The sequence below is a fragment of the Streptomyces sp. NPDC090021 genome, assembly GCF_044748225.1.
Taxonomy (GTDB): domain Bacteria; phylum Actinomycetota; class Actinomycetes; order Streptomycetales; family Streptomycetaceae; genus Streptomyces.
The window spans coordinates 56239-144808 of sequence record NZ_JBIVFO010000011.1; the positions used below are offsets into that span (position 1 = coordinate 56239).

Consider the following 88570-nt stretch of genomic DNA (forward strand, 5'->3'; position numbering starts at 1 on the left):
GCCGGCCACCACCAAGGTGGACGTGAACATCGTCCACACCTACCGCGGTGACCTGGTGGTCGACCTGGTCGCCCCGGACGGCACGGTCTACAACCTGCACAACCGCTCCGGCGGCAGCGCCGACAACATCGTGGGTTCGTACACCGTCAACGCCTCCAGCGAGGTCGCGAACGGGGTCTGGAACCTCCGGGTCAAGGACCTGGCCGCGCAGGACGTCGGCTACATCAACAGCTGGAGGATCACCTTCTAGGCGACGGCGACGGTGGTCCCGCAGTCCTCGCAGGGCCCCGGCACGGTCCCTCCCGGGTCGCGCCGGGGCTCAGCCGTCCTCGGCGCGGGCCTGGGAGGAGGCCTCCAGCGGCTCCCTCATCCGGGCCCGCAGTTCCTCGGCCACGGCCGCGACGTCCGCGAGGCCCAGCTTCGCCGCCTCGACCAGATCGCCGAGCTCCTCCGGCGTGGGCAGTTTCGTGGCCCCGGCCACGCGCAGGTACGAGCGGGTCGCCGCGGCCGCGTAGAACTCGTTCATCGGCGATTCCAGCGCCGGGCAGACCGCGAGGGTGTGCAGAAACGCGGCGGCCCGCCACGCGGTGTCCGGGGCGGGCTGTTCTGGCACCAGGACCAGGTCGTTCTGGTGACGGGCGACGGCGGCGGCCACCCCGGAGGGATCCCACACGGCGGGATCCGACGGGAGATGGTGGGCCAGAGCGGTCCAGGCCCACTCCATGGTGATCTTCAATGGCCGAACCGCTCCTGGAAGTAGCCCCAGTGATCGGCGAACTCCTCGATACCGGAGAGGAAGTTCTTCCGGTCCTCGTCGAGTTCGCGCTCCGTGACCTCTGTGATCAGCGCGGTGACCGTCGTCCCCAGCGCCGCCGCGCGTGCCTTGAGGCGCTCGTGGAACTCTTCGTCCAGGCGGATGGTGACGTGTCTCGACATGCCCAACACCGTACAGCGAACGCGCTGTACAGGCAGCGGAAAAGCCGCAAGGGTGGGCAGGGACACAGTCCGTTGCCGAGACCGTAGTCAGGTCTCAGCATTCCGGGCATTTCGGCCCGGAAGGTCCGTCACATCACCAGAGCGTGAGGGCTTCGGCTTGAGTACGGTCTCTCGTTTCTGTCTGCCGCTGGTGCGGCAGGGTTGCGCCACCTGCCCGCCCCGCCTCCGCCGTGCGGCGGGGGCGGGTGGCGCGGGTCTTACGGTCGGCTCCACGAGGCTTCGACGCCGCCGGGGCGGTGTCCTGGTCTCCGGCCACTCCGGTACCAGTGGTGCAGGCCGCCGCGAGGGCGGCGAGGTTGAGTGCGGCGTTGTCGTCCCGGCCGGTGACCAGGCCGCAGGCATCGCATTCGAAGGTCCGGACGTGCAGCGGCAGCTTGGCTTTCACCGCGCCGCACCCGGAACAGGTCTTGGAGGAGGGGTACCAGCGGTCGGCTGCCACGAGGCGGGTGGCGTGGCGCTGGCCGGTCTTGTACGCGAGCTGGCGGCGGATCTCCCCGAACCCGGCATCGGCGATGCGTCGGGCCAGGGGCCGGTTGCGGAGCATTCCGGCGACGTTGAGGTCCTCGACCACGACGGTGCCGTACTCGGCGGCCACGGCGGTGGTGAGCTTGTGCAGGGCGTCCTCGCGGAGGTTCGCCACCCGGTGGTGCACGCGGTTGCGGGCCGCGTTGGCCTTCTCCCAGCGGCGGGACGGCTTCTGCCCGGTGCGCCGGTCGGGGCCCTGACGCCGGGACACGGTCCGGGAGGCGCGCCGCAGCCGCTTACGGGCGGCGTCGTAGTGGCCCGGGTTCGCGACGGTGCGGATCTCGCCGGTGCTGTCGGCCATCACGGCGAGGGTCTTCACACCGAGGTCGATGCCGACCGCCACATCCGGGCGAGCCACGCGCACGATGTCGCGCTTGACCTCGACCTGGAACGAGGCGAACCAGCGTCCGCGTTCGTGCCGCACGGTCGCGGACAGAATCCGGGCTGTCCCGGCCTGGACGCGGCCGAGGAGCTTCACCGTCGGCTCGTGGGTGCGGATCGTCCCGAGGCGGGGGAGGGTGACGTGCCGGCCGTCGGCGTCCACACGGATGGTGCCCGTGGTGAACCGGCAGGCAAGACGCACCTTCCGCTTCGACTTGAACCGGGGGACGCCCATCCGGGCGCCCTTCCGCTTGCCGTTCTTCGACTTCGCGTAGTTATCGAACGCGGACGACGCGTTCGCGAGGCCGGTGGAGTACGCCTCCTTGGAGTTCTCCTCCCACCAGGCGGAGAACCTCGGATCGGTGTGCTTGGCCTCGTTGAACGCCTTCCGCAGCGACGGAAGCGACCATGGCCGCCACCCGGTCAGCGACTCCTCGGGGATCCCGTAGGTCTCCTCCGCGCGGCGCTGCCACCACGACGCCGTCACCCAGCCCACAGCCCAGTTGTACGCGGCCCGCGCGGCACCGCAGTGCGAACGCAGCGCCGTCTCCTGGGAGGCGCCCGGGTCCAGGGCGAACCGGAACGCCTGCACCACGAACCCGGGCTGCGGGCGGAACTTCTTCACCCGGCGTCCTCGCCGGTCGCCACGGCCACCGCGCGAGCGGCCCGGTTCTTCGCCGCGCGGCGCCCGTACAAGCGGGCGCACATCGACGTGAGGACTTCGGTGATGTCCCGTACGAGGTCGTCGGCGGTCTCGGTGGGGTCGAGGACGACCAGGCGCCGCCCGGACGCCGACAGGACCGCTTCGAGGTGCTCGACACCGAACCGTGCAAGCCGGTCGCGGTGCTCGACCACGATCACCGCGGCCTGCGGGTCGGACAGCACCTGGTGCAGCTTGCGCCGCCGCCCGTTCAGCCCCGAGCCGACCTCGGTCACGACTTCAGCGACCGGCAGGCCAAGCCCGTTCGCCCCGTCCACCACCCGTGATGCCTGCCGGTCCAAGTCGGCTTTCTGCTCGGCTGACGAGACACGGCAGTACGCCACCACCCGCCCCGACACCGCGGAGGCATCCGGAGCGGGCTCGGCGACCAGCCACGTCCCGGACGGCGCCTGGGTGACGGGAACGGGCATCTTGCCGTCCTTCACCCATCGCCAGGCGGTCTGGTAACTCACGCCCTGCTGCCGCGCCCACTCCGAAAGCTTCACAAGATCAAGATATCCGGGATGCACGACTAGAAATGACTACGAATGACTAGAAAATCTGTAGCAGCTTTCACCCCCGTCCACCCGTGCGGCACCCGCCACCGCAGTGGCTGCGCGTCCTACTTGTTGGCGTCGGCCGCCTTCACCAGCGCGTCCTTGGTGACGGCGCCGGCGTAGACCTTGCCGTCATCGGTGACCAGGACGTTGAACAGGCGGGTCGACATGACCCGGCCCTCGCCGAAGCTGCCGCTCACCTTGTCCCCGAGGGAGTCGAGGAACTGCTTGGCCTCCTTCGGCGCGTTCTTGTCGTTCTCCAGCTCCCCCAGGCCCTTGCCCGCACCCGAGTCGATCCGCGCGATCGTCGTCCAGCCCTCGCCGAGGACCTTCACATCGCCCTTGCCGCCCGGACCGCCGGCCAGCCCGTCCAGGCCCGGGAAGGACTCCAGCGCCTTGAACGCACCGTCCTTGTCGCCCTTGCCGTGTCCGTCCGCGCCCTCGGTCACCTTGGCGCCCTTGGGCGGGGTGAAGGCGAAGGTGTCGGCGGACGGCTTGGCGAAGTCCACCTTGGTGAAGCCGGCGTCCACGATCGGCTTGCCGCCCTGGGACGAGAGCAGCTGCACGCGCAGCGGCACGCCGTTCTTGGCGTCCACCGCGATCTGCACCGAACCGACGGTCGAGCCGGCCTGCTTGGGCTTGAGCACCAGCTGGTAGGCGTCGCGCCCGGCCACCTGCGCGGTCTCGCCGACGCTGACGTCCGTCGTGGGGCCGGCGGCCGCGAGGACCTCCTCGGCCAGCTTCTGCGGGGAGGCGTTCAGCCGGTCGCCGGTCTTGTGCTCCTTGCCCGCGCCCTTGCCGGCCGCCACTTCCGACGGGGCGGCCTTCTCGTGGAAGACCTCGTTGGACTTGGAGTCGTAACCCCACACGTCGTCGCCGTTGTGGATGAGGCTGTACTCGTCCTTGCCGTCCAGGAAGGTGACCTTCTGGCGGTCCTCGCCGTCGGCCGCGACCCGCAGGGTGTGCGTGCCGTTCGCGAGCTGCGCGACCTTGTCCTCCGGGTCGGCGGAGCCGCCCGTGACGCCACCGCCGCCGAGCAGCCCGGACGCGATCTTCGGCAGGCCCAGGTCGGTGCTGATCTTCGCCGTGCCCGACAGCTGCTCCACGTCCGAGGCGGCGATCTTCTCGATCAGCTGCTGCGCCGTCACCTTGGGCAGGTCGGGCCCGCCGGCGTTGGCGAAGGCGGGGACCATCGCCACGGTCGCCGCGGCAACACCCGCCACCGCCACCGGTACGGCGTACCGGGCGACCCTGCGAGAAGTCTTCGTGTTCGCTGCCATGTCAGTGCCCTGCCCTCTGTGTCGACTGCGACGATCCGCGTGTCGCCGCGCTCACCCGATCTGGTGGGGTTGATGACTCCATCTGACCAAATCGGCGTCGCCGGGGCGTCAGTCCCCGGAAGCAACTGGACGTACGACCGTGGGATGACACGGAACGGGCCCCCGCTCGCCGACCCGTAGGGGTCGGCGAGCGGGGGCCCGTCCGGTGCCGTCGGGCGCGGCCGCCCACGGGAAACCTCAGCCGGCGCGGTGCACCACCGCGTCGCACAGCTCCTCCAGAGCCGCCTTCGCGAAGCACTCCGGGAGCGGCGCGAGCATGGCCCGCGCGTCCTCCGCGTACCGGACGGTGTCGCGGCGGGCCTGCTCCAGGGCGGGGTGCGCCCGCAGCCGGGTGAGCGCCTCGGCGTGGCGGGCGTCGTCCGTCAGGTCGCCATCCAGGAGGGCGACGAGCTCCAGGTCCTCCGGACGCCCCTCCCGCGCGGCCATCTCGCGCAGCCGCAGCACGGGCAGCGTCGGGATGCCCTCGCGCAGGTCGGTGCCGGGGGTCTTGCCGGACTCGTGGGCGTCGGAGGCGATGTCGAGGACGTCGTCGGCGAGCTGGAAGGCGGTGCCGAGCCGCTCCCCGTACTGGGTCAGGATGTCGACGACGGACTCGTCGGCGCCGGACATCAGCGCGCCGAAGCGGCCGGAGACCGCGATCAGCGAGCCGGTCTTGCCGGCGATGACGTCAAGGTAGTGGGCGACGGGGTCGCGGCCGTCGCGCGGACCGGCCGTCTCCAGGATCTGGCCCGTCACGAGCCGCTCGAAGGCCTCCGCCTGGATGCGTACGGCCTCGGGTCCGAGGTCGGCCAGGATGTGCGAGGCACGGGCGAAGAGGAAGTCACCCGTGAGAACGGCCACCGAGTTGCCCCAGCGGGCGTTGGCGCTCTCCACGCCCCGGCGCACGTCCGCCTCGTCCATGACGTCGTCGTGGTAGAGCGTCGCCAGATGGGTGAGCTCGACCACCACCGCGGACGGGACGATCCCGGGCGCGTAGGGGTCGCCGAAACGGGACGCGAGCATGACCAGCAGCGGCCGGAACCGCTTGCCGCCGGCCCGGACCAGGTGCTGTGCGGCCTCGGTGATGAAGGGGACTTCGCTCTTGGTGGCTTCCAGCAGACCCGCCTCGACGGCGGCCAGTCCGGCCTGGACATCGGTCTCAAGAGCCTGGTCCCGCACGCTCAGTCCGAACGGCCCGACGACGGTCACGAGGGGTACTCCTGTCTGCTGACGATCACGCTGACGATCACATGGATTGTCGATGTGTCGCTGCCATCACTCAAGCCAGCGTATCGGGTCTGTTTTCGATCACCGAGAGGGCCTTCCCGGCCACCCTCCCCACACTGCCCGATGAGCCCCGGTATGTTCGGGAGGAGCCGAAACAACCGGAGAGTACGTTTTGCGCAGAACGACGACCGAGACGGACGAGCCCCCGCACCCGACGCGATGCGCCGCGCCGTGCGGTGGATCACCGGCGGGCTGCTCACGGCCGCCGCGCTCGCCACTCTTCCGGCGGTCGTCGGCCGGTTGACGACGGACCGCTTCGGCGCCCGCGGCGCCGTCGCCGTGGCGGCCGGCCTGATCGTGATCGCACCGGCGCCGTGGCCGCGGCGCACGGTGCACCCCGTCCACTGAGGCTCCGGCCGAGGCGATTGGTGGCAGAACCGATGACCATCCGCACCGAGTTCCCGTACGGATCCACCCACGAGGATGTCCGGATCCCGCTCCCCGACGGAGTGGAGCTGTACGCCCGGATCTGGCGCCCCGTGACCGACGATCCCGTCCCGGCCCTGCTGGAGTACCTCCCGCACCGGCTCACCGACTGGACCGCGCCGCGCGACTGGCAGCGCCACCCCTGGTACGCCGGGCACGGCTACGCCTCCGTACGGGTGGACGTGCGCGGACACGGGTGCAGCGGCGGTCTGCCCGGCGACGAGTACGACGCCCGCGAGCTCGCCGACGGGGTCGCGGTGGTGGAGTGGCTGGCGGCACAGGAATGGTGCACGGGATCGGTGGGGATGTTCGGGATCTCCTGGGGCGGGTGCAACTCCCTCCAGATCGCCGCCCTCGCCCCCGAACCCCTGAAGGCCGTCGTCACCGTCTGCTCCACGGACGACCGCTACGACAACGACGTGCACTACATGGGCGGCTCGGTGCTCGCCGTGGACATGCACGCCCGGGCGGCGGCCATGCTGGCCTTCGCCTCCCGGCCGCCGGACCCGCGGTACGCCGGCGACGGCTGGCGGCAGCAGTGGCTGGACCGGCTGGAGGCGGTGGAACCGCTGATCCACACCTGGCTCTCACACCAGACCCGCGACGCCTACTGGCGCCACGGCAGCGTCTGCGAGGACTACGGGGCGATCGGCGCGGCCGTACTCGCCGTCGGCGGCTGGCACGACCCGTACCGGGACACCGTGCTGCGGCTGGTCGAGCACCTGCCGAAGGCGCGCGTACGGGGCCTGATCGGCCCCTGGTCGCACCAGTACCCGGACCGCGGGCTGCCGCCGGGGCCCGCGATCGGCTTCCTCCAGGAGACCCTGCGCTGGTGGGACCACTGGCTGAAGGGCGCCGACAACGGGGTGATGGACGAACCGCTGCTCCGCGCCTGGATCAGCGAAGCGCATCCGCCGGCGACCGGGTACGAGGAACTGCCGGGCCGCTGGGTCGCCGAGAAGGCCTGGCCGTCGCCGTCCGTGATCCCCGTCCCGTACGTGTTCCAGGGCGCACCGGTGGCCGTCGCCTCCCCGCAGCACACCGGGCTGGACGCGGGCCGCTTCGTCCCCTCCGGCAACGACGCCGACCTGCCGCCCGACCAGCGGGAGGAGGACGCGAAGTCGGCCTGCTTCGAGTTCCCGGTGGGCGGCACGGAACCGGTGGAGATCCTGGGCCGGCCGTCGGTGACCCTGCGGCTGCGGCTCGACGTGCCGTACGGGCAGGTCGTGGCCCGGCTGTGCGACGTCGCCCCGGACGGGTCCTCGACGCTGGTCACGCGGGGCGCGCTGAACCTCTCCGCCCGCCGGGGGCGCGACCGGGCCGTCCCGTGGCCGGTGGGCTCCTACGAGGACGTCACCTTCGAGCTGAACGGCATCGGCCACGCCTTCCCGCCCGGGCACCGGATCCGCCTCGCCGTCTCCTCCGCCTACTGGCCGTGGATCTGGCCGCGGGCCGGATCGGAGGCCGGCTGGACGCTGGACCCGGCGGGCAGTTCGGCGACCCTGCCGGTGCGGGCGGCCTCCCCGGCCGGGGACGACGGGATCGTCTTCGAGGCCCCGGAGCAGTCGGAGCCGCTCGGCGTCTCCCACCCGGCCACCCTGGACGAGCCGCGCCCGGAGCGCCTGGTCGTCCGGGACGTCGCGCGCGGGACCTGGCGGCTGGAGGTGGACCCGCGCCACGGGGGCACCAGGGTCTACCCCGACGGCCTGGAGTACGGCGAGGACGCGACGGAGGTGTACGAGATCCAGGACGGTGACCCGTTGTCGGCCCGGACCCGCTCCCAGTGGCGGATCCGGCTCCACCGGCCGGAACCGGGGTGGGACGTGCGGGTGGAGACGCGCTCGGAGATCACCTGCGACGAGGGCGGCTTCATGACGTCGAACGAGGTGGTGTGCCGGGAGGGCGACGAGGTGGTCTTCCACCGCACCTGGGAGCGCCGCCTCCCGCGCGGGGCGAGCTGACCGCACCGCGCCGCCCCGGGCCCGGCGGCCCGGGGGCGGGCCAGGGGCCCGGTGGCCGGGTGGCCGGGGCCAGGGGACGGGCCAGGGTCCGGGGACGGGGACGGGCCAGGGGCCGGGGCGGGCGGCCGTCCCCCGGGGAGGCGCCCCGGTGGCCCGCGGCCCGCGGCCCGGGGCCCGGCGGCCAGCGCCCGGCGGCCCGGGGGCCGGGGGCCAGCGCCCGGGGGCCGGAGGGCCGGAGGTCAGCCGAACAGCGGTCGGCGGCCAGCAGCCAGCGGGCGGCGGCCAGCGGGCGGCGGGCGGCGGGCGGCGGCCAGCAGCCAGCGGGCGGCGGCCAGCGGCCAGCAGCCAGCGGCCGGCGGCCAGCGGCCGGCGGCCAGCGGCCGGCGGCCAGCGGCCGGCGGCCAGCGGCCGGCGGCCAGCGGGCGGCGGGCGCCGGGCGGCGGGCGCCGGGGTGGCGGGCGGCGGTCAGCCGAACAGACGCTCCAGGACCACCGCGATGCCGTCGGCCGCGTTGGAAAGCGTCACCTCGTCGGCCACCGCGACCAGCTCGGGGTGGGAGTTGGCCATGGCCACCCCGTGGGCCGCCCACGCGAACATCGGGATGTCGTTCGGCATGTCCCCGAAGGCGATCGTCGCGGCCGGGGACGCGCCCAGTACGGCCGCGGCCCGGGCGAGGCCGTACGCCTTGTCGACCCCCAGCGGCTGCAGCTCCACGGTGTACTCGCCCGCCATCGTGACGTTCACCAGGTCGCCGACCACCGACCGCGCCACCCGCGTCAGCTCGTCGTCGTCCAGCTCCGGGTGCTGGAGCAGCACCTTGCTGATCGGAGCCGACCACAGACCCGACCGCCGGGCCACCCGCACCGTCGGCAGGTGCGGGTGCCACATCCGGTAGCCCGGCCCCATCAGCATCTCCGCGTCCAGGCCCTCCTGGTTGACCGCCGCGTAGACCTCGCCGACCTCCGCCTCGATCTTGCCGAGGGCGACCTCCGCCAGCTCCCGGTCCATGGAGACGGAGTGCAGCAGTCGGCCGTGCGCCGCGTCGTACACCTGCGCGCCCTGCGCGCACACCGCGAGCCCCGTGTAGCCCAGTCCGGCGAGAACGTGCCGGACCTGAGGGACGGGGCGGCCGGTGACGATGATGTGCCGGGCGCCGGCCGCGCGGGCCGCCGCGAGCGCCGCAGTGGAGCGGGCTGAGACGCTGTCCCCGGAACTCAGCAGAGTCCCGTCCAGGTCTGTGGCGATCAAGGCATAAGGGAGGGCCGGAAGCGGCGCGGAAGTCACGGCGCCAAGGATACGGACCCCAGTGGACAAGTCCTACAAATAGAGCGCGAATCCGGCCTCCCACGCGCCCCTTCAGCCACGTAACGTGTCAACCAGCCCCCGGGACACCCCCGGACCGCGTCGAAAGCGAGGCAGTACCCCATGCCCCAGCAGAGCCCCCTCGATGTCCCCGAGGGCGACCCGTTCGGGCCGCACAACCTCCCCTACGGCGTCTTCTCGAACGCCGGCGAGGAACGCCGCCGGATCGGCGTACGCATCGGCGGGCACGTGCTGGACGCCGGGGCGGCCGCAGTCGCGCTCGGCTCCCCGTACGCCGGGCTGCTCGGCCGGTCCTCCCTCAACCCGCTGCTGGCCGCCGGGCGCACCACCTGGCGCGACGTGCGCCGTGCGCTGACCGCCTGGGTCACCGACCCCGGCCACCGCCCCACGGTCGAGCCGCACCTGCTGCCGCTGGACGAGGTCACCCTGCACCTGCCGTACGAGGTCGCCGACTACGTCGACTTCTACGCGAGCGAGCACCACGCCACCAACGTGGGCAGGATGTTCCGCCCGGACGGTGACGCGCTGACGCCCAACTGGAAGCACCTGCCCATCGGTTACCACGGCCGCTCCGGCACCGTCGTGGTCTCCGGCACCGATGTCGTACGCCCCTGCGGGCAGCGCAAGGCGCCCACCGACCCGGCGCCCGTCTTCGGCCCCTCCGTCAAGCTCGACATCGAGGCCGAGGTCGGCTTCGTCGTCGGCGCCCCGTCCGAGCTGGGCCGCCCGGTGCCGCTGGGCGCGTTCGAGGACCACGTCTTCGGGCTGTTCCTGCTCAACGACTGGTCGGCGCGGGACATCCAGGCCTGGGAGTACGTGCCGCTCGGCCCCTTCCTCGGCAAGTCCTTCGCGACCTCCGTCTCGGCCTGGGTCACCCCCCTGGAGGCCCTGGACGCCGCCCGCGTCACCCCGCCCGCCCGGGACTTCCCGCTCCTGCCCTACCTGGACGACTCCGTCGTCGACCGCCCCGGCGGCTTCGACCTGCACATCACGGTGTCCATCAACGGCCAGGAGGTGGCGCAGCCGCCGTTCTCGACGATGTACTGGACGGCCGCCCAGCAGCTCGCGCACATGACCGTCAACGGCGCCTCCCTGCGCACCGGCGACGTCTTCGGCTCGGGCACCGTCAGCGGCCCCGAGGTCGGCCAGCGCGGCTCGCTGCTGGAGCTCACCTGGAACGGCCGCGACGCCATCGAGCTCTCCGACGGCAAGCGCACCTTCCTGGAGGACGGGGACACCGTCACCCTCACCGCCTGGGCCCCGGGCCCGGACGGCACGCGCGTCGGCCTCGGCGAGGTCACCGGCCGCATCACGGGCGCCGCGTAGCGGCCCTCGGCACCCCCCGCGCCTCCGGACGGGCCCGACCCCCGTTCGGAGGCGCGCCGCGTGCGGCGCGCCCGGCGCGCCGGGATGGTGGACGGACGACCGGAAGCGGGAACCCGTGCCCGGTACCCCCACCGCGAGGAGCCGCCGCCATGACCGTACGCAGCCCGAGGACCCTCGTCACCTGCGCGGCCGCCGTGACGCTCGGCCTGACCGCCGTGGCCCCGGCCCACGGGGTCGAGGGTCCGGCGCCCGACCCGCGCAACGCGAAGGCCATGCGGGACCTGGCGACGGCGATGGCGGCGACCGCCAAGTACGCGGACGAGCGGCAGGCCCTCAAGGACGGGTACGTCCCGATGGGCGAGGAGTGCATGACGAACCCGTTCGGGGCGGGCGCCATGAACTACCACTACGTCAAGCAGGCCAACTGGGGTTCGAAGGACCCGGCGAGGCCCACCGCGCTCCTCTACAGCCGGGAGAAGGACAAGAACGGCCGGCGCCGGCTGGAGACGGTGGAGTGGATGTCCACCGACCGGGACCAGGACCTGAAGACCGCCGACGACCGGCCGAGCATGTTCGGGCTGCCCTTCGACGGGCCCATGCCGGGCCACTGGGCAGGCATGCCCAAGCACTACGACCTGCACCTGTGGGCGTACAAGGAGAACCCGGCGGGCCGCTTCCACAACTGGAACACGGCGCTGACCTGCCCGAAGAAGGCCCCCACCCCGGGCAAGCCGGCCACCTCCCACGCCCACGGCCACTAGCCGCGGCCACGGGTCCGGTCAAGTGCTCCGCGCATATGACTCACTCATGAGGGCGATGTTCGGCGGATCCCCGGCGATACGCTGGTGGCACTCGCGAGACTCCGGCTCATGGGAGCACTGATGAACCCGGAACACAGCTGGCCGATCCCACCGCCGGGCGGCTGGACTGCGGACGACCTGGACACGCTTCCGAATCTGCCTCCGCACACGGAGCTGATCGACGGGAGCCTGGTCTTCGTGAGTCCGCAGACTCGATTTCACATGCGTGCGGTCAACTTCCTCACCCGACACCTCACGGATCAGCAGCCGGCGGGCTTGGAGGTCTTCCGCGAGTTCACCATCGACATCGACCGTCACAACCGTCCCGAACCCGATCTCATCGTCGTCGACGAGAGCGCCGTGGGCGATCTGGACCAGACCCGGCTGCCGGTGGAATCCGTTCACCTGGCCGTCGAAGTGGTCTCGCCCGAATCCGTCGGCCGCGACCGTGGCGTCAAGCCGGTCAAGTACGCAGAAGCAGGCATCGTCCACTTCTGGCGGGTGGAGAACAAGGACGGCCGGGCCGTGATCTACGTGTACGAACTGGACCCGTCGACCCGGAGCTACGGGACTGCGGGGATCTTCCACGACCGCCTCAAGGTCTCGTCCCCCTTCGACATCGACCTCGACCTGACATCCATCACCCGCACACCGCGCACCGCCGAGTAGCCCCGCACACGGCCGTGGGCCCGGCCCCCTTCCTCGGGGGGCCGGGCCCACGGCCGTGCGGTGGAGCGGTGGAGCGGTCAGCGGACGAAGGTGCTCGCCTGGCCCGCCAGGTCCAGGAAGTACTGCGGCGCCAGGCCCAGGACCAGGGTGACCGCGACGCCCACCGCGATGGTGGTCATCGTCAGCGGCGAGGGCACGGCCACGGTCGGACCGTCGGCCTTCGGCTCGCTGAAGAACATCAGGACGATCACCCGGATGTAGAAGAACGCGGCGATCGCGGAGGAGAGGACGCCGATCACGACCAGCGCCCCGGCGCCGCCCTCGGCAGCGGCCGAGAACACCGCGAACTTGCCCGTGAAGCCCGACGTCAGCGGAATGCCCGCGAAGGCCAGCAGGAACACCGCGAACACGGCCGCGGCCAGCGGTGAACGCCGCCCCAGGCCCGCCCACTTGGACAGGTGCGTCGCCTCCCCGCCCGCGTCGCGCACCAGCGTGACCACCGCGAACGCGCCGATCGTCACGAAGGAGTAGGCGGCCAGGTAGAAGAGGACGGACTGCACGCCCTCAGCCGACGTCGCGATCACACCGGCCAGAATGAAACCGGCATGCGCGACGGAGGAGTACGCCAGGAGCCGCTTGACGTCCGTCTGGGTCACGGCGATCACCGCACCCGCCAGCATCGTGACGATGGCCACGGCCCACATCACCGGGCGCCAGTCCCAGCGCAGCCCCGGCAGGACCACGTACAGCAGCCGCAGCAGGGCGCCGAAGGCGGCCACCTTGGTCGCCGCCGCCATGAAGCCGGTGACCGGGGTCGGGGCGCCCTGGTAGACGTCCGGGGTCCACATGTGGAACGGCACCGCACCGACCTTGAACAGCAGGCCAGTCAGGACCAGCGCACCGCCCATGAGCAGCAGCACGTCGTTGCCCATGGTGCCGGCCAGCGCCGGGTCGATCTTCGCGATCGTGCCGTCCACCACGTCGGCGATCACCGCGTAGGACATGGAGCCCGCGTAACCGTAGAGCAGGGCGATGCCGAAGAGGAGGAAGGCGGAGGAGAAGGCGCCCAGCAGGAAGTACTTCACCGCGGCCTCCTGCGACATCAGCCGCTGGCGGCGGGCGACGGCGCAGAGCAGGTAGAGCGGGAGGGAGAAGACCTCCAGGGCGACAAACAGGGTCAGCAGGTCGTTGGCCGCCGGGAAGATCAGCATGCCGGCGATCGCGAACAGGGCCAGCGGGAACACCTCGGTGGTGGTGAACCCGGCCTTGACGGCGGCCTTCTCACTGTCGCTGCCCGGTACCGACGCCGCCTGGGCGGCGAAGGAGTCCACCCGGTTGCCGTGCGCGGCCGGGTCCAGGCGCCGCTCGGCGAGGGTGAAGACCGCGACGACCGAGGCCAGCAGGATGGTGCCCTGCAGGAAGAGCGCGGGGCCGTCCACGGCGATGGCGCCCATCGCGGCGACCTGTGCCTTGGCCGAGCCGTACCCGCCCGCGGCCAGGCCGACCACCGCGGCGAAGGCCGAGGCCAGCGCGGCCAACGCCAGGAACACCTGTACGTAGTAGCGGGACCTGCGGGGCACGAAGGCCTCCACGAGGATCCCGACGACCGCCGCGCCCACCACGATCAGGATGGGAGCGAGCTGCGCGTACTCGATGGTCGGCGCCGGGATCCGGTCGGCCGGTGTGTCGGCCGCCAGTGTCCACAGGCTGTGGGCGGACGTCAGTGTGCTCACTTCGCCTCCTCCCCGTTCTTGGCTTCGACGGCGACCTCGGGCTTCGGGTCCGTCTGCTGCACGTCCGACATGGTGTGTTCCACCGCCGGGTTGACGATGTCGGTCAGGACCTTCGGGTAGACGCCCAGCCCGATCAGCAGCGCGATCAGCGGGGCGACCACGAGCATCTCGCGCGGGCGCAGGTCCGGCATGGTGCGGACCTCCTCCTTCACGGGGCCGGTCATCGTGCGCTGGTAGAGGACGAGCGTGTAGAGCGCGGCCAGCACGATGCCGATCGTGGCGATGATCCCGATGACCGGGTAGCGGGCGAACGTGCCCACCAGGACCAGGAATTCACTGACGAAGGGTGCGAGGCCGGGCAGCGAGAGGGTGGCGAGGCCGCCGATGAGGAAGGTCCCGGCGAGGACCGGGGCCACCTTCTGGACGCCGCCGTAGTCGGCGATGAGCCGCGAGCCGCGCCGCGAGATCAGGAAGCCGGCCACCAGCATCAGCGCCGCCGTCGACAGGCCGTGGTTGACCATGTAGAGGGTGGCGCCGGACTGGCCCTGGGAGGTCATCGCGAAGATGCCCAGGACGATGAAGCCGAAGTGCGAGATGGAGGCGTAGGCCACCAGCCGCTTGATGTCCCGCTGGCCCACGGCCACGAGGGCCCCGTAGACGATGGAGATCAGGGCGAGTACGAGGATCACCGGCGTGGCCCACTTGCTGGCGTCGGGGAAGAGCCCGAGGCAGAAGCGGAGCATCGCGAAGGTGCCGACCTTGTCGACGACCGCGGTGATCAGTACGGCGACCGGGGCGGTGGACTCGCCCATCGCGTTCGGCAGCCAGGTGTGCAGCGGCCACAGCGGGGCCTTCACCGCGAAGGCGAAGAAGAAGCCGAGGAACAGCAGCCGCTCGGTGTTGGTCGCCATGTCGAGGGTGCCCGCGGCCCGGGCGGCGGTGATCTCCTGGAGCGAGAAGTTCCCGGCGACCACGTACAGGCCGATGACGGCGGCCAGCATGATCAGACCGCCGACCAGGTTGTAGAGGAGGAACTTGACCGCCGCGTAGCTGCGCTGCGCGGCCGCGTTCTCGTCACTGCCCGAGTGCGCCCGGTCCCCGAAGCCGCCGATGAGGAAGTACATCGGGATGAGCATGGCTTCGAAGAAGATGTAGAAGAGGAAGACGTCGGTGGCCTCGAAGGAGATGATCACCATCGCCTCGACCATGAGGATCAGGGCGAAGAAGCCCTGGGTCGGACGCCAGCGCTTGGAGCTCGTCTCCAGCGGGTCGGCGTCGTGCCAGCCGGCCGCGATCACGAAGGGGATCAGGAGCGCGGTGAGTCCGATGAGGACCACGCCGATCCCGTCCACGCCCAGCTCGTAGCGGACGCCGAAGGCGGCGATCCAGGGCCGGGATTCGGTGAGCTGGTAGCGGTCGCCACCGGGTTCGAAGCGGATGGCGATGAGCACGGCCAGGGCCAGTGTCGCCAGTGAGAAGAGCAGCGCGAGCCACTTGGCGGCGGTCCGGCGGGCGGCCGGGACGGCCGCCGTGAGGATCGCGCCGACCGCGGGCACCGCGGCCGTGACCGTCAGAAGCGGGAAGTTCATGTCACACCGCCCTCATCAGCAGGGTCGCGGCGACGAGGATCGCCGTCCCCCCGAACATCGAGACCGCGTAGCTGCGGGCGTAGCCGTTCTGCAGCTTGCGCAGCCGGCCCGAGAGGCCGCCGACCGAGGCGGCGGTCCCGTTGACCACGCCGTCGACCAGGCTGTGGTCGACGTACACGAGGGAGCGGGTCAGGTGCTCCCCGCCGCGCACCAGCACGACGTGGTTGAAGTCGTCCTGGTAGAGGTCGCGGCGGGCCGCCCGGGTGAGGAAGGAGCCGCGCGGGGCGAGGACCGGTACGGGCCTGCGCCCGTACATCCCCCAGGCGATGCCGACGCCGACGAGGAGCATCACCATGGTGGCCGCGGTGACCGTCATGGCACTGACCGGCGGGTTGCCGTGCTCGTAGCCGGTGACGGGCTCCAGCCAGGTCAGGAAGCGCTCGCCGATCTCGAAGAAGGCGCCGGCGAAGACCGAGCCGAGGGCGAGGATGACCATCGGGATCGTCATGGACTTGGGGGACTCGTGCGGGTGCGGCTCGTGGCCCTCCGCATCCGGCTGCCAGCGCTTCTCACCGAAGAAGGTGAGGAGCATGACGCGGGTCATGTAGAAGGCGGTGATGCCGGCGCCCAGCAGGGTGACCCCGCCGAGGATCCAGCCCTCGGTGCCGCCCTTCGCGAACGCCGCCTCGATGATCATGTCCTTGGAGAAGAAGCCGGACAGGCCCGGGAAGCCGATGATCGCCAGGTAGCCGAGGCCGAAGGTGACGAAGGTGACCGGCATGTACTTCCTCAAGGCCCCGTACTTGCGCATGTCGACCTCGTCGTTCATCCCGTGCATCACGGAACCCGCACCGAGGAAGAGACCGGCCTTGAAGAAGCCGTGCGTCACCAGGTGCATGATCGCGAAGACGTAGCCGATCGGGCCGAGGCCCGCGGCGAGGATCATGTAGCCGATCTGCGACATCGTCGAGCCCGCCAGGGCCTTCTTGATGTCGTCCTTCGCGCAACCGACGATCGCACCGAAGAGCAGCGTGACCGCGCCCACGACGACCACGACCAGCTGGGCGTCGGGCGCCGCGTTGAAGACGGCGCCGGAACGGACGATCAGGTAGACGCCGGCGGTCACCATCGTCGCCGCGTGGATCAGGGCCGAGACCGGGGTCGGGCCCTCCATCGCGTCCCCGAGCCAGGACTGCAGCGGCACCTGCGCGGACTTGCCGCAGGCCGCCAGCAGCAGCATCAGGCCGATGGCGGTGAGCATGCCCTCGGAGGCCTCACCCACCGCGCCGAACACCGGCTCGAAGGCGAAGGTCCCGAACGTGGTGAACATCAGCATGATCGCGATCGACAGGCCCATGTCGCCGACGCGGTTGACCAGGAAGGCCTTCTTGGCCGCCGTGGCGGCGCTGGGCTTGTGCTGCCAGAAGCCGATCAGCAGGTACGAGGCGAGGCCCACGCCCTCCCAGCCGAAGTACAGCAGCAGGTAGTTGTCGGCGAGGACCAGCAGCAGCATGGCCGCGACGAACAGGTTGAGGTAGCCGAAGAAACGGCGGCGGCGCTCGTCGTGCTCCATGTACCCGATCGAGTACACGTGGATGAGCGTGCCGACGCCGGAGATCAGCAGGACGAAGGTCATGGACAGCTGGTCCAGCTGGAAGGCCATGTCCGCCTGGAAGCCCTCGACGGGGATCCAGGTGTACAGGTTCTGCGTCAGCGTCCGGTCGTCGGCGCTGCGCCCCAGCATGTCGGCGAACAGTACGACGCCGATGCCGAACGAGACGGCCGCGAGCAGCGTCCCGATCCAGTGGCCGGTCCTGTCCAGGCGGCGGCCGCCGCAGAGCAGCACCACCGCTCCGAGCAGGGGCGCCGCGATCAGCAGCGCAATCAGGTTCTCCACAGCGACCCCTTACAGCTTCATCAGGCTGGCGTCGTCGACCGAGGCCGAGTGGCGGGTACGGAACAGCGACACGATGATCGCCAGGCCGACCACGACCTCCGCGGCGGCGACGACCATGGTGAAGAAGGCGATGATCTGGCCGTCGAGGTTGCCGTGCATCCGGGAGAACGCGACGAAGGCGAGGTTGCAGGCGTTGAGCATCAGCTCGATGCACATGAACAGCACGATCGCGTTCTTGCGGATGAGCACACCGACGGCGCCGATGGTGAACAGCAGGGCCGCCAGGTACAGGTAGTTGACCGGATTCACTGCGAGGCCTCCTCACGGCCGAGGCGCTCCGCGGAACGCTGTTCCAGCGCCTTGAGGTCGTCGAGCGCCTCGCCGGAGACGTCGCGGATCTGGCCCCGGGCGCGCAGCGTCCTGCTGACCGTCAGCTCGGACGGGGTTCCGTCCGGCAGCAGACCGGGAACGTCCACCGCGTTGTGCCGGGCGTAGACGCCGGGTGCGGGCAGCGGCGGGAGCTGCACGCCCTCGCGCACGCGGCGCTCGGCCAGCTCGCGCTGGGTCGCGGCCCGTTCGGTGCGCTCCCGGTGGGTGAGCACCATCGCGCCGACGGCCGCGGTGATCAGCAGCGCGCCGGTGACCTCGAAGGCGAAGACGTACCGGGTGAAGATCAGCTGCGCCAGGCCCTCGACGTTGCCGCCGGAGTTGATCCGGCCGAGCCCGTTGAAGTGGTTCAGCCCGGCGTGGCCGATGCCGGCGAACAGCAGGATGCCGAAGCCGAGCCCGCACAACAGGGCCATCCAGCGCTGCCCCTTGATGGTCTCCTTCAGGGAGTCCGCGGCGGTGACGCCGACGAGCATGACCACGAAGAGGAAGAGCATCATGATCGCGCCGGTGTAGACGATGATCTGGACGACGCCCAGGAAGTACGCCCCGTTGGCGAGGTAGAAGACGGCCAGGATGATCATCGTCCCGGCGAGGCTGAGTGCGCTGTGCACGGCCTTCTTCATCAGGATCGTGGCCAGCGCGCCGATGACGGCGACCGTTCCGAGGATCCAGAACTGCACGGCCTCACCGGTGGAGGTGACGGTCGCGGCCATGGCGCTCATGCCCCCACCTCCGCGCTGTTCCCGCCGTCGGAGCCGGCCGGCTGCTCGCCCTTGGAGACCGCCACCTGCCGGACGGTGCCCGGGGCGGCGCCCGTCACCAGCCCGCGGTAGTAGTCCTGCTCGTCGGTGCCGGGGAAGATCGAGTGCGGGGCCTCGACCATGCCCTCGCTCAGGCCCGCGAGCAGCTGCTCCTTGGTGTAGATGAGCGACTCGCGGCTGGCGTCGGCCAGTTCGAACTCGTTCGTCATCGTCAGCGCGCGCGTCGGGCAGGCCTCCACGCACAGCCCGCACAGGATGCAGCGGGCGTAGTTGATCTGGTAGACCCGGCCGTAGCGCTCACCCGGGGAGTAGCGCTCCTCCTCGGTGTTGTCCGCGCCCTCCACGTAGATGGCGTCGGCGGGACAGGCCCAGGCGCACAGCTCGCACCCGATGCACTTCTCCAGACCGTCGGGGTGCCGGTTGAGCTGGTGCCGTCCGTGGAAGCGCGGAGCGGTCGTCTTCTGCTGCTCCGGGTACTGCTCGGTGAGGCGCTTCTTGAACATGGCCTTGAAGGTCACGCCGAAGCCGGCCACCGGGTTCTGCCACTTCTCGTCAGACATCTCTCAAGCCTCCTCTCGGTCCTTGTCGGTGTTCGCCGCGCCACTGGCGATCAGCTCCCGCTCGCTGCGGGGCCGCCGGCGCGGTACGGGTGCCAGGTGCTGGCCGGGCTTGGGCGGTACGGGGAAGCCGCCCGCCAGCGGATCGAAGGGCGCGGTGTCCTTGGCGGCGTCCGCGGCCGCCGCCTTCTCGCGCTTGTCGCGGAAGACGTCGGCGACGAAGGAGAGCAGCAGGATCGCCACGACGGCACCGCCGACGTAGAGGGCGATGTCCGCGATCTCGTACGACTCGTTGCGCAGGGCCCGGACGGTGGCGACCATCATCAGCCAGACCAGGGAGACCGGGATCAGGACCTTCCAGCCGAGCTTCATCAGCTGGTCGTAGCGCACGCGCGGCAGCGTGCCGCGCAGCCAGATGAAGAAGAAGAGGAGCAGCTGGACCTTGAGGACGAACCAGAGCAGCGGCCACCAGCCGTGGTTGGCGCCCTCCCAGAAGGTGCTGATCGGGTACGGGGCCCGCCAGCCGCCGAGGAAGAGGGTGACCGAGACCGCCGAGACGGTGACCATGTTGACGTACTCGGCGAGCATGAACAGCGCGAACTTGATGGACGAGTACTCGGTGTTGAAGCCGCCGACGAGGTCGCCCTCGGACTCCGGCATGTCGAAGGGGGCGCGGTTCGTCTCGCCGACCATCGTGACGACGTAGATGATGAAGGACACCGGCAGCAGCACGATGAACCAGCGGTCCTGCTGGGCCTCCACGATCGCCGAGGTCGACATCGACCCGGAGTAGAGGAAGACCGAGGCGAAGGCCGCGCCCATCGCGATCTCGTAGGAGATCATCTGCGCGCAGGAGCGCAGACCGCCCAGGAGCGGGTACGTGGAGCCGGAGGACCAGCCCGCCAGCACGATGCCGTAGATGCCGACCGAGGCCACCGCGAGGATGTAGAGCATCGCGATGGGCAGGTCGGTCAGCTGCATCGAGGTGCGCTGGCCGAAGATGGAGACCTCGTTGCCCGCCGGTCCGAAGGGGATCACCGCGATGGCCATGAAGGCCGGGATCGCCGCGATGATCGGGGCCAGGACGTACACCACCTTGTCGGCCCGCTTGACGACGATGTCTTCCTTGAGCATCAGCTTCACGCCGTCGGCGAGCGACTGGAGCATGCCCCAGGGGCCGTGCCGGTTGGGGCCGATGCGCAGCTGCATCCAGGCGACGACCTTGCGCTCCCACACGATGGAGAACAGCACCGTCACCATCAGGAAGGCGAAGCAGAACACCGCCTTGATAACGACGAGCCACCAGACGTCCCGTCCGAAGAGGGACAGGTCCTCGGCAGCGAGTTGAACGGTGTTCACGCGCCCACCTCCGCAGTGGTGTCGCCTGCACCGGCCGGGGTCGCCGGGCCGATGCGTACGAGGGTGCCCGGGCGGGCTCCGGCGTCGGCGAGGACGCCGGAGCCGGTGGAGTTCAGCGGGAGCCAGACGACGCGGTCGGGCATCTCGGTGATCCGCAGCGGGAGTTCCACGGTGCCGGCGGGGCCGGTGACCGCGAGGACGTCGCCGTCCTTGACGCCCGTCTCGGCGGCCGTGGCGGCCGACAGCCGGGCGCTCGCCTCGTGGCGGGTGCCGGCCAGGGCCTCGTCGCCGTCCTGGAGCCGGCCCTGGTCGAGGAGGAGCCGGTGGCCCGCGAGGACCGCCTCACCGGCGCCCGGGCGGGGCAGCGGCACCGGGTCGGTGGACTGCTCGGCGGCGAGCCCGCCCTCCCAGGGGCCGAGCCGCTCCAGTTCCCGGCGTACGGCGTGCACGTCGGGCAGGGCGATCGGCCGGTCGGCGGCGTCGGCCAGCATGTGCAGCACGCGGGCGTCGGCCGGGGCGAGCCGGCGGGTCATCTGGTCGGGCTTGAGCGCGGCCTCGAACGGCCTGACCCGGCCCTCCCAGTTGATGAACGCGCCCGCCTTCTCGGCGACCGCGGCGACCGGCAGGACCACGTCCGCGTGGTCGGTGACCTCGGAGGGCCGCAGCTCCAGGGAGACCACGAAGGCCTCCTGCAGGGCGGTCCGCGCGCGGGCCGGGTCCGGCAGGTCGGTGACCTCTACGCCGGCGACCAGCAGGGCGGACAGTTCCCGGGTGGCCGCGGCCTCGACGATCTGGCCGGTGTCGCGGCCGTAGCGGTGCGGGAGTTCGTCCAGGCCCCAGGCGGTGGCGACCTCGTCGCGGGCCCGCGGGTCGGTGGCCGGACGGCCGCCCGGCAGCAGGGACGGCAGGGCGCCGGCCTCGACGGCCGCCCGTTCCCCGGCCCGGCGCGGGATCCACACCAGCTTCGCCCCGGTCGCGGCGGCCGCCCGGACGGCGGCGGTCAGCGCGCCGGGCACGCCGGCGAGGCGTTCCCCGACGACGATGACGGCGCCCGGCGCGCGCAGCGCCTCGGCGGCTTCGGCGCCGCCCGATTCCAGGCCGCTCCGTGAGGACAGCGCGTCCAGCCAGTCGGGCTCGGTGCCGGGGGCGGCCGCGAGCAGGGTGCCTCCGGCCTTGTGCAGTCCGCGGGTGGCGAAGGGTGCGAGGGCGAAGGTCCGCTGCTTGGACCTGCGGTGGGCCTTGCGCAGCCGCAGGAAGACGCCGGGGGCCTCCTCCTCGGCCTCGATGCCGGCGAGCAGCACCGCGGGCGCCGCCTCCAGCGAGGTGTGGGTGACGCCGTCGCCGTCGAGGTCCTTGCCGGTACCGGCGACGGTGGCGGCCAGGAAGTCGGCCTCCTCCGCGCTGTGCACGCGGGCCCGGAAGTCGATGTCGTTGGTGTCGAGCACGACCCGGGCGAACTTGGCGTACGCGTAGGCGTCCTCGACGGTGAGCCGCCCTCCGGTGAGCACCCCGGCCCGGCCGCGCGCGGCGGCGAGCCCGTTCGCCGCGGCCTCCAGGGCCTCGGGCCAGCTCGCCGGCTCCAGGACTCCGGCGGCGCTCCGCACCAGGGGGGTGGTCAGCCGGTCCGGGCGCTGCGCGTAGCGGAAGGCGAAGCGGCCCTTGTCGCAGACCCACTCCTCGTTGACCTCGGGGTCCTCCGCGGCGAGGCGCCGCAGCACCTTGCCGCGGCGGTGGTCGGTACGGGTCGCGCAGCCGCCCGCGCAGTGCTCGCACACGCTCGGGGAGGAGACGAGGTCGAAGGGGCGGGAGCGGAACCGGTACGCGGCGGAGGTGAGGGCGCCGACCGGGCAGATCTGGATGGTGTTGCCGGAGAAGTACGACTCGAAGGGGTCGCCCTCGCCGGTGCCGACCTGCTGGAGCGCACCGCGTTCCAGCAGCTCGATCATCGGGTCGCCGGCGATCTCGTTGGAGAAGCGGGTGCAGCGGGCGCACAGCACGCACCGCTCCCGGTCCAGCAGGACCTGGGTGGAGATCGGGACGGGCTTCTCGTAGGTCCGTTTGCGGCCCTCGAAGCGGGATTCGGCGTTGCCGTGGGACATCGCCTGGTTCTGCAGCGGGCATTCGCCGCCCTTGTCGCAGACGGGGCAGTCCAGCGGGTGGTTGATGAGCAGCAGCTCCATCACCCCGCGCTGGGCCTTGTCGGCGACCTCGGAGGTCAGCTGGGTCTTGACGACCATGCCGTCGGTGCAGGTGATGGTGCAGGAGGCCATCGGCTTGCGCTGGCCCTCGACCTCGACGATGCACTGGCGGCAGGCGCCGGCCGGGGGCAGGAGGGGGTGGTCGCAGAACCGGGGGATCTCGATGCCGAGCTGTTCGGCGGCGCGGATGACGAGGGTGCCCTTGGGCACCGAGAGCTCGACCCCGTCGATGGTCAGCGAGACCAGGTCCTCCGGCGGGACGGCCGATCCTCCCCCGGAGGCGGCCGTAGTGGTGACGGTCATGCGTTCACCTCCGTGTCGGCCCAGAGGGTCGACTTCCTGGGGTCGAAGGGGCAGCCCTTGCCCGTGATGTGCTGCTCGTACTCCTCGCGGAAGTACTTGAGCGAGGAGAAGATCGGGCTGGCCGCGCCGTCGCCGAGCGCGCAGAAGGACTTGCCGTTGATGTTGTCGGCGATGTCGTTCAGCTTGTCGAGGTCGGACATGACGCCCTTGCCGGCCTCGATGTCGCGCAGCAGTTGGACCAGCCAGTAGGTGCCCTCGCGGCAGGGCGTGCACTTGCCGCATGACTCGTGGGCGTAGAACTCGGTCCACCGGGTGACGGCCCGCACCACGCAGGTGGTCTCGTCGAAGCACTGGAGGGCCTTGGTGCCGAGCATCGAGCCGGCGGCGCCCACGCCCTCGTAGTCCAGGGGGACGTCGAGGTGCTCGTCGGTGAACATCGGGGTGGAGGAGCCGCCGGGGGTCCAGAACTTCAGCCGGTGTCCGGGTCGCATCCCGCCGCTCATGTCGAGGAGCTGGCGCAGGGTGATGCCGAGCGGGGCCTCGTACTGGCCGGGGCCGGCGACGTGCCCGGAGAGGGAGTAGAGGGTGAAGCCGGGGGACTTCTCGGTCCCCATCGACTTGAACCAGTCCTTGCCCCGGTTCAGGATCGCGGGAACCGAGGCGATGGACTCCACGTTGTTCACGACAGTGGGGCAGGCGTAGAGCCCCTCGACCGCGGGGAAGGGGGGCCGCAGCCGGGGCTGGCCGCGCCGTCCTTCGAGGGAGTCGAGCAGCGCCGTCTCCTCCCCGCAGATGTACGCGCCCGCGCCCGCGTGCACGGTGATGTCGAGGTTGCGTCCGGTGCCGTCGATGTCCTTGCCGAGGTAACCGGCCGCGTACGCCTCGCGCACGGCCTCGTGCAGGCGTCGCAGGACGGGCACCGTCTCGCCGCGCAGGTAGATGAAGGCGTGCTCGGAGCGGATCGCGTAGCAGGCGATGATCATTCCCTCGATGAGGGAGTGCGGGTTGGCGAAGAGCAGGGGGATGTCCTTGCAGGTTCCCGGCTCCGACTCGTCGGCGTTCACGACGAGGTAGTGCGGCTTGCCGTCGCCCTGCGGGATGAACTGCCACTTCATTCCGGTGGGGAAGCCGGCGCCGCCGCGTCCGCGCAGACCGGAGTCCTTCACGTAGGCGATGAGGTCGTCCGGGGTCATCGCGAGCGCCTTGCGCAGGCCCTCGTAGCCCTCGTGGCGCCGGTAGGTCTCCAGCGTCCACGATGCGGGTTCGTCCCAGAAGGCCGACAGGACGGGGGCCAGGAGCTTCTCCGGGCTGGTCCCTCCCCCGGCCTCCGGCTGGGAGGTGCCCCCCTGACTTTCCTTGGATGACACGGACATCACTCCCCTCCCTCGGTGGTGCTCTCGCCGCGCGGGTGGACGATCGGGGTGTGCGGGGGCTCACCCCGGGCGATGCGCAGGCCGATCAGGGAGGCCGGTCCGGCGCCGCCGGTGGCCTCGACCGCGCCGGCCCGCTCGTCCGGGAATCCGGCGAGGATCCGGGCGGTCTCCTTGTAGGTGCACAGCGGCGCGCCCCGGGTCGGCGAGACCTCTCGGCCGGCCAGCAGGTCGTCGACCATGGCCTTGGCGGACTCGGGGGTCTGGTTGTCGAAGAACTCCCAGTTCACCATCACCACGGGGGCGTAGTCGCAGGCCGCGTTGCACTCGATGTGTTCGAGGGTGACCTTGCCGTCGGGGGTGGTCTCGTTGTTGCCGACCCCGAGGTGCTCCTTGAGCTCCTCGAAGATGGCGTCGCCGCCCATGACCGCGCACAGGGTGTTGGTGCAGACGCCGACCTGGTAGTCGCCCGAGGGCCTGCGCCGGTACATCGTGTAGAAGGTGGCGACGGCGGTGACCTCGGCCGTGGTCAGGCCGAGCGTCTCGGCGCAGAAGCGGATGCCGGTCCTGGAGACGTGGCCCTCCTGCGACTGGCACAGGTGCAGCAGCGGGAGCAGTGCCGAGCGGCTGTCGGGGTAGCGGGCGACGACCTCCTTCGCGTCCGCTGCGAGGCGCGCGCGTACCTCCGCCGGGAAGTCGGGGGCGGGCAGCTGGGGCATGCCCAGCTGGACCCCTCGGTTCTGAGGACTGGTGGTCATCGGTCGACGCCTCCCATCACGGGGTCGATGGAGGCGACGGCGACGATGACGTCGGCGACCTGGCCGCCCTCGCACATCGCGGCCATGGCCTGCAGGTTGGTGAAGGACGGATCGCGGAAGTGGACCCGGTAGGGGCGGGTTCCGCCGTCGGAGACGACGTGGACGCCGAGCTCGCCCTTGGGCGACTCGACCGCCGCGTAGGCCTGCCCGGCCGGCACCCGGAAGCCCTCGGTCACCAGCTTGAAGTGGTGGATGAGGGCCTCCATGGAGGTGCCCATGATGTTCCTGATGTGGTCGAGGGAGTTGCCGAGGCCGTCGGGGCCCATGGCCAGCTGCGCCGGCCAGGCGATCTTCTTGTCGGCGACCATGACCGGGCCGGGCTCCAGCCGCTCCAGGCACTGCTCGACGATCCGCAGGGACTGGCGCATCTCCTCCAGCCGGATCAGGAACCGCCCGTAGGAGTCGCAGGTCTCGGTGGTCGGTACGTCGAACTCGTAGTCCTCGTAGCCGCAGTACGGGTCCGACTTGCGCAGGTCGTGCGGCAGGCCGGCGGAGCGCAGGATCGGGCCGGTGGCGCCGAGCGCCATGCAGCCGGCGAGGTCGAGGTGGCCGACGTCCTGCATGCGGGCCTTGAAGATGGGGTTGCCGGTGGCGAGCTTGTCGTATTCCGGCAGGTTCTTCTTCATGGTCTTCACGAACTCGCGCAGCTGGTCGACGGCGCCCGGGGGGAGGTCCTGCGCGAGGCCGCCGGGGCGGATGAACGCGTGGTTCATGCGCAGTCCGGTGATCAGCTCGAAGATGTCGAGGATCAGCTCGCGGTCGCGGAAGCCGTAGATCATGATCGTGGTCGCGCCCAGCTCCATGCCGCCGGTGGCGATGCACACCAGGTGGGAGGAGAGCCGGTTCAGCTCCATCAGCAGGACGCGGATGACGGTGGCGCGGTCGGGGATCTGGTCGGTGATGCCGAGCAGCTTCTCCACGCCGAGGCAGTACGCCGTCTCGTTGAAGAACGGCGTCAGGTAGTCCATGCGCGTGACGAAGGTGGTGCCCTGCGTCCAGTTGCGGAATTCGAGGTTCTTCTCGATTCCGGTGTGGAGGTAGCCGATGCCGCAGCGGGCCTCGGTGACGGTCTCGCCGTCGATCTCCAGGATCAGCCGGAGCACACCGTGGGTGGACGGGTGCTGCGGGCCCATGTTGACGACGATCCGCTCGTCGTCGGCCCTGGCCGCCGACTGGACGATCTCGTCCCAGTCGCCGCCGGTGACGGTGTAGACGGTGCCCTCGGTGGTCTCGCGGGCGGAGGAGTGGTTGCCTGCTTCTTCATTCGTGATGGGGGACATCAGCTGTACGACCTCCGCTGGTCGGGAGCCGGGATCTGGGCGCCCTTGTACTCGACGGGGATGCCGCCGAGCGGGTAGTCCTTGCGCTGCGGGAAGCCCTGCCAGTCGTCCGGCATCATGATCCGGGTGAGGGCCGGGTGCCCGTCGAAGACCAGGCCGAAGAAGTCGTACGCCTCGCGCTCGTGCCAGTCGTTGGTCGGGTAGACGGAGACGAGCGAGGGGACGTGCGGGTCGGCGTCCGGGACGGACACCTCCAGGCGCAGGATCCGGCCGTGGGTCAGCGAGCGCAGGTGGTAGACGGCGTGCAGTTCGCGGCCCTTGTCCCCGGGGAAGTGGACCCCGCAGACTCCGGTGCAGAGCTCGAAGCGCAGGGCGGGGTCGTCGCGCAGGGTGCGCGCGACCCGTACGAGGTGCTCGCGGGCGATGTGGAAGGTGAGCTCGCCCCGGTCGACCACCGTCTTCTCGATGGCGTTCTCGGGGACGAGGTCCTGTTCCTCCAGGGCGCCTTCGAGTTCGTCGGCCACCTCGTCGAAGTACGAACCGTACGGGCGGGCGCTCGCGCCGGGCAGGGCCACGGTGCGGACGAGTCCGCCGTATCCGCTGGTGTCGCCGCCCTTCTCGGCGCCGAACATGCCCTTGCGGACGCCGATGACCTCGGGGCCCTGGGCGCGCGGCGCGGGAAGGCCGTTGCCGTCCGCGCCGTCCGCGCCGGTTTCGTTGCCGTGGTCCGGCTCTTGGGTCTCGCTCACCGGAGCAGCCCCTTCATCTCAATGGTGGGGAGGGCCTTGAGGGCAGCCGCCTCCGCCTCGCGGGCCGCTTCCTCCCGGTTCACTCCGAGCTTTCCGCCCTGGATCTTCTGGTGGAGCTTGAGGATGGCGTCCATCAGCATCTCGGGGCGGGGCGGGCAGCCGGGGAGGTAGATGTCCACCGGGACGATGTGGTCGACGCCCTGGACGATCGCGTAGTTGTTGAACATTCCGCCTGAAGATGCACAAACCCCCATGGAGATGACCCATTTGGGAGCGGGCATCTGGTCGTACACCTGGCGCAGCACCGGCGCCATCTTCTGGCTGACCCGTCCGGCCACGATCATCAGGTCGGCCTGGCGCGGGGAGCCTCGGAAGACCTCCATGCCGAAGCGGGCCAGGTCGTACCGGCCCGCTCCGGTCGTCATCATCTCGATGGCGCAGCAGGCGAGGCCGAAGGTCGCCGGGAAGACGGACGACTTGCGCACCCACCCCGCGGCCTGTTCGACGGTGGTCAGCAGAAAGCCGCTCGGCAGCTTCTCTTCCAGTCCCATGGGAAATTCAGCCCCTCAGTCCCATTCCAGGCCGCCGCGGCGCCAGACGTAGGCGTAGGCGACGAAGACGGTGAGCACGAAGAGCAGCATCTCGACGAGCCCGAAGATCCCCAGGGCGTCGAAGGTGACGGCCCAGGGGTAGAGGAAGACAACCTCGATGTCGAAGACGATGAAGAGCATCGCCGTCAGGTAGTACTTGATGGGGAAGCGGCCGCCGCCGGCCGGCGTCGGTGTCGGCTCGATGCCGCACTCGTAGGCGTCGAGCTTCGCCCGGTTGTACCGTTTTGGACCGATCAGCGTGGCCATGACCACGGAGAAGATCGCAAACCCTGCGCCGAGGGCGCCGAGCACGAGGATGGGCGCGTACGCATTCACGCTCCTCGCTCCTTCCAGTCGTCCTTGACCGTTGGACCGCCGCCGGCCGGAGCCCCTCCCGGTGGGAGCGGGGGACGTGCCCCGCCTCGCGAAGATCGTGCACATGTGAGGCAGTTCACAAGCCGGACTGGTGCGCATCTTATGCCTGCTCCTCTGTGATCTGCGACACGGGTAACAACACCGTGTTTGTGATCTCCACCACCTGACGAACGATCATGAAGTCCGATGAGTGGTGATCTTCATACGCGAAGCATCCGCATGATCACCAAAGGTGACATTCGAGCCCGTTCTCGCAGGTGAGCGGCGCATCGCCCTATCAAACGATGGTGGCTGCAGGCAAATTGGCCTGGAAGCGACGCTGATGGTAAGGGGATCCGTGTCGCCCGGTCGGGGGGTCCGCGCGTACGGAGGTGGACACGGGGCACACGAGGGTGCGGCGGGGCACCGAGTGCGTGCATCCGTTCACGAACTTCCCGGCGGCGCGAGAGCGCCCGCTTCACAGGAAGGTCACGGACCGGCCACAGCGTCCGCATGGCGTGATCCTCCTGTGACCTGCGCCACTCTGAATCAGACCTTCCGAAAGCGGGCTTGGCCATCTGTGCGGGGGGATGGTAGTCCGCGGATCAATTCGGACTTAATTCTGAAACCCCATGATCACAGCCTTGTGAAGGCGTGTCCGTTTCGCCCGTTACGGCGTCAATAAGAAGCGTGACGCGCCCGGTTCGCGCCCTTCGCGCGCAACTGTGGCGCACCCCACGTTTCTTGAAGGGACCCCTGACGCCCTGATAGCGGTTGTTCTCATGTCCCACACCGCTCACATACCCAGCCACCGGAAGCCCCGCCGCAGCGCCTCGAAGCTCGCGGTCCGCGCCGGAGTTGCCGGTGGCGTCCTCAGCACCCTGGCCATGGCCGGCACCGCGAGCGCGTCCCCGTCCGAGCCCGTGGCCGAGACGACGCTCGAAATGCCGGTCCTGAACCTGGACCTGGCCGCCGAGGTCGCCTCCGCAGTCACCACGGCCGCCGAGAACACCCGTCTGGCCGCCGTCGAAGGCGAACTGACCGCCCAGGAGGAGAGCGCCCGCACCGGCGCCGCCGCCGAGGCGAAGCAGGCCAAGGAGACGGCCCAGAAGGCCGCGGAGAAGAAGGCGAAGGAGGAGGCGGACCGCAAGGCCGAGGCCGAGCGCGCCACCCGCGACTCCGAGCGCACCTCGCTCAAGAGCACCTCCACCACCTCCACCACCGCCAAGGCCCCCCAGGGCACCGGCACCGTGACGGCCCCGGCCACCGGCTCCGCCGCCGCCATCGTCAACTTCGCCCGCGCGCAGGTCGGCAAGGCCTACGTGATGGGTGGCACCGGCCCGTCCTCCTTCGACTGCTCCGGCCTCGTCCAGGCCGCCTACCGCCAGGCCGGCATCTCCCTGCCGCGCATGTCCCAGGCGCAGTCCTCGGCCGGCAGGTCCGTCTCCCTGAACGCCCTTCAGCCGGGCGACATCCTCTACTGGGGCTCCAAGGGCAGCGCGTACCACGTCGCCGTCTACGTCGGCGGCGGCAAGTTCGTCGGCGCGCAGAACCCCAGCACGGGCATCGTCGAGCGCAGCCTGAGCTACGACAAGCCGACGGGCGCCGTCCGCGTCCTCTGAGACCGCTCCCGAGTCCCGCTCGGCCACCGGCAGCAGAACACGGCCGGAGGGCCGGTACTCCCCCGCTCGGGGGTGGAGTACCGGCCCTCCGGCCGTTGTCGTGGGCGCCGGTACGCGGCGTTCCGGTCCCTGCGAAGATGGCGGGGCAGGCCCCGAGCGTCAGACCCTGGAGGTGGTGGTCCCGTGGGCACACAGCCGTACGAGCACCACGAGGCCGGCGACCCCACCGCGGTCCGGGCCGCCCTCGGCCTCGGGCTCCTAGCCGTCGGGGGCTTGCTGCTGAACACCACCCGCCCCTGGCAGAAACCGGGCCACGCCCTGCTCCTCGCGACCGGCTGGACCGTCTCGGGCACCCTGCTGGTGTGCGGCCTGGTCCTGCTGGCCCGGTGCGTGCGCGGCGTGCACGGCGGCCCCGACCCGGAAGACCGGGGTACCGGGGACCGCCGTCCCTCGTGAGCACCCTCCACCGGCCTCAGGCCTTCGGGGCCACCGTGGTCTCGCCGAGTTACAGGCCATTCGCGGGACACCCCGCGCCAGGCCCGGCGGAACGGGGGCCCTTGCGCGGACCACGCAACCCACGAGATTCTTCCTACCGACGGTGTTACGTTTTAGGTATGAGCAGCCACGTAACCCACCAGGCCGCCGAGCGGGCCGGTAAGAGATCGGTGTCGCTGGCGCAATCGTTGATCAAGGAAGTCGAGGAGCGCACCGGCAAGAACGGCTTCTCCTCCGTTGTGGCCGAAGCCCTGGAGGAGTGGCTCGCCGCTCAGAAGCTCCGCGAGGTCGTCGCCGCCGACCGAAAGGCCTTCGGCCCCGTTTCCGCCGAAGCCAGGCGGCAGGCGGAACAGGAGTGGTGAGCAAGCGCCTCAAGATCAAAGCCAAGAGCGAGGGCACGCTCATCCTGGACGCCCAAGGGCTTTCCCTGCACGTCGACGGCGACGAAGGGATGCGAGCGCGCATCGAGGTGGCTCAGCAGAGCGGCCGGCGCGTGGCGCTGTCCGCCCTGACACCCCTGGAAGTACGCCGGACCGGGGAAGCCGCCAAGCGGCTCCAGTTCCTGCTGTCCCGGTTCGACGTGAAACCGGTCAACGACGCGGTGACGGACGCGGCGGCAAAGCTGCTGGACGCCTCGGGCCTTGACGGACACGAATGCCTCGTGGACGCACTAGTGGTCGCCACGGCCGCGCTCTGCACGCCCCCGGTCCTGCTCGCAACCTCCGACAAGTCGCACATCCCGGCCCTGTGCAAGGCCGCCGAGGAGCTTCCCGGTTCCCCGAAGGTGAAGATCATCAATGTCTGAGGGTCAAGCCGAGCCTGACCTCACCGCCCCCCTGGTTCTCCTGCCTCAGATCTGAGACAGACGGACCGGGGATGTCAAACGGCTTGAGTCATCACGCTTTCGGAGCGACCTTCGAGAGGCCGTTGATGATGCGGTCCATCGCGTCGCCGCCCGCCGGATCCGTCAGGTTGGCCAGCATCTTCAGCGTGAACTTCATCAGCAGCGGGTGGGTCAGGCCCCGCTGCGTGGCGACCTTCATGACCTTCGGGTTGCCGATCAGCTTCACGAAGGCGCGGCCCATAGGTCTCCTTGAGCACCTTCGGGCGACCGTCAGGCCGATGCCGGCGAGGATCAGAGCGGCGACGCCCACCAGGACGTACAGCGGGTCGAGGTCGAGCAGGCTCACGCTGCCTCCCCGTACGCGAGCATGAACTGCACGCGCTTGCCGAGCTCGCCATTCGGGACGGCGCGCAGGTTGCTGGCGTGGGCCCTGATCAGGTTCAGGCCCCGGCCCTGCTCCTCTCGCCACGACGGAAGTGGGCGGGAAGGAGGAAGCCACCCGGGCCGATCATCGTCTACCCACACCGTGACGGCGGTTGGCCCGAGGGATACCTCGACCGTGATCCGGTCAGAGCGGGTGTGCCTGTAGGCGTTCGTGACCGCCTCGGACGCGCAGAGCCGCGCCTGATCAGCGATCTCGCCGTGCCCGAATGCCACCAGCAGCAGGGCAAGCCAATCACGGACGATCTTCGGTGTGGTCGCGGCGCGCGGCGCCGTCATGCGGTAGTGCTCCCCGTCCTCGGATGGACGGGCAAGGGGTAAGGCACTCGTGTTCACTTCGTCTCCCAACGCGGTTGAACTCGCGCTGCCCGCCATGCGTGGCGATGGCCACCCCCGGGGTGTGACGTCTGCGCCTCGCTACAAGGCGCGCGTCAGCGGCTGCACTTCGGTCTTACTGGCGTGCGACGCGGTGCTGCCAGGACCGTAGGGTAAAAGGTTGGACCGGTACAACCCTGTACCGTCAAGAACTCCTGCGGGTGGACCCGTGGCCCCGCAACCGGCAAACTCAGGTAGGACAAGGGGAAGGGACACATGCCGCCGAGGGACAATCCGACCGCCCGACAGATCCGTTTGGGCTCTGAGCTGCGGAAGCTGCGCGAGCGCGCTGGCATGACCGCACGTGACGCCGGCGGCCTGCTCTCCACCGACGCGGCCAGGATCAGCAACATCGAGGCCGGCCGCCTCGGCATCAGCGAGGAGCGCATTCGCAGGCTGTTCACCTTCTACCAATGCGACGACAGCGCCCTGCTCTCCGCGCTGTGCGTCATCGCCGGAGAGCGCCGGGGGACACACTGGTGGGACGACTACCGCGGCATTCTCGCCCCTGGATTCCTCGACATCGCCGAACTCGAACACCACTCGCCAGAGCTCCGATGCCTGCAACCGATGACGTTCCCTGGTGTCTTGCAGACCGAGGAGTACGCGCGTGCGCTGTTCGCAGGCGTCATCCCCCAGGTACCGAGGGACGAAGTAGACGCCCGAGTCGAGCACCGCATGAAGCGCCGCGCGATCTTCGACCGCGACACGCCTCCACGGCTCGAGGCAATCGTGCACGAGGCTGCTCTTCGAATGCGGGTCGGTGGTCGGAAGGTGGCCCGAGCGCAGCTCGAACACCTGCTGCAAGTATCCGAGCAGGAGTGGATCACACTCCGAGTGATCCCCTTCACCGCCGACGACTTCATCGAGGTCACGCAGACCGTGATGTACGCGAACGGCGCCGTTCCGCAGCTTGACACCGTCCACATCGACACGCCTTTCGGCGGTCGCTTCCTGGACACAGCCGCAGACCTCGACCGGTATAGAGCCCTGCTCAACTTCGCCGAGCAGACCTCACTCGACCCCGACGAGTCGCGAAGTTTCATTCACCACATCGCAAGAGAACTGTGAGAAATCAGGATGAACAGCGAATTCAACTGGCAGAAGTCGAGCTTCTCCGGGGGCGGCGGCGAACAGTGCCTGCACGTCGCCGAGGGGCACGACGGCGCAATCCTGCTCTGCGAGAGTGACGACCCGGCGAGCATCATCACCACGTCACCGGAGAAGCTCGCGGCGTTCATCGCGGGCGTGAAGGCCGGCGAGTTCGACCACTTCGTCAACTAAGGACGCCTGCCCGCTCGGCGCCGCGGGCGTCGACAACCCCCCACCTGACCAGGGACGGGGGGTTTTGCATAGGCCAGTCTGCATGTTTGTACCGGTCCACCCTTGCAACCCCAATATGTGTAGCGCTACGGTATCCCTGCGTTACCACGGTGAGGCGCGGCCATTGCTTGCACCGTGCCTGACATGACCTAACTTCGCCCGCTGTTGCACTGGTTGGGCGAGTCTCTCCCCAGGGCTGCACCAGCCTGCCGTTCCAAATGTGGCCCGGCAGAGAGCAGCCAAGACGCCGTGGCAGGGAGTACGAATGCCGGCGCTACGCCCTCACACGGCCGCCGCAGGTCCAAGGTTGCAAGCGTCGGCCAGTCGCAACCAGGCCGATGCGGTGAGCACCACAGTCGAGCACGGGTTCGTCCTCACCGTTGTGCGGTTCGAGTCGCGGAACTCGGGTGAAGCCGTACCGGTCGAGACTCCTCGCGCTTTTCCCTCCACAAGCAGTGCGATACGCGCCATGCTCGTGTTCGGAATGACCCCACAGGAGATCACGCGAGCGGTCGAGTGGGCGGATACGGGATGGCTCTACGCCCTCGAGTTGCTCAACTCCGGCCATCACTGCGGGTTCACCGTGGTATTCGGAAGCGGAGCGGTTGCCGAGTGGGAGGTGCGCCCCGCGCGATACCTCGAACTGCGGCGGATCAGTTCCTGCTGCTCTGCCGAACATACCTACTCCCGACCGGAATTGAGCTCATGAGCACAACGATCACCACCGAACACCCGGCATGGCGAGCCACCCATGAGGGTGAGCAGGCCCGCCTCATCGAGCACCAGGGCACCACGTGGCTTGTCGTCTGGCACCAGGCGGCCGAGCACCTCGCGTTGTGGCCCATCACGGGCGATGCCGCCGCTGATCAGCCGCCCGTCGCCTACACATCCCCCATCGACCTGCCGGCCGCTCCCGACCACGCCGAGCCGTTGTTCGACGAGTTGGTGAACCTCGGCACCGTGGCGCGGCTCACCAACCCCTCGTTGTGGGACGCGATCGTGACCGCGATCCTCCGGCAAGTCGTCACCGCGCAGCAGGCCCGGAAGCGACACCACAGCCTCTACGCCGCCTACGGCCGCACCGTCCCCACGGCAGCGGGCGCCCTCTCCCTCACACCGACCCCCGAGACGCTGCTGCGGCTCTCAGTCGACGGATACGCGGCGGTCGGGTGCAAGTTCAACGAAAGCGCATTGCGCGCCGCCGCCGAGGCGTACCTCGACTGCGGCGAGAAGTGGGCGACGCTCGACCCCGAGAGCCTGATCGCCGAGCTCATCGAGGTGCCCCGTATCGGACCGTGGACCGCCGCCGCCGCGGCGGCCGACTACACGGGCGACTTCTCGATCTACCCGCACGGCGACCTCGCCGTGCGGACATGGGCCCGCAAGGCAGCCCCCCATCTCACCTTCCCGAGTACCGACCGCGAGTTCGAGTCCCTTTGGCGCCAATGGGCGCCGTCACGGTCCCAACTGCACGCCCTGACCCTGTTCACACTCACGTGGGGGAGCCATGACCTCAACGGCCACGGAGGACAACCGCACCGCCCCTGATCTGATCGCCGGCGCCGACCCCGACCGCGTGCTCGACGCCCTGTTCGTGAACGCGCCGCTCCGCGACTACAACCTGCGGCCCCGGACCAACGACTACACCCTGCCCGTACTCGGCATGGCGTACATCGCCACCTACGCGCAGCAGGCCGGATTCAACGTCGGCGTACTCGACGCCGAGGCGCACGGGCTCGGCGTCGACGAAACCGCCCGCCTGATCAATGACGTGCGGCCCCGATGGGTGGGGATGAACGTGCTCGCCCCCACGTACGAGATGTCGGCCCGGATCGCGGCCGAGCTCGACGACGGGATCGCCCTCATGGTGGGCGGGCACCACGCCAAGGCCGTGCCCGACCGCATCCTCGCCGACCTCCGGATGCGCAACCTGCGCGCCCTGGTGATCGGCGAGGGCGAGACTCGTGTCGCCGCGCTGCTCGCCGACGAGCGCCGCCGCGCCGAGCTGCCCGGGGTCATGTGGCGCGACCGCGTCCTCGGAACGCACGCCGCCGGGATCGCCCGAGGCGACACAGCCACGTGGTTGAGCCCGGACATCGACGCCTTACCTCTGGTGAACCGCGAGTTCCTGCCGCAAGACCCGTACCTCGCGGACGACGGCCGGATCGAGGCGAACATCGTCGGCGCGCGTGGGTGCCCGTACGACTGCACGTTCTGCGGCGCCGCGGTCTCCGCGAACCCGGACGTCAAGATCAGGACCCGTTCACCCGAGGGCATCGTTGCCGAGCTCGACCACCTGCACGGCATGTACGGGACGACCGCGTACCGATTCGTCGACGACCTGTTCCTCGGCGCGAAACGCGTGATCGTTCCCCAGATGGAGGCATTCACTCGGCACAAGATCGGCGACCGGTACGTCTGGGACGCCACCGGCCGGATCAACGTGCTCGACCGCCTCGACGACACCATGCTGGACACGCTCAAGGCCAACGGACTGCGCGAGGTCGCCCTCGGGATCGAGTCGGGCAGCGACCGCGTGCTCGCCGGCATGGACAAGCGGATCACGGCCGAAATGACCGAGCGCGTCGCAGGCCGCCTGCTACAACGCGGTATCGGAGTGAAGGGGTATTTCATCCTCGGATACCCCGGAGAGGAGCAGGCCGACCTCGACGCGACCGTGCGCCACATCCACAACCTGTGGAACATCGCGGACCGGCACTCAGGCGGCCGATTCCGGGCGAGCGCGTTCGAGTTCCGGCCCTACCCCGGTACGCCGGTCTGGAACACGCTCACCGAGGCCGGACACGACCCCGACGCCCTGCTCGCGTACTCCGACGTCGACCTCACCGCGGACGGCGCAAACGAGGGCATGAGGCAGCGCGACGAGTTCAACTTCAGCGTGGGCATCCAGTTCGGCACGGTCCCCCTCCCCAAGCTGCGCGCCACCCTCGCCGAGATCACCCGTAAGCAGCACGACCGCAACCGGATGGGGGTCGCAGCATGAGCCGGCACCCCGGTGTGTTTGTCTCGCTCGACGGCCCGAGCGGGGTTGGCAAGTCGACCACATCCGCCGAGGTCGGCCGACTGCTCGCGCAGCAGGGAGCCAAGGTCCACCGGACGACCGAGCCCTCGACGAGCGAGCTCGGCGAGTTCACCAGAGCCAAGGCGAACCACATCCACGGACGGGCCCTCGCCTGTCTCGTCGCCGCGAATCGGTACGAGCACATCGACGTCGAGCTCGATCCACTACTCAAGGACGGCTGCACCCTGGTCTGCGACCGCTACCTCGCGTCGAGCCTCGTACTCCAGCGGCTCGACGGCGTACCCGAGCCGTTCGTGCTCGCGCTGAACCGGCACGTCCTCCTGCCCGATCTCGCCGTGATACTCACCGCGGACCCTGAGAGCATCGCGGCCCGCATCGCCAAGCGCGGGAAGCGCCACCGCTTCCACGACGACCCCAACGGGCCGGCACGCGAGGTCGAGCTCTACCGCGAGGCAGCACAGACCTTGATGGCCCTCGGCGTCGAGGTGCTCGTGCTCGACACCACCGACGCCACCCCTACGGACGTAGCAAAGCGAATCGCCGACGCCGTACCCCGCCCAGGGGTAGCGTCGACAGTCCCAACCGGCCCGACGACCCCACGGTGAGCACATGAACGCGGCAGCACCTGCAACCCCCGTGATCGACACGCACGTAATCCTGCGCAGCGGCGACAAGGTGCTGCTGTCGCAGCGCGGGGGCCCGTACGGCTACGGACGGTGGCACGCCCCCTCGGGCAAGCTCGACGCCGACGAGCCGTTGACCGTGGGCGCGGCGCGAGAACTGCGCGAAGAGACCGGCGTCGAGGTCGACCCCGCACACCTGCGCCTCGTGCACGTCGTCCACCACAAACAGAACCCCGAGGTCGAGCGTATCGGCCTGTTCTTCGAGGCCACGGAGTGGGACGGCGAGCCGGTGAACCGCGAGCCCGAGAAGTGCCTCGATCTGCGCTGGTGGTCCGTGCACGAGCTGCCCGAAGACATCATCGAGTACCCCGCCGCCGGCCTGCTCGGCTACCTGCGAGGCAACGACCAGGCCCTCACCGAACACGGCTGGTAAACCCGGAACGCACTCCGCCCGCCGAGCGCAGAACACGCTTGGCGGGCGGAGGGATGTCTACGGCGGAAAGGGACCAAGGCCGAGGGCCCCACCGGCACACCCCCGCGCGAACCGGGGTTGCCGGTCGAATGATCACGAACGCGGGGCCACCTTCGAGAGGCCGTTGATGATGCGGTCCATCGCGTCGCCGCCCGCCGGATCCGTCAGGTTGGCCAGCATCTTCAGCGTGAACTTCATCAGCAGCGGGTGGGTCAGGCCCCGCTGCGTGGCGACCTTCATGACCTTCGGGTTGCCGATCAGCTTCACGAAGGCGCGGCCCAGCGTGTAGTAGCCGCCGTAGGTCTCCTTGAGCACCTTCGGGTAGTTGTGCAGCGCCAGCTCGCGCTGCGCCGGGGTGGACCGGGCGTGCGCCTGCACGATGACGTCGGCCGCGATCCGGCCCGACTCCATGGCGTACGCGATGCCCTCGCCGTTGAACGGGTTGACGAGGCCGCCCGCGTCACCGACCAGCAGCAGGCCCTTGGTGTAGTGCGGCTGCCGGTTGAACGCCATCGGCAGCGCGGCACCGCGGATCGGCTGCGTCATGTTCTCCGGGGTGTAGCCCCAGTCCTGCGGCATCGAGGCGCACCAGGCCTTGAGGACCTCGCGCCAGTCCAGCTCCTTGAAGGCGGAGGAGGAGTTGAGGATGCCGAGGCCGACGTTGGACGTGCCGTCTCCCATGCCGAAGATCCAGCCGTAGCCGGGCAGCAGCCGGTCCTGCGGACCACGCCGGTCCCACAGCTCCAGCCAGGACTCCAGGTAGTCGTCGTCGTGCCGCGGCGAGGTGAAGTACGTGCGCACCGCGACGCCCATCGGACGGTCCTCGCGCCGGTGCAGGCCCATGGCCAGGGACAGCCGCGAGGAGTTGCCGTCGGCGGCGACGACCAGCGGGGCGTGGAAGGTGACCGGGGTCTTCTCCTCGCCCAGCTTCGCCTGCACCCCGGTGATCCGGCCGGTGCGGGCGTCACGGACCGGCTCGCCGACGTTGCAGCGCTCGTACAGCCGGGCGCCGGCCTTCTGCGCCTGGCGGGCCAGGATCTCGTCGAAGTCGTCGCGCTTGCGGACGAGTCCGTAATCCGGGTAGGAGGCGAGTTCCGGCCAGTCCAGCTGGAGCCGCTGTCCGCCGCCGATGATCCTCAGGCCCTTGTTGCGGAGCCAGCCGGCCTCTTCGGAGATGTCGATGCCCATCGCCACCAGCTGCTTGGTGGCACGCGGGGTCAGGCCGTCGCCGCACACCTTCTCGCGCGGGAACGCCGTCTTCTCCAGCAGCAGGACGTCCAATCCGGCCTTGGCGAGGTAGTAGGCGGTGGTCGAGCCGGCGGGCCCGGCCCCGACGACGATCACGTCCGCGGAGTGTTCGGAGAGGAGCTCGGTCACTGCGGGGTCTCCCGAAGGCTCGATAAAGGGTGCCAGTCGGCACCGGACACGTGCAGTCTATGCAGCGAGAGTGATCGCGATCCGAAGGGCTGCCCCGATGACGACTTCGCCGACCCGGCCGCCGCTCCCCGCGGTGCGGCTGCGCGTGCCCACCGACGAGGATGCGCACGCCTGGCACCGCGTCTTCAACGACGCCGATGTCATGGAGTTCCTCGGAGGCCCCGCCGAGTTGTCGGAGTACGAGGAGTTCACCGCGCGCCAGCGGATGCACGACGCACAGCTCGGCGTCTGCCTGTGGACGCTGCTGGACGGCGACGACGAGGTGATCGGCTTCACCGGGGCGCAGCCCTGGCCCGCGGACAAGGCGTGGGGCCCGGTCGGGGAGATCGAGATCGGCTGGCGGCTCGGGCGGACGGCCTGGGGCCGCGGCTACGCGTACGCCGCGGCGCTGGCCACCCTGGAGCGGGTCCGTGAGGCCGGGATCCCTAGGGTGGTGGCGATGATCCACGCCGGCAACGCCCGTTCCGTGGCCGTGGCGGAGCGGCTGGGCATGACCCTGGCGGAGGAGTTCACCACCCCGGGCGGCAGCCCGGCCCGCCGCTACGCGCTCGCCCTGTAGAAGGAAAGAGAACGATCCGTGTCCCACGACGCCCCCAGTCGTCCCTCCACCACCGTCACCCGTGCCTCTTCCGTGCTGACGGTGTGGTGGGCCGCGTCCCCGCTCGCCCTGATCGCCAGCTACCGCCTCACGGCCGTCGCCCCCCTCCTGGTGTGGCTGGCCCTGACAGGTGTGGTCGTTGCTCCCGTCGCCGGGCTCGTACTGGCGCATGCAGGGGGCCATCCACGTGCACGCCAGCGCTTCGCCGTCATGACCGGTGTGTCCCTCGCCGTGTGCGTCCTCGTCTACGTCTTCTGGCAGTTCGCCATGGAGTGCGCTCCGGGCGACCCTTCCTGCTCCCCGTAGCAACCACCGTCCGGAATAGCCAGTTCCGCACCTTGCCCGCCACCGAATGCACCTTGGTACCTGCCTCACCCCTTATGCGCAATAGGATATTTTCGGCCAATCTTCACGGAACCAGCCTCCCCGGGCAGGGCACGAACGCCCCTTCGGTTAGGTTGATCAACAAGTGCGGGCGCTTTCGGCTGTCGACCGAGATCGCCGGACCGGTGCAGGGGGGAACGAACGCATCGGTTTGCTTATGAGCGCTCCGTCGCGCACGCCCGCGCCCCTTCAGACCACACTGCTGCTCAGGCCGGCGCCCCACCTGGTTGCGGCGCATCGACAGGAGTTCGAGCATGGCCGACGAAATGGTGCTCAGGGCCCAGAGCTACCTCAACACCACTTACCGGGGAAAGCTGGGGATCGAGCCGCTCATCGAAAACGGCATCACCAGCTGGAAGGTGATGTTCGCGCTCACCCGAGCCCTTCAGTACGAGCTCGGGATATCGTCCCTGTCCGACACTTTCGGACCCACGACGCTGAACACCCTGCAGTCGAAATTCCCGACCATCAACAGCGCGACATCCAACAAGAACATCGTCTGGATCGTCCAGGCCGGCCTCTACTGCAAGGGCTACGACGGGGGCGCCTACGACGGTGTCTTCAGCTCCCGCGTGTCGGCGGCCGTCACCAAGCTGAAGCAGGACATGGGGGTGGCCTCCACCTACCCCGGAGACGGCTTGGTCCCCAAGGTCTTCAAGGGCCTGCTCAACATGGACGCCTACGTCACCGTCAACAGCGGTTCAGAGAACATCCGGGCCGTCCAGCGGTGGCTGAACGGCTCCTACGTCAACCGCCGGGACTTCTTCATCATCCCGGCCGACGGCCACCACTCCCGCGACGTCGCGAAGTCCATGCTGTTCGCCGTACAGTACGAGCTGGGCATGGCCGACGGCACCGCCAACGGCGTCTTCGGACCCGGCACCCGGAGCGGACTGAAGAGCCACACCGTCTCCACCGGATCCTCGGGCACCTGGGTCCAGCTGTTCTCCGGCGGCATGGTCCTCAACCAGCGCCCCGTGTCCTTCACTTCCAGCTTCACCAGCACGCTCGCCACGGCCGTCAGCAACTTCCAGTCGTTCGTGAAGCTGCCCGTCACCGGCGCCGGCGACTTCTCCACCTGGGCCTCCCTGCTCGTCTCCTACGGCGACCAGTCCCGCAACGGCGAGGCGTGCGACGGCATCACGCTGATCACGCCCGCCCGAGCCGCCACGCTGAAGGCCCAGGGAATCAAGTACGTGGGCCGGTACCTCACCAACCCCGTCCCGCCGAAGGACGACAAGGACCCGTTGCGCCACAAGGCGATCCAGCCCGGCGAGCTCAAGACCATCGCCGACAACGGGCTCCGCTGCTTCCCGATCTACCAGACCTTCGGCCGCGACGCCTCCGACTTCAGCTACCCCCTGGGCCGTGCGGCTGCCCAGTCCGCAATCAACGCAGCGCTGGACCACGGCTTCAAGCCGGGGACCCGGATCTTCTTCGCAGTCGACTTCGACGCGCTCGACCAGGACGTGTCCAACAGCGTCCTGCCGCACTTCAAGGGCATCCAGGACGCCATCGCCGACGACGGCAACCGCTTCGCCGTCGGCGTCTACGGTCCCCGCAACGTCTGCACCCGCGTGGGCGAGGCCGGTCACGCCTCGGCCTCGTTCGTCTCCGACATGTCGTCCGGTTTCTCCGGCAACTTCGGCTACCCGATGCCCGCGAACTGGGCCTACGACCAGATCGTCACCCGCACGATCGGATCCGGTGACGGTGCGATCAACATCGACGTCAACATCGCGTCGGGGCGCGACACGGGCCAGAGCTCCTTCAACACCCCCCGCACCGCGCTCCCGGACACCAACCTCGCCTCCAGCGTCATCGGGGCGATGCGGACGGACGTCGGCAAGTACATGGAGTCGATCGGCTTCCCCAACGACGGCGGGGTCAGGACGTACGGCCACGAGACGTGCTTCCGCAGGGTCGTCGTCGAGTGGGACACCGTGATCACCCAGCTCGCCTACAAGTACAAGATGCGCAAGGCACTCATTCAGACCTCGTGCTACTGGGAGATGCGGCACATCGACGCCATCGACCTCGGGGTGGACGCGGCCATCCGCACCAAGTACCTGGCCGGCAGCTCGTTCGAGGACAGCTCGACCGGAATCGCCCAGATGTTCGGCAGGACCGCCGTCCTGGCATGGAACTACGCCATCCAGAAGGGCTACGCGACGGGCACGATCCGCAACGTCGACAGCGACAAAGACAAGTTCGAGCTCTGGGACAAGCTCCGGGAGGACGACTCCTTCGCCATCCAGAGCGTTCCCCTCGTCCACCTCTGGAACGCCGGCGGCGCTCCCGGCAACTCACCCGCCGAAACGGTCCTGAGGCCCATGAGCCTCGACTACACGGAGAGCGAGATCTACCAGATCCTGCGCCGCTACCAGGGGACCGCGGACTCGGTGGCCACCGAGCACGCGAAGAAGCGCCTGGCGCTCTACCAAATCATGGAGAAGTACAACTCCATTTCCCGCAACGTCTGACGCCGACCATCGGTACGAGGAGACAAGAAGTGACCGGAAAGATCTCTCGCCGCACGGTCCTGCGGCGCGCCGCCTTCGTGGCGGTCGGCGTCGCGGTCGGCTCGCAGCTGGCCACACCCGCCCACGCCGTGGGCCCCGCCCCCGACCCGGCCCACGTCCGGGACGCGATCAAGAAGGCCCAGGAACGCGAGAAGCGCGTCCAGACCGGCATCCCCTCGACGAACGGGTGGGAGATGGAAAAGGTCGCCGACGACCACGGCAGCGTCTACACCCGGCCCGTCACCGGCGTCCCCGTCGGTGGGATCCAGATGCGGATGGCCGACGTTGAGACCGTCCTGGTCCACGTGGTCCGCCGGTTCCACTACGAGGTCGAAACCCTCCGCGGCGGCGACGTCACCGGCTGGGCGCAGCCCGACTCCGTGCGCAAGGGCCTTCCCGAATCGAACCTCGCGTCCGGTACCGCCGTGCGGATCCGCTCCGGCTCCTACCCGGTCGGCGCGCGCGGAGGCTTCTACCCGCTGCAGGAAGTGACCCTGCGCGACATCCTCGCCGACTGCGACGGAGTGGTGCGCTGGGGCGGCGACGACGCAAAGCCGGACGAGTCGCTCTTCTACATCGACGTGCGGCCCGGCGACGAACGGCTCGGCAAGGTCGCGGCGAAGATCTGGGAGTGGAACTACACCCCCGGCCAGGGATCGGGAGTCCTCGTGGACACCTTCCAGCCGCAGCGCCGGACCGCCGCCGATCAGCTCGCAGGCCGGCAGTCCTGATCACCGGGAGCGGGTCCGGGCCGCCCGTGCCCCTGCCCGCTCCCCCGCCGGACACCCCCTAGAAGACGGACAGGCCCGTCAGGGTCGTGAAGCGGTCCAGCGCCGCAACGCCCGCGACCGAGTTGCCGCGGGCGTCCAGGCCCGGACTCCACACCGCGAGGGTGCACCGGCCCGGGACGACGGCGACGATCCCGCCGCCCACCCCGCTCTTGCCGGGCAGTCCGACGCGGTAGGCGAACTCGCCCGCCGCGTCGTACGTCCCGCAGGTCATCATCACCGCGTTGACCTGCTTGGCCTCGCTGCGCGTCAGCAGCCGCGAGCCGTCGGCGCGCAGCCCGTGCCGGGCCAGGAACAGTCCGGCGCGGGCCAGGTCGGCGCAGCTCGTCTCGATGGAGCACTGCCAGAAGTAGTGCTCCAGCAGCGCCGGCACCGGGTTGTCGATGTTCCCGTACGAGGCCATGAAGTGAGCCAGGGCCGCGTTGCGGTCCCCGTGGCCCTGCTCGGAGGCGGCCACGTCGGCGTCGAACCCTATGTCCGGGTTCTGGCTCTCCTGCCGCAGGAACTGCAGCACTTCGCTGCTCGCGTCGCCCGTCAGCGTCTGGAGCCGGTCGGTGACCACGAGGGCGCCCGCGTTGATGAACGGATTGCGCGGAATGCCGTTCTCGTACTCCAGCTGCACGAGCGAGTTGAACGGGTTGCCCGAGGGCTCCCGGCCGACCCGCTCCCACAGGCTGTCGCCCCCCTCGGCCAGCGCCAGCGCGAGCGCGAAAACCTTGGTGATCGACTGGGCGGAGAAGGGCACCTGCCAGTCCCCCACCCCGAAGACGTTGCCGTCGAGATCGGCGATCGCCATCCCGAACTGCCCCGGGTCGACGGCGGCGAGCGCCGGGATGTACTCCGCGGGCGTGCCGCTGCCCAGCAGCGGGGCGATGTCGGCGGCGATCCGCTCCAGCAGGGGCTTGTAGTCCGTGGACACGGCGCCGGGCGGCACGGCGTCGGGCGGCACGGCGTCGGGCGGCAGGGCGTCGGGCACGGCGGTCAGTCCTTGGTTCCTCTGTGCAGCGCGACGATGCCGCCGCTGAGGTTGCGCCAGGCGACCTTGGACCAGCCGGCCTTCTGCAGCAGGGCGGCCAGCGCCGGCTGGTCGGGCCATTCCCGGATCGACTCGGCCAGGTACACGTACGCGTCGGGGTTGGACGACACGGCGCGGGCGACGGGCGGCAGCGCCCGCATCAGGTACTCGGTGTAGACGGTCCGCAAGGGTGCCCAGGTGGGCTGCGAGAACTCGCAGATCACGACCTGCCCGCCGGGCTTGGTCACCCGGTACAGCTCACGCAGCGCCGCGTCGGTGTCCTGCACGTTGCGCAGGCCGAAGGAGATCGTCACCGTGTCGAAGACGTCGTCCTTGAACGGCAGCCTCGTCGCGTCGCCCGCGGTCAGCGGAAGCCAGGCGTTGCGCTTCTTGCCCTCCGTGAGCATGCCCAGGGAGAAGTCGCACGGGACCACGTACGCGCCCGTCGCCGCGAAGGGCAGCGAGGACGTCGCCGTACCGGCGGCCAGGTCGAGGACCTTCTGTCCGGGGCGCGCGTCGACCGCCTTGGCGACCTCCTTGCGCCACACCCGGTCCTGGCCGAGCGAGAGGACGTCGTTGGTCAGGTCGTAGTTCGCCGCGACCCTGTCGAACATGGAGGCGACTTCGTGCGGCTGCTTGTCCAGGGAGGCCCTTGTCACTGGCGTTCGCCCCTCGTGTTGCGATGCGGATCGGCGGGTACGGCCCCATCCTCTCAGGTCGCGCGGGCCCCGCCGGTGCCGCCTCCCCGGCGGGCGCCCCGCTCAGCGGCGCAACGCCTCGGCCGGTTCGATCCGGGAAGCACGCCATGCCGGATACAAGCCTGCCAGCACCCCGGTCAGCAGTCCGATGGCGGGCGCGGCCAGGACCGTCAGAGGGTGGATGACCGGCGTCCATTCCCGGAACAGCGCGACGAGGACGACCGTGACGCTCCCCAGGGAGGTACCCACGAGCCCGCCCAGGGTGCCGAGAGCCCCGGACTCGGCCAGGAACTGCAGGCTGATGTGACGCCCGCGGGCGCCCAGCGCGCGGCGTAGCCCGATCTCGCCGGTTCGTTCCAGGACGGCCACCAGGGTCGTGTTGGCGATTCCGACCGCCCCGATGATCAGGCAGATCCCGGCGAGAACGAGGAAGAGCTGGCCGAGGTCCGAGGACACGTTCGTCCGCAGGCTCTTCGGATCTGCCGGTGCGACCGCCTTGAGGTACTCGGGATGGTCGGGGCGCAGTGCGGTCGGGGCCAGTTCCGCGACCTGACGGGCCGCCCCCAGCTCGGTAGCGATGATCATCCTGGCGTCACCGCCCAGGGGAGGCCCGAACACCTCCTCGGCCGTGCTGCGGGGCACGACGACGGACAGCAGCAGGTCCGCCTTGCGCTCCACGTCGCCGATGATCCCCACGACGGTGAACGGCTCCTCGCCGATGAACACGGCGGGGTGCATTGCGACCGTGGTGATCCCGAGCCGGGCGGCGGTGGCCGCGCCGAGGACCGCGACCCGCTGCCGGCTCTCGGAGTGGTAGTCGTCGAAGAGCCTGCCCTGGTCCAGCGTCGGTACGGCGGCCCGCAGGGCGCCGGGGGACGCGGCGACCACGTCGAGCCGCTCGCCCTCGGAGTCCGCGCCGACGGGCGAGGAACTCACGATGGCGGCAGGGGGGAGCCGCACGCCGTAGTACACGCCTGCGTCCTTGACACCGTTCAGGCGGCCGATCCGCCGGTCCGCATCCGCGGGGAAGCCCGGGCCCGCGAATTCGTTCCGGCTCTGTGCCACGTCCTCGACGGTCACCTCCGTGGCACTCAGCACGTTGAAGCGTGCGTCGATCTGGGACGACGTCGTCGCGGTCAGGCCGAGGATCGCGACGAACGACCCGACGCCCAGCACGGTGCCCAGGGCCGTGAGCATCGAACGGGCGGGACGCTGCAGAATTCCGGCCAGGGACTCGGCAAGCGCGTCACGCGCCGCCAGCCTCGAGTGCGGTACGAGGCTTCGTGGCGGTCCTTCCGACCGGAAGCCACGGATGCGGGCTCGGACTCGAACGCGACTCGTCATGCGATCGCCTCGACGCATACCGCGTGCTCGGACAGAACGCCGTCCCTGATGGTGACGGTGCGCCCGCCACGCTGCGCCACCTCCGAGTCGTGTGTGATGACGAGGACGGTCATCCCGTCGCGGTGCAATTCATCTAGCAAACGCAGGACCGTCTGCGCATTGGCCGTGTCCAGGTTCCCGGTCGGCTCGTCGCAAAGCAACAAAGAGGGGTTGCCGACCAGGGCGCGTGCGATGGCCACTCGCTGCCGCTCGCCGCCGGACAGCCTGGCGGGGAGTGCGTCGACGCGATGGCCGAGCCCCACCCTCTGGAGAACCTCCCTGGCCCGTGACAGGCGTTCACGACGCGGAACCCCGTTGTACAGCATGGCCAAGGCCACATTCTCCTGCGCCGACCGGTGGGAGAGCAGGTGGAAGGACTGGAAGACGAACCCGATGCGCCTGCCGCGCAGCGCGGTGCGCCCCGCGTCTCCGAGGGTGCCGGTGTTGATTCCGTCCAGAATGTAGGTCCCCGAGGTGGGCACGTCCAGCAGTCCCGCGATATTCAGGAAGGTGGACTTGCCCGAACCCGAGGGGCCGATGATTGTGACGAACTCCCCTGCGTCCACACGGAGATCGCCGGGACACAACGCCTCGACCGGCGGGGGACCGGGGTAGGTGAGTCCGACCTGTCGGAACTCGATGACGGGTGGCTTGTCATCAGCCTCCGGGGCGACCGGCACGCCCGTCACGGCTTGCCCGCCTTACCGCCGCGTGCTGCCGGAATCTGCTTCACTCCGGTGACCACGTCGTCCCCTTCACTCAGGGTGCCCGGGGCGCTGGGGACGACTTCGATGAAACCGTCCCCGACGGTGCCCGCCCTGACCCCGACCCGCTTCTGGGTGCCGGAGGCGTCTACCACGGTCACACTGGTGAGGCCGTCCGCTCCCGCCGATACGGCACTTGCGGGCACGACGAGGGCGGCGCCGTCCGTCGCCGCCGCCTCGATGGTCAGGCGTACGTCCTGCCCCGCGAGCGAAGGGTCCAGCGGCTTGTCGGAGCGAACGACGAGGGCGTAGCCCGATTGCCCTGCGGGCCCCTGCCCCTGGTCTGAGTCCTGACCGGTTCTGCCGCCCTGCGGGGCTGCCTTGGGGACGGACAGCTTGTCGTCCACCGACTGCACCTGTGCGGCCGCGGTGATGCGGCTCACCTCTGAATGGATCTCCACCTTCTGCCCGGCGCGCACCAGGCCCTTCTGATGCTCCTTGAGCTGCGCCCGCACCACGAGCTCCCCGGCTGAGAGGGTCATCGCGGGACCGGAGATCTTGCTGCCGATACTCACGTTGACCGCGTCTACCCGAGCGGGGAGCCCTTCCAGGAAGACCACCTCTCCGGCGGGCAGCATCGGCCCCGTCTTGGCCTGGACGTCGGCCAGCCGACGGCGAGCCCTGTCCAGGTCCTCCTGGGCCCGGCTCGCCGTCAGTTGCGCATCCGGCCCTGCGGGGGCCGGCTTGCCGGAGGGCGTACCCGAGGCCGCAGCCGCCGTGCCTCCGGGGCTCGCGGCCCAGGCAGCCGTCCGGGCGTCCTGCAGGGCCCTTTCGGCGCCGCTCACCGCATCCTGCGCCGCGTTCACGGCCTCGCCGCCGTCTGCGGCCGCCTGTATCGGGTCGTACCCGATCGAGGCGTAGAAAGCGGTCAGCGCGGCCTTCGTGCCGGCGCCGAACTGGCTGGCTTTGTCGCCTCCACTGCTGTGGCCCATTGCCGCCAGTCCCCGCTGGAGCTGCGCGACGTCGTCGCCTGTCGCTCCGGGCTTGAGGTCGCGGTAGACGGGCGTCTTCCCGGGGAGCACAAACAGCGGGCGCCCGGAGACCTCCATGAGCACCCGGCCCGCAGCGGCCTCACTCCCCTGTGTAAGCGGCAGCTTGGTCACCACCGCCGCCGCGGCACCTTCACCTCCTCCGGAGGGGGCGACCTGGACCGTCTGCGTGGCGCTCGCCGTACCCCGGACTATGAGCGTGTCACGGAGCACTCGCTTCTCGACCCGGGACGTCAGCACATCCATCGGGGGTGGGCCCGCTTCAGCGGCCGCCTGCGCCGGCGACTTGATCACGAAGGACGACCCCATACCGACCGCGGTGAGCAGCACGGCCCCGCCCGCCACGGCGCCTATCCAACGGCGACGGCGCGAAAGTTCGGTCGGCGCCGGGGCCTTCTGAGAAACCACGAGTTCCGACTCTTTCATTCCACTCCCCCACGATCCGGATCGCACAGCTCCACTTATGTGACCGTGTGTCAACTTCCAGCGGGAGCAGACCTCTGCACCGCATCACTCGATCCATATCAGGTTGCAAGGATGCATGCATGTCGCATTAACTGGCACGCGACCAGGGCTTTTCGAACTCTAACCGAACAGCCCGCGCGACTTGTGAGTGACGTTGGGAACGTCGGTCATCTCACAGATCAACACACTTGACAAACGGGAGAACATTTCTCATGCGCACTCGCAGCGTACTGCGTGGCTTCGCCGCCGCCGCCCTCACCCTCTCCGTTCTGGGCCTCACCATGAGCACGGCGTCCGCCTCGGGCTGGAAGGACGGGTGGCTCGACAACACGGAGTTCGGCCTCTTCTGTCAGTCGGACTACAAGAACTCCGTTTTCGACCTCTCCGCCAGTGACGAGAACTTCGGCGACGACTTCTTCAAGGGGTCCAAGAGCTGTGCCGGCCAGATGGTCAACGAGAACACCGCGTCGTACATCAACAACAGCTGCGGCTTCTTCGTCTACACCAACACCAACATGATGGGCGACAAGGGCTTCATCCCCGAGGGTCACCGGGGCAATGCCTCCGCGAAGTTCAAGAACCGCATCTCCTCCGCCTTCCGCTACTGCTGACGGGCAGAGCGTGCCATCGGTATGCCGCCCACCGGTCCTGCGCCAAGCGGGCGGCGTACCGCGCCCCATTGTTGCCCCCGGAGCACCCGTGATCCCCTCACACACCGCCTGTACACTTCCCCGCCTGCTCACCACCATCGGGTTGCTCGCCGCGCTCTCCTTGACCGGGTGTTCCTCGACGAATTCCGGCGCCGACAGCGACGCCCGCGAACCCGAGGTCGGAGCCACTCCCCAAGTCCTGAACTCGGCCGGACTCAAGCTCCCGCTCGATGCGTACATCGCACGCGGCGACCGGATCGCATTGCTGACGCGAGCCCAGAACACGCTCATCGACCAGTGCATGAAGCGGTACGGATTCAGGTACGTGGGCCGGGGAGGCGACCCCTTCCCGGATGACCGGGCCCGGCTGTACGGCGTGTCGGACGCCGAGACGGCGACTCGCTACGGCTACAAGAACCCCAGCTCCCCTTCAGGCGGCGGACAGCAAGCCGCCCCGCAACCGCAGCTCGGCCCCAATGAATCACTGTTCCTGAATGGCGAGAAGGACTTCGACCCCTCCAAGCCGGTTCCGATGAGTCAGGAGGAGGCCGAACAGACCGGCCAGGGCGCGATCAACGTCGACGGGCAGAAGGTACCGGCCGGCGGGTGTCGCCGTGAGAGCTATCTCAAGCTCTACGCTCCGACCAAGGACGCGGTCGACATAATGCTCCCTCAGAACATGGTGACCGACTCCTATCTGCGGTCCGGCGAGGACAGCAGGGTCCGCAAGGTCACTGCGGAGTGGTCCGCCTGCATGGCCGAAAAGGGGTACAAGACCGACGACCCGGTGTCTGCGCAGGATGACCTCGGGTTCCAGTCCGCGCAGAACTCACCCCAGGCGATCACAGCGGCGCGGCAGGACGTCGCTTGCAAGGAGCGCACCAACCTGGTGGGCGTCTGGCACACCACGCATACCGCCTACCAGAATCGGCTGATCGAGAAGAACGCCGAGACCCTGGACCTGGCGAAGAAGCAGCTGGAGGAGCGGCTGCGGCTGGCCGCACAACTCACCGGCACGGGCTGATACCCCGCCCGGGCGGCGCGGGCTCCGCCGTACCGCGCCGTGCCGGTCCCGTACCCGACCGTAGAACTGGTCCGAAGGACAGTTACGCTGCTACGTCGCATGCGCGTTGACTGCCAGGGTGCGGCCCGGTGAGGGTCACCCACCGGATCAGAACCGCAACCGTGGGCGGGTCCGGCAGTGGCCGCCACGAACAGGAAGCTTCACGATGCCGGCAGGCCATTCCACCGGTCGTTCCCGCCGTGACGGCCCGCGCGCCAGGCGCCGGGCCGAGCGGCGCAGGCGGCTGCGGCGCACGATCCTCATCGGCTCGGCGGCACTCGTCGCCGTCTCGGCGACCGCCTACGCGCTGCTCCCCGAGGACGAGACCACCACGGCCGCCAAGGGGCGCACCGCCGCCCGGCCCGACGCACCGGACGGAGAGGGCACCGACGCCGAGGGGAACCCGCTCCCGCAGGGCGGCGCGAAGTCCCCCGAGGCCAAGCCGTCCCCCGCCGCGCCCCCGCCGCAGCCCGCCTCGCCCTCACCCTCGCCGTCCACCGGTGCCCCCGCGACGCCCGGCAAGCCCGGCACCTTCGCCGGGTCGACCGCCTCCGGCGGCGTGCAGGGCAAGGGGACGACCCGGCGCTGGCGGCTGGAGGTCGAGGACGGCAGCGGAATCGACCCGGAGGCGGCGGCCCGCTCCGTCGAGGCGATCCTCGGCGATCCGCGCGGCTGGACCAAGGACCCCCGGTACGGCTTCCAGCTCGTGGGAGCGGACCAGCCCGTGGACTTCACCGTCAAGATCGCCTCGCCCGGGACCACCGATCTCCTGTGCGACGTGGTCACCCCCGAGCTCATCGGCGAGACCAACTGCCGGGTCGGCCACACCGTGGTGGTGAACCTCAAGCGCTGGAAGGAGGGTTCGCCGCAGTTCAGCGGCCCCGTGGAGGAGTACCGGGCGCTGATCGTCAACCACGAGGTCGGCCACGAGATCGGCCGCGGCCACGAGGGCTGCCCGGGCCCCGGAAAGCCCGCCCCGGCGATGATGCAGCAGATCAAGGGCCTGGGCGGGTGCAAGTCCAATGCCTGGCCGTTCGACGCGAACGGAACCTATCTGTCGGGTCCGCCCGTCCTCTAGGGAAAGGACGGCCGCCGGAGGGGCCGCCCGGGGGGATCGAGGAGTGGAACCGTGCGCGTCGTCAGCTTCAGCGTCCCACCGTGGTTCCCCTCGTACGAGGAGCCGGACGGGCCGCCGGCGCAGCACGGGGCCCCGTCGTTCGAGGCGCTGCTGACCGATCAGGAGTCCGCGGTGTTCCTGTGCCTGGCCACCGGCGCCTCCAACCGGGAACTCGCCGGGGAACTCCAACTGTCCGTCAGCACCGTCAAGTTCCACGTCGTGAACATACGGGCCAAGCTCGGCGGGATCAGCCGCCTCCAGGCCTGTCTGCTGGCCGCCCTCGCCCGGGAGGGCAGCAGACCGGCCGGCCTCCCGCCCCGCGAGCGGACACCCGCCGCCGACGGACTCGGCGGCGGCGGGCTCGGCGACGGGCTCCGTGGTGACGACCGGTCCCCCGGCGACCGGCTCAGCGGCGACGGACTCGGCGGCGACGGGCTCGGCGACCGGCCCAGCGGCGACGGGCTCCGTGGTGACGGGCTCCGTGGTGACGACCGGTCCCCCGGCGACCGGCTCAGCGGCGGCGGTGGAGCAGCCGTCCCCCGATGACCGTGGCCACGCACGTGGTCGCGCCCCGCGCCAGCAGCTCGGCCTCGTCCGCCACCGCGAACACCGCGAAGCGCGCCGCCGCGCCCGGCTCCAGCACCCCGTGGAAGGCCTCCGCCGCCGCATCCCGGCCCGCGAACGGATCCAGGGCCGGCCGCCCCTCGTAGGGCGCCGGCGGCAGGATCGTCAGGCCCGACCGGGACAGCGCCGTGCGCACCGCCGCGACCGTGAACCGGCCGCACACCGCCACCACCCCGCGGGCCAGCAGCCGCTGGGAGCCGCGCCGTGCGCTGTTGCCCCACCGCGCCTCGGTCATCTTCAGAGCGTCCAGCGCTTCCGCACCGCTGATCGGGTCCGCGCCGAGCTCCGTGACCTCGTACGGGTCGTCCGGGTAGTACGTCCGCTCCAGCAGCTCGTCCGCCCCGCGCACCAGCAGCCCCGGGGTGAGCACCCCGGGCCAGCGGCGGACCCGGGCGTGCGAATGGGCCGCGCCGAGCTCCTCGTACGGACCCACGCGGGCGATCCGGTCCCCCTCGACGAGGACCGCACCGCCTTCCAGCGGCGCGGATCCCCCTCCGGTGACGAGGAGTTCGGCGGCGTGCAGCGTCAGCATCGTGTCGGACGCGTCAGTTCGCGGAGATGAGCTTCAGCTCGGGGTGCGCGGTGCCGCCCTCGATGGCGGTGGAGGAGATGTGCGAGACGACGCGGTCGTCGGCCGGGTCGTTCGCCGGGTCGTCGTGCACCAGGAGGTGCTCGTACGTCGTCGCGCGCTGCGCCGGCGTACGGCCCGCCTTGCGGATCAGGTCGATGATCTCCTGGCGGTTGGAGCGGTGCTTGGCGCCGGCCGAGGAGACGACGTTCTCCTCCAGCATGATCGAGCCGAGGTCGTCCGCGCCGTAGTGCAGCGAGAGCTGGCCCGCCTCCTTGCCGACGGTCAGCCAGGAGCCCTGGATGTGGGCGATGTTGTCGAGGAACAGGCGCGCGATCGCGATCATGCGCAGGTACTCGAAGATCGTCGCCTGGGTCCGGCCCTTGAGGTGGTTGTTCTCGGGCTGGTAGGTGTACGGGATGAAGGCGCGGAAGCCGCCCGTGCGGTCCTGCGTGTCGCGGATCATCGCGATGTGCTCGATGCGCTCGGCGTTGGTCTCGCCGGTGCCCATCAGCATGGTGGAGGTGGACTCCACCCCCAGCTCGTGGGCGATCTCCATGATCTCCAGCCAGCGCTCGCCGGACTCCTTGAGCGGGGCGATCGCCTTGCGCGGCCGGGCCGGCAGCAGCTCGGCGCCGGCGCCCGCGAAGGAGTCGAGGCCGGCGGCGTGGATCCGCTTGATGGCCTCCTCGGCGGAGACGCCGGAGATCCTGGCCATGTGCTCGACCTCGGACGCGCCGAGGGAGTGGATGACCAGCTGCGGGAAGTCCTTCTTGATCGCCGAGAAGTGGTGCTCGTAGTACTCGACGCCGTAGTCCGGGTGGTGGCCGCCCTGGAACATGATCTGCGTGCCGCCGAGCTCGACGGTCTCCGCGCAGCGGCGCAGGATGTCGTCGAGGTCGCGGGACCAGCCCTTCTTCGCGTCCTTGGGGGCCGCGTAGAAGGCGCAGAACTTGCACGCCGTGACGCATACGTTCGTGTAGTTGATGTTCCGCTCGATGATGTACGTCGCGATGTGCTCGGTACCGGCGTAGCGGCGGCGGCGCACCGCGTCGGCCGCCTGCCCCAGCGCGTGCAGCGGCGCGTGGCGGTAGAGGTCGAGCGCCTCTTCCCTGGTGATCCGGCCCCCCGCTGCGGCGCGGTCGAGGACAGACTGGAGAACGGCCTGGTCGGTCACCGGGAGTCACCTTTCGGCGGTGTGTCTGTGTCAAGGTCCGGACCGATCCAGCCTACGCCAGGGCCCGGCGGCGGATTTCAGGGGCTGCCGTGGACCAGGCCCAGGCCGTGCACGGCCATCAGGGCACGTGCCAGCCCCGCACCGATGGCCCGTACCGAGGTCTCGGGCAGCGGCCCGTGCGCGGCGAGCGCGCGGTCCAGGGAGGGGCCCGCCACGTATCCGTTGGCCACCCACGGGACCGGGGCCTCCGGGTCCGCGTCCAGCACCGGGGCCGTCCACTCGCCGCCGACCCGCCGGGCCGCCTCGACCTCTCGGCGGAAGCGGGTCCGGAACTCCTCGTCGGAGGCGAAGTGCGGATGCACGATCTTGACGGCGACGGTCCGGCCGCCCGCACTGCGGCCCAGGTGGACACGGCCCATGCCGCCCGCGCCGAGCCGGCCGAGCAACCGGTACGCGCCGATGGCGCGCTGCTCACCGGCTTCCAGCGGATGCATCCCGTCCCCCAATTCCCCGTGATGCGGGGCGCCTTGTGGCACCCCGGCAGAGCAGCAGCCCAGGGGGTGTCCTGCCGATCAGGCCGGGGAGAGGGCGGGGCGTCACCCTTTTGCATTTCCGCGTACCGGTGGAGGAATGCGGAAAGGACGGGAATTCCCGGGAAACCGGGCATTCACCCGCCGGGCACTTTGGATCAACCCGGCGGTAAACCCGTCAGCACTCCTGTACCACCGCACTCAGCAGCTCCACGGACACATCCGCGGGATACCCCGTCGTCGGTCCGGTTCGACGGGCGAATTCCCGTACGCCGGCGAGCTGATCGGGCCCGAAGCGGAAGTCGAGCGTCGTGAAGTACCGTTCCAGCAGCTCCGCGTCGAAGGCTTCCCAACGGGCCGCCTGTTCGGCGACCTTGGTGACCTCTTCGAGGGACAGGTCACGGGAGGCGAGGAAGGCCTCGTGGACCTTCTGCACGACGGCGGGCTCCCGGGCGAGGTAGTCCTTGCGGGCGGCCCAGACGGCGAAGACGAACGGCAGTCCGGTCCACTCCTTCCACATGTGCCCCAGGTCGTGGACGGTCAGTCCGAGCCGGGGCGCGTCGTGGAGGGAGGCCCGCAGCGCGGCGTCGCCGATCAGCACGGCGGCGTCGGCCTCCTGCATCATCACGCCCAGGTCGGGCGGGCAGGTGTAGTACTCGGGGCGTACGCCGTACTGCTCGGAAAGCAGCAGCTGGGCCAGGCGTACGGACGTACGGGAGGTCGATCCGAGGGCGACGCGGGCTCCGTCGAGCTGCTCCAGCGGGACCTGCGAAACGATCACGCAGGACATCACGGGACCGTCGCAGCCGACCGCGAGATCGGGGAAGGCGACGAGCCGGTCGGCGTTGCGGAGGAATTCGACGAGGGTGATCGGGGCGATGTCCAGCTCGCCCTCGACGAGCCGCTGGCTGAGCTTCTCGGGGGTGTCCTTGGTCAGCTCCAGGTCCAGCAGCGTGCCGGTTCTGGCGAGCCCCCAGTAGAGGGGCAGGCAGTTCAGGAACTGAATGTGGCCGACGCGGGGCCGGCTGCGGTAGGCGTCCACATCGCGAGACTAGTCCCACGGTCTGCGTCAGCCTTGCGGTGGGTCTCAAACGTCCGGGTGACGTGATCTTTCCCTCTGGTCTCCGCCACGGGGTGCATGCTAGGCTCGACGCAAGTTGCAGTTTGGTTTCCCTTGCAGTACGAGGCCTGCGGAGAATGTGACCCGCAGGCTTTTGTAGTTTTCAGACTTCTTAGCAGGTTCTGGAGCAGGGCGACCCTTTGGCCCATAGGAGGGCTCATGGCTACCGGAACCGTGAAGTGGTTCAACGCTGAAAAGGGCTTCGGCTTCATCGCCCAGGACGGCGGCGGCCCGGATGTCTTCGTCCACTACTCCGCGATCAACGCCTCTGGCTTCCGCTCCCTCGAGGAGAACCAGACGGTGAACTTCGACGTCACGCAGGGTCCGAAGGGCCCGCAGGCGGAGAACGTCACCCCGGCCTAGTCGCCTGGGCCAACCTCAATCGCGGGTTGGAAAAGCAGTACCCAAGGAGCCCCGCCACCTCTGCGCGAGCAGAGCGGCGGGGCTCCTGCCTTTCCCCCTCCCGGGCCTTTCCCCCTCCCGGGGCGAGGCGGACCGAAACGCCTCCGGGCCCGCACCGTGTGCGCGGTGCGGGCCCGGAGGCGTCGGCGTCGTACGGCCCGGGTTACTTCCGGGTGGCGGCCGGGGCCGGGGCGGTGATCTCGATGTCGATGATCAGAGTCACGTCCTCGGGGGTGACCAGGCGGAGCTGGTAGGTCCCCGGGGCGAGGTCCGCGTCCGTGTGGAGCTCCGGCAGGACGATCCGGCCGTCGGTCGCGGTCGCCGCCAGGGTGAGGCCGAAGACCTTCTTGCCGGCCGCGTCCTTGAAGTACGGGCCCTTCGCGGTCGCCGGGTCGGCCGGCACCCACGTGCCGTCCTCCTTCTCCTGGCCGAAGTCGGCGACGACACCGGACACCGCGACGGCCTTGCCCTTGGCCGTGGCCAGGACCTCGACGCCCTTGATGCTCGTACCGGCCTCCGCCTTCAGGGGCTTCGACCCCTCGGGGCGGGCAAGCAGGTCGGCGGCCGGAGCCGTGACCTTGCCCGTGAAGTTCACCGTGAGCCGGCTCGTGGTGTCGTAGGCCGAGGCGCGCAGGGTGAAGGTGCCCGCCGCGTCGCCCGCCGTCAGGCCGGGAGCGGCCGCGATGCCGTCGGCGCCCGTCTTGACCACCAGGGACTTCGCCGTCCCGAAGAGGGTTCCGGGGGTACCGGTGGCGTCCTCCTCCACCGCGAAGATCACTTCCTGGCCGGCCGCGGGCTTGCCGTCGCTCAGGAGCAGCTTGACCCGCGGGACCACGGTGAAGGCCGCGCCCGCCTCGGCGGTGAGACCGGGACCGTCGAGCACCGTCAGCTCGGCCAGGTGCGGGGCCGGCTTCTCCGGGGTCGGGGTCGGCGTCGGCGTGGGGGTCGGAGTCGGGGTGGGGGTCGGAGTCGGGGTCGGGGTCGGCGTGGGCGTGGGCGTGGGCGTGGGCGTCGGCGTGGGGGCCGGCGTATGCGTGATCGGGTTCTGCCGACGGGGCGTGGGCAGGGTGCCCGGCTGCGCGGGCGGGTAGTTCCCGACCGGCGGGTTGGCCACCTCGGTGGCGCCCTGCTGGTACTGGCGCATGTAGCCGAGCACGGTGTTCACGTACTCGCGGGAGTTGTTGTAGCTGAGGATCGCCTTGTCGAGCTGGGCGGCCACGGACAGGTTCCGGTCGCCGCCGCACAGGTAGAGGCCGGCGCCCAGCGCGGCGTCGTAGATGTTGTTCGGATCGCGCTTGGCGTCGCCGTTGCCGTCGGCGCCCCAGGTGGCCCAGGTCGAGGGGATGAACTGCATCGGGCCGACGGCTCGGTCGTAGACCACGTCGCCGTCGAACTCGCCCCGGTCGGTGTCGCGGATCTCGGCGAAGCCGTTGCCGTCGAGGCGCGGGCCGCGGATCGGCCTCTCGGTGTAGCCGTCGGCCTTGAGGCCGTAGCCGGAGGCATGGACGGACTCGACCCGGCCGATGCCCGCGAGCAGCTGCCAGGGCAGCTTGCAGTTGGGCAACGCGGCGGCCACGGACACCTCTGCGCGGTGGTAGGCGTCCAGGGCGGTCGCGGGTATGCCGCTGGCGCCCTCCTGGGCGCCCGTCCCCGTGGCGGGCGGCGGGTCGGCGACGATGTCCGGCAGGTCGAGCCGGGCGTCACCGCGGTCGGTGGCCTGCGGGCTGTCCGGGGTCGGTTCGGACTCTCCCGCATCCGCGGTCGACGGAGTGGACACGACCGCGGCAGTGGTCAGGCTGGCCGCGAGCGCGGCCGTGCACAGGACCTTGCGCGAGGTGTTGACGATGTGGCGGTGAAGCGGCTTCACAGTGCGGCGATCCCCCCAAGGAGCCGTTCAAGGGTATGCGGCCGGTCCGGCCGTGAATATCCACTGTCTATCAGGTATTCCGACCCGACTCGCCCCCCGCCCGGCAGATGTGACGCACCATTCGTCTCGTCTTCGCCGGGGTCCGACGACAGAACGGACAACGGTGTCAACTCTTCGCCCGAAACGGCCCGGAGACAACCTGATTCCGGCCAGATCCTGCACGTTCAGGACAACCGAACGGGCAGGCGGTCACGCCGCCCACCGCCCGCCGGGCCGCGCCACCGGAATGTGACCCGGATCACTCGGAAAGTGTCGTCGGGACCGATGCATTCCGCCCGGCCCGCCGGTCTTAGCTCTGTACACACCGACCGACCCGGACAGCAGAGGAGCGCACCCCATGCGCATCGTCATCACCGAATTCATCAGCCTCGACGGCATCGTGCAGGCCCCGGGCGGCCAGGGCGAGGACAACGACGGCGGCTTCGCCCACGGCGGCTGGACCCACCCCTTCTTCGACCCGGAGGTCGTCGGCGGCTCCTTCACCGAGGCGCTGGAGAAGGCCGACGCACTGCTGTACGGGCGCCGCACCTGGCAGAACATGGCAGCCGCGTGGCCCGAGCGGGCCGGCGACCCCTTCGCCGACCGGATGAACGCCCTCCCGAAGTACGTCGTGTCCGACACCCTCGGCGACGACGAACTGACCTGGAACAACACCACGCGCATCGACGGAAGCAAGGCCGTCGCCCGCATCCGCGAGCTGCGCGACACCGACGGCGGCGACCTGGTGGTCATGGGGAGTCCCACCCTCGTACGCACCCTGCTGAGCGAGGGCCTCGTCGACGAACTCCGGCTCATGATCATGCCGGTGCTGCTGGGCGGCGGAAAGTCGATCTTCCCGGAGGACGGCGGCCTGCACACCCTCGAACTGACCGCCACGGCCATCAGCCCGGCGGGCGTGCACGTGTGCACCTACCGCCCGGCCGCCAAGGCCTAGCCGCGACCGGAGCCGGAGCCGAAGCGCGCGGTCGGGGCGGTCGGCAGGTCTGTCGGCGGGATCCGGCCGTGCGGCCCGTCAGAACAGGGTGATGCGCTCGGTCAGAACACGGCGGTCCCGATCCCGACCAGGAGGCCGGCCACCGCCGCCAGCGCGATGGCCGCGAACAGGCCGACCGGGGAGGCGCGAAAGTACCCGCCACCGTTCGCCACGGTGCCGGTGCGCGCACAGGCCGACAGCCAGGCCGCGAGCGTCGGGAACCGTACGAGCAGCAGACTCATCCGCACGCTCAGGGCGGCCATTTGAGGCGCGCACCCATCCAGACATGGATGGGCTGCACCTCAGCCGTCACCTCCCGCCCTGGGCCAGTCGGCGGGCTCAATGTTGCCGACTGACGTTGTGAACTCTCGTCCGGACGGTCCCCGAACGTACGCCAGCTCCACCCAGCGCTCGATGTCCGTGCACGAAACGTTCTCGTTGACCACGGCCATCAGCTCACCCTCGACGCCGGAAGCGATGTCACGCACGCGACGGCGCAACAGTCGGTGCGGCATGTATTGGTACTGCTCAGCCATGAGGTGCCCCCTGCCAGGAATCAAGGAAGCGTTCCCAGCCGACCATCGCTCGGTCCAGCAGATCCGCACTCGGCTCCTGTGGCATCAGCCCCATCTGGAAGGTGTCTGTCGTCTCGACGTCGGACACATCGCCGCCCTGCAGCATGGCATCACCTCTCTAGAGATGTATCCACTACAGCCAATGATGCCATCGCCTGTCAATACATCTCTAGAGATCTAGACCCCATGGGGGTGCGTGCAGGGGTTCACCTCTAGCTCTAGGGTGTCTAGAGAGGAGAAGGAGTGATCGGTTTCATGACCAGCCAGGGCAGCACCCGTCAGCCGAAGTACCAGCGGATCGCTGATGCGCTGAGGACGGCTATCCAGGCAGGTGAGTACGGCCCGGGCGATCGGCTGCCGGGCGAGAACGACCTCATGGCCACCTACGCGGTCGCCCGTATGACCGCACGTCAGGCCCTCGGCGTACTTCAGAACGAAGGCATCGCGGAGGCCCGGAAGGGCGCAGGCGTCTTCGTGCGCGCGTTCAAGCCCCTGCGGCGACGTGGCATCCAGCGGCTGGCGCAGGAACAGTGGGGCGCGGGGCGCTCCATCTGGTCCGACGACGCCGGAGACCGTGAGCTGGTCGTCGATCAGATCGAAGTGCGTGAAGTGGAGGCGGACAACCGCATCTCCAACGCGCTTGGCCTTCCACCGGGTGCTCAGGTGTGGGCGCGCAGCCGTCGTTTCGTGCTGGACGGAAAGCCCGTGCTGTTCGCGACGTCATACCTGCCGTCGGATGTCGTCGGGGACTCCGCCATCACTCAGGTGGACACCGGACCGGGCGGGACGTACGCCCGACTGGCAGAACTGGGTCATGGTCCCGTTCATTTCCGTGAGGAGATCCGATCCCGGATGCCCTCGGCCGACGAGGCCGAGAGGCTGGTGCTCTCCATGGGCACACCGGTCATCCAGATCGTCCGCACTGCCTTCGCCGAAGGCGGGCGGGGCGTTGAGGTCAACGAGATGACCCTGGACTCCGCGTCCTACGTACTCGAGTACGACTTCGACGCCTGACCCTCGACCATCAGCAGCCGTGCGAGGCCGACTGACGGGGGTCATCCTGTGGTCGCCCCCAGCGTAGGGGCTGCGCGGCAGACCCCCACCCCTGCGGTGGTCGTTCCGGCGGCACTCGGGGCAACGCTGATCACGTTGTTGTGCGCGTACGCACTGCTGAACCAGATCTTCGGTTTCGTGGAGCCGATGAACGACACAGGCAACGCCGGCCCTACCAGTGGTCCCGCCGCCTGGGCGCTGTGGGCGTCTTACGCCTCCCTCATCGCGCGCGTCCTCGCCCCGCGCGTGGTCTCGTACACGCCCCGCCTTCAGGGCGTCAAGACCCGAGATGCAGTGGCGTGACGGGGCAGGGATGGCGGGGCGCAATGGTCGTACGAGGTCCGGGCCGTTCGGACCGGTCGGCCGGGGACGCCGCTCACCCGCAGCACCGAGGAGTACGTCATGACCAGCATCCACCGTCTCGCCCTGCTCAAGGCCGCCATCGCCGTGGAAGCCCTGCGCGTGGCGCCCGGCGCGATCGGGGACTCGGATGAGCGCGCCGCCACCGGCACGCTCATCCCCATGCGGCCCGCCACCCGGGGCGCGCCCGAGCGTCCCGTGCGGCGGGCATTGCTGCGCGGCCGCCGGTCCGACGCCGCCTGAGGCGGCGGCGGGGCCGTCCCGGGACGGGCGGCGCAGGTCAGAGCCTCGGAGGCGGGCGTGCCGGCCGGCCTCACCGCTCGCGCGGACCCCGGTACAGCTCGTCGATGCGGTCCGCGTAGTCGCGCGCGATCGCGCCCCGCCTGAGCTTCAGCGACGGGGTGAGATGGCCGCGCGCCTCGGTGAAGTCGCCCGGCAGGACGGCGAACCGGCGGATCGACTCGGCCCGCGACACCAGCCGGTTCGCCTCGTCGACGGCCCGCTGGAGGTCGGCGAGCAGTTCCTCGTCCCGCACGAGCTCCCGCATCGGCACGTTCTGCTTCCTGCGCATCTGGCGCCAGTGCCACAGCCCGTCCGGCTCCAGGGTGATCAGCGCGGCGATGTACGGGCGGTTGTCGCCGACCACCATGCACTGCCCGACCAGCGGGTGCGCCCGCAGCCAGTCCTCCAGCGGTGCCGGGGCCACGTTCTTGCCGCCGGAGGTGATGATCAGGTCCTTCTTGCGGCCGGTGATGGTGAGGTACCCGTCCGCGTCGAGCTCCCCGATGTCGCCGGTGGCCAGCCAGCTGCCGTACGGGAGGACCTGCCCGCTGTTCCAGTAGCCCGCGAAGACGTGCCGCCCGCCCAGCAGCACCTCCCCGTCCGGCGCGATCCGTACCGCCGTGCCCGGCAGCGGCCAGCCCACCGTGCCGAGCCGGGGCCGCAGCGGCGGGGTCACGGTGCTGGCACCGGTCGTCTCCGTGAGCCCGTAGCCCTCGAAGACCTCGATGCCCGCACCCGTGTAGAAGGCGGCGAGCCTGCGCCCCAGCGGTGATCCGCCGCTCAGGACGTAGCGGACGCGGCCGCCGAGCGCGGTCCGGATGCGCCGGTAGACCAGCGGGTCGTAGAGCGCCCGCGCGGCGCGCAGCATCGGCCCGGGCGCCTTGCCCTCGACGCTTTCGCCGAACCGGCGCGCGATGCGGGCGGCCCGGTCGAAGGAGGAGGCGCGGCCCATCTTCTCGGCGGTGACGCGGGCGGTGTTGTAGACCTTCTCCAGGACGTAGGGGATGGCGAGCAGGAAGGTCGGGCGGAAGCCCGCGAGGTCGGCGAGGAGGTCCTCGGTACGGATGCTGGGCGCGTGCCCGAGCTTGACCCGGGCCCGCAGGCAGCCGACCGCGACCATCCGGCCGAAGACGTGGCTGAGGGGCAGGAAGAGCAGGGTCGAGGCCGGGTCCTTGCTGACCGACTTGAACACGGGGTGCAGCAGCTCGATGGAGTTGTCGACCTCGGCGAAGAAGTTGGCGTGGGTGATGACACAGCCCTTGGGCTGTCCGGTGGTGCCCGAGGTGTAGATGAGGGTCGCGACGGAATCCGGGGTGCGGTTGCCCCGCCGGGCGTGCACGAGGGCGTCGGGGATGCGTTCGCCCGCCTTCACCAGCCGGCCGATCGCCCCCGTGTCGAACTCCCACAGGTGGGCCAGCCACGGCAGGTTGACCCGCTCGGCGCTGATGATCCGGGCCTGCGCGGTGTCCTCGACGGCGCAGGCGACGGCCCCGGAGTCCTGGATGATCCAGCGCGCCTGGAGGGCGGAGGAGGTGGGGTAGATCGGTACGGTGACCAGCCCCGCCGCCCATCCGGCGAAGTCGAGCAGGGTCCATTCGTAGGTCGTACGGGCCATGATGGCGAGCCGGTCGCCCTCGCGCAGCCCTTCGGCGATCAGGCCCTTGGCGACGGCGAGGACCTCCGCCGCGAACTCGGCGGCCGTGACGTCGCGCCAGGTCCCGTCGGCGTCCTTGCGTGCGAGCACGGCCTCGTCCGGGGCCTGCGCGGCGTTGTCGAAGGGGATGTCCCCGAGGGATCCGTGCGCGGGGACGGCGGCGAGCGCGGGCACCCGCACCTCGCGCACCACTCCGTCGACGACCGTCCGGACGGGCTCCACCAGCTTCGGCCCCACCAGCTTCGGCTCCGCTTCCACGGCGTACCCTCCTCGGCTCGCACCCAGTGTTACCGCCGGTAATTTACGGAGGGGCCACCCCGCCCGACCAGCCCCCGGAGCCCTTCTTCACCGACGCTCCACTCCGCCACCGCACCGCGCGAGGGAACTGAGGAGGGCCACCCCGCGTACCGCGTCGCCGACGCTCACCGCGGGGTCCCGCCCCCGCCCGGGACCGCCCGGGACCGCCCGGGCCCCGAGGGGGCAGCGGGGACGTCCCGTCGCTCACCCCGCAGGAACGGGCGACGGCCGGGCATCGACGGCGCGAGCAGTGCGGGCCGGTCAGCCCCGGAGGTCCTTACGCGGCGTCCGCCGGGCGGGCGTCCTGCGAGCACGCGCCGCAGCGGCCCGGGGCCGGGGCGCGGAAGGCGTGGTCGCAGCCGTCGCAGTTCTGGAGCGGGTCCGGACGGACGGGCGGGCGGACCGGGCGGCCCGGCGGGGCGGGCGGCAGGTGCGGCGGGAGCAGGGCGGTGAGCCGGTACGCGAGGACGGACGCGGGACGCCGCATGTCCGCAGGGAGGTCCGAGGACAGGGCCCGCTCGACCGCGCCCGGTTCGACGCCGCGCCGCAGCCACTCCGACACGCCCGGCGTGAGCCGCCGTACGTCCCGTTCGGACAGCAGGAGCCGCGGATCGCGGCGGCGCAGCCGCGCCAGCAGGTCGGCCGCGCCGGGGTGCGCCCGCTGCGCCTCGGGAGCCGCCGCGGGTGGGGGATCGTCGGCCTCCTGCGGTACGACCTCCGGCTCCGGTTCCGGTGTCGGCTCGGGATCCGGGTCCGGGTCCGGGTCCGGTACGGGTTCCCGGCCGGGCCGAGGAGGAGGGCCGTCCGGGGCGGAGCCCGGCTTGTTGTACGAGTACGTACGGGTCACCACCCGCCCGCCCTCCAACCACTCGCGCCGCCGTTCCAGGTACCCGTGCCTTTCCAGCTCCCGCAGGGCGGAGGCGATCCGCACCTCGCCCTCCGGGAAGCGGCCGGCGAGGGCCTTGATGCCGACGGGGGCGCCGTCCGGCAGCGACTGGATGTAGGCGGCGACGCCGATCGCCGTCGCGGACAGCTCGCGGTGCTGGAGGAGGTGGTTGCCGACCACGGTGTAGTGACTCGCGTGCCACGTGTTGACGTGGATGACACCGGATCGGGCGGCGCCGGAGGGAACGAGGGACGTGGCGCGCGAGGGCGCGCTAGGGTGCTGTGGAGCCATTGGGAAGCCGGTTACTTCCTTGTTGGTCAGGCCCTCGGCCGGGATGCCAGTCCCACCGGGGGCCGTCTCATGTCTGGGGTTGTCGCGGCGAGCATATGCCCGCCAACCCACCTGAAATCCAGCCCAGTTGACACTTTTCACCCGACCGAGCGACGGGGGCCGGGTTTGGTTGGTGGGTTGGTTCTTTCTCCCGGTTCTTTGGGTCTTTATGCGTCTAAGCACGCCGGGTCGCGGCCCCCCGTGACCCGGCCCTCAGGGGCACCTCCGCCCACACCACCTTGCAGGGCGACGGCCCTTCCCTGACGCCCCAACGGTCCGCCAGCGCTTCGACGATGACCAGCCCGCGCCCCGCGTCGCGGATGCGCGGGACCCGGTCGCCGCGCGCGTCCGTCACCTCGATCAGCAGCGTCTGAGGGGTCGCCGTGAGGGCGAGCCGGAAGTCCCGGCCGGGCACGCGCCCGTGGGTCACGGCGTTGGCCGCCAGCTCCGCCACGACGTGCGCCGGTTCGATCAGGGGCAGGCCCCAGCCGCGTAGTTGCTCGACGGCCAGGAGACGGGCGAGGCGGGCAGCGCGCGGGGTCGCGGACAGCTGGACCTGGAAGTCGACGAGTTGAGGAATCACGTCACTCAGCGTGTCCGTGCGTGCGTACCGTGAGAAGCGGCACCGCCCGTGCGTCCCGGCTTTGTCCGGGGCTTGTCCGGACCCGTCCCGACTGTCCGGACCGGCCCGAGGGGTACGAGGCGTTGCGTACATCGGCTCGTCGGAGGTGGGCGCGCGTGGGCGTGGACAGTGACGGTACGGAAGAGCCCGGCTGGGACGTCGACCCGGAGGACGAACAGGGTGCGGCGGTGGTGGCCGCGCTGGGCCGCCAGCTCAGGGCGTGGCGCGAGGCGGCCGGCCTGCGGCCCGCGGACTTCGGGGCGGCCATCCAGTACGGGGAGGACCAGGTCCGCAAGGTCGAGTCAGGCAAGCGGATCCCCCGCCCCGAGTACCTGGACAGGGCGGACGAGGTCCTGAACGCCGGGGGCCGGATCTCCGCGATGAAGGCCGACCTGGAGCAGGTCCGCTACCCGAAGAAGGTCCGAGATCTGGCGAAGTTGGAACGCCAGGCGGTCGAGATCAGCGTCTACAGCACGCACGTCGTACACGGGCTGCTCCAGACAGCCGACCACGCACGGGCCCTCTTCGAAATGCGGCAGCCCGCGTACTCACAGGACGAGGTGGAGCGGTATACAGCCGCACGCGTCGCCCGGCAGTCCGTCTTCAGCCGGACGCCGGCCCCCACGATCAGCTTCGTCCACGAAGCCTCTGCGCTGTGCCGCCCCATCGGAGGCACAATGGTTTGGCGAAGTCAGCTGGAACGGCTTCTGGAACTGGGCCAGTTGCGACATGTGACGCTGCAGGTCATGCCGAACAGTCGAGAGGCACACCCTGGCATGGACGGTGGAATCGAGATCCTGAAGTTCGGGGACGGAACGGCCGTGGGACGCTCCGAAGGGGCGTTCAACGGACGCCCGGTCTCCGACCCGAAGCAGCTCCGAGTCCTTGACCTGCGCTATGGCATCATCCGGGCTGAGGCTCTCACGCCGCGGGAGTCGCGGGCCTTCATCGAGGAACTGCTGGGAGAAACATGATCCACCGCCCCGAGTTGGACTGGTTCAAGAGCAGCTACAGCAGCGGCAGCGAGGGCGACTCCTGCGTCGAGGTGGCGACCGCCCCTACCGCCGTCCTCGTCCGGGACTCCAAAGACACCGCACGCGCCCACCTGGCCTTCGGCCCTCACGCCTGGGCAGGATTCGTCGCCCACGCGTCCCACGCCTGACGACACCCCGGGGCAGGAGCACATGACCGACAACCGTGAGCTCGGCTGGTTCAAGAGCAGCTACAGCGACAGCGGCGACATCAACGACTGCGTCGAGGTGGCCAACACCCCCGGCACAGTTCTGGTCCGCGACTCCAAGGACACAGCCCGCACCCACCTGACCTTCGGCCCTCACGCATGGGCAGGATTCGTCGCCCACGCGTCCGGCGGGTGACGGAACCGGCCGGGGTTTCTCGCCCGCGTCTCTCGATGAACGGTCGCCAACCATGCGGGGGATGGATGTCGTGCGAGGACGCCCGCTTCATGGGCGGCCTCTCGGTGCTCCCGGGCCTGCCGGGCCTGCCGGGCCTGCTGATCACCGTGACCCCGCTCGCACCGCTCGCTCGCGGCCGCGCCGCCACGGCCTGACGCCCCGCCCCGACGTACACGCCGCAGCCCCCGCCCGGACGGGGCGGGGGCTGCGGCGAGCGGGAAGGGCCGGGGCCTCAGGCGGTCGCGGCGGCCGGCTGCGGCACGGCGTCGACGGCGGCCGGGGCCGCGACGGGCTCGTCCAGCGGGGAGCCCGAGGCGTTCGCATAGGCGTCCTTGTCCAGGATGCCCTCGCGGGCCGAGACGATGACCGGGACCAGCGCCTGGCCGGCGACGTTCGTGGCCGTGCGCATCATGTCCAGGATGGGGTCGATGGCCAGCAGCAGGCCGACGCCGGCGAGCGGGAGGCCCAGGGTGGAGAGGGTCAGCGTCAGCATGACGGTGGCACCCGTCAGGCCGGCCGTGGCGGCGGAGCCGATGACCGACACGAAGACGATGAGCAGGTACTCCTTGATGCCCAGCTGCACGTCGAAGATCTGCGCGATGAAGATCGCGGCGAGCGCCGGGTAGATCGCGGCACAGCCGTCCATCTTGGTGGTGGCGCCGAACGGGACGGCGAAGGAGGCGTACTCCTTCGGGACGCCGAGGCGTTCGGTGACCTTCTGGGTGACCGGCATGGTGCCGACGGAGGAGCGGGAGACGAAGGCCAGCTGGATGGCGGGCCAGGCGCCCTTGAAGAACTGGATCGGGTTGACCTTGGCGACCGTCGCGAGCAGCAGCGGGTAGACGCCGAACAGCACCAGGGCGCAGCCGATGTAGACGTCGGCGGTGAAGGTGGCGTACTTGCCGATCAGGTCCCAGCCGTAGGTGGCGATGGCGGTGCCGATGAGGCCGACGGTGCCGATCGGGGCGAGGCGGATGACCCACCACAGGGCCTTCTGGAGGAGTTCCAGGGCGGACTCGGCGAGGTCGAGGACCGGCTTGGCCTTGGCGCCGAGCTGGAGGGCGGCGATACCGGCGACGACGGCCAGGAAGACGATCTGAAGGACCTTCAGCTCGGTGAACGGCGTCACGATGTCGGTGGGGACGATGCCGGTCAGGAAGTCGATCCAGGAGCCGGTCTTCTTGGGCTCCTTGCCGTCGGCGGCGGTGAGGCCGGTGCCCGCGCCGGGGTCGGTCAGCAGGCCGATGCCGATGCCGATGCCGACCGCGATCAGCGAGGTGATCATGAACCAGAGGAGGGTGCGGGAGGCGAGGCGCGCCGCGTTGTTCACCTTCCGCAGGTTGGTGATCGACACCAGGATCGCGAAGAAGACGAGCGGGGCGATGGCCAGCTTCAGCAGCTGGACGAAGATGTCGCCGGTCTTCTCCAGGGTGGTGGCGAGCCAGCTGACGTCCTGGCTGCGGGCTATCCAGCCGAAGAGGACGCCGAGGGCCAGACCGGCGACGATCTGGGCCCAGAAGGGGAACTTGAACGAGGCCTTGGCAGGGGCCTGTGGGGTCGCGGACACGGACACTCTCCGGAGGTGGCGCACGTAGTGAGGGGGGTTCTGCGTGGTGTTGCGGTGCGGCAGCAGCCAGGAAGGGCCGGCCGGGACCGCTGCTGTATCGATCAGCTCAACAGCAACAGGCCGCGGACGCGCGGCGGCAGAGGTCGACGTGCAGGCGCGTCACGAGCGGGACGCTCGCGATCATCGGGTGCGCAGCTGTGGTCAACATGTTCGACACGCTAACACTTCTCCTTTGAGAATCTCAAAGGGGCACTTTGAGACAGCGGCGTGCGGGGCCCTCTTGTGCGGGCCCGGAAAACGCCACCGCCCCAGCGTTACCGGCGGTGTACCCGGTGCTGGGGCGGTTCGATGTGTGATGAAGCCAACGGCGCTCTTACGAGCCGACGCGCGCCGCGTCGTCCGCGTCGTCCTCCTGGGCCCGGTTGGCGGCGAGCCTCTCCTTCGCACCCGCGACGCGCCCGGAGATCTGCGCGGACATCTCGTCGCGCTGCTTGCGCAGGAGGACGAAGGAGAGCGGGGCGGAGAGCACGAGGGCGAGCAGCACGACCCAGGCGCCGTTGGCGTCGCCGAGTCCGGCGGGGACCAGGCCGAAGTGGACGAGGGCCGCGACGACGGCGAGGCAGCCGACGAAGACGCCCAGGCGCATCGCGGTGTATCGGATCGTTGCGCTCGGCTTGAGGGACACGGTGACCCCTTCTCTCTCGTCGTGGTCGGCACGTCGTGCGGCGCACGGTGCCCGTCCAGTGAAGCACGCCGGGCCCCGCCCGCGGCCCGCCGGGGTGCGTACGCCCGTACGGACGCCGCCGGTGGATCAGTGGAGCGGCAGCAGCATCGTGATGTCGTCGCGGTCGTCGCCGGGGGCCACGCGGATGGCGCCGGGGACGCGTCCGACCTCCTTGTAACCGCAGGAGGCGTAGAAGTGCTCCAGGCCGAGGCCGCCGCGGCAGGTGAGGCGGACGGCGTCGATGCCCTCGATGGAGCGGGCGGCTGCCTCGGTGGCGGCCATGAGGTCCCGCCCGTGACCCTGGCCCTGGTGGCGCGGGTGGACCATCACCGTGTAGGCCCACAGCCAGTGCCGCTGGAGCCGGTGGGTGTTGTGGGTGAGGAAGGCGGTCGCGGCGACCGCGCCGTCCTCGTCGTGCCCGACGAGGAGCCGGTAGCCCCCGTCGGCGACGCCGGCGAGGTGGCCGTCGAGGGCGGGGCGGACGTCGTCATGGGTGACCGGCGGTACGAAGCCGACGGCGCCGCCCGCGTTGGAGACGTCGGTCCAGAGCTCCAGGATCCCCTCGCGCAGGGCGGGGCCGACGACCGGGTCCAGAGTGAACGTAAGGGCCATTGCGCAAGTTTACTTATTACTTGATCGACGCGTCCAGAAAAAGCCGGACCCCGGCCCAGGGGCCGGGGTCCGGGGTCGACTCACCGAACGAACCCGACGAATCGAACGAAGGGTTCGGCGTGGATCAGACGCGCATCGCCTGCGGGGTCTCGCGCAGGTCCGCGTCCGGGCCCGGGTACTCGCGGATGATCTCGTAGCGGGTGTTGCGCTCGACCGGGCGGAAGCCCGCCTCCCGGATCAGCTCCAGCAGGTCCTCGCGGCCCAGCTTGTTCGGGGTGCCGTAGTTGTCCGCGTCGTGCGTGATCTTGTACTCGACGACCGAGCCGTCCATGTCGTCCGCCCCGTGCTGGAGCGCGAGCTGGGCGGTCTGCACGCCGTGCATCACCCAGAAGACCTTGACGTGCGGCACGTTGTCGAAGAGCAGTCGCGAGACGGCGAAGGTCTTCAGCGCCTCGGCGCCGGTGGCCATCGTGGTGCGCGCCTGGAGCTTGTTGCGCACCTTGCCGTCCTGCATGTCCACGAAGTCGTGCTGGTAGCGCAGCGGGATGAAGACCTGGAAGCCGCCGGTCTCGTCCTGGAGCTCGCGCAGCCGCAGCACGTGGTCCACGCGGTGGCGCGGCTCCTCGATATGCCCGTACAGCATCGTCGAGGGGGTCTTGAGACCCTTCGCGTGCGCGAGACGGTGGATGCGCGACCAGTCCTCCCAGTGGGTGCGGTGGTCGACGATGTGCTGGCGGACCTCCCAGTCGAAGATCTCCGCGCCGCCGCCGGTGAGCGACTCCAGGCCGGCCTCGATCAGCTCGTCCAGGATGTCCGAGGCGGACATGCCGGAGATCGTCTCGAAGTGGTGGATCTCGGTCGCCGTGAACGCCTTCAGCGAGACGTTCGGCAGCGCCTTCTTCAGCTCGGAGAGCGAGCGGGGGTAGTAGCGCCACGGCAGGTTGGGGTGCAGGCCGTTGACGATGTGCAGCTCGGTGAGGTTCTCCGTCTCCATGGCCTTGGCCAGGCGCACGGCCTCCTCGATGCGCATCGTGTACGCGTCCTTCTCGCCCGGCTTGCGCTGGAACGAGCAGTACGCGCACGACGCGGTGCACACGTTCGTCATGTTGAGGTGACGGTTGACGTTGAAGTGGACGACGTCACCGTTCTTGCGCGTGCGCACCTCGTGGGCGAGGCCACCGAGCCAGGCCAGGTCGTCCGACTCGTAGAGGGCGATGCCGTCCTCACGGGTCAGCCGCTCGCCGGAGCGGACCTTCTCCTCCAGCTCACGCTTGAGCCCAGCGTCCATGTGCCGGTCGCCTCCTCTAGATGCCTCTTGCCTGTCCTGCAAACCCTGACCAACCGTACTCTCAGGCTTCCTCGGGCAGCTCCCCGACCCGGTTCTCCCACTTCGTGGAGAGGACGATGGTGGTGCGGGTGCGCGAAACGCCCTTGGTGCCGGAGAGCTTGCGGATGATCTTCTCCAGGCCGTCCACGTCACTGGCGCGCACCTTGAGCATGTAGGAGTCGTCGCCGGCGATGAACCAGCAGTCCTCGATCTCCGCGAGGTCGCGCAGCCGCCGGGCCACGTCCTCGTGGTCGGCGGCGTCGGAGAGGGAGATGCCGATCAGCGCGGTGACGCCGAGGCCGAGCGAGGCGGAGTCGACCGTCGCGCGGTAGCCGGTGATGACACCGGCCGTCTCCAGACGGTTGATGCGGTCGGTGACGCTGGGGCCGGAGAGGCCCACGAGACGGCCCAGCTCCGCGTACGAGGCGCGGCCGTTCTCCCGAAGTGCCTGGATGAGCTGCCTGTCCACCGTGTCCATTACGTGGAGCCTTCCATTATTCGGCGATCCTGCAAGTCTAGGTATAGAATCTAAGGCACACAGGGTAAACGCCCTGCGATTTCTTTCAGCAGATCAGTAACGATCTTCAGGAGTGGTACACCGTGTTCACGATCGAGATGGCGCACGCACACATGCGACAGCTCCAGGAGCTGGCCAACCGATCCCGAGCCCACCAGCCCGCCGCGGCCGCCCGCGTCGACAAGGCCCGCAAGCCGCTGGGCCGCAAGAAGGCCTAGTCACCGGCCGCGTCACCACCGTTCGCCTCCCGGGGAGCGCGGGAGCCTCCCAGCTCCCCCTCCCAACGGCGGTACAGCAGGTGCGGCACCCCTGCCGCGTCCAGCACCCGCCCCGCGACGAAGTCCACCAGATCCTGGATGTGCGTCGCACCCGCGTAGAACGCCGGAGAGGCGGGCAGCACGACCGCGCCCGCCTCGTCCAGCGCCACCAGATGCTTCAGCGTCTGCCCGTTCAGCGGGGTCTCCCGCACCGCGACCACCAGCCGCCGCCGCTCCTTGAGCGTCACGCTCGCCACACGCTGGAGCAGGTCCTTCGACAGCCCGAGCGCCACCCCCGCCACGCAGGCCGTGGACGCCGGGACGATCAGCATCCCCTTGACCGGGTACGAGCCCGAGCTCGGGCCGGCCGCCAGGTCTCCGGCACCCCAGTACCGCACGTCCGCGTCGGCCGCCAGGCCCTCGAAGGTCCCCGGCTTGCCGTCGGCCCCGCGTGCCAGCCACTCCGCGAGGTCGTCGCGCCAGTGCGCGTCACGGAAGGCGATGCCCGTCTCGTCCAGCAGGGTGAGGCGCGAGGCCCGGCTCACGACCAGGTCGACGCTCTCCCCCGCGGCGAGCAGCCCGCGGAGCACCGCCGCCGCGTAAGGCGTCCCGGACGCTCCGGAAACCCCGACCACCCACGGGGTGCGATTGCGCTCTGTCATACCTCCGAGACTATCCGGCCACGCCGTGCGGGCACTCAGTAAGGTGACCGCACGTTCCCGTAGGGGGAGCCACGAAGGGGGCGAAGATGAGCACGACGGTGGATACCGGCCTGACGCAGACCGAGCGGACCAGGACCGCGGCCACGCTGATGCTGGGCTGGGTGGCCCTGCTGTGGGCGCTGGAGGCCGTCGACTACGCCACGGGCCACGCCCTGGACCAGTACGGGATCGTCGCCCGGGACCCGGACAGCCTCACCGGCGTCGTCACCTCGGCCTTCCTCCACTTCGGCTTCGACCACGTCGCCTCCAACAGCGTCCCGCTGCTGGTCCTCGGCTTCATCGTCGCCCTGTCCGGGATCCGCCGCTTCCTCGCGGTGACCGGCCTGATCCTGCTGGCCGACGGCCTCGGCACCTGGCTGATATCCCCGTCCGGCACGATGACGCTGGGTGCCTCCGGCATCGTCTTCGGCCTCTTCGGCTACCTGCTCGTACGGGGCTTCGTCGAGCGCAAGGCGCTGGGCATCGCGGTGGCCGTCGGCGTCGCGGCCGTCTGGGGGACCACGGTCCTCTCCGGCATCCTCCCGACGGACTCGGGCGTCAGCTGGCAGGGCCACCTGTGCGGCCTGGTGGCGGGCGTCGTGACCGCCCTCTACTTCCAGCGCCCGCCCCGCCGCCGCCCGGCCGCCCTCACGGACTGACGGCGGAGGGGTCCACGGGCAGGCCCGCGGTGTCGATCACAAGCTTGCCGATGCCGGTCTCGACGGTCACCTCGCCGCCGTACGGGATGGTGTCGCGGCCCCGGTAACCGTCCGGGCCTGGGTTCCACAGGGTCACGCAGTGCGCCCTGTCCGGGTCGAAGATCAGGTAGTGCGGGATCCCGCGCCGGGCGTACGCCCGGTCCTTGACCTCGTAGTCGTTGCGGATGCTGCCACGGGAGACGACCTCGACGGCCAGCTCGACCAGATCGGGCGGATAGGCGCTGAGGTTCCTGTCCGCCTCCACGGCGGGCACGACAGCCAGGTCGGGACAGAACTCGTTTTCGCCGTCGAAGGGGATCGCGACGTCTGACAGGAAGCCCCACTCCGGGCCCAATTGGGCTTCCAGTTCGTTCCACAACAGACGAATGGTCCGGCCGTGGTGCGGCTTGAGCGGACTCATCACGATGGCGCCCTCGACAATCTCCATCCGGTAGCCCGGGAACATGTCCTCGAACCGGCTGAGCTGTGAGTGCAGGCGGTCGCTCTCCGAGACGGTCACGTCGGCCTCCCTGTCCATGCACTCGATGGTAGGACGCACGCTACGCACCCGGGCAGACCTCGCACCCCGCGGTCCGGCCCGGCTCACTCCTTCGAACTACACGGTCAGACCCCGGGCCACCAGATCGGCCAGGGCGCACACGAAGAGGGCGATGCCGATGAAGCCGTTGACCGTGAAGAAGGCCCGGTTCAGGCGGGACAGGTCGTGCGGGGTGACGATGCTGTGCTCGTAGACGAAGGCGACGACGACGATCGCCAGGCCGGCCCAGAACAGCGGGCCCGCGTCCGTCGCGAGCGCGTACCAGGCCAGCAGGGCCGTGGTCACGGCGTGCGAGCCGCGCGCCCCCCAGAGGGCGGCCGGGACACCGAAGCGGGCCGGGACGGACTTGACGCCCTCCGCGCGGTCGGCGGCCACGTCCTGGCAGGCGAAGATCAGGTCGAAGCCGCCGATCCACACGCCGACCGCCAGGCCCAGGATCACCGCGTCCCAGGACCACTCGCCGGTGATCGCCAGCCAGGCCCCGACGGGGCCCATCGCCTGGGCCAGGCCCAGGATGGCGTGCGGGAAGTCCGTGAACCGCTTGCCGTACGGGTAGACCACCATCGGGACGACGGCGACCGGCGCCAGCGCCAGGCACAGCGGGTTCAGCAGGGCCGCCGAACCGAGGAAGACCACAAGCGCGATCCCCGCGCCGGTCCAGGCGGAACGCACCGACACCGCACCGGTGACCAGCTCCCGCCCCGCGGTCCGCGGATTGCGGGCGTCGATCTCGCGGTCGATGATCCGGTTCGCGGCCATGGCGAAGGTCCGCAGCCCCACCATGCACACGGTGACGAGCAGCAGCCTGCCCCAGTGCACGGTCCGGTCGAGCTGGAACATGGCGGTCAGCGCCGCGATGTAGGCGAACGGCAGGGCAAAGACCGAATGCTCGATCATCACCAGCCGCAGGAACGCCCTGACCTTGTTGGCGGCCTCCGGCGCGGGCCCCGGTCCGACCACTCCATCGGCGGTGGTCATCATGCGAGGTCCCTCCGGAACCGTTCGAGTTCGGCCAGCAGCTGCGCCGCCGGCAGCGCGCCGAGGTCCAGCGTCCGGGCGGCGGGGCCGCCCTCCTCGTCCTCGGGCGGGGTGATGTGCGCGGTGACCGTCCAGTCGGCGCCGGCCGGCCGGGCGTCCAGGCGCAGGAAGTTACCGGCCTCAGCGATGAACGGCTCGGCCGCGGCCAGGGCCTGCTGGAGCTGCTCCGCGAAGGCGTCCGCCTCCGTGTCCCGGGCGCCGGGCAGTTCGAAGCCGTCGCCCTCGCTCCCACCCTCGCCCTCCGCCTCGTACATCAGCGTCCAGACGTCGCCGGGACCGGCGAACTCCTCCGGGCTGACGCCGGCCTCCCGGGCCGCGACGATCACGCCGGGCTGGGTCGGGTCGATCTTCGGGCGGGCCAGGAGCACGTACGTCCCGGAGGTGCCGAGGTTCAGTTCGGGGCCCTCGACGGCGATGGGGCTCACAGGCCGTACTCCTTCCAGCGGCGGTCCACGAGGGCCGCGGTCGCGGGGTCGGACTCCACCATGTCGGGCCAGCCACCGTCCCGGGTGTAGCCCTCCTCGGGCAGCTTCTTCGTCGCGTCGATGCCCGCCTTGCCGCCCCAGAACTGCTGGTAGGAGGCGTGGTCGAGGTGGTCGACGGGGCCCTCGACGACGGTGAGGTCGCGGGAGTAGTCCGTGTTGCCGAGGGCCCTCCAGGACACCTCGTGCAGGTCGTGGACGTCGCAGTCCTTGTCCACCACGATGATCAGCTTGGTCAGCGACATCATGTGGGCGCCCCAGATCGCGTGCATGACCTTCTGCGCGTGCTTGGGGTACTTCTTGTCGATCGAGACGATCGCACAGTTGTGGAAGCCGCCCGACTCGGGCAGGTGGTAGTCCACGATGTCCGGGACGATGATCTTCAGCAGGGGCAGGAAGAACCGCTCCGTCGCGCGGCCCAGCGGGCCGTCCTCGGTCGGCGGGCGGCCCACCACGATCGACTGCAGCAGTGGCCGCTTGCGCATCGTGATGCAGTCGATCCGCAGGGCCGGGAAGGGCTCCTGCGGGGTGTAGAAGCCGGTGTGGTCGCCGAAGGGGCCCTCCGGGAGCATCTCACCGGGCTCCAGCCAGCCCTCGACGACGACCTCCGCGTTGGCCGGGACCTGCAGCGGAACGGTCTTGCAGTCGACCATCTCGATCCGCTTGCCCGCGACGAAGCCGGCGAAGAGGTACTCGTCGATGTCGCCCGGCAGCGGCGCGGTGGACGCGTACGTGACGGCGGGCGGGCAGCCGAAGGCGATCGCGACCGGCAGCCGCTCGCCCTTGGCCGCGGCGACGGCGTAGTGGTTGCGGCTGTCCTTGTGGATCTGCCAGTGCATGCCGATGGTGCGCTTGTCGTGGCGCTGCAGCCGGTAGAGGCCGAGGTTGCGCACGCCCGTCTCGGGGTGCTTGGTGTGGGTCAGGCCGAGGTTGAAGAAGGAGCCGCCGTCCTTGGGCCAGGTGAAGAGGGCCGGCAGCAGGTCCAGGTCGACGTCGTCGCCGGTGAGGACGACCTCCTGGACGGGCGCGGAGTCGCCCTTCACCTTCTTCGGCGGCACGTGGACCATCGAGCCGAGCTTGCCGAAGGCCTCGCGGACCCCGATGAACCCCTGCGGCAGCTCGGGCCTCAGCAGACCGCCGATCTTCTCGCTGATCTCCGCGTAGGACTTCAGGCCGAGGGCCTTCAGGAGGCGGCGGTCGGTGCCGAAGACGTTCATGGCCAGCGGCATCGCCGAGCCCTTGACGTTCTCGAAGAGCAGCGCGGGCCCGCCCGCCTTGTTCACTCTGTCGACGATCTCCCCGACCTCCAGGTACGGGTCGACTTCGGCCTTGATGCGCTTGAGGTCGCCCTCTCGCTCCAGAGCCCGGAGCAGCGAGCGGAGATCGTCGTAAGCCATAGGGGTCAGTATCCGTCACCAACTACGCTGGGAGCGTCACCGGGGCCCCTTGCGGGTCCGCCGCCACTGCCCGGGAGTCGGTCCCACACCGTGCTGCGCTATCTGCCCTTCCTGCTGATCATCGCGCTGACCATCTACGCGTTCATAGACTGCCTGAACACGCCCGAGGAAGAGGTCAAGCACCTCCCCAAGGTGATGTGGGTGATCATCATCCTGCTCTTCTCCATCGTGGGGCCGGTGGTGTGGCTGTTCGCGGGCAGGAAGCGGGGGGCCGCCGGCGGCGGGCGAGCCCCCCGCGGGCGCACCCGGTGGGTGGCTCCCGACGACAATCCGGAGTTCCTGAAGTCCCTGCGCGAGGAGCGGGAGAACAAGGAGCGCGAGGACCGCGACCGCAAGGACCGCGACAAGGACAACGGCAGGGACGCCGACTAGTCGCGACGAGTCGGCGCCGCCCCGGCCCTACCGGGCCCACGGCAGAACGCGGGGGGCCTCCTCGCCCGGCACCGAAACCAGACCGTCCGCGCGCATCGCGACGTGGGCCCGGAAGGTCTCGACGGCGCGGATCCGACCGGGCGGCGGGGGCTCAGGACGCCCTGCGGGCCTCGCTGAAGGACGCGTACGACGCGCGCAGGCCGGCCCAGCGGCTGTCCGTCCAGGTGGACCAGTCCGTCGGCCGCCCCGCCAGCGCCGCCTCCAGCAGCTCGAAGTGCTCGTGCCAGCCGGCCAGGCAGTCGAGGCGGGCCTCGTCGGACCCGCCGCGCTCGTTGACGAAGCGGATGACGGTGGAGTCGGTGCCGACCGCCTCCAGGTGGAAGCGGATCCGCCCGAGCCCGGCCACCGTGTACTCGGCGACGCGCTCCACGTCCCAGGCCGAGACGTGGCCGCTCGCCACGGTCCCGGTGTTCAGCCAGCGCAGCGTCACGGCCCCGCCGAGCCGCCGCTCCAGGACGTCGGCGGCGGCCAGCCAGCCGCGCAGCCCGTCGGGCGTGGTCACGGCGTGCCAGAGGGCCTCGTAGGAATACGGCAGGTGCAGCTCGAAGCGGAGCAGCCAGTGGTTCTCGCCGCGCCGTTCGCTGGTGGCATGGCTCACGAGGGACATGCCACCAGCGTCCCACTCCCGCCGGTCAGACGCCCGCGTACGAGTGCTTGCCGCTGAGCAGGATGTTCACGCCGTAGTAGTTCCAGATCCAGCAGGCGAAGGCGAAGAGCGCCAGGTAGGCGGCCTTGCGGCCCTTCCAGCCGGCGGTGGCGCGGGCGTGCAGGTAGCAGGCGTACGCCACCCACGTCACGAAGGACCAGACCTCCTTGGGGTCCCAGCCCCAGTAGCGGCCCCAGGCGTCGCCGGCCCAGATGGCGCCCGCGATGATCGTGAAGGTCCACAGCGGGAAGACGGCCGCGTTGATGCGGTACGAGAACTTGTCGAGCGAGGCGGCCGAGGGCAGCCGCTCCAGGACCGAGGAGGCGATCCGGCCCGGCTTGCCGCCGCCGGCGAGCTTGCCCTCGTAGGCGTCGCGGAAGAGGTAGAGGACCGCGCCGGCCGCGCCGAGGTAGAAGACAGCGCCGCAGAAGATGGCGGTGGAGACGTGGATCCACAGCCAGTACGAGTGCAGGGCCGGGACGAGCTGGTCGCTGTCGGTGTAGAGCCAGGTGACGGCGATGCCGAGGTCCAGCAGGACGGTGGTGACCAGGATCAGGCCGAGCCAGCGGACGTTCTTCTTCAGGGCGAGGAGCGCCAGGTACGTGCCGACGGCCACCGTGGAGAAGGTGATCGAGAACTCGTACATGTTGCCCCAGGGGGCCCGCTCGACCGACATCGCGCGGGTGACGACCCCGGCCGCCTCGACGAGGAAGGCGAGCGCGGTCAGCGAGACCGCGATCCGGCCGTACAGGTCGCCCTGCACGGTGCCGCCGGCGGCGCCGGGGCCGTCCGGGACGTCACGGGTGCCGGCGCCGGAGCGGGTGGTGACCTTGGGCCGGTCCAGTACGGCGGTCGCACCGCCCTTGCCGCGCACCTGCACGGCCGGGGCGGCGGCCTCCTTGGTGCCGGTCAGCGCGGCGGCCGTACGGGCGACCTTGCTGCGGCTGCCGAAGGTCCACTCGGCGATGTGCGCGAAGAAGGCGAGGGTGTAGACCGCCATCGACGAATAGATCAGGTAGTTGCTGATCTCAGCCAGGTTCTCGTTGGCTGCGGCAGCGAGCGGCGTCATCCGCGCTCTCCTTCGGGGGTTTCTTCGACGGGTTCGGCGGGTTCGGCGGTCGGCGCGGGCGTCGCGGTCGGCGCGGTCGGCGCCTGTTCGTGCAGCGTGGCGGCGAGATCCGCCAGCTCCTCCGGGAGCTTGGCGGACTCGCTGCGGCCGAGGCCCGCCATCTCGACGACGGTCACGCCGTCCTTGCCCGCCACGGCGCGCACCCAGATCCGGCGGCGCTGGATGAACAGCGACCCGGCCAGGCCCGCGATGGCGGCGATCGCACCCGCGAGGGCGAGGCCGCTGCCGGGCTGCTGGGTGACGGAGAAGGTGGCCCACCGCTCGATGCCCTCGAACTTCACGGTGCCCGCGCCGTTCGGCAGGGTCATCGTTTCGCCGGGCGCCAGCCTCTTGATGAGCTGCTGGCCCGCCTCGTCCTTGAACATCTCCATCTTGGAGGTTTCGAGCCGGTAGACGTTCTGCGGCAGGCCCGAGTCCACGCCGAGACTGCCGTGCCAGGCGTTGAGCATGAGCTGCGGGTTCAGGAGGGCGGGGAACTGGGAGAACATCGTCCCCTTGCCCTCACCGGCGAAGGTCGGCACGAAGACGGCGGTGAAGCCGAGCTGCTCCGGCTTGCCGTCCTTGTCCTTGTAGCCGTCGGTGACCTTGACGGCTCCGGTGGAGGTGAGGTTGCCGTCCTGCGGGAGCACCGGGACGGCGTCCTTGTAGATCACCTTTCCGGTGGAGTCGGTCACCGAGATGATCGGCGCGTAGCCGTGGCCGAGCAGGTAGACCTTGGACCCGTCGATCTCCAGGGGCTCGTTGACCTGGATCTCGCGCTTCTGCGGCGCTCCGTGGGCGCCCTCGCTGAGGGTGACGTGCGCCTTGAAGTCGCGCGGGGTGCCCCGCTGCGGGCCGGACATCTCGTAGGTGGCGTCGAAGCGGTCCAGCGTGAAGCTGAACGGCGGCAGGTCGTCCGGGTGGAAGAGCGTGCCGGGCTTGAAGTCGTCGTACTGGGTGAGCGTGTTCGAGAAGCCGCTGCCGCGCAGGACCAGCTTGCCGCCCTCGGACTTGAAGTACTGGCCCCAGGCGAAGGCGACGAGCATCACGATCAGCGCGACGTGGAAGACCAGGTTCCCGGCCTCGCGGAGGTATCCCTTCTCCGCCGCGACGGTGCCGCCGCCGCCCGCCTCGGTGCGGAAGCGCTTCCCCGCGAGCATCGTCCTCGCGTACGAGAGGACCTCGTCCGGGGTGCTGTCCGTACGCCAGGTGGTGTGGGCGGGCAGCCGGTCGAGCCGCTTGGGGGCGGCCGGCGGGCGGCCGCGGAGCTGGCCGACGAACTGCCAGGAGCGCGGGACGATGCAGCCGATCAGCGAGACGAACAGCAGCAGGTAGATCGCGGAGAACCACACCGAGCTGTAGACGTCGAAGAGCTGGAACGCCTCGGCGACGCCGACGAAGGAGGGGTTGTCCTTCTTCCACTGGGCGACCTTCAGCGCGTCCACGTTGGTCTGCGGGACGAGGGAGCCGGGGATGGCGCCCAGGGACAGCAGGAAGAGCAGGATCAGCGCCACCCGCATGGAGGTGAGCTGCCGCCAGAACCAGCGGGCCCAGCCGATCACGCCGATGCCGACGGGACCGCTGTCCTCGACCGGTGCGGTGGAGAGCTGGGAGCCGGCCGCCGTCTCTGCGGGGTCCGCCGGGGAGGGCTCGGGCGCCGTCTCGGTGGACGCTTTGTCTGTCGTACTCATGTCCGTCGGTTCCTCAGATCCCCACCGTGAAGCTTCGGGTCCAGGCCTGCATGTCGGTGACGATGCTGTCCCACAAACCTGTGACGAGCAGCAGGCCGGTGAGGATCAGCATGCCGCCGCCGATGCGCATCACCCATGCATAGTGCTTCTTCACCCAGCCGAATGCACCGAGCGCCTTGCGGAAGGCGACCGCGGCGAGGACGAAGGGCACGCCGAGGCCCAGGCAGTAGACGACGGTGAGCAGGGCGCCGCGGCCGGCGCTCGCCTGGTCGAGGGAGAGCGTGGTGACGGCGGCGAGGGTCGGGCCCATGCAGGGGGTCCAGCCGACGCCGAAGAGGACGCCGAGCAGCGGCGCGCCGAGCAGGCCCGCCGTCGGCTTCCTGTGGAAGCGGAACTCCCGCATCGTCAGGCCGGGAATGGCTCCCATGAAGAAGAGGCCCATGAGGATCACCACCCCGCCCAGGACGCGGGAGATGATCTCGGTGTTCTCCTTGAGGGTCTGGCCGAAGAAGCCGAAGAGCGCACCGGTGGAGACGAAGACGGCGGTGAAGCCGGCGATGAACAGGAGTGCGCCCGCCAGCATCCGCCCGCGGCGGGCCTCGGCGAGGTCGGCGCCGCTGACGCCGGTCACGTAGGAGAGGTAGCCGGGGACGAGTGGCAGGACGCAGGGCGAGAAGAAGGAGACGAGTCCGGCGAGGAGCGCGATCGGCACCGCCAGCAGCAGTGTGCCGTTCAGGACCGTCACGTTCACACCCGTGGCCTCGGCGGCGAGGACGTACTCGACCACGGGGTCACCCCTCCGCGAGGACGGGGTCGATCATCGAGCGCAACTGCTCCTCGCTGAGGGGGGCGAGGGTGCGTGCGGCGATCTTGCCCTCCCGGTCCAGGACGAGCGTGGAGGGGATGGCGTTCAGGTTGAGGCTGCCCTTGGGGAAACGGAGCAGCTGCTTGCTGTCGGGGTCGTAGAGGCTCGGGTAGGTGATCCCGAAGGTCTCCTCGAAGGAGGCGGCGTTCTGCTTGCTGTAGTCGCGGACGTTGACGCCCACGAAGACGACGTCCTTGCCGGCGTCGGCGAGTTCCTTGGAGACCTTCGCGAAGGACGGGGCCTCGGCGCGGCACGGCGGGCACCAGGAGCCCCAGACGTTGAGGACGACGACCTTGCCCTTGAGGGTCGTCGTGTCGAGGGTCTTGCCGTCGACGGTCTCGCCGTCGAGCTTCGGGGCCTCGGTCCGCTCGCCCTTGGCCGCGGTGGAGATGCCGCTCTCACCCGTCACGTAGTTGCCGCCGGTGCCGGTCGGCTTGCCGCTGTCCCAGCCGCTGCACGCCGTGAGGGTGAGGGCGCCGGTGAGGGTCACCGCGGTCAGCAGGAGGGCGCGGCCGCTGGGTGAGCGGCGACGGGGGGCGCGGCTAGGGCTCATGTGAAAAGTTTCGCATGAGCAATTCACGGATCTTCCGCACCCCCCGGCCGGGTGTCAATGCCCTGGTCAGGCGATGCCTCAGGCGGCCGTGAGGTACGCGTTCCAGCCACCGGCGGGTGACCGGCCGGGGCCGAGGGTGCGCAGCCGGGCGAGCACCTGGGGGTCCTGGACCTCCAGCCAGTCGGTGAACTGCCGGAAGGACACAAGCCTTACGTCCCTTTTGTCCGCCATGCCCTTGAGTGCCTCCTCGACCGCGTCCATGTAGATGCCGCCGTTCCACTCCTCGAAGTGGTTGCCGATGAAGAGGGGTGCGCGGTTGGTCTCGTAGGCCCGGCGGAAACCGCCGAGGTAGGTGGCCGTGGCCTGGGAGCGCCAGGCCGGGTAGTTGGCGGGCACGCCCTGCGTGGTGTTCTTCGACTGGTTGGCGAGGATGTTGTAGTCCATCGACAGCACCTCGAAGGAGTGCCCCGGGAAGGGGAGGGACTGCAGCGGCAGGTCCCAGACGCCCGAGCGGCGCTCGGGCCAGACCTGGAGGCCGCCGGGCGAGCTGGCGTCGTAGCGCCAGCCCATTTTCCGGGCGGTCGGCAGGAGGTTGTCCCGGCCGAGGAGGCAGGGGGTGCGGGCGCCGGTCAGTTCCTTGCGGTAGTCGAAGGGCAGCGGCTCCACGTCGGTGAAGCCGGTGTTCGTGCGCCAGCCCGTGACGAAGGACACGGCCTGGTCGATCTCGCTCTCCCAGTCGGCCGGGGTCCAGCGGGCGACGGAGCCGGGACCCCCGCAGAAGTGCCCGTTGAAGTGCGTTCCCACCTCGTGCCCGTCGAGCCACGCCTCGCGGAGGCAGCCGAGGGTGGCGCGGACGTTCTCGTCCTTGAGGTAGCCGATGTCGGATGCGCCGACGGGATTGTTCGGCGGCCGGTAGAGGCTCCGCTTCGACTCGGGCAGCAGGTAGATGCCGGAGAGGAAGAAGGTCATGGTCGCACCGTGGTCCCGGGCGAGCTTGAGGAAGCGCGGGAAGAGACCGTTGCCGATCTCCCCCGCGCCGTCCCAGCTGAAGACCACGAACTGCGGCGGTGTCTCGCCCGGCTGGAGGGGCACGGGCCGGTCGGGCTGGTGGGGCTGCGGGCCGGTGTCGGCGGTGGAGCCGTCACCGATGGGCCTGCCCGGCGGCCTCTGGCCGGGCTTCGGGTTCTTCACGGGTCCGGGAGCGCCGGGACCGGACACGTCGGGCAGTCCGCAGCCGGCGACTCCCATCGCGGCCGCGGCGCCAAGCCCCAGTCCCAGCAGCCCCCTCCGACTGACTCCCCTGATGTCGCGCATGTCACCGTCCCCATCGTCGTCACACCCGACCCAAAATCCATATAAACGGACAAGTTGGCCGGACATGTGTGCTGACACGGTGATTCCCGCGCATCTTGTATTTAATTAGGCAGGCCTGTAACGGCTCGTAACAGACCGTCGGATCAGGCGCCGAACGCCTTGGAGGCGCCCTTCACCGGCTTGGCACCCGCCAGCAGGTGCACCGGGACCAGGTCCCGGGCCGGCTCGCTGTAGCCCACGGAGACCAGCTTGTCGCCCTGGAACGTGAAGGACGTCAGGGACGCGAGCGTGCACTGACGGCGGCGCGGGTCGTGCCACAGCCGGCGCTTCTCGGCGAAGCTGCGCACGATCCAGATCGGCAGCTGGTGGCTGACCGCCACCGCCTCACGGCCGCGGGCCGCGTCGCGCGCGGCCTCCAGTGCGCTCATCATCCGGACCACCTGCTCGACGTACGGCTCGCCCCAGGAGGGCTTGAACGGGTTCGTCAGGTGCTTCCAGTTGCCGGGCTTGCGCAGCGCGCCGTCGCCGACGCCGAAGGTCTTGCCCTCGAAGACGTTCTCCGCCTCCAGCAGCCGCGCGTCCGTCGCCAGGTCCAGGCCGTGGGCCTTGGCGATCGGCTCGGCCGTCTCCTGCGCCCGCTCCAGCGGGGAGGACACCACGTAGGCGATGTCCCGGCTCTTCAGGTGCTCGGCGACCCGGTCCGCCATCCGGCGGCCCAGCTCCGAGAGGTGGTAGCCCGCACGGCGCCCGTACAGGACCCCGTCCGGGTTGTGCACCTCGCCGTGGCGCACCAGGTGCACGACGGTGAGGTCCGACGTCACGTCGCGGCCGTCGTCGCTCATGCCGTGGCCTCCGCGGCGGCCCGGGCGGCGGCCGGCAGTGCCGCCGCGACGCGCTCGATCGCCTTCTCGTCGTGGGCGGTGGAGACGAACCAGGACTCGAAGGCGGACGGCGGCAGGTAGACGCCCTGCGCCAGCATCGAGTGGAAGAACGCGTTGAAGCGGAAGCTCTCCTGCTTCTTCGCGTCGTCGTAGTTGCGGACCGCGTCCTCGGTGAAGAAGACCGAGAACATGTTGGACGCGGTCTGCAGACGGTGCGCCACGCCCTCCTTCGCGAGCGCCCCGGTGACCAGGCCCCGGATCTCCGCCGAGACCGCGTCGACCTTCTCGTACGCGGCCGCGTCGAGCAGCCGCAGCTGGGCGAGGCCGGCGGCGGTGGCGATGGGGTTGCCGGAGAGCGTGCCGGCCTGGTAGACGGGACCCGCGGGGGCGAGGTGCCCCATGACGTCGGCGCGTCCGCCGAACGCCGCGGCGGGGAAACCTCCGCCCATGACCTTGCCGAAGGTCATCAGGTCGGGCTTGACCCCGTCGACGCCGTACCAGCCGGCGCGGGAGGTGCGGAAGCCCGTCATGACCTCGTCGGAGATGTAGAGCGCGCCGTTCTCGCGGCACAGGTCCGCGAGCCCCTGGTTGAAGCCCTCGGCCGGGGTGACCACGCCCATGTTGCCGGGCGCCGCCTCGGTGATCACGCAGGCGATCTCGCCGGGGTGCGCGGCGAAGGCGGACCGGACCGCTTCGAGGTCGTTGTAGGGCAGCACGATCGTGTCGCCGGCCTGCGCACCCGTGACGCCGGGGGTGTCCGGCAGCGCGAAGGTGGCCAGCCCGGAACCGGCGGCGGCCAGCAGCGCGTCCACGTGACCGTGGTAGCAGCCGGCGAACTTCACGACCTTGGCGCGACCGGTGAAGCCGCGTGCCAGCCGGATCGCCGACATGGTCGCCTCCGTCCCGGAGGACACCAGGCGCACCTGCTCGACGGGCTCGATGCGCGCGACGATCTCCTCCGCGAGCGCCACCTCGCCCTCACCGGGCGTGCCGAAGGAGGTACCGCGGGCGACGGCCGCCTGGACGGCCTCGATCACCTGGGGGTGGGAGTGGCCGAGGATCATCGGCCCCCACGAGCAGACGAGGTCCACGTACTCGCGGCCGTCGGCATCGGTGAGGTACGGACCGGTGCCGGACACCATGAACCGGGGCGTACCGCCCACGGCACGGAAGGCGCGCACGGGAGAGTTCACGCCGCCGGGGGTCACGAGGGAGGCGCGCTCGAAGAGCGTCTGCGAAACTGGGGCTTCATACGGGTACGGGTAGCTCACACCAGCCATGGTCTCAGAGGCTGCGACAGACTTGCGGGCGGGCGTTTCACCGCGTCGCCGCGGGGGAGGTCACTGCCATGATGATCAGGCTGCGTGGCGGAGGTCGCGGGGCCGGGACGAGCAAGACCAGTCGGGTGGAGATATGCAACGCGGTGGTGGACCGGGCGAGGGTACGGACGGCCTCGATCCGCAGCGCGCCCGCGAAGCCCGCGAGGCCCGCCGCCGGGGCAGGCACCGCCGGCGCGCCACGGAGGCGGCCGACGCCGTGCCGGAGCCCACGGCGGAGCCGGAGGACGTGCCCCGGGGCCGCGGCATGGGCGTGACGTACAAGTACTTCGGCGCCCCGGACGGCGCGACGGCGGCGCGGGTCCCGGTGACGATGCGGCCGGAGGAGCTCGGCGGCGACGAGCTCGGCATGGGCGGACTGTTCACCAAGATCAAGCCGGAGACGGTGGCCGCGATGGTCCTGACCGGCATCCAGGGCATACCCCTGCACAAGGTGCCGCCGCTGGAGCTGGTCGTCCTCCACCCCGACTACGCGGTGGTCAAGCTCCCGATGACGGCGGTCGACCCGCTCCGCGGGATCGGCGAGGAGTCCGTGGGCGCCGCCGCCTTCATCTGGTCCACGGTCCCGGACCGCGGCGGCCCGAGCGACGCCTTCAACGTCTACCAGCTGCTCCACGAGTGGCAGGACTTCAGTCACCGCCTCCACGAGGCCGGCCACCAGCCGTACTGCCTCGTCTGGCCCTGAGCCGGTCCTCCCCGGCCTTCGCGAGGGCGGCCTGCGGGATCTCGTCCGGCCCCGCCCCCGTCACACCGCCAGAGCGTCACCGCAGAATTCCAGCCACCGGCCGCACGAGGGCTGCTACCAGCCGTAACTTCCGGCGGCCCGGCCACCCGTGCGCCCGGGGGGTGTGCCTCGCACCGGACGGCAAGGGACTTCGGGACACCGTCGCATTGCAGCCATGTTTTTCTTCTGCTCACTACCGCCCGGAAACGGGCGGACGCGCGGCCGGGCCGCTGTCCCGGGCCCGCAGCGGGGGCCCGGGACAGCGGCGCCATCTCGCCCTGGCGGAGGCGGAGTTCTTCCAGCGCGGCTGAAGCCGGGCCCAGGCGGCCGAAGCGCGGCCGGCGACGCCCCGCCCGGCGCGCCCCAACCGGCGTACCCCGCCCGGGCCTCGGCCGGCGCCACCGGGCGGGGCCGCCGGCTCCGGTCCGCCCTCAGGACGACCCGGCCCCGGTCACGCCGTCAGGATGATCCGGCCGCGCACACCCGGCGTCGCCAGCCGCTCGTGCGCCTTCGCCGCCTCGGCGAGCGGGAAGACCTCCGCGACCCGCAGCGTCAGGGCCCCCTCCTCGACGAGCGACACCAGGCGGGCCAGCAGCTCCCCGTCCGCGGCGACCTCCTGCTCCTCGACCCGGATGCCGCGCTCCGCCGCCGGAGCGTGGTTCGGGATCAGCCCGACGTAGACCCCGCCGTCACGGACGAGGGCCAGTGCGTCCCCGCCCAGGACGGCCGCGTCCAGCACTCCGTCCACCGGCCCGGCCGGAGCCCCGCCGCGCGGGACGAAGGCGGCCGCGCCCAGCGACCGTACGAGTTCCTCGTCGTCCGGCCCCGCCAGGGCGGTCACCACCAGACCGGCCCGCGCGGCGAGCTGCACCGCCAGACCGCCGACCACCCCCGCCGCGCCGGTGACCAGCACCGACGAGCCGGGGGCGAGCCCCAGTTGGTCCACCGCGCGGGCCGCGGTCAGACCGGCCAGCGGCAGCGCCGCCGCGGCCGGGACGTCCACGCCGGCCGGCGCGGCGGCCACGGCGCCTGTGTCGAGCACCGCGTACTCGGCGTGCGTGCCCAGCGGCTTGACCATGCCGTAGTGCAGGCCCACCACCCGGTCCCCGCGGCTCCAGCCGGTCACCCCCGGGCCGGTCTCGTCGACCTCCCCGGCGACGTCCCAGCCGAGACCGAGCCGCTGTCCCGCGCCGCCGAAGATCCCCGCGCGGACCCCCGCGTCCACCGGGTTGAGCCCGGCGGCCGCCACCTTGATCCTGACCTGGCCCGCCGCCGGGCGCGGCACCGGCACCTCGGCCAGTTCGACCCGCTCCGGACCGCCGAACCCGTTCACCACGGCCGCGACCATCGTCCGCACCGTCTGCTCGCTCATCGTTTCTCCCCGTCCAGTCGTCTTCGCTCGTTCCGATGACCACTAACCTAGGGAGAGGTACTCTCCTTTCGTAAGTACGTACTCGAAGGTGCGTACCCGACCCGGAAGTGGGTGCCCCATGGCCACCAGCACCGCCGCGGCCCGCCGCGAGGAAGCCCGTGCCGCCTACGACGCCTTCCTCAAGGAGTGCCCCACCGGCCAGCTCCTGGCCCGCATCAGCGACAAGTGGGTCGGCCTCGTCGTCAGCGCCCTCGGCGAGGCCGACGACCGCACCATGCGCTACAGCGACCTCGGCCGCAGGATCCCGGGCGTCAGCCAGAAGATGCTCACCCAGACCCTGCGCTCCCTCGAACGCGACGGCCTCGTCACCCGCCACGTCACCCCCACCGTCCCCGTCCGCGTCGACTACCGGCTCACCGACCTCGGCAGCAGCCTCGGCCGGCTCCTCTCCTCCGTGAAGGACTGGGCCGAGAACCACTTCGACGAGGTCAGCGCCCACCGGGACACCTACGACCGGGCCGCCGCGGCCTCCTGAATTCAGGGGCGGCCGGCCACCCCGCAATGGCATGCTGACAGGGTGAACGGACCCGGCATTCAGCTCACCCTCGCCCCCGAACTGCGCCTCTTCGCCCCGCCCAGCAGGCGCGCGGACCGCGTAGCGACCGCGACCGACGGCGCCTCCAGCCTCGGCCACGTCGTCGAATCCGCCGGAGTCCCGCTCACCGAGGTCGGCCGCCTCCTCGTCGACGGCCACGAGGTCCCCGTCTCCTACGTGCCCCAGGACGGCCAGAGCGTCGAGGTCCTCGGCGTCGAGCGCCCCCAGCACATCCCCGGCGCCCCGCTCCGCTTCCTCCTCGACGTCCACCTCGGCACGCTCGCCCGCCGCCTGCGCCTGCTCGGCGTCGACGCCGCCTACGAGAACGAGGACATCGGCGACCCCGCCCTGGCCACCCGGTCCGCCACCGAACAGCGCGTCCTGCTCTCCCGCGACCGCGGCCTGCTCCGCCGCCGCGAGATCTTCGCCGGCGCGTACGTCTACAGCGACAACCCCGACGAGCAACTGCGCGACGTGCTCGGCCGCTTCGCCCCCGCCCTCGCGCCCTGGACCCGCTGCACCGCCTGCAACGGCCCCCTCCACGAAGCCGACAAGGAGAGCGTGGGCGACCGACTGGAACACGGCACGCACCGCTCCTACGACGTCTTCGCCCAGTGCGCCGCATGTGAACGCGTCTACTGGCGCGGCGCCCACCACGCCCGCCTGGAGCGCATCGTCGACGAGGCACTCGTCGAATTCGGCACCGCCTGACGGACACCCCCCGCCCGTGGTCCGGGCGCCGCCCGCCCATGGTCCGGGCGTCGGGCCGGGCTCCGGGCCGGGGCCGAACCCCGCGCCGCGCCGGACCCCGGGCCGGGCCGAACCCCTGGCCGGGCTCCGGGCAGACGGCCCTGACCGGGCCGTGGCCGGGGCCCGGCCGAAACCCGGGCTCGGGCCGAAACCCGGGCTCGGGCCGAAACCCGGGCTCGGGCCGAAACCCGGGCTCGGGCCGAAACCCGGGCTCGGGCCGAAACCCGGGCTCGGGCCGG

Annotated in this window: 96 protein-coding genes and 2 pseudogenes (1 of these 98 cut by a window edge); 39 read left to right on the top strand and 59 right to left on the bottom strand. The window is 70.4% G+C overall.

What is annotated here, in order from left to right; genetic code table 11:
- A protein-coding gene (locus ACIPXC_RS10860) for a M28 family metallopeptidase (protein ID WP_401615653.1) crosses the window boundary here: on the top strand, nt 1-250 show its 3' portion. Its footprint begins 1067 nt before the window's first position; the window shows 250 of its 1317 coding nt (coding positions 1068-1317); its start codon lies off the left edge, out of view; the stop codon is at nt 248-250.
- A gap of 69 nt (nt 251-319) precedes the next feature.
- Here the strand turns inward: ACIPXC_RS10860 and ACIPXC_RS10865 are convergent, their stop codons facing one another.
- From ACIPXC_RS10865 to ACIPXC_RS10890, 6 genes are all read right to left on the bottom strand, one after another.
- A complete protein-coding gene (locus ACIPXC_RS10865; RefSeq protein ID WP_401615655.1) occupies nt 320-736 on the bottom strand; it encodes a hypothetical protein in 417 nt (138 codons plus the stop codon).
- On the bottom strand, nt 733-936 hold the full coding sequence (locus ACIPXC_RS10870) for a ribbon-helix-helix domain-containing protein (RefSeq protein WP_366677843.1): 204 nt from the start codon (nt 934-936) through the stop codon (nt 733-735). Before ACIPXC_RS10870 ends, ACIPXC_RS10865 begins: the two co-directional genes overlap by 4 nt.
- Nucleotides 937-1069: 133 nt before the next feature.
- The gene (gene tnpB / locus ACIPXC_RS10875; RefSeq protein WP_401615657.1) at nt 1070-2527 is read right to left on the bottom strand and encodes an IS607 family element RNA-guided endonuclease TnpB; all 1458 of its coding nucleotides are present in this window, start codon (nt 2525-2527) and stop codon (nt 1070-1072) included.
- A complete protein-coding gene (locus ACIPXC_RS10880; protein WP_401615659.1) occupies nt 2524-3108 on the bottom strand; it encodes an IS607 family transposase in 585 nt (194 codons plus the stop codon). The genes tnpB and ACIPXC_RS10880 overlap by 4 nt, the downstream gene beginning before the upstream one ends.
- A 116-nt stretch (nt 3109-3224) precedes the next feature.
- Nucleotides 3225-4439 carry an outer membrane lipoprotein carrier protein LolA gene (locus tag ACIPXC_RS10885; protein WP_401615661.1) on the bottom strand — a complete coding sequence of 405 codons (1215 nt, stop codon included), beginning with the start codon at nt 4437-4439 and terminating at the stop codon, nt 3225-3227.
- A gap of 237 nt (nt 4440-4676) precedes the next feature.
- Nucleotides 4677-5687, bottom strand: a complete 1011-nt coding sequence (locus tag ACIPXC_RS10890; RefSeq protein WP_401615663.1) for a polyprenyl synthetase family protein — start codon at nt 5685-5687, stop codon at nt 4677-4679.
- A gap of 249 nt (nt 5688-5936) precedes the next feature.
- Here ACIPXC_RS10890 and ACIPXC_RS10895 point away from each other — a divergent pair, with 249 nt between their 5' ends.
- A complete protein-coding gene (locus ACIPXC_RS10895) occupies nt 5937-6113 on the top strand; it encodes a hypothetical protein (protein ID WP_401615665.1) in 177 nt (58 codons plus the stop codon).
- A 32-nt stretch (nt 6114-6145) separates the two neighbouring features.
- The gene (locus ACIPXC_RS10900) at nt 6146-8152 is read left to right on the top strand and encodes a CocE/NonD family hydrolase (protein WP_401615667.1); all 2007 of its coding nucleotides are present in this window, start codon (nt 6146-6148) and stop codon (nt 8150-8152) included.
- 465 nt (nt 8153-8617) lie between these two features.
- Here ACIPXC_RS10900 and ACIPXC_RS10905 read toward each other — a convergent pair whose 3' ends face one another.
- Entirely contained in the window at nt 8618-9436 is an 819-nt protein-coding gene (locus ACIPXC_RS10905; protein WP_392576084.1) for a Cof-type HAD-IIB family hydrolase, read from the bottom strand.
- Nucleotides 9437-9577: 141 nt separating this feature from the next.
- On the opposite strand from ACIPXC_RS10905, the gene fahA reads away from it, so the two are divergent.
- The 3 genes from fahA to ACIPXC_RS10920 all read left to right on the top strand — a co-directional run bounded on the left by fahA (nt 9578) and on the right by ACIPXC_RS10920 (nt 12270).
- Nucleotides 9578-10801: a fumarylacetoacetase gene (fahA, locus tag ACIPXC_RS10910; protein WP_401615669.1), complete on the top strand. Its 1224-nt coding sequence runs from the start codon at nt 9578-9580 to the stop codon at nt 10799-10801.
- A 149-nt stretch (nt 10802-10950) separates the two neighbouring features.
- Nucleotides 10951-11562, top strand: a complete 612-nt coding sequence (locus ACIPXC_RS10915; protein ID WP_401615671.1) for a hypothetical protein — start codon at nt 10951-10953, stop codon at nt 11560-11562.
- Nucleotides 11563-11670: 108 nt separating this feature from the next.
- Nucleotides 11671-12270: a Uma2 family endonuclease gene (locus ACIPXC_RS10920; protein WP_389069328.1), complete on the top strand. Its 600-nt coding sequence runs from the start codon at nt 11671-11673 to the stop codon at nt 12268-12270.
- Nucleotides 12271-12347: 77 nt separating this feature from the next.
- Here the strand turns inward: ACIPXC_RS10920 and nuoN are convergent, their stop codons facing one another.
- Genes nuoN through ACIPXC_RS10990 form a run of 14 tightly spaced genes read right to left on the bottom strand, consistent with a single transcriptional unit; the run spans nt 12348 to nt 28200 of the window.
- Nucleotides 12348-13994, bottom strand: a complete 1647-nt coding sequence (gene nuoN, locus ACIPXC_RS10925) for an NADH-quinone oxidoreductase subunit NuoN (protein ID WP_401615886.1) — start codon at nt 13992-13994, stop codon at nt 12348-12350.
- A gap of 5 nt (nt 13995-13999) precedes the next feature.
- Nucleotides 14000-15592: an NADH-quinone oxidoreductase subunit M gene (locus tag ACIPXC_RS10930; RefSeq protein WP_401615673.1), complete on the bottom strand. Its 1593-nt coding sequence runs from the start codon at nt 15590-15592 to the stop codon at nt 14000-14002.
- Between the two features lies 1 nt (nt 15593).
- Complete coding sequence (nuoL, locus tag ACIPXC_RS10935; protein WP_401615675.1) at nt 15594-17489, bottom strand: NADH-quinone oxidoreductase subunit L; 1896 nt, start codon at nt 17487-17489, stop codon at nt 15594-15596.
- Nucleotides 17490-17498: 9 nt separating this feature from the next.
- Nucleotides 17499-17798, bottom strand: a complete 300-nt coding sequence (nuoK, locus tag ACIPXC_RS10940; RefSeq protein WP_030958925.1) for an NADH-quinone oxidoreductase subunit NuoK — start codon at nt 17796-17798, stop codon at nt 17499-17501.
- Complete coding sequence (locus ACIPXC_RS10945) at nt 17795-18601, bottom strand: NADH-quinone oxidoreductase subunit J (protein WP_401615677.1); 807 nt, start codon at nt 18599-18601, stop codon at nt 17795-17797. The genes nuoK and ACIPXC_RS10945 overlap by 4 nt, the downstream gene beginning before the upstream one ends.
- Nucleotides 18598-19200, bottom strand: coding sequence for an NADH-quinone oxidoreductase subunit NuoI (nuoI, locus tag ACIPXC_RS10950; RefSeq protein ID WP_401615679.1), 603 nt, complete (start codon nt 19198-19200; stop codon nt 18598-18600). Before nuoI ends, ACIPXC_RS10945 begins: the two co-directional genes overlap by 4 nt.
- 3 nt (nt 19201-19203) lie before the next feature.
- The gene (nuoH, locus tag ACIPXC_RS10955) at nt 19204-20556 is read right to left on the bottom strand and encodes an NADH-quinone oxidoreductase subunit NuoH (protein WP_401615681.1); all 1353 of its coding nucleotides are present in this window, start codon (nt 20554-20556) and stop codon (nt 19204-19206) included.
- A complete protein-coding gene (locus ACIPXC_RS10960) occupies nt 20553-23057 on the bottom strand; it encodes an NADH-quinone oxidoreductase subunit G (protein ID WP_401615683.1) in 2505 nt (834 codons plus the stop codon). The genes nuoH and ACIPXC_RS10960 overlap by 4 nt, the downstream gene beginning before the upstream one ends.
- Nucleotides 23054-24430: an NADH-quinone oxidoreductase subunit NuoF gene (gene nuoF / locus ACIPXC_RS10965; RefSeq protein ID WP_401615685.1), complete on the bottom strand. Its 1377-nt coding sequence runs from the start codon at nt 24428-24430 to the stop codon at nt 23054-23056. Before nuoF ends, ACIPXC_RS10960 begins: the two co-directional genes overlap by 4 nt.
- Nucleotides 24430-25185 carry an NADH-quinone oxidoreductase subunit NuoE gene (gene nuoE, locus ACIPXC_RS10970; RefSeq protein ID WP_401615687.1) on the bottom strand — a complete coding sequence of 252 codons (756 nt, stop codon included), beginning with the start codon at nt 25183-25185 and terminating at the stop codon, nt 24430-24432. Before nuoE ends, nuoF begins: the two co-directional genes overlap by 1 nt.
- A complete protein-coding gene (locus ACIPXC_RS10975; protein ID WP_401615689.1) occupies nt 25182-26525 on the bottom strand; it encodes an NADH-quinone oxidoreductase subunit D in 1344 nt (447 codons plus the stop codon). The genes nuoE and ACIPXC_RS10975 overlap by 4 nt, the downstream gene beginning before the upstream one ends.
- The gene (locus tag ACIPXC_RS10980) at nt 26525-27274 is read right to left on the bottom strand and encodes an NADH-quinone oxidoreductase subunit C (RefSeq protein WP_401615690.1); all 750 of its coding nucleotides are present in this window, start codon (nt 27272-27274) and stop codon (nt 26525-26527) included. Before ACIPXC_RS10980 ends, ACIPXC_RS10975 begins: the two co-directional genes overlap by 1 nt.
- Nucleotides 27271-27825 carry an NADH-quinone oxidoreductase subunit B family protein gene (locus tag ACIPXC_RS10985; RefSeq protein ID WP_030028258.1) on the bottom strand — a complete coding sequence of 185 codons (555 nt, stop codon included), beginning with the start codon at nt 27823-27825 and terminating at the stop codon, nt 27271-27273. Before ACIPXC_RS10985 ends, ACIPXC_RS10980 begins: the two co-directional genes overlap by 4 nt.
- 15 nt (nt 27826-27840) lie before the next feature.
- On the bottom strand, nt 27841-28200 hold the full coding sequence (locus ACIPXC_RS10990; RefSeq protein WP_401615692.1) for an NADH-quinone oxidoreductase subunit A: 360 nt from the start codon (nt 28198-28200) through the stop codon (nt 27841-27843).
- A gap of 800 nt (nt 28201-29000) precedes the next feature.
- Between ACIPXC_RS10990 and ACIPXC_RS10995 the strand changes: the two genes are divergently transcribed.
- From ACIPXC_RS10995 to ACIPXC_RS11010, 4 genes are all read left to right on the top strand, one after another.
- Nucleotides 29001-29840 carry a C40 family peptidase gene (locus ACIPXC_RS10995; protein ID WP_401615694.1) on the top strand — a complete coding sequence of 280 codons (840 nt, stop codon included), beginning with the start codon at nt 29001-29003 and terminating at the stop codon, nt 29838-29840.
- 183 nt (nt 29841-30023) lie between these two features.
- Nucleotides 30024-30296 (top strand): hypothetical protein, encoded by a 273-nt coding sequence (locus tag ACIPXC_RS11000; RefSeq protein WP_401615696.1) that lies wholly within the window; start codon nt 30024-30026, stop codon nt 30294-30296.
- A gap of 158 nt (nt 30297-30454) precedes the next feature.
- A complete protein-coding gene (locus ACIPXC_RS11005) occupies nt 30455-30697 on the top strand; it encodes a hypothetical protein (RefSeq protein WP_401615698.1) in 243 nt (80 codons plus the stop codon).
- On the top strand, nt 30694-31140 hold the full coding sequence (locus tag ACIPXC_RS11010; protein ID WP_401615700.1) for a DNA-binding protein: 447 nt from the start codon (nt 30694-30696) through the stop codon (nt 31138-31140). Before ACIPXC_RS11005 ends, ACIPXC_RS11010 begins: the two co-directional genes overlap by 4 nt.
- Nucleotides 31141-31231: 91 nt before the next feature.
- Here the strand turns inward: ACIPXC_RS11010 and ACIPXC_RS11015 are convergent.
- Nucleotides 31232-31420: pseudogene (locus ACIPXC_RS11015) on the bottom strand (FAD-dependent oxidoreductase); the annotation flags it as partial.
- Nucleotides 31421-31521: 101 nt separating this feature from the next.
- On the bottom strand, nt 31522-31899 hold the full coding sequence (locus ACIPXC_RS11020; protein WP_401615701.1) for an ATP-binding protein: 378 nt from the start codon (nt 31897-31899) through the stop codon (nt 31522-31524).
- 312 nt (nt 31900-32211) lie between these two features.
- Here ACIPXC_RS11020 and ACIPXC_RS11025 point away from each other — a divergent pair, with 312 nt between their 5' ends.
- From ACIPXC_RS11025 to ACIPXC_RS11050, 6 genes are all read left to right on the top strand, one after another.
- A complete protein-coding gene (locus ACIPXC_RS11025) occupies nt 32212-33066 on the top strand; it encodes a helix-turn-helix domain-containing protein (protein WP_401615703.1) in 855 nt (284 codons plus the stop codon).
- 9 nt (nt 33067-33075) lie between these two features.
- On the top strand, nt 33076-33279 hold the full coding sequence (locus ACIPXC_RS11030; RefSeq protein ID WP_382637625.1) for a DUF397 domain-containing protein: 204 nt from the start codon (nt 33076-33078) through the stop codon (nt 33277-33279).
- Nucleotides 33280-34023: 744 nt separating this feature from the next.
- A complete protein-coding gene (locus ACIPXC_RS11035; RefSeq protein ID WP_401615705.1) occupies nt 34024-34866 on the top strand; it encodes a hypothetical protein in 843 nt (280 codons plus the stop codon).
- Nucleotides 34826-36322 (top strand): B12-binding domain-containing radical SAM protein, encoded by a 1497-nt coding sequence (locus tag ACIPXC_RS11040; protein WP_401615706.1) that lies wholly within the window; start codon nt 34826-34828, stop codon nt 36320-36322. Before ACIPXC_RS11035 ends, ACIPXC_RS11040 begins: the two co-directional genes overlap by 41 nt.
- Nucleotides 36319-36966, top strand: a complete 648-nt coding sequence (gene tmk, locus ACIPXC_RS11045) for a dTMP kinase (protein WP_401615708.1) — start codon at nt 36319-36321, stop codon at nt 36964-36966. Before ACIPXC_RS11040 ends, tmk begins: the two co-directional genes overlap by 4 nt.
- Before the next feature lie 4 nt (nt 36967-36970).
- Nucleotides 36971-37417, top strand: a complete 447-nt coding sequence (locus ACIPXC_RS11050) for an NUDIX domain-containing protein (protein ID WP_401615709.1) — start codon at nt 36971-36973, stop codon at nt 37415-37417.
- A 132-nt stretch (nt 37418-37549) separates the two neighbouring features.
- Here ACIPXC_RS11050 and ACIPXC_RS11055 read toward each other — a convergent pair whose 3' ends face one another.
- Nucleotides 37550-38833, bottom strand: a complete 1284-nt coding sequence (locus ACIPXC_RS11055; protein WP_401615711.1) for a geranylgeranyl reductase family protein — start codon at nt 38831-38833, stop codon at nt 37550-37552.
- Nucleotides 38834-38930: 97 nt separating this feature from the next.
- Here ACIPXC_RS11055 and ACIPXC_RS11060 point away from each other — a divergent pair, with 97 nt between their 5' ends.
- The 4 genes from ACIPXC_RS11060 (at nt 38931) to ACIPXC_RS11075 (ending at nt 43128) form a co-directional block, all read left to right on the top strand.
- Entirely contained in the window at nt 38931-39452 is a 522-nt protein-coding gene (locus ACIPXC_RS11060) for a GNAT family N-acetyltransferase (protein ID WP_401615713.1), read from the top strand.
- Nucleotides 39453-39470: 18 nt separating this feature from the next.
- Nucleotides 39471-39797 carry a hypothetical protein gene (locus ACIPXC_RS11065; protein WP_401615715.1) on the top strand — a complete coding sequence of 109 codons (327 nt, stop codon included), beginning with the start codon at nt 39471-39473 and terminating at the stop codon, nt 39795-39797.
- Between the two features lie 332 nt (nt 39798-40129).
- Nucleotides 40130-42358, top strand: coding sequence for a glycoside hydrolase domain-containing protein (locus ACIPXC_RS11070; RefSeq protein WP_401615717.1), 2229 nt, complete (start codon nt 40130-40132; stop codon nt 42356-42358).
- Nucleotides 42359-42387: 29 nt separating this feature from the next.
- Nucleotides 42388-43128 (top strand): hypothetical protein, encoded by a 741-nt coding sequence (locus tag ACIPXC_RS11075; protein ID WP_401615719.1) that lies wholly within the window; start codon nt 42388-42390, stop codon nt 43126-43128.
- Between the two features lie 58 nt (nt 43129-43186).
- Here the strand turns inward: ACIPXC_RS11075 and ACIPXC_RS11080 are convergent, their stop codons facing one another.
- From ACIPXC_RS11080 to ACIPXC_RS11100, 5 genes are all read right to left on the bottom strand, one after another.
- Nucleotides 43187-44104, bottom strand: coding sequence for a glutaminase (locus ACIPXC_RS11080; RefSeq protein WP_401615888.1), 918 nt, complete (start codon nt 44102-44104; stop codon nt 43187-43189).
- A gap of 62 nt (nt 44105-44166) precedes the next feature.
- Nucleotides 44167-44859 (bottom strand): demethylmenaquinone methyltransferase, encoded by a 693-nt coding sequence (locus ACIPXC_RS11085; protein ID WP_401615720.1) that lies wholly within the window; start codon nt 44857-44859, stop codon nt 44167-44169.
- 102 nt (nt 44860-44961) lie between these two features.
- On the bottom strand, nt 44962-46242 hold the full coding sequence (locus ACIPXC_RS11090) for an ABC transporter permease (protein ID WP_401615722.1): 1281 nt from the start codon (nt 46240-46242) through the stop codon (nt 44962-44964).
- Nucleotides 46239-46970 carry an ABC transporter ATP-binding protein gene (locus tag ACIPXC_RS11095; RefSeq protein ID WP_401615724.1) on the bottom strand — a complete coding sequence of 244 codons (732 nt, stop codon included), beginning with the start codon at nt 46968-46970 and terminating at the stop codon, nt 46239-46241. The genes ACIPXC_RS11090 and ACIPXC_RS11095 overlap by 4 nt, the downstream gene beginning before the upstream one ends.
- Entirely contained in the window at nt 46967-48151 is a 1185-nt protein-coding gene (locus tag ACIPXC_RS11100; protein ID WP_401615726.1) for a peptidoglycan-binding protein, read from the bottom strand. The genes ACIPXC_RS11095 and ACIPXC_RS11100 overlap by 4 nt, the downstream gene beginning before the upstream one ends.
- A 560-nt stretch (nt 48152-48711) precedes the next feature.
- Between ACIPXC_RS11100 and ACIPXC_RS11105 the strand changes: the two genes are divergently transcribed.
- The 4 genes from ACIPXC_RS11105 to ACIPXC_RS11120 all read left to right on the top strand — a co-directional run bounded on the left by ACIPXC_RS11105 (nt 48712) and on the right by ACIPXC_RS11120 (nt 51875).
- A complete protein-coding gene (locus tag ACIPXC_RS11105; RefSeq protein WP_401615728.1) occupies nt 48712-49110 on the top strand; it encodes a hypothetical protein in 399 nt (132 codons plus the stop codon).
- An 88-nt stretch (nt 49111-49198) separates the two neighbouring features.
- Nucleotides 49199-50173, top strand: a complete 975-nt coding sequence (locus ACIPXC_RS11110; RefSeq protein ID WP_401615730.1) for a hypothetical protein — start codon at nt 49199-49201, stop codon at nt 50171-50173.
- A gap of 205 nt (nt 50174-50378) precedes the next feature.
- On the top strand, nt 50379-51290 hold the full coding sequence (locus ACIPXC_RS11115) for a DUF3152 domain-containing protein (protein ID WP_401615731.1): 912 nt from the start codon (nt 50379-50381) through the stop codon (nt 51288-51290).
- A 51-nt stretch (nt 51291-51341) separates the two neighbouring features.
- Nucleotides 51342-51875, top strand: coding sequence for a response regulator transcription factor (locus tag ACIPXC_RS11120; protein ID WP_401615733.1), 534 nt, complete (start codon nt 51342-51344; stop codon nt 51873-51875).
- On the opposite strand, the gene ACIPXC_RS11125 is transcribed toward ACIPXC_RS11120, so the two are convergent.
- The 4 genes and pseudogenes from ACIPXC_RS11125 to ACIPXC_RS11140 all read right to left on the bottom strand — a co-directional run bounded on the left by ACIPXC_RS11125 (nt 51841) and on the right by ACIPXC_RS11140 (nt 55270).
- Nucleotides 51841-52485, bottom strand: a complete 645-nt coding sequence (locus ACIPXC_RS11125; protein ID WP_401615735.1) for an imidazolonepropionase-like domain-containing protein — start codon at nt 52483-52485, stop codon at nt 51841-51843. The two genes, ACIPXC_RS11120 and ACIPXC_RS11125, sit on opposite strands and share 35 nt — an antisense overlap.
- Nucleotides 52486-52498: 13 nt before the next feature.
- Nucleotides 52499-53698 carry a cyclic dehypoxanthinyl futalosine synthase gene (gene mqnC / locus ACIPXC_RS11130; protein ID WP_401615737.1) on the bottom strand — a complete coding sequence of 400 codons (1200 nt, stop codon included), beginning with the start codon at nt 53696-53698 and terminating at the stop codon, nt 52499-52501.
- Between the two features lie 89 nt (nt 53699-53787).
- A pseudogene (locus tag ACIPXC_RS11135) lies at nt 53788-54192 on the bottom strand (serine/threonine protein kinase); the annotation flags it as partial.
- Nucleotides 54193-54406: 214 nt separating this feature from the next.
- Nucleotides 54407-55270 carry a menaquinone biosynthetic enzyme MqnA/MqnD family protein gene (locus ACIPXC_RS11140; RefSeq protein WP_401615739.1) on the bottom strand — a complete coding sequence of 288 codons (864 nt, stop codon included), beginning with the start codon at nt 55268-55270 and terminating at the stop codon, nt 54407-54409.
- Nucleotides 55271-55507: 237 nt separating this feature from the next.
- On the opposite strand from ACIPXC_RS11140, the gene ACIPXC_RS11145 reads away from it, so the two are divergent.
- Nucleotides 55508-55711: a cold-shock protein gene (locus ACIPXC_RS11145; RefSeq protein ID WP_030012116.1), complete on the top strand. Its 204-nt coding sequence runs from the start codon at nt 55508-55510 to the stop codon at nt 55709-55711.
- Nucleotides 55712-55913: 202 nt separating this feature from the next.
- Here ACIPXC_RS11145 and ACIPXC_RS11150 read toward each other — a convergent pair whose 3' ends face one another.
- Nucleotides 55914-57617 carry a hypothetical protein gene (locus ACIPXC_RS11150; RefSeq protein WP_401615741.1) on the bottom strand — a complete coding sequence of 568 codons (1704 nt, stop codon included), beginning with the start codon at nt 57615-57617 and terminating at the stop codon, nt 55914-55916.
- A gap of 397 nt (nt 57618-58014) precedes the next feature.
- Between ACIPXC_RS11150 and ACIPXC_RS11155 the strand changes: the two genes are divergently transcribed.
- A complete protein-coding gene (locus ACIPXC_RS11155; protein ID WP_401615743.1) occupies nt 58015-58611 on the top strand; it encodes a dihydrofolate reductase family protein in 597 nt (198 codons plus the stop codon).
- A 101-nt stretch (nt 58612-58712) separates the two neighbouring features.
- Here the strand turns inward: ACIPXC_RS11155 and ACIPXC_RS11160 are convergent, their stop codons facing one another.
- Genes ACIPXC_RS11160 through ACIPXC_RS11170 form a run of 3 tightly spaced genes read right to left on the bottom strand, consistent with a single transcriptional unit; the run spans nt 58713 to nt 59331 of the window.
- The gene (locus ACIPXC_RS11160; protein WP_401615745.1) at nt 58713-58913 is read right to left on the bottom strand and encodes a hypothetical protein; all 201 of its coding nucleotides are present in this window, start codon (nt 58911-58913) and stop codon (nt 58713-58715) included.
- 39 nt (nt 58914-58952) lie between these two features.
- Nucleotides 58953-59186: a hypothetical protein gene (locus tag ACIPXC_RS11165; protein WP_401615747.1), complete on the bottom strand. Its 234-nt coding sequence runs from the start codon at nt 59184-59186 to the stop codon at nt 58953-58955.
- Entirely contained in the window at nt 59179-59331 is a 153-nt protein-coding gene (locus ACIPXC_RS11170; RefSeq protein WP_401615749.1) for a hypothetical protein, read from the bottom strand. Before ACIPXC_RS11170 ends, ACIPXC_RS11165 begins: the two co-directional genes overlap by 8 nt.
- Nucleotides 59332-59480: 149 nt before the next feature.
- On the opposite strand from ACIPXC_RS11170, the gene ACIPXC_RS11175 reads away from it, so the two are divergent.
- From ACIPXC_RS11175 to ACIPXC_RS11185, 3 genes are all read left to right on the top strand, one after another.
- Complete coding sequence (locus ACIPXC_RS11175) at nt 59481-60239, top strand: GntR family transcriptional regulator (protein WP_401615751.1); 759 nt, start codon at nt 59481-59483, stop codon at nt 60237-60239.
- Between the two features lie 138 nt (nt 60240-60377).
- Entirely contained in the window at nt 60378-60581 is a 204-nt protein-coding gene (locus ACIPXC_RS11180; RefSeq protein WP_401615753.1) for a hypothetical protein, read from the top strand.
- Between the two features lie 99 nt (nt 60582-60680).
- Nucleotides 60681-60881, top strand: coding sequence for a hypothetical protein (locus ACIPXC_RS11185; protein ID WP_401615755.1), 201 nt, complete (start codon nt 60681-60683; stop codon nt 60879-60881).
- A 70-nt stretch (nt 60882-60951) separates the two neighbouring features.
- On the opposite strand, the gene ACIPXC_RS11190 is transcribed toward ACIPXC_RS11185, so the two are convergent.
- From ACIPXC_RS11190 to ACIPXC_RS11200, 3 genes are all read right to left on the bottom strand, one after another.
- Nucleotides 60952-62832: an AMP-dependent synthetase/ligase gene (locus tag ACIPXC_RS11190; RefSeq protein ID WP_401615757.1), complete on the bottom strand. Its 1881-nt coding sequence runs from the start codon at nt 62830-62832 to the stop codon at nt 60952-60954.
- A 316-nt stretch (nt 62833-63148) separates the two neighbouring features.
- Nucleotides 63149-63937 carry a helix-turn-helix domain-containing protein gene (locus ACIPXC_RS11195; RefSeq protein WP_401615759.1) on the bottom strand — a complete coding sequence of 263 codons (789 nt, stop codon included), beginning with the start codon at nt 63935-63937 and terminating at the stop codon, nt 63149-63151.
- A 325-nt stretch (nt 63938-64262) separates the two neighbouring features.
- Nucleotides 64263-64670: an ATP-binding protein gene (locus tag ACIPXC_RS11200; protein WP_401615761.1), complete on the bottom strand. Its 408-nt coding sequence runs from the start codon at nt 64668-64670 to the stop codon at nt 64263-64265.
- A gap of 155 nt (nt 64671-64825) precedes the next feature.
- Here ACIPXC_RS11200 and ACIPXC_RS11205 point away from each other — a divergent pair, with 155 nt between their 5' ends.
- The 4 genes from ACIPXC_RS11205 to ACIPXC_RS11220 all read left to right on the top strand — a co-directional run bounded on the left by ACIPXC_RS11205 (nt 64826) and on the right by ACIPXC_RS11220 (nt 66279).
- Nucleotides 64826-65683 carry a helix-turn-helix domain-containing protein gene (locus ACIPXC_RS11205; RefSeq protein ID WP_401615763.1) on the top strand — a complete coding sequence of 286 codons (858 nt, stop codon included), beginning with the start codon at nt 64826-64828 and terminating at the stop codon, nt 65681-65683.
- Nucleotides 65680-65871, top strand: a complete 192-nt coding sequence (locus ACIPXC_RS11210; protein ID WP_401615765.1) for a DUF397 domain-containing protein — start codon at nt 65680-65682, stop codon at nt 65869-65871. The genes ACIPXC_RS11205 and ACIPXC_RS11210 overlap by 4 nt, the downstream gene beginning before the upstream one ends.
- A gap of 22 nt (nt 65872-65893) precedes the next feature.
- Complete coding sequence (locus ACIPXC_RS11215; RefSeq protein ID WP_401615767.1) at nt 65894-66085, top strand: DUF397 domain-containing protein; 192 nt, start codon at nt 65894-65896, stop codon at nt 66083-66085.
- A 65-nt stretch (nt 66086-66150) separates the two neighbouring features.
- Nucleotides 66151-66279: a hypothetical protein gene (locus ACIPXC_RS11220; protein ID WP_401615768.1), complete on the top strand. Its 129-nt coding sequence runs from the start codon at nt 66151-66153 to the stop codon at nt 66277-66279.
- A gap of 77 nt (nt 66280-66356) precedes the next feature.
- Here ACIPXC_RS11220 and ACIPXC_RS11225 read toward each other — a convergent pair whose 3' ends face one another.
- From ACIPXC_RS11225 to ACIPXC_RS11245, 5 genes are all read right to left on the bottom strand, one after another.
- Entirely contained in the window at nt 66357-67697 is a 1341-nt protein-coding gene (locus tag ACIPXC_RS11225; RefSeq protein ID WP_401615769.1) for a dicarboxylate/amino acid:cation symporter, read from the bottom strand.
- Between the two features lie 367 nt (nt 67698-68064).
- Nucleotides 68065-68376 carry a DUF4229 domain-containing protein gene (locus ACIPXC_RS11230; RefSeq protein WP_401615770.1) on the bottom strand — a complete coding sequence of 104 codons (312 nt, stop codon included), beginning with the start codon at nt 68374-68376 and terminating at the stop codon, nt 68065-68067.
- A 126-nt stretch (nt 68377-68502) separates the two neighbouring features.
- Nucleotides 68503-69027, bottom strand: a complete 525-nt coding sequence (locus ACIPXC_RS11235) for a GNAT family N-acetyltransferase (protein WP_401615771.1) — start codon at nt 69025-69027, stop codon at nt 68503-68505.
- A 124-nt stretch (nt 69028-69151) separates the two neighbouring features.
- A complete protein-coding gene (gene mqnE, locus ACIPXC_RS11240; protein ID WP_030965880.1) occupies nt 69152-70315 on the bottom strand; it encodes an aminofutalosine synthase MqnE in 1164 nt (387 codons plus the stop codon).
- Between the two features lie 61 nt (nt 70316-70376).
- Complete coding sequence (locus tag ACIPXC_RS11245) at nt 70377-70832, bottom strand: Lrp/AsnC family transcriptional regulator (RefSeq protein ID WP_030026281.1); 456 nt, start codon at nt 70830-70832, stop codon at nt 70377-70379.
- A gap of 122 nt (nt 70833-70954) precedes the next feature.
- Between ACIPXC_RS11245 and ACIPXC_RS11250 the strand changes: the two genes are divergently transcribed.
- Nucleotides 70955-71089 (top strand): hypothetical protein, encoded by a 135-nt coding sequence (locus tag ACIPXC_RS11250; RefSeq protein WP_258054175.1) that lies wholly within the window; start codon nt 70955-70957, stop codon nt 71087-71089.
- Here ACIPXC_RS11250 and ACIPXC_RS11255 read toward each other — a convergent pair.
- Nucleotides 71086-71790 carry a UbiX family flavin prenyltransferase gene (locus ACIPXC_RS11255; protein WP_401615774.1) on the bottom strand — a complete coding sequence of 235 codons (705 nt, stop codon included), beginning with the start codon at nt 71788-71790 and terminating at the stop codon, nt 71086-71088. The two genes, ACIPXC_RS11250 and ACIPXC_RS11255, sit on opposite strands and share 4 nt — an antisense overlap.
- An 86-nt stretch (nt 71791-71876) precedes the next feature.
- Here ACIPXC_RS11255 and ACIPXC_RS11260 point away from each other — a divergent pair, with 86 nt between their 5' ends.
- Nucleotides 71877-72488, top strand: coding sequence for a rhomboid family intramembrane serine protease (locus ACIPXC_RS11260; RefSeq protein WP_401615775.1), 612 nt, complete (start codon nt 71877-71879; stop codon nt 72486-72488).
- Here the strand turns inward: ACIPXC_RS11260 and ACIPXC_RS11265 are convergent.
- The 4 genes from ACIPXC_RS11265 to ACIPXC_RS11280 form a co-directional block, all read right to left on the bottom strand.
- Nucleotides 72478-73065 carry a Uma2 family endonuclease gene (locus ACIPXC_RS11265; RefSeq protein WP_401615777.1) on the bottom strand — a complete coding sequence of 196 codons (588 nt, stop codon included), beginning with the start codon at nt 73063-73065 and terminating at the stop codon, nt 72478-72480. The genes ACIPXC_RS11260 and ACIPXC_RS11265 overlap by 11 nt on opposite strands.
- A gap of 78 nt (nt 73066-73143) precedes the next feature.
- Complete coding sequence (gene mqnP / locus ACIPXC_RS11270; protein WP_401615779.1) at nt 73144-74064, bottom strand: menaquinone biosynthesis prenyltransferase MqnP; 921 nt, start codon at nt 74062-74064, stop codon at nt 73144-73146.
- A complete protein-coding gene (locus ACIPXC_RS11275) occupies nt 74064-74549 on the bottom strand; it encodes a hypothetical protein (RefSeq protein ID WP_401615781.1) in 486 nt (161 codons plus the stop codon). Before ACIPXC_RS11275 ends, mqnP begins: the two co-directional genes overlap by 1 nt.
- Nucleotides 74546-76003: a menaquinone biosynthesis decarboxylase gene (locus ACIPXC_RS11280; RefSeq protein WP_401615783.1), complete on the bottom strand. Its 1458-nt coding sequence runs from the start codon at nt 76001-76003 to the stop codon at nt 74546-74548. Before ACIPXC_RS11280 ends, ACIPXC_RS11275 begins: the two co-directional genes overlap by 4 nt.
- Before the next feature lie 90 nt (nt 76004-76093).
- Between ACIPXC_RS11280 and ACIPXC_RS11285 the strand changes: the two genes are divergently transcribed.
- Nucleotides 76094-76435, top strand: a complete 342-nt coding sequence (locus ACIPXC_RS11285; protein ID WP_401615784.1) for a PLD nuclease N-terminal domain-containing protein — start codon at nt 76094-76096, stop codon at nt 76433-76435.
- A 151-nt stretch (nt 76436-76586) separates the two neighbouring features.
- Here ACIPXC_RS11285 and ACIPXC_RS11290 read toward each other — a convergent pair whose 3' ends face one another.
- The 8 genes from ACIPXC_RS11290 to hemL all read right to left on the bottom strand — a co-directional run bounded on the left by ACIPXC_RS11290 (nt 76587) and on the right by hemL (nt 84833).
- The gene (locus tag ACIPXC_RS11290; protein ID WP_401615786.1) at nt 76587-77102 is read right to left on the bottom strand and encodes an SRPBCC domain-containing protein; all 516 of its coding nucleotides are present in this window, start codon (nt 77100-77102) and stop codon (nt 76587-76589) included.
- 25 nt (nt 77103-77127) lie between these two features.
- On the bottom strand, nt 77128-78210 hold the full coding sequence (gene ccsB / locus ACIPXC_RS11295; protein WP_401615788.1) for a c-type cytochrome biogenesis protein CcsB: 1083 nt from the start codon (nt 78208-78210) through the stop codon (nt 77128-77130).
- The gene (locus tag ACIPXC_RS11300; protein ID WP_401615790.1) at nt 78207-79940 is read right to left on the bottom strand and encodes a cytochrome c biogenesis protein ResB; all 1734 of its coding nucleotides are present in this window, start codon (nt 79938-79940) and stop codon (nt 78207-78209) included. The genes ccsB and ACIPXC_RS11300 overlap by 4 nt, the downstream gene beginning before the upstream one ends.
- Before the next feature lie 13 nt (nt 79941-79953).
- Nucleotides 79954-80727 (bottom strand): cytochrome c biogenesis CcdA family protein, encoded by a 774-nt coding sequence (locus ACIPXC_RS11305; protein WP_401615792.1) that lies wholly within the window; start codon nt 80725-80727, stop codon nt 79954-79956.
- A gap of 4 nt (nt 80728-80731) precedes the next feature.
- Nucleotides 80732-81358: a TlpA family protein disulfide reductase gene (locus ACIPXC_RS11310; protein WP_401615794.1), complete on the bottom strand. Its 627-nt coding sequence runs from the start codon at nt 81356-81358 to the stop codon at nt 80732-80734.
- Nucleotides 81359-81436: 78 nt separating this feature from the next.
- Entirely contained in the window at nt 81437-82672 is a 1236-nt protein-coding gene (locus ACIPXC_RS11315) for a hypothetical protein (protein WP_401615796.1), read from the bottom strand.
- 143 nt (nt 82673-82815) lie between these two features.
- Nucleotides 82816-83514, bottom strand: a complete 699-nt coding sequence (locus ACIPXC_RS11320) for a histidine phosphatase family protein (protein WP_401615798.1) — start codon at nt 83512-83514, stop codon at nt 82816-82818.
- Nucleotides 83511-84833 carry a glutamate-1-semialdehyde 2,1-aminomutase gene (gene hemL / locus ACIPXC_RS11325; RefSeq protein ID WP_401615800.1) on the bottom strand — a complete coding sequence of 441 codons (1323 nt, stop codon included), beginning with the start codon at nt 84831-84833 and terminating at the stop codon, nt 83511-83513. Before hemL ends, ACIPXC_RS11320 begins: the two co-directional genes overlap by 4 nt.
- A gap of 133 nt (nt 84834-84966) precedes the next feature.
- On the opposite strand from hemL, the gene ACIPXC_RS11330 reads away from it, so the two are divergent.
- Complete coding sequence (locus ACIPXC_RS11330; RefSeq protein ID WP_401615802.1) at nt 84967-85575, top strand: hypothetical protein; 609 nt, start codon at nt 84967-84969, stop codon at nt 85573-85575.
- A gap of 490 nt (nt 85576-86065) precedes the next feature.
- Here ACIPXC_RS11330 and ACIPXC_RS11335 read toward each other — a convergent pair whose 3' ends face one another.
- Nucleotides 86066-86962, bottom strand: coding sequence for an NADP-dependent oxidoreductase (locus ACIPXC_RS11335; protein WP_401615890.1), 897 nt, complete (start codon nt 86960-86962; stop codon nt 86066-86068).
- A gap of 142 nt (nt 86963-87104) precedes the next feature.
- On the opposite strand from ACIPXC_RS11335, the gene ACIPXC_RS11340 reads away from it, so the two are divergent.
- Nucleotides 87105-87521, top strand: coding sequence for a winged helix-turn-helix transcriptional regulator (locus ACIPXC_RS11340; RefSeq protein ID WP_401615803.1), 417 nt, complete (start codon nt 87105-87107; stop codon nt 87519-87521).
- Between the two features lie 42 nt (nt 87522-87563).
- Entirely contained in the window at nt 87564-88292 is a 729-nt protein-coding gene (locus ACIPXC_RS11345) for a Mut7-C RNAse domain-containing protein (RefSeq protein ID WP_401615805.1), read from the top strand.
- Nucleotides 88293-88570: the final 278 nt, after the last annotated feature.

What these genes read in the sequence shown, in the direction of transcription:
- ACIPXC_RS10870 (WP_366677843.1), bottom strand. Translation starts at nt 936, where the DNA reads ATGTCGAGACACGTCACCATCCGCCTGGACGAAGAGTTCCACGAGCGC.
- ACIPXC_RS10885 (WP_401615661.1), bottom strand. Translation starts at nt 4,439, where the DNA reads ATGGCAGCGAACACGAAGACTTCTCGCAGGGTCGCCCGGTACGCCGTA.
- ACIPXC_RS10900 (WP_401615667.1), top strand. Translation starts at nt 6,146, where the DNA reads ATGACCATCCGCACCGAGTTCCCGTACGGATCCACCCACGAGGATGTC.
- fahA (WP_401615669.1), top strand. Translation starts at nt 9,578, where the DNA reads ATGCCCCAGCAGAGCCCCCTCGATGTCCCCGAGGGCGACCCGTTCGGG.
- ACIPXC_RS10915 (WP_401615671.1), top strand. Translation starts at nt 10,951, where the DNA reads ATGACCGTACGCAGCCCGAGGACCCTCGTCACCTGCGCGGCCGCCGTG.
- ACIPXC_RS10920 (WP_389069328.1), top strand. Translation starts at nt 11,671, where the DNA reads ATGGGAGCACTGATGAACCCGGAACACAGCTGGCCGATCCCACCGCCG.
- ACIPXC_RS10930 (WP_401615673.1), bottom strand. Translation starts at nt 15,592, where the DNA reads ATGAACTTCCCGCTTCTGACGGTCACGGCCGCGGTGCCCGCGGTCGGC.
- ACIPXC_RS10945 (WP_401615677.1), bottom strand. Translation starts at nt 18,601, where the DNA reads ATGAGCGCCATGGCCGCGACCGTCACCTCCACCGGTGAGGCCGTGCAG.
- nuoI (WP_401615679.1), bottom strand. Translation starts at nt 19,200, where the DNA reads ATGTCTGACGAGAAGTGGCAGAACCCGGTGGCCGGCTTCGGCGTGACC.
- ACIPXC_RS10960 (WP_401615683.1), bottom strand. Translation starts at nt 23,057, where the DNA reads ATGACCGTCACCACTACGGCCGCCTCCGGGGGAGGATCGGCCGTCCCG.
- nuoF (WP_401615685.1), bottom strand. Translation starts at nt 24,430, where the DNA reads ATGTCCGTGTCATCCAAGGAAAGTCAGGGGGGCACCTCCCAGCCGGAG.
- nuoE (WP_401615687.1), bottom strand. Translation starts at nt 25,185, where the DNA reads ATGACCACCAGTCCTCAGAACCGAGGGGTCCAGCTGGGCATGCCCCAG.
- ACIPXC_RS10975 (WP_401615689.1), bottom strand. Translation starts at nt 26,525, where the DNA reads ATGTCCCCCATCACGAATGAAGAAGCAGGCAACCACTCCTCCGCCCGC.
- ACIPXC_RS10985 (WP_030028258.1), bottom strand. Translation starts at nt 27,825, where the DNA reads ATGGGACTGGAAGAGAAGCTGCCGAGCGGCTTTCTGCTGACCACCGTC.
- ACIPXC_RS10995 (WP_401615694.1), top strand. Translation starts at nt 29,001, where the DNA reads ATGTCCCACACCGCTCACATACCCAGCCACCGGAAGCCCCGCCGCAGC.
- ACIPXC_RS11005 (WP_401615698.1), top strand. Translation starts at nt 30,455, where the DNA reads ATGAGCAGCCACGTAACCCACCAGGCCGCCGAGCGGGCCGGTAAGAGA.
- ACIPXC_RS11020 (WP_401615701.1), bottom strand. Translation starts at nt 31,899, where the DNA reads ATGACGGCGCCGCGCGCCGCGACCACACCGAAGATCGTCCGTGATTGG.
- ACIPXC_RS11025 (WP_401615703.1), top strand. Translation starts at nt 32,212, where the DNA reads ATGCCGCCGAGGGACAATCCGACCGCCCGACAGATCCGTTTGGGCTCT.
- ACIPXC_RS11030 (WP_382637625.1), top strand. Translation starts at nt 33,076, where the DNA reads ATGAACAGCGAATTCAACTGGCAGAAGTCGAGCTTCTCCGGGGGCGGC.
- ACIPXC_RS11035 (WP_401615705.1), top strand. Translation starts at nt 34,024, where the DNA reads ATGAGCACAACGATCACCACCGAACACCCGGCATGGCGAGCCACCCAT.
- ACIPXC_RS11040 (WP_401615706.1), top strand. Translation starts at nt 34,826, where the DNA reads ATGACCTCAACGGCCACGGAGGACAACCGCACCGCCCCTGATCTGATC.
- tmk (WP_401615708.1), top strand. Translation starts at nt 36,319, where the DNA reads ATGAGCCGGCACCCCGGTGTGTTTGTCTCGCTCGACGGCCCGAGCGGG.
- ACIPXC_RS11050 (WP_401615709.1), top strand. Translation starts at nt 36,971, where the DNA reads ATGAACGCGGCAGCACCTGCAACCCCCGTGATCGACACGCACGTAATC.
- ACIPXC_RS11060 (WP_401615713.1), top strand. Translation starts at nt 38,931, where the DNA reads ATGACGACTTCGCCGACCCGGCCGCCGCTCCCCGCGGTGCGGCTGCGC.
- ACIPXC_RS11070 (WP_401615717.1), top strand. Translation starts at nt 40,130, where the DNA reads ATGGCCGACGAAATGGTGCTCAGGGCCCAGAGCTACCTCAACACCACT.
- ACIPXC_RS11090 (WP_401615722.1), bottom strand. Translation starts at nt 46,242, where the DNA reads ATGACGAGTCGCGTTCGAGTCCGAGCCCGCATCCGTGGCTTCCGGTCG.
- ACIPXC_RS11105 (WP_401615728.1), top strand. Translation starts at nt 48,712, where the DNA reads ATGCGCACTCGCAGCGTACTGCGTGGCTTCGCCGCCGCCGCCCTCACC.
- ACIPXC_RS11115 (WP_401615731.1), top strand. Translation starts at nt 50,379, where the DNA reads ATGCCGGCAGGCCATTCCACCGGTCGTTCCCGCCGTGACGGCCCGCGC.
- ACIPXC_RS11125 (WP_401615735.1), bottom strand. Translation starts at nt 52,485, where the DNA reads ATGCTGACGCTGCACGCCGCCGAACTCCTCGTCACCGGAGGGGGATCC.
- ACIPXC_RS11145 (WP_030012116.1), top strand. Translation starts at nt 55,508, where the DNA reads ATGGCTACCGGAACCGTGAAGTGGTTCAACGCTGAAAAGGGCTTCGGC.
- ACIPXC_RS11155 (WP_401615743.1), top strand. Translation starts at nt 58,015, where the DNA reads ATGCGCATCGTCATCACCGAATTCATCAGCCTCGACGGCATCGTGCAG.
- ACIPXC_RS11160 (WP_401615745.1), bottom strand. Translation starts at nt 58,913, where the DNA reads ATGGCCGCCCTGAGCGTGCGGATGAGTCTGCTGCTCGTACGGTTCCCG.
- ACIPXC_RS11165 (WP_401615747.1), bottom strand. Translation starts at nt 59,186, where the DNA reads ATGGCTGAGCAGTACCAATACATGCCGCACCGACTGTTGCGCCGTCGC.
- ACIPXC_RS11170 (WP_401615749.1), bottom strand. Translation starts at nt 59,331, where the DNA reads ATGCTGCAGGGCGGCGATGTGTCCGACGTCGAGACGACAGACACCTTC.
- ACIPXC_RS11175 (WP_401615751.1), top strand. Translation starts at nt 59,481, where the DNA reads ATGACCAGCCAGGGCAGCACCCGTCAGCCGAAGTACCAGCGGATCGCT.
- ACIPXC_RS11185 (WP_401615755.1), top strand. Translation starts at nt 60,681, where the DNA reads ATGACCAGCATCCACCGTCTCGCCCTGCTCAAGGCCGCCATCGCCGTG.
- ACIPXC_RS11210 (WP_401615765.1), top strand. Translation starts at nt 65,680, where the DNA reads ATGATCCACCGCCCCGAGTTGGACTGGTTCAAGAGCAGCTACAGCAGC.
- ACIPXC_RS11215 (WP_401615767.1), top strand. Translation starts at nt 65,894, where the DNA reads ATGACCGACAACCGTGAGCTCGGCTGGTTCAAGAGCAGCTACAGCGAC.
- ACIPXC_RS11220 (WP_401615768.1), top strand. Translation starts at nt 66,151, where the DNA reads ATGTCGTGCGAGGACGCCCGCTTCATGGGCGGCCTCTCGGTGCTCCCG.
- ACIPXC_RS11235 (WP_401615771.1), bottom strand. Translation starts at nt 69,027, where the DNA reads ATGGCCCTTACGTTCACTCTGGACCCGGTCGTCGGCCCCGCCCTGCGC.
- mqnE (WP_030965880.1), bottom strand. Translation starts at nt 70,315, where the DNA reads ATGGACGCTGGGCTCAAGCGTGAGCTGGAGGAGAAGGTCCGCTCCGGC.
- ACIPXC_RS11245 (WP_030026281.1), bottom strand. Translation starts at nt 70,832, where the DNA reads ATGGACACGGTGGACAGGCAGCTCATCCAGGCACTTCGGGAGAACGGC.
- ACIPXC_RS11255 (WP_401615774.1), bottom strand. Translation starts at nt 71,790, where the DNA reads ATGACAGAGCGCAATCGCACCCCGTGGGTGGTCGGGGTTTCCGGAGCG.
- ACIPXC_RS11260 (WP_401615775.1), top strand. Translation starts at nt 71,877, where the DNA reads ATGAGCACGACGGTGGATACCGGCCTGACGCAGACCGAGCGGACCAGG.
- ACIPXC_RS11265 (WP_401615777.1), bottom strand. Translation starts at nt 73,065, where the DNA reads ATGGACAGGGAGGCCGACGTGACCGTCTCGGAGAGCGACCGCCTGCAC.
- mqnP (WP_401615779.1), bottom strand. Translation starts at nt 74,064, where the DNA reads ATGACCACCGCCGATGGAGTGGTCGGACCGGGGCCCGCGCCGGAGGCC.
- ACIPXC_RS11280 (WP_401615783.1), bottom strand. Translation starts at nt 76,003, where the DNA reads ATGGCTTACGACGATCTCCGCTCGCTGCTCCGGGCTCTGGAGCGAGAG.
- ACIPXC_RS11290 (WP_401615786.1), bottom strand. Translation starts at nt 77,102, where the DNA reads ATGTCCCTCGTGAGCCATGCCACCAGCGAACGGCGCGGCGAGAACCAC.
- ccsB (WP_401615788.1), bottom strand. Translation starts at nt 78,210, where the DNA reads ATGACGCCGCTCGCTGCCGCAGCCAACGAGAACCTGGCTGAGATCAGC.
- ACIPXC_RS11300 (WP_401615790.1), bottom strand. Translation starts at nt 79,940, where the DNA reads ATGAGTACGACAGACAAAGCGTCCACCGAGACGGCGCCCGAGCCCTCC.
- ACIPXC_RS11310 (WP_401615794.1), bottom strand. Translation starts at nt 81,358, where the DNA reads ATGAGCCCTAGCCGCGCCCCCCGTCGCCGCTCACCCAGCGGCCGCGCC.
- ACIPXC_RS11315 (WP_401615796.1), bottom strand. Translation starts at nt 82,672, where the DNA reads ATGCGCGACATCAGGGGAGTCAGTCGGAGGGGGCTGCTGGGACTGGGG.
- ACIPXC_RS11320 (WP_401615798.1), bottom strand. Translation starts at nt 83,514, where the DNA reads ATGAGCGACGACGGCCGCGACGTGACGTCGGACCTCACCGTCGTGCAC.
- hemL (WP_401615800.1), bottom strand. Translation starts at nt 84,833, where the DNA reads ATGGCTGGTGTGAGCTACCCGTACCCGTATGAAGCCCCAGTTTCGCAG.
- ACIPXC_RS11330 (WP_401615802.1), top strand. Translation starts at nt 84,967, where the DNA reads ATGCAACGCGGTGGTGGACCGGGCGAGGGTACGGACGGCCTCGATCCG.
- ACIPXC_RS11335 (WP_401615890.1), bottom strand. Translation starts at nt 86,962, where the DNA reads ATGGTCGCGGCCGTGGTGAACGGGTTCGGCGGTCCGGAGCGGGTCGAA.
- ACIPXC_RS11340 (WP_401615803.1), top strand. Translation starts at nt 87,105, where the DNA reads ATGGCCACCAGCACCGCCGCGGCCCGCCGCGAGGAAGCCCGTGCCGCC.